The sequence below is a fragment of the Dactylosporangium thailandense genome (assembly GCF_059739745.1).
The window spans coordinates 7,326,571-7,436,769 of the sequence record NZ_AP029195.1 but is presented as its reverse complement, the minus strand read 5'-3'; the positions used below and the strand labels follow the sequence as shown (position 1 = coordinate 7,436,769).

The 110,199-nt window shown below is 73.4% G+C and carries 109 protein-coding genes, 5 tRNA genes and 1 pseudogene (2 of these 115 cut by a window edge); 47 read left to right on the top strand and 68 right to left on the bottom strand.

Features of this window, described 5'->3' with window-relative positions; genetic code table 11:
- The 3 genes from AC6JBM_RS33025 to AC6JBM_RS33015 form a co-directional block, all read left to right on the top strand.
- Positions 1-385, top strand: the final stretch of a protein-coding gene (locus AC6JBM_RS33025) for a citrate synthase (RefSeq protein ID WP_497977921.1). It extends 899 nt beyond the left edge of the window; only the last 385 of its 1,284 coding nucleotides appear in the window; the start codon falls outside the window, past its left edge; its stop codon occupies positions 383-385.
- Between the two features lie 125 nt (positions 386-510).
- Positions 511-1,170 (top strand): hypothetical protein, encoded by a 660-nt coding sequence (locus AC6JBM_RS33020; RefSeq protein ID WP_497977920.1) that lies wholly within the window; start codon positions 511-513, stop codon positions 1,168-1,170.
- A 467-nt stretch (positions 1,171-1,637) separates the two neighbouring features.
- Positions 1,638-2,327 carry a hypothetical protein gene (locus AC6JBM_RS33015; protein WP_497977919.1) on the top strand — a complete coding sequence of 230 codons (690 nt, stop codon included), beginning with the start codon at positions 1,638-1,640 and terminating at the stop codon, positions 2,325-2,327.
- On the opposite strand, the gene AC6JBM_RS33010 is transcribed toward AC6JBM_RS33015, so the two are convergent.
- Entirely contained in the window at positions 2,324-2,710 is a 387-nt protein-coding gene (locus AC6JBM_RS33010) for an STAS domain-containing protein (protein WP_350622943.1), read from the bottom strand. The two genes, AC6JBM_RS33015 and AC6JBM_RS33010, sit on opposite strands and share 4 nt — an antisense overlap.
- A 35-nt stretch (positions 2,711-2,745) precedes the next feature.
- Positions 2,746-3,711 carry a sodium:calcium antiporter gene (locus AC6JBM_RS33005; RefSeq protein WP_497977918.1) on the bottom strand — a complete coding sequence of 322 codons (966 nt, stop codon included), beginning with the start codon at positions 3,709-3,711 and terminating at the stop codon, positions 2,746-2,748.
- A 444-nt stretch (positions 3,712-4,155) separates the two neighbouring features.
- Here AC6JBM_RS33005 and AC6JBM_RS33000 point away from each other — a divergent pair, with 444 nt between their 5' ends.
- The 9 genes from AC6JBM_RS33000 to AC6JBM_RS32960 all read left to right on the top strand — a co-directional run bounded on the left by AC6JBM_RS33000 (position 4,156) and on the right by AC6JBM_RS32960 (position 7,471).
- Positions 4,156-4,875 carry a hypothetical protein gene (locus AC6JBM_RS33000; RefSeq protein ID WP_497977917.1) on the top strand — a complete coding sequence of 240 codons (720 nt, stop codon included), beginning with the start codon at positions 4,156-4,158 and terminating at the stop codon, positions 4,873-4,875.
- A gap of 59 nt (positions 4,876-4,934) precedes the next feature.
- Entirely contained in the window at positions 4,935-5,345 is a 411-nt protein-coding gene (locus AC6JBM_RS32995) for a response regulator (RefSeq protein WP_497977916.1), read from the top strand.
- Between the two features lie 82 nt (positions 5,346-5,427).
- Positions 5,428-6,048 carry a hypothetical protein gene (locus tag AC6JBM_RS32990; protein ID WP_497977915.1) on the top strand — a complete coding sequence of 207 codons (621 nt, stop codon included), beginning with the start codon at positions 5,428-5,430 and terminating at the stop codon, positions 6,046-6,048.
- Positions 6,049-6,336: 288 nt separating this feature from the next.
- Positions 6,337-6,409 (top strand) — tRNA-Leu (locus AC6JBM_RS32985).
- 58 nt (positions 6,410-6,467) lie between these two features.
- A complete protein-coding gene (locus tag AC6JBM_RS32980) occupies positions 6,468-6,911 on the top strand; it encodes an HNH endonuclease (protein ID WP_350622933.1) in 444 nt (147 codons plus the stop codon).
- A gap of 56 nt (positions 6,912-6,967) precedes the next feature.
- A tRNA-Ala gene (locus AC6JBM_RS32975) sits at positions 6,968-7,040 on the top strand.
- Position 7,041: 1 nt separating this feature from the next.
- Positions 7,042-7,114 (top strand) — tRNA-Leu (locus tag AC6JBM_RS32970).
- A 168-nt stretch (positions 7,115-7,282) separates the two neighbouring features.
- Positions 7,283-7,367: transfer RNA gene (locus AC6JBM_RS32965), tRNA-Ser, on the top strand.
- Between the two features lie 18 nt (positions 7,368-7,385).
- Positions 7,386-7,471 (top strand) — tRNA-Ser (locus tag AC6JBM_RS32960).
- A gap of 431 nt (positions 7,472-7,902) precedes the next feature.
- Here the strand turns inward: AC6JBM_RS32960 and AC6JBM_RS32955 are convergent.
- Positions 7,903-8,799 (bottom strand): glycosyltransferase family 2 protein, encoded by an 897-nt coding sequence (locus tag AC6JBM_RS32955; protein WP_497977914.1) that lies wholly within the window; start codon positions 8,797-8,799, stop codon positions 7,903-7,905.
- 557 nt (positions 8,800-9,356) lie between these two features.
- Positions 9,357-12,206: a hypothetical protein gene (locus AC6JBM_RS32950; RefSeq protein ID WP_497977913.1), complete on the bottom strand. Its 2,850-nt coding sequence runs from the start codon at positions 12,204-12,206 to the stop codon at positions 9,357-9,359.
- A gap of 408 nt (positions 12,207-12,614) precedes the next feature.
- Here AC6JBM_RS32950 and AC6JBM_RS32945 point away from each other — a divergent pair, with 408 nt between their 5' ends.
- Positions 12,615-14,168: a DUF2334 domain-containing protein gene (locus AC6JBM_RS32945; protein ID WP_497977912.1), complete on the top strand. Its 1,554-nt coding sequence runs from the start codon at positions 12,615-12,617 to the stop codon at positions 14,166-14,168.
- Positions 14,169-15,436: 1,268 nt separating this feature from the next.
- Here AC6JBM_RS32945 and AC6JBM_RS32940 read toward each other — a convergent pair.
- Entirely contained in the window at positions 15,437-16,789 is a 1,353-nt protein-coding gene (locus AC6JBM_RS32940; RefSeq protein WP_497977911.1) for an MFS transporter, read from the bottom strand.
- Positions 16,790-16,921: 132 nt separating this feature from the next.
- Here AC6JBM_RS32940 and AC6JBM_RS32935 point away from each other — a divergent pair, with 132 nt between their 5' ends.
- A complete protein-coding gene (locus AC6JBM_RS32935; protein WP_497977910.1) occupies positions 16,922-17,479 on the top strand; it encodes a protealysin inhibitor emfourin in 558 nt (185 codons plus the stop codon).
- On the opposite strand, the gene mgrA is transcribed toward AC6JBM_RS32935, so the two are convergent.
- Complete coding sequence (mgrA, locus tag AC6JBM_RS32930; RefSeq protein WP_497977909.1) at positions 17,456-18,460, bottom strand: L-glyceraldehyde 3-phosphate reductase; 1,005 nt, start codon at positions 18,458-18,460, stop codon at positions 17,456-17,458. The genes AC6JBM_RS32935 and mgrA overlap by 24 nt on opposite strands.
- Before the next feature lie 17 nt (positions 18,461-18,477).
- Here mgrA and AC6JBM_RS32925 point away from each other — a divergent pair, with 17 nt between their 5' ends.
- A complete protein-coding gene (locus AC6JBM_RS32925) occupies positions 18,478-18,894 on the top strand; it encodes a response regulator (RefSeq protein ID WP_497977908.1) in 417 nt (138 codons plus the stop codon).
- A 25-nt stretch (positions 18,895-18,919) separates the two neighbouring features.
- Here the strand turns inward: AC6JBM_RS32925 and AC6JBM_RS32920 are convergent, their stop codons facing one another.
- From AC6JBM_RS32920 to AC6JBM_RS32885, 8 genes are all read right to left on the bottom strand, one after another.
- Entirely contained in the window at positions 18,920-20,050 is a 1,131-nt protein-coding gene (locus AC6JBM_RS32920) for an ABC transporter ATP-binding protein (RefSeq protein ID WP_350622919.1), read from the bottom strand.
- Positions 20,051-20,061: 11 nt separating this feature from the next.
- Positions 20,062-21,141: an ABC transporter ATP-binding protein gene (locus AC6JBM_RS32915; RefSeq protein WP_497977907.1), complete on the bottom strand. Its 1,080-nt coding sequence runs from the start codon at positions 21,139-21,141 to the stop codon at positions 20,062-20,064.
- 2 nt (positions 21,142-21,143) lie between these two features.
- Complete coding sequence (locus tag AC6JBM_RS32910) at positions 21,144-22,196, bottom strand: ABC transporter permease (protein WP_497977906.1); 1,053 nt, start codon at positions 22,194-22,196, stop codon at positions 21,144-21,146.
- Between the two features lie 149 nt (positions 22,197-22,345).
- Complete coding sequence (locus AC6JBM_RS32905) at positions 22,346-24,103, bottom strand: ABC transporter substrate-binding protein (protein WP_497977905.1); 1,758 nt, start codon at positions 24,101-24,103, stop codon at positions 22,346-22,348.
- A gap of 193 nt (positions 24,104-24,296) precedes the next feature.
- A complete protein-coding gene (locus AC6JBM_RS32900; protein ID WP_497977904.1) occupies positions 24,297-25,298 on the bottom strand; it encodes an ABC transporter permease in 1,002 nt (333 codons plus the stop codon).
- Positions 25,299-25,790: 492 nt separating this feature from the next.
- The gene (locus tag AC6JBM_RS32895; protein WP_497977903.1) at positions 25,791-26,606 is read right to left on the bottom strand and encodes an exodeoxyribonuclease III; all 816 of its coding nucleotides are present in this window, start codon (positions 26,604-26,606) and stop codon (positions 25,791-25,793) included.
- Positions 26,607-26,648: 42 nt separating this feature from the next.
- Entirely contained in the window at positions 26,649-27,659 is a 1,011-nt protein-coding gene (locus AC6JBM_RS32890) for a LacI family DNA-binding transcriptional regulator (protein ID WP_350622959.1), read from the bottom strand.
- 302 nt (positions 27,660-27,961) lie between these two features.
- Positions 27,962-28,345: a hypothetical protein gene (locus AC6JBM_RS32885; RefSeq protein WP_497977902.1), complete on the bottom strand. Its 384-nt coding sequence runs from the start codon at positions 28,343-28,345 to the stop codon at positions 27,962-27,964.
- An 86-nt stretch (positions 28,346-28,431) separates the two neighbouring features.
- Here AC6JBM_RS32885 and AC6JBM_RS32880 point away from each other — a divergent pair, with 86 nt between their 5' ends.
- Together AC6JBM_RS32880 and AC6JBM_RS32875 are read left to right on the top strand one after the other, a co-directional pair.
- Positions 28,432-28,977 carry an AAA family ATPase gene (locus AC6JBM_RS32880; protein ID WP_497977901.1) on the top strand — a complete coding sequence of 182 codons (546 nt, stop codon included), beginning with the start codon at positions 28,432-28,434 and terminating at the stop codon, positions 28,975-28,977.
- 33 nt (positions 28,978-29,010) lie between these two features.
- Positions 29,011-29,511 (top strand): pyridoxamine 5'-phosphate oxidase family protein, encoded by a 501-nt coding sequence (locus AC6JBM_RS32875; protein ID WP_497977900.1) that lies wholly within the window; start codon positions 29,011-29,013, stop codon positions 29,509-29,511.
- Here the strand turns inward: AC6JBM_RS32875 and AC6JBM_RS32870 are convergent.
- Complete coding sequence (locus AC6JBM_RS32870; RefSeq protein WP_497977899.1) at positions 29,508-32,660, bottom strand: penicillin acylase family protein; 3,153 nt, start codon at positions 32,658-32,660, stop codon at positions 29,508-29,510. The two genes, AC6JBM_RS32875 and AC6JBM_RS32870, sit on opposite strands and share 4 nt — an antisense overlap.
- A 125-nt stretch (positions 32,661-32,785) precedes the next feature.
- Here AC6JBM_RS32870 and AC6JBM_RS32865 point away from each other — a divergent pair, with 125 nt between their 5' ends.
- Entirely contained in the window at positions 32,786-35,677 is a 2,892-nt protein-coding gene (locus AC6JBM_RS32865; RefSeq protein WP_497977898.1) for a DEAD/DEAH box helicase, read from the top strand.
- Positions 35,674-36,087: a hypothetical protein gene (locus tag AC6JBM_RS32860; RefSeq protein ID WP_497977897.1), complete on the top strand. Its 414-nt coding sequence runs from the start codon at positions 35,674-35,676 to the stop codon at positions 36,085-36,087. Before AC6JBM_RS32865 ends, AC6JBM_RS32860 begins: the two co-directional genes overlap by 4 nt.
- On the opposite strand, the gene AC6JBM_RS32855 is transcribed toward AC6JBM_RS32860, so the two are convergent.
- Positions 36,061-36,972, bottom strand: coding sequence for a septum formation family protein (locus AC6JBM_RS32855; RefSeq protein ID WP_497977896.1), 912 nt, complete (start codon positions 36,970-36,972; stop codon positions 36,061-36,063). The genes AC6JBM_RS32860 and AC6JBM_RS32855 overlap by 27 nt on opposite strands.
- Positions 36,956-37,789 (bottom strand): thioredoxin-like domain-containing protein, encoded by an 834-nt coding sequence (locus tag AC6JBM_RS32850; protein ID WP_497977895.1) that lies wholly within the window; start codon positions 37,787-37,789, stop codon positions 36,956-36,958. The genes AC6JBM_RS32855 and AC6JBM_RS32850 overlap by 17 nt, the downstream gene beginning before the upstream one ends.
- A 196-nt stretch (positions 37,790-37,985) precedes the next feature.
- Here AC6JBM_RS32850 and AC6JBM_RS32845 point away from each other — a divergent pair, with 196 nt between their 5' ends.
- Positions 37,986-39,308 carry a MurL-like N-terminal domain-containing gene (locus tag AC6JBM_RS32845; RefSeq protein WP_497977894.1) on the top strand — a complete coding sequence of 441 codons (1,323 nt, stop codon included), beginning with the start codon at positions 37,986-37,988 and terminating at the stop codon, positions 39,306-39,308.
- On the opposite strand, the gene AC6JBM_RS32840 is transcribed toward AC6JBM_RS32845, so the two are convergent.
- From AC6JBM_RS32840 to AC6JBM_RS32830, 3 genes and pseudogenes are all read right to left on the bottom strand, one after another.
- On the bottom strand, positions 39,283-39,909 hold the full coding sequence (locus AC6JBM_RS32840) for a hypothetical protein (RefSeq protein WP_497977893.1): 627 nt from the start codon (positions 39,907-39,909) through the stop codon (positions 39,283-39,285). The two genes, AC6JBM_RS32845 and AC6JBM_RS32840, sit on opposite strands and share 26 nt — an antisense overlap.
- Positions 39,910-39,968: 59 nt before the next feature.
- On the bottom strand, positions 39,969-40,985 hold the full coding sequence (locus AC6JBM_RS32835) for an ABC-2 membrane transporter-related protein (protein WP_497977892.1): 1,017 nt from the start codon (positions 40,983-40,985) through the stop codon (positions 39,969-39,971).
- A 139-nt stretch (positions 40,986-41,124) separates the two neighbouring features.
- Positions 41,125-41,796 (bottom strand): annotated as a pseudogene (locus tag AC6JBM_RS32830) (ABC transporter ATP-binding protein); the annotation flags it as partial.
- 109 nt (positions 41,797-41,905) lie between these two features.
- Between AC6JBM_RS32830 and AC6JBM_RS32825 the strand changes: the two are divergent.
- A complete protein-coding gene (locus AC6JBM_RS32825) occupies positions 41,906-42,427 on the top strand; it encodes a hypothetical protein (protein WP_497977891.1) in 522 nt (173 codons plus the stop codon).
- Here the strand turns inward: AC6JBM_RS32825 and AC6JBM_RS32820 are convergent.
- The 8 genes from AC6JBM_RS32820 to AC6JBM_RS32785 are packed head-to-tail and all read right to left on the bottom strand — an operon-like array spanning position 42,330 to position 48,152.
- The gene (locus tag AC6JBM_RS32820; RefSeq protein ID WP_497977890.1) at positions 42,330-43,175 is read right to left on the bottom strand and encodes an SWIM zinc finger family protein; all 846 of its coding nucleotides are present in this window, start codon (positions 43,173-43,175) and stop codon (positions 42,330-42,332) included. The two genes, AC6JBM_RS32825 and AC6JBM_RS32820, sit on opposite strands and share 98 nt — an antisense overlap.
- Positions 43,172-43,459, bottom strand: coding sequence for a YciI family protein (locus AC6JBM_RS32815; protein ID WP_350622884.1), 288 nt, complete (start codon positions 43,457-43,459; stop codon positions 43,172-43,174). The genes AC6JBM_RS32820 and AC6JBM_RS32815 overlap by 4 nt, the downstream gene beginning before the upstream one ends.
- A 9-nt stretch (positions 43,460-43,468) precedes the next feature.
- Positions 43,469-44,728, bottom strand: a complete 1,260-nt coding sequence (locus tag AC6JBM_RS32810; protein ID WP_497977889.1) for a glycosyltransferase 87 family protein — start codon at positions 44,726-44,728, stop codon at positions 43,469-43,471.
- Positions 44,725-45,132, bottom strand: coding sequence for a hypothetical protein (locus AC6JBM_RS32805; protein WP_350622880.1), 408 nt, complete (start codon positions 45,130-45,132; stop codon positions 44,725-44,727). The genes AC6JBM_RS32810 and AC6JBM_RS32805 overlap by 4 nt, the downstream gene beginning before the upstream one ends.
- Positions 45,129-46,241: a molybdopterin-dependent oxidoreductase gene (locus AC6JBM_RS32800; protein ID WP_497977888.1), complete on the bottom strand. Its 1,113-nt coding sequence runs from the start codon at positions 46,239-46,241 to the stop codon at positions 45,129-45,131. Before AC6JBM_RS32800 ends, AC6JBM_RS32805 begins: the two co-directional genes overlap by 4 nt.
- Positions 46,217-46,870: a class I SAM-dependent methyltransferase gene (locus tag AC6JBM_RS32795; RefSeq protein ID WP_497977887.1), complete on the bottom strand. Its 654-nt coding sequence runs from the start codon at positions 46,868-46,870 to the stop codon at positions 46,217-46,219. The genes AC6JBM_RS32800 and AC6JBM_RS32795 overlap by 25 nt, the downstream gene beginning before the upstream one ends.
- Entirely contained in the window at positions 46,867-47,496 is a 630-nt protein-coding gene (locus AC6JBM_RS32790) for a TIGR04282 family arsenosugar biosynthesis glycosyltransferase (protein ID WP_497977886.1), read from the bottom strand. Before AC6JBM_RS32790 ends, AC6JBM_RS32795 begins: the two co-directional genes overlap by 4 nt.
- Positions 47,493-48,152 (bottom strand): glycosyltransferase family 2 protein, encoded by a 660-nt coding sequence (locus AC6JBM_RS32785; RefSeq protein WP_497977885.1) that lies wholly within the window; start codon positions 48,150-48,152, stop codon positions 47,493-47,495. Before AC6JBM_RS32785 ends, AC6JBM_RS32790 begins: the two co-directional genes overlap by 4 nt.
- 112 nt (positions 48,153-48,264) lie before the next feature.
- On the opposite strand from AC6JBM_RS32785, the gene AC6JBM_RS32780 reads away from it, so the two are divergent.
- The gene (locus tag AC6JBM_RS32780; RefSeq protein ID WP_497977884.1) at positions 48,265-49,296 is read left to right on the top strand and encodes an NAD-dependent epimerase/dehydratase family protein; all 1,032 of its coding nucleotides are present in this window, start codon (positions 48,265-48,267) and stop codon (positions 49,294-49,296) included.
- A gap of 78 nt (positions 49,297-49,374) precedes the next feature.
- Positions 49,375-50,214: an NAD-dependent epimerase/dehydratase family protein gene (locus AC6JBM_RS32775; protein WP_497977883.1), complete on the top strand. Its 840-nt coding sequence runs from the start codon at positions 49,375-49,377 to the stop codon at positions 50,212-50,214.
- On the opposite strand, the gene AC6JBM_RS32770 is transcribed toward AC6JBM_RS32775, so the two are convergent.
- Complete coding sequence (locus tag AC6JBM_RS32770; protein WP_497977882.1) at positions 50,211-50,606, bottom strand: DUF2267 domain-containing protein; 396 nt, start codon at positions 50,604-50,606, stop codon at positions 50,211-50,213. The genes AC6JBM_RS32775 and AC6JBM_RS32770 overlap by 4 nt on opposite strands.
- Before the next feature lie 155 nt (positions 50,607-50,761).
- Here AC6JBM_RS32770 and AC6JBM_RS32765 point away from each other — a divergent pair, with 155 nt between their 5' ends.
- The 3 genes from AC6JBM_RS32765 to AC6JBM_RS32755 are packed head-to-tail and all read left to right on the top strand — an operon-like array spanning position 50,762 to position 52,708.
- On the top strand, positions 50,762-51,307 hold the full coding sequence (locus AC6JBM_RS32765) for an Hsp20/alpha crystallin family protein (RefSeq protein ID WP_497977881.1): 546 nt from the start codon (positions 50,762-50,764) through the stop codon (positions 51,305-51,307).
- Between the two features lie 29 nt (positions 51,308-51,336).
- Positions 51,337-52,119: a DnaJ C-terminal domain-containing protein gene (locus AC6JBM_RS32760; protein WP_350622862.1), complete on the top strand. Its 783-nt coding sequence runs from the start codon at positions 51,337-51,339 to the stop codon at positions 52,117-52,119.
- A gap of 13 nt (positions 52,120-52,132) precedes the next feature.
- Positions 52,133-52,708 carry an HdeD family acid-resistance protein gene (locus tag AC6JBM_RS32755; RefSeq protein WP_497977880.1) on the top strand — a complete coding sequence of 192 codons (576 nt, stop codon included), beginning with the start codon at positions 52,133-52,135 and terminating at the stop codon, positions 52,706-52,708.
- 8 nt (positions 52,709-52,716) lie between these two features.
- Here the strand turns inward: AC6JBM_RS32755 and AC6JBM_RS32750 are convergent, their stop codons facing one another.
- The 6 genes from AC6JBM_RS32750 to AC6JBM_RS32725 all read right to left on the bottom strand — a co-directional run bounded on the left by AC6JBM_RS32750 (position 52,717) and on the right by AC6JBM_RS32725 (position 58,567).
- Entirely contained in the window at positions 52,717-53,106 is a 390-nt protein-coding gene (locus AC6JBM_RS32750; RefSeq protein ID WP_497977879.1) for an AtzH-like domain-containing protein, read from the bottom strand.
- Between the two features lie 11 nt (positions 53,107-53,117).
- Positions 53,118-54,683: a regulator gene (locus AC6JBM_RS32745; RefSeq protein ID WP_497977878.1), complete on the bottom strand. Its 1,566-nt coding sequence runs from the start codon at positions 54,681-54,683 to the stop codon at positions 53,118-53,120.
- A 3-nt stretch (positions 54,684-54,686) separates the two neighbouring features.
- A complete protein-coding gene (locus AC6JBM_RS32740) occupies positions 54,687-55,367 on the bottom strand; it encodes a cysteine hydrolase family protein (RefSeq protein ID WP_497977877.1) in 681 nt (226 codons plus the stop codon).
- A gap of 11 nt (positions 55,368-55,378) precedes the next feature.
- On the bottom strand, positions 55,379-56,080 hold the full coding sequence (gene biuH, locus AC6JBM_RS32735) for a biuret amidohydrolase (protein ID WP_497977876.1): 702 nt from the start codon (positions 56,078-56,080) through the stop codon (positions 55,379-55,381).
- Positions 56,081-56,166: 86 nt separating this feature from the next.
- On the bottom strand, positions 56,167-56,805 hold the full coding sequence (locus tag AC6JBM_RS32730) for a GntR family transcriptional regulator (RefSeq protein WP_497977875.1): 639 nt from the start codon (positions 56,803-56,805) through the stop codon (positions 56,167-56,169).
- 22 nt (positions 56,806-56,827) lie between these two features.
- On the bottom strand, positions 56,828-58,567 hold the full coding sequence (locus AC6JBM_RS32725) for an ABC transporter ATP-binding protein (protein ID WP_497977874.1): 1,740 nt from the start codon (positions 58,565-58,567) through the stop codon (positions 56,828-56,830).
- Positions 58,568-58,680: 113 nt separating this feature from the next.
- Between AC6JBM_RS32725 and AC6JBM_RS32720 the strand changes: the two genes are divergently transcribed.
- Positions 58,681-59,337 (top strand): hypothetical protein, encoded by a 657-nt coding sequence (locus AC6JBM_RS32720; RefSeq protein ID WP_497977873.1) that lies wholly within the window; start codon positions 58,681-58,683, stop codon positions 59,335-59,337.
- A gap of 78 nt (positions 59,338-59,415) precedes the next feature.
- Here the strand turns inward: AC6JBM_RS32720 and AC6JBM_RS32715 are convergent, their stop codons facing one another.
- Genes AC6JBM_RS32715 through aceB form a run of 4 tightly spaced genes read right to left on the bottom strand, consistent with a single transcriptional unit; the run spans position 59,416 to position 64,808 of the window.
- The gene (locus tag AC6JBM_RS32715) at positions 59,416-60,603 is read right to left on the bottom strand and encodes a (Fe-S)-binding protein (protein ID WP_497977872.1); all 1,188 of its coding nucleotides are present in this window, start codon (positions 60,601-60,603) and stop codon (positions 59,416-59,418) included.
- The gene (locus AC6JBM_RS32710) at positions 60,603-61,796 is read right to left on the bottom strand and encodes an FAD-binding oxidoreductase (protein WP_497977871.1); all 1,194 of its coding nucleotides are present in this window, start codon (positions 61,794-61,796) and stop codon (positions 60,603-60,605) included. Before AC6JBM_RS32710 ends, AC6JBM_RS32715 begins: the two co-directional genes overlap by 1 nt.
- 1 nt (position 61,797) lies before the next feature.
- Positions 61,798-63,252 (bottom strand): FAD-linked oxidase C-terminal domain-containing protein, encoded by a 1,455-nt coding sequence (locus AC6JBM_RS32705; protein ID WP_497977870.1) that lies wholly within the window; start codon positions 63,250-63,252, stop codon positions 61,798-61,800.
- Positions 63,249-64,808, bottom strand: coding sequence for a malate synthase A (gene aceB, locus AC6JBM_RS32700; RefSeq protein WP_497977869.1), 1,560 nt, complete (start codon positions 64,806-64,808; stop codon positions 63,249-63,251). The genes AC6JBM_RS32705 and aceB overlap by 4 nt, the downstream gene beginning before the upstream one ends.
- A gap of 130 nt (positions 64,809-64,938) precedes the next feature.
- Here aceB and AC6JBM_RS32695 point away from each other — a divergent pair, with 130 nt between their 5' ends.
- Positions 64,939-65,838, top strand: coding sequence for an FKBP-type peptidyl-prolyl cis-trans isomerase (locus AC6JBM_RS32695; RefSeq protein ID WP_497977868.1), 900 nt, complete (start codon positions 64,939-64,941; stop codon positions 65,836-65,838).
- A gap of 56 nt (positions 65,839-65,894) precedes the next feature.
- On the opposite strand, the gene AC6JBM_RS32690 is transcribed toward AC6JBM_RS32695, so the two are convergent.
- Positions 65,895-67,097, bottom strand: coding sequence for a hypothetical protein (locus tag AC6JBM_RS32690; RefSeq protein WP_497977867.1), 1,203 nt, complete (start codon positions 67,095-67,097; stop codon positions 65,895-65,897).
- A gap of 65 nt (positions 67,098-67,162) precedes the next feature.
- On the opposite strand from AC6JBM_RS32690, the gene AC6JBM_RS32685 reads away from it, so the two are divergent.
- Together AC6JBM_RS32685 and AC6JBM_RS32680 are read left to right on the top strand one after the other, a co-directional pair.
- Entirely contained in the window at positions 67,163-68,935 is a 1,773-nt protein-coding gene (locus AC6JBM_RS32685; RefSeq protein WP_497977866.1) for a thiamine pyrophosphate-dependent enzyme, read from the top strand.
- A gap of 4 nt (positions 68,936-68,939) precedes the next feature.
- Positions 68,940-69,200, top strand: a complete 261-nt coding sequence (locus AC6JBM_RS32680; protein ID WP_497977865.1) for a hypothetical protein — start codon at positions 68,940-68,942, stop codon at positions 69,198-69,200.
- Positions 69,201-69,307: 107 nt separating this feature from the next.
- Here AC6JBM_RS32680 and AC6JBM_RS32675 read toward each other — a convergent pair whose 3' ends face one another.
- From AC6JBM_RS32675 to AC6JBM_RS32655, 5 genes are all read right to left on the bottom strand, one after another.
- Entirely contained in the window at positions 69,308-69,844 is a 537-nt protein-coding gene (locus AC6JBM_RS32675; RefSeq protein ID WP_497977864.1) for a gluconokinase, read from the bottom strand.
- 61 nt (positions 69,845-69,905) lie between these two features.
- The gene (locus AC6JBM_RS32670) at positions 69,906-70,772 is read right to left on the bottom strand and encodes a septum formation family protein (RefSeq protein WP_497977863.1); all 867 of its coding nucleotides are present in this window, start codon (positions 70,770-70,772) and stop codon (positions 69,906-69,908) included.
- Positions 70,772-71,095, bottom strand: a complete 324-nt coding sequence (locus AC6JBM_RS32665) for a DUF952 domain-containing protein (RefSeq protein ID WP_497977862.1) — start codon at positions 71,093-71,095, stop codon at positions 70,772-70,774. The genes AC6JBM_RS32670 and AC6JBM_RS32665 overlap by 1 nt, the downstream gene beginning before the upstream one ends.
- On the bottom strand, positions 71,092-71,601 hold the full coding sequence (locus AC6JBM_RS32660; protein ID WP_350622824.1) for a GNAT family N-acetyltransferase: 510 nt from the start codon (positions 71,599-71,601) through the stop codon (positions 71,092-71,094). Before AC6JBM_RS32660 ends, AC6JBM_RS32665 begins: the two co-directional genes overlap by 4 nt.
- 234 nt (positions 71,602-71,835) lie before the next feature.
- On the bottom strand, positions 71,836-72,834 hold the full coding sequence (locus tag AC6JBM_RS32655) for an LLM class flavin-dependent oxidoreductase (RefSeq protein WP_497977861.1): 999 nt from the start codon (positions 72,832-72,834) through the stop codon (positions 71,836-71,838).
- An 83-nt stretch (positions 72,835-72,917) separates the two neighbouring features.
- On the opposite strand from AC6JBM_RS32655, the gene AC6JBM_RS32650 reads away from it, so the two are divergent.
- Genes AC6JBM_RS32650 through AC6JBM_RS32640 form a run of 3 tightly spaced genes read left to right on the top strand, consistent with a single transcriptional unit; the run spans position 72,918 to position 75,688 of the window.
- Positions 72,918-73,760 carry a GDSL-type esterase/lipase family protein gene (locus tag AC6JBM_RS32650; protein WP_497977860.1) on the top strand — a complete coding sequence of 281 codons (843 nt, stop codon included), beginning with the start codon at positions 72,918-72,920 and terminating at the stop codon, positions 73,758-73,760.
- A 20-nt stretch (positions 73,761-73,780) separates the two neighbouring features.
- Positions 73,781-74,917 carry an amidase family protein gene (locus tag AC6JBM_RS32645; protein WP_497977859.1) on the top strand — a complete coding sequence of 379 codons (1,137 nt, stop codon included), beginning with the start codon at positions 73,781-73,783 and terminating at the stop codon, positions 74,915-74,917.
- Positions 74,918-74,947: 30 nt separating this feature from the next.
- Positions 74,948-75,688 carry a hypothetical protein gene (locus AC6JBM_RS32640; RefSeq protein WP_497977858.1) on the top strand — a complete coding sequence of 247 codons (741 nt, stop codon included), beginning with the start codon at positions 74,948-74,950 and terminating at the stop codon, positions 75,686-75,688.
- Here AC6JBM_RS32640 and AC6JBM_RS32635 read toward each other — a convergent pair whose 3' ends face one another.
- Positions 75,689-76,417 carry a CTP synthase C-terminal region-related (seleno)protein gene (locus AC6JBM_RS32635; protein WP_497977857.1) on the bottom strand — a complete coding sequence of 243 codons (729 nt, stop codon included), beginning with the start codon at positions 76,415-76,417 and terminating at the stop codon, positions 75,689-75,691. It lies immediately after the preceding gene.
- A gap of 74 nt (positions 76,418-76,491) precedes the next feature.
- Here AC6JBM_RS32635 and AC6JBM_RS32630 point away from each other — a divergent pair, with 74 nt between their 5' ends.
- Positions 76,492-77,358, top strand: a complete 867-nt coding sequence (locus AC6JBM_RS32630; protein WP_497977856.1) for a LysR family transcriptional regulator — start codon at positions 76,492-76,494, stop codon at positions 77,356-77,358.
- Positions 77,359-77,568: 210 nt separating this feature from the next.
- Here the strand turns inward: AC6JBM_RS32630 and AC6JBM_RS32625 are convergent, their stop codons facing one another.
- Positions 77,569-77,721 carry a hypothetical protein gene (locus AC6JBM_RS32625; protein ID WP_497977855.1) on the bottom strand — a complete coding sequence of 51 codons (153 nt, stop codon included), beginning with the start codon at positions 77,719-77,721 and terminating at the stop codon, positions 77,569-77,571.
- Positions 77,722-77,754: 33 nt separating this feature from the next.
- Between AC6JBM_RS32625 and AC6JBM_RS32620 the strand changes: the two genes are divergently transcribed.
- Complete coding sequence (locus AC6JBM_RS32620; RefSeq protein ID WP_497977854.1) at positions 77,755-78,396, top strand: hypothetical protein; 642 nt, start codon at positions 77,755-77,757, stop codon at positions 78,394-78,396.
- A gap of 14 nt (positions 78,397-78,410) precedes the next feature.
- Here AC6JBM_RS32620 and AC6JBM_RS32615 read toward each other — a convergent pair whose 3' ends face one another.
- The 4 genes from AC6JBM_RS32615 to AC6JBM_RS32600 all read right to left on the bottom strand — a co-directional run bounded on the left by AC6JBM_RS32615 (position 78,411) and on the right by AC6JBM_RS32600 (position 81,548).
- Positions 78,411-79,121, bottom strand: a complete 711-nt coding sequence (locus AC6JBM_RS32615) for a class I SAM-dependent methyltransferase (RefSeq protein WP_497977853.1) — start codon at positions 79,119-79,121, stop codon at positions 78,411-78,413.
- Positions 79,122-79,137: 16 nt separating this feature from the next.
- Entirely contained in the window at positions 79,138-79,539 is a 402-nt protein-coding gene (locus AC6JBM_RS32610) for a hypothetical protein (protein WP_497977852.1), read from the bottom strand.
- A gap of 81 nt (positions 79,540-79,620) precedes the next feature.
- On the bottom strand, positions 79,621-80,871 hold the full coding sequence (locus AC6JBM_RS32605) for a sensor histidine kinase (RefSeq protein WP_497977851.1): 1,251 nt from the start codon (positions 80,869-80,871) through the stop codon (positions 79,621-79,623).
- Positions 80,868-81,548 (bottom strand): response regulator transcription factor, encoded by a 681-nt coding sequence (locus AC6JBM_RS32600; RefSeq protein ID WP_350622802.1) that lies wholly within the window; start codon positions 81,546-81,548, stop codon positions 80,868-80,870. Before AC6JBM_RS32600 ends, AC6JBM_RS32605 begins: the two co-directional genes overlap by 4 nt.
- A gap of 48 nt (positions 81,549-81,596) precedes the next feature.
- Here AC6JBM_RS32600 and AC6JBM_RS32595 point away from each other — a divergent pair, with 48 nt between their 5' ends.
- From AC6JBM_RS32595 to AC6JBM_RS32575, 5 genes are all read left to right on the top strand, one after another.
- Positions 81,597-82,055: a hypothetical protein gene (locus AC6JBM_RS32595; RefSeq protein ID WP_497977850.1), complete on the top strand. Its 459-nt coding sequence runs from the start codon at positions 81,597-81,599 to the stop codon at positions 82,053-82,055.
- A 112-nt stretch (positions 82,056-82,167) separates the two neighbouring features.
- Entirely contained in the window at positions 82,168-83,904 is a 1,737-nt protein-coding gene (locus tag AC6JBM_RS32590; RefSeq protein ID WP_497977849.1) for an RICIN domain-containing protein, read from the top strand.
- A gap of 116 nt (positions 83,905-84,020) precedes the next feature.
- Entirely contained in the window at positions 84,021-85,163 is a 1,143-nt protein-coding gene (locus AC6JBM_RS32585) for a hypothetical protein (RefSeq protein ID WP_497977848.1), read from the top strand.
- Positions 85,163-86,338: an AAA family ATPase gene (locus tag AC6JBM_RS32580; protein ID WP_497977847.1), complete on the top strand. Its 1,176-nt coding sequence runs from the start codon at positions 85,163-85,165 to the stop codon at positions 86,336-86,338. Before AC6JBM_RS32585 ends, AC6JBM_RS32580 begins: the two co-directional genes overlap by 1 nt.
- Entirely contained in the window at positions 86,338-87,546 is a 1,209-nt protein-coding gene (locus tag AC6JBM_RS32575; RefSeq protein ID WP_497977846.1) for a vWA domain-containing protein, read from the top strand. The genes AC6JBM_RS32580 and AC6JBM_RS32575 overlap by 1 nt, the downstream gene beginning before the upstream one ends.
- Before the next feature lie 15 nt (positions 87,547-87,561).
- On the opposite strand, the gene AC6JBM_RS32570 is transcribed toward AC6JBM_RS32575, so the two are convergent.
- Entirely contained in the window at positions 87,562-88,437 is an 876-nt protein-coding gene (locus AC6JBM_RS32570; RefSeq protein WP_497977845.1) for an aldo/keto reductase, read from the bottom strand.
- Positions 88,437-88,814: a MarR family winged helix-turn-helix transcriptional regulator gene (locus AC6JBM_RS32565; protein ID WP_350622788.1), complete on the bottom strand. Its 378-nt coding sequence runs from the start codon at positions 88,812-88,814 to the stop codon at positions 88,437-88,439. Before AC6JBM_RS32565 ends, AC6JBM_RS32570 begins: the two co-directional genes overlap by 1 nt.
- Positions 88,815-88,922: 108 nt before the next feature.
- Between AC6JBM_RS32565 and AC6JBM_RS32560 the strand changes: the two genes are divergently transcribed.
- Complete coding sequence (locus tag AC6JBM_RS32560; RefSeq protein WP_497986561.1) at positions 88,923-90,317, top strand: MFS transporter; 1,395 nt, start codon at positions 88,923-88,925, stop codon at positions 90,315-90,317.
- Here the strand turns inward: AC6JBM_RS32560 and AC6JBM_RS32555 are convergent.
- The 13 genes from AC6JBM_RS32555 to AC6JBM_RS32495 all read right to left on the bottom strand — a co-directional run bounded on the left by AC6JBM_RS32555 (position 90,276) and on the right by AC6JBM_RS32495 (position 102,376).
- Positions 90,276-90,875: a hypothetical protein gene (locus tag AC6JBM_RS32555; protein WP_497977844.1), complete on the bottom strand. Its 600-nt coding sequence runs from the start codon at positions 90,873-90,875 to the stop codon at positions 90,276-90,278. The two genes, AC6JBM_RS32560 and AC6JBM_RS32555, sit on opposite strands and share 42 nt — an antisense overlap.
- Positions 90,872-91,276 carry a MarR family winged helix-turn-helix transcriptional regulator gene (locus AC6JBM_RS32550; protein WP_497977843.1) on the bottom strand — a complete coding sequence of 135 codons (405 nt, stop codon included), beginning with the start codon at positions 91,274-91,276 and terminating at the stop codon, positions 90,872-90,874. The genes AC6JBM_RS32555 and AC6JBM_RS32550 overlap by 4 nt, the downstream gene beginning before the upstream one ends.
- A gap of 309 nt (positions 91,277-91,585) precedes the next feature.
- Complete coding sequence (locus AC6JBM_RS32545) at positions 91,586-92,056, bottom strand: hypothetical protein (RefSeq protein WP_497977842.1); 471 nt, start codon at positions 92,054-92,056, stop codon at positions 91,586-91,588.
- Positions 92,057-92,069: 13 nt separating this feature from the next.
- Entirely contained in the window at positions 92,070-92,882 is an 813-nt protein-coding gene (locus AC6JBM_RS32540) for an Rv1363c family protein (RefSeq protein ID WP_497977841.1), read from the bottom strand.
- Positions 92,883-92,900: 18 nt separating this feature from the next.
- The gene (locus tag AC6JBM_RS32535; RefSeq protein WP_497977840.1) at positions 92,901-94,115 is read right to left on the bottom strand and encodes an MCE family protein; all 1,215 of its coding nucleotides are present in this window, start codon (positions 94,113-94,115) and stop codon (positions 92,901-92,903) included.
- A complete protein-coding gene (locus AC6JBM_RS32530; RefSeq protein ID WP_497977839.1) occupies positions 94,112-95,482 on the bottom strand; it encodes an MCE family protein in 1,371 nt (456 codons plus the stop codon). Before AC6JBM_RS32530 ends, AC6JBM_RS32535 begins: the two co-directional genes overlap by 4 nt.
- Entirely contained in the window at positions 95,479-96,642 is a 1,164-nt protein-coding gene (locus tag AC6JBM_RS32525) for an MCE family protein (protein WP_497977838.1), read from the bottom strand. Before AC6JBM_RS32525 ends, AC6JBM_RS32530 begins: the two co-directional genes overlap by 4 nt.
- Position 96,643: 1 nt before the next feature.
- Positions 96,644-97,615, bottom strand: coding sequence for an MCE family protein (locus tag AC6JBM_RS32520; protein ID WP_497977837.1), 972 nt, complete (start codon positions 97,613-97,615; stop codon positions 96,644-96,646).
- Positions 97,612-98,631: an MCE family protein gene (locus AC6JBM_RS32515; protein ID WP_497977836.1), complete on the bottom strand. Its 1,020-nt coding sequence runs from the start codon at positions 98,629-98,631 to the stop codon at positions 97,612-97,614. The genes AC6JBM_RS32520 and AC6JBM_RS32515 overlap by 4 nt, the downstream gene beginning before the upstream one ends.
- Positions 98,628-99,893, bottom strand: coding sequence for an MCE family protein (locus AC6JBM_RS32510; RefSeq protein ID WP_497977835.1), 1,266 nt, complete (start codon positions 99,891-99,893; stop codon positions 98,628-98,630). Before AC6JBM_RS32510 ends, AC6JBM_RS32515 begins: the two co-directional genes overlap by 4 nt.
- A complete protein-coding gene (locus AC6JBM_RS32505) occupies positions 99,890-100,693 on the bottom strand; it encodes an MlaE family ABC transporter permease (protein ID WP_497977834.1) in 804 nt (267 codons plus the stop codon). Before AC6JBM_RS32505 ends, AC6JBM_RS32510 begins: the two co-directional genes overlap by 4 nt.
- Position 100,694: 1 nt before the next feature.
- Positions 100,695-101,444 carry an MlaE family ABC transporter permease gene (locus AC6JBM_RS32500; RefSeq protein ID WP_497977833.1) on the bottom strand — a complete coding sequence of 250 codons (750 nt, stop codon included), beginning with the start codon at positions 101,442-101,444 and terminating at the stop codon, positions 100,695-100,697.
- Positions 101,441-102,376 carry an ABC transporter ATP-binding protein gene (locus AC6JBM_RS32495; RefSeq protein WP_497977832.1) on the bottom strand — a complete coding sequence of 312 codons (936 nt, stop codon included), beginning with the start codon at positions 102,374-102,376 and terminating at the stop codon, positions 101,441-101,443. The genes AC6JBM_RS32500 and AC6JBM_RS32495 overlap by 4 nt, the downstream gene beginning before the upstream one ends.
- Positions 102,377-102,503: 127 nt before the next feature.
- Between AC6JBM_RS32495 and shbA the strand changes: the two genes are divergently transcribed.
- The 3 genes from shbA (at position 102,504) to AC6JBM_RS32480 (ending at position 105,057) form a co-directional block, all read left to right on the top strand.
- Complete coding sequence (gene shbA / locus AC6JBM_RS32490) at positions 102,504-103,076, top strand: RNA polymerase sigma factor ShbA (protein ID WP_497977831.1); 573 nt, start codon at positions 102,504-102,506, stop codon at positions 103,074-103,076.
- A gap of 111 nt (positions 103,077-103,187) precedes the next feature.
- Positions 103,188-104,087 carry an anti-sigma-D factor RsdA gene (locus tag AC6JBM_RS32485; protein WP_497977830.1) on the top strand — a complete coding sequence of 300 codons (900 nt, stop codon included), beginning with the start codon at positions 103,188-103,190 and terminating at the stop codon, positions 104,085-104,087.
- 211 nt (positions 104,088-104,298) lie between these two features.
- Positions 104,299-105,057 (top strand): GNAT family N-acetyltransferase, encoded by a 759-nt coding sequence (locus tag AC6JBM_RS32480; RefSeq protein ID WP_497977829.1) that lies wholly within the window; start codon positions 104,299-104,301, stop codon positions 105,055-105,057.
- A 484-nt stretch (positions 105,058-105,541) separates the two neighbouring features.
- On the opposite strand, the gene AC6JBM_RS32475 is transcribed toward AC6JBM_RS32480, so the two are convergent.
- Complete coding sequence (locus AC6JBM_RS32475) at positions 105,542-105,700, bottom strand: hypothetical protein (RefSeq protein ID WP_497977828.1); 159 nt, start codon at positions 105,698-105,700, stop codon at positions 105,542-105,544.
- A gap of 207 nt (positions 105,701-105,907) precedes the next feature.
- Here AC6JBM_RS32475 and AC6JBM_RS32470 point away from each other — a divergent pair, with 207 nt between their 5' ends.
- Positions 105,908-107,128 (top strand): sensor histidine kinase, encoded by a 1,221-nt coding sequence (locus AC6JBM_RS32470; protein WP_497977827.1) that lies wholly within the window; start codon positions 105,908-105,910, stop codon positions 107,126-107,128.
- Positions 107,129-107,727: 599 nt separating this feature from the next.
- Positions 107,728-108,375 (top strand): response regulator transcription factor, encoded by a 648-nt coding sequence (locus tag AC6JBM_RS32465; protein WP_497977826.1) that lies wholly within the window; start codon positions 107,728-107,730, stop codon positions 108,373-108,375.
- A gap of 201 nt (positions 108,376-108,576) precedes the next feature.
- On the opposite strand, the gene AC6JBM_RS32460 is transcribed toward AC6JBM_RS32465, so the two are convergent.
- Entirely contained in the window at positions 108,577-109,851 is a 1,275-nt protein-coding gene (locus AC6JBM_RS32460) for an ATP-binding protein (protein WP_497977825.1), read from the bottom strand.
- 289 nt (positions 109,852-110,140) lie between these two features.
- Here AC6JBM_RS32460 and uraD point away from each other — a divergent pair, with 289 nt between their 5' ends.
- Positions 110,141-110,199, top strand: the 5' end (the start) of a protein-coding gene (gene uraD, locus AC6JBM_RS32455; RefSeq protein ID WP_497977824.1) for a 2-oxo-4-hydroxy-4-carboxy-5-ureidoimidazoline decarboxylase. It continues 436 nt past the right edge of the window; 59 of the gene's 495 nt are visible here — the first part of the coding sequence; its start codon is at positions 110,141-110,143; its stop codon lies off the right edge, out of view.

Genomic DNA, 110,199 nt, shown 5'->3' with positions numbered 1-110,199 from the left:
CATGGGCTTCGGCCACCGGGTCTACAAGAACTACGACCCCCGCGCGGCGCTGGTCAAGAAGGCGGCCCAGGAGGTCCTCGGCCGGATGGCGGCGCCCGACCCGCTGCTCGACCTGGCCATGCAGCTCGAGGAGATCGCGCTGGCCGACGACTTCTTCGTCTCGCGCAAGCTGTACCCGAACGTCGACTTCTACACCGGCCTGATCTACAAGGCCATGGGCTTCCCGACGACGATGTTCACGGTGCTGTTCGCGCTCGGCCGCCTGCCCGGCTGGATCGCCCAGTGGCGCGAGATGATCAACGACCCGGAGACCAAGATCGGTCGCCCGCGGCAGGTCTACACCGGCTACGGCGCCCGCGATTACACGCCGATTGCCGCACGGTAAAGACCCGCTGCGCCAAGTGGTTCTTGCTCGTTTGTCTACTTGACGGAGATCGACCCCGGCTGTCTCATACATGGGTCTGTCTGGGGTCGATGTCCGTTTTGGACGAGTGAGCATACGGAGCCAGCATGAGCGCGCCAACGTTGTCGCCGCTACTGACCGCGGCAGTGCAGGACCGAACGTCGGGGGCCACCGGGGTGGCCCGGCAGGTCCTCGACGGGCTCGCCGAGTTCGTGGACGATCCGGCGACCCTGCGCGCGATGGTGGCGCCGCTGCCGGGGCTGCTGCCCGGGTACGCCTCGATGTGGCACATCGCCCGGGCGGCCAACGACGCCGACCCGGGCCCGGCCCTGCGCGCGATCCGCGAGCAGCTCGACCACGACGTCGCCCGCTCGGTCGCGATCGCGACGAGGGTCCTCGAGCAGCGTGGCGGCTGGGTCCGTACGGCCCCGAGCAGCGCCCTGGTCAAGGCCGTCGTCGCCGCCCTGCCCGCCGGCACCGTCGACGCGCCGGGCACCGAGGGCCTGGAGCCCGTCACGGGCCTGGCCGGCGCCGACGCGATCAGCCCCACCCGCGTGCTCAACATCAAGGGCACCCTGGAGCTGGCCCGCCGCATTCCCACGATCGTGGTGACGACCTCGCTGAAGCTGGTGCCCGAGGACGTCTTCGAGGGCCTGGGCTCGCCGCTGTTCGAGCGCATCCCGCTCGACGCCTTCTGGGCCGTCGTCCTCGACGGGGAGCTGCTGACCCCGGCCGAGGCCGGGCGCCGGGCCGCCCAGCTGACCTGAGTCGCGGCCGCCCCGGCTCAGCGCGACGGCCGTCGAATTGTCGTCGGTCGATTGCTGGGAGCGCTTCTAGGCAGCCCGCGCGGTTGCTCTCGCGATGATCGCCGCCGGTGAATGCGTGCTGCCCGGCAATGGTCAAGAACCCTTATTAATCTTCCGTCGGAGAATCCCTGGCGGCGCAACGGATGCGCGTTCCTGATCCACATTGGACGGTCGGGAAGACGGCACGGTTTGGGGGCTGTGCAGAGCCGGGTCGGGGGAGTACATTTCCTGCAACCCAAGGACAGCCGGGGCCGCCGCTTCCCCCGTGGCGGCGGCCCCGGTCTTGGTTTTCGCGCTCGAGTTCGCGCCCGGGTTTGCGCGCCGAGGGTTTGCCCCGCGATTCGCCGGGACACCAGAACGGCATGGCAACCGTCGATATGCGACCGATTGAGCATTCCGCCGCGCCCGCGGGGCCGCCGCCTCGCACGGTGTACCTCATCGGCGCCCTCGTCATCGTCGCGCTGATCGTGATCGCCGCCGTCGCGGTGGCCGTCCGGTCCCGGTCGACCGGCGAGCGCGCGGGCGAGGCGGCGAACACCGTCACCGGCGCCGTCGACGGCCGCGACCACGCCACCCTCGACCTCGTCACCGGCGCCGCCTCGGTCACCGTCCAGGCCGCCGACCTCGGCGACACGCTGTTCCGCGTCGACAGCGCCCAGCACCCGGCGGTCAACGACACCCGCGACCGCGTCGAGGTCCACCTCACCGGCGGCGACGCCACCGTCACGATCCGCCTCAACCGGGACGTGCGCTGGGACGTCCGCTTCACCGGCGGCAGCCAGAGCAACGCGGCCGACCTGCGGGACCTGCGCCATTTGGCGAGCGTCGAGTACGTCGGCGGCGTCTCCGCCATCGACCTCACGCTGCCCGCGCCGGCCGGCACCGTCCCGGTCCGCGTCGACGGCGGGGCGAGCGCCGTGCGCGTCCACGCACCCGGCTCGGTGCCGGTGCGGGTCAGGGCCGGTGGGGGTGCTGGGCGGGTCGCCATCGACGGCGACGAGCACACCGGGATCGCCGCCGGGACCGCGTTCGGCTCCGGCGGCTGGGACACCGCCACGGACCGCTACGACGTGGACGCCGCCGGTGGCGTGTCCACCATCACGGTCGACCGTTTCTAGCGCGGGTCCCGTCCGAGCTCGACGGGCGCGCCCGACACGGGGGCGTCATCGGGCAGGTCGGGCAGGCCGAACAGCTCGGTCAGCCCGGTGATCTGCAGGAGCCGGTGCACGAACGGTGACGGGCTGCGCACCTCGATGCTGCCGCCGACCTCACGCACCTTGTTGTTCGCCGCGACCAGCGCGCCGATGCCGATCGAGTCCATGAACGGCACCCGGCGCAGGTCGATCGCGAGCAGCCGGGGCCGGTACGCCGCCACGGCATCCAGCACCACGGAGCGCAGCGCGCCCACGGTGGCCGCCTCGAGCGGGCCGAGCACCTCCACCACGACCGTGCCGCCTGGTACCTCACCGGACTGGTGCGTCCGGACCATCGCATCGCCCATTCAAACCGCGTACCCAGCGTGCGGAACTGGAAACGTCACGCGCTGGCGGAGATCAACAGCGGGAGCATCAACGCGTACGCGCACAGCAGCACGCAAGCCTCCGGCCGGGTGATGCGATTGCCCCGCTTGAGCAGCAGCCACGCGAGGACCCCGGCCACGACCATCGCGGTCACCGCCAGGAACCCGAACGGCGCGATCGTCTGCCGGCCGGCCGCGATCCCGACGACCGCCCCGCCGACCAGGCTGTTGAACAGGTTCGAGCCGAGCAGGTTGCCGACCATCAGGTCGCCCCAGCCCCGCCGCTGCGCCTGCACCGACGTCATCAGCTCCGGCAGCGACGTGCCGAGGGCCACGATCGTGAAGCCGACCACCGTGTCGCTGACGCCCCAGCGGTGCGCGAGCGTGGAGGCGTTGGTGACCAGCAGCTGCGCGCCGCCCAGGGTCGCGGCCAGGCCCACCGCGCAGCGCGTCGCCTCGACCCACCACCGGCCCGGGGCGGGCGGCGGCTCCACGAACGCGGCCACGTCATCGGGCAGGGGATCATCCGGCGGTACCCGCGACAGCCGCACCAGCAGCCAGAGCGCTCCGAGGCTGAGCACGGCCAGCAGTACACCGGCCACGAACTTCAACCCGACCAGCGCGAACGCCCCGAAGATGGTGACCCCGGCGGCCATGAGCGGCGCCTCGCGCACCGGCACCGACGAGCGCACCAGCACCGGCGAGACCACCGCGACCATGCCCAGGATCAGCGTCACGTTGAGGATGTTCGACCCGACCAGGTTGCCCAGCGCCAGCCCGGCGTTGCCCCGCACCGCGGCCGTGCCCGAGACCACGAACTCCGGCGCGCTCGTGCCCAGCCCGATCACCACGACCCCGATGACCACCGGCGCGACCCGCAGCACCGTCGCGAGCCGGCCCGCGCCCACGACGAGCTGGTCGGCGCCCACGGTGAGCAGCGCCAGGCCCACGATGCCGAGCCCGGCCACGAACAGGGTCGACATCCGCCTCCTCCACCACCGCGCCTGGCACGACACCATACCGGTCCGGGAGCGCCGCGCTGGACCGGGTGAAAATCCGAAACCGGTTCCGGCGGATTGACAGCTTCCACCGCTGGCGCAAAGGCGCGCCGCGTTCTACAGTTTTCAACGAGACCGGCGTCTTCCCCCGTGGATGCCGGTCTCACCATTTTTCCGGAGCTTTGCGGACTGCCTCCACTTTGGACCGCCAGGGTAGATTGTGTTCCCGGCGGAGGGAGTGATCAGGTGCGTTGTCCACGTTGCGGGGCCGAGGGCGTCGACTCGGGCGGCTTCTGTGTCGGCTGCAAGTTGCACCGCGGTCAAACCCCGCCTCCCGCTCCGAGTTCCGTTCCCACTCCCGCTGCCGCACCGCCGGTCCAGCCCCCCGGCTACGGCCCGGGCTACGGTCAGCCACCGGCTCCGGCGCCGATGCCGTTCTATCCGCCGCCGCCGGCCCCGCCGCGTTCGCGCAACCCGCTATTGATCCCCGGCATCATCTTCGGCATCGTCGCGCTGCTGCTCGTCGGGGGCGTGATCGTCTACGCGGTCGCCGGCGGCGACGAGAAGCCCGCGGACCAGGGCCTGACCGGCGGCGAAAACCCCGTCGCGGCCCCGAGCGCCGCCGCGACCGAGGACGAGCCGACCCCCGAGCCCACCGGCGCGCTCGGCGGGCTCCCCGGCCCGAGCGGCTCCGCCTCCGGCAGCGCGGCCCCGAGCGCGACCGCCGTACCGTGCATCTGGGGCGTGTTCCTCGAGGAGCAGCACACCGAGCAGGTCACGGTGATCAACACGGGCACGTTCCAGTTCACGGGGAACGGGGCCTACCACCGCTACAACGAGAGCGGCCGGGTCGTGATCGACTACGGCGACGGCATGCACCTGCGCGGCAGCAACGGCTCGACCCAGTTCGAGTACATCTTCGAGGGCTTCATCTCCTACCAGTTCAAGTTCGACGGCCGGACGGTCACCTACTCCTCGCCGCGCCCCGACGGCACCGAGACCTTCATCCGCAACGGCCACGTCGACTACAAGGGCAAGCTCGAGGCCCGCGTCCCCCGGCCGATGCAGGTCAACTGCGGCGCCGTGGCCATGAGCCTCACCAACCAGATCAGCACAATCCAGCTCAAACGCACCAGCAAGGCTCCCTAGCTGGTATTGCTCAGGTGCCTCCGGCCGGTGCCGATCATGCACCCGGAGGAGGAGCCTGCATGGACAACACGCTCGCCATGGTCATCGACGACTCGCGCGCGATGAGAGGCATCCTGAAACGGATCCTGCTGCCCCTCGGCTTCCAGGTGCGGGAGGCCACGAACGGCAAGGAAGCGCTCGACGCGATCTGGGACGACGACCTCAAGCCGGCGCTCGCGCTCATCGACTGGAACATGCCGGAGATGAACGGCCTGGAGTTCGTCATGGCGGTACGCAAGCAGAAGCACCTGCGCCAGATGACGCTCATGATGGTCACCACCGAGAGCGAGCACGGCCAGATCGTGCGGGCCCTGGCCGCCGGGGCGCACGAATACGTGATCAAGCCGTTCACCGCCGAGGCGATCGTCGACAAGCTCACGTACCTGGGACTCGTACCGCTGGCCGGCCCCGAGCCCGCGGTGACCGCCTGATCTGCGAGGTTCTCAGGAAAGGCACGACACTGGGTCCGATAGGCGACGGAAGAACCCCACGCGCCGAACTACCGTGCGACCCATGACGATCGACTTCCCGCACGGCTGGTGGGGCACGGACCTGGGCGCCGCCCGGGCGAGCATCGGAACCTACGAGCTCTACTCCACCGAGAGCCTGCCGGCGGTCGACGAGTCACGCTCCGACGGCACCTTCTCCTGGCTGGTCCCCGACGCCCCGCACGACCCGCTGCGGGCCATGGAGGTCGCCGCCCTCGCCGAGCACATCGAGCTGCCGGTGCCGTTCGCCCGGTTCATGGGCAGCCAGGTGCTGATGGACGCCATCCCGTCCTGCACCGGCTGCGACTTCGACCTGGCCCCGCGCCCGGTCCCGAGCCCGGTGGAGCCCTCCGCCCAGCTCGTGCGGTTCCTGCGTGATCAGCAGGATGCCGTCATCTGGTACCTCTACCTGCGCCCCGGCGCCGAGCCGTTCGTGATCGCCTCGCCGTGGCTGCTGGAGATCGTCGGCCTCGAGGACGTCGACCGCGAGACCCTCATCGCCAACATGGTCAACGTGGCCGACTCCTTCGAGCAGTTCATCCACCGGTTCTGGCTGGAGAACTCGCTGTGGTTCAGCGTCAACGAGGGCGACGAGTCCACCGACGAGATGAACCTGTACCTCGCGCATTACACCGCCGCTATTTAATCTCTTGCGCCGGTGCGGCGGCGAGCCTATCTTTGAATACGTCAAGGCGACAACGAGCGGAGGGGATCGGACGATGAACGGGCACCGCGAGCTGCGACTGGAAGCGCCCAGCGCGACCAGTGCCGCCGTGTGGCTGTCCGCCGGCGGCCGGTCATCGCTGCTCAGCGCCTTGTCGACGAGCACGGGCAGGTGGTCTGACTAGAGGTTCGACCTCGCGTCACACCAACCGCCCGAGCTGCTGCCGGGCGGTTTTTTCGCACCATTTTACATTGACTATAATGAATTAATGCCGTGATAGCCCAACGGCAGAGGCGTCCCCCTCAAAAGGGGATCGGTGCGGGTTCGAATCCCGCTCGCGGTACGCACGATCGTTTGGTTCGGTAGTCGGTTTCGCAGTGCAGATGAAGGGAGGAGGCCCGGTGACCGCGGTTCTCGTTCTCAACGCCGACCTCGGACCCCTGCACCGGGTCTCACTCCGCCACGCCATCCGCATGCTCCTGCGTGAGGTGGCCGTCGTCCACGAGGCGGAGCCGGACCGGTTGATCGGGGTCTACCCGCTCCCGCGGGTCGTGCGGCTCGTGTCCTACGTCGTCACCCGGTGGCGCTTCGCCGGCGGGCCGGCCTGGTCCCGCGCCGGCGTCCACGCCCGCGACGGCCGCCGCTGCGGCTACTGCGGCACCGAGGCGACGACCATCGACCACATCCAGCCCCGCTCGCGCGGCGGCCGGAACACCTGGAAGAACACCGTTGCGGCCTGCACGGCCTGCAACCAGCGCAAGGGCGATCGCACCCCCGCCGAAGCGGGCATGGTGCTGCGCGTGAGGCCGTCGATCCCGACGTGGCACGCGCTCGTCCAGCGCTGACCGATGGCCCCGGCGGGTCGGCTCCTTCGCTACCGCCGGCCCTGCCGGGGCCTCCAGGGCTCGTAGCTCATCAGGAAGAGCGCCGCTCTTGCAAAGCGGAGGCGACCGGTTCGAGTCCGGTCGGGTCCACGCCCGGATAGCCCAACGGAAGAGGCGTCTGGTTCAGGGCCAGAAGGTTGGAGGTTCGAATCCTCTTCCGGGTACTTCGCACGTCATCGTCGCCCCCGCCCCCGGCCGGTTCGGCGTCTTCGTCGCACCGGTCCCGGCCGGTCCGGCGTGTTCGTCGCCGCGGCCTCGGCCGGTCCGGCGTGTTCGTCGCCTCGGCCGGTTCGGTGTGTTCGTCGCTCCGGCCTCGGCCGGTGCGGCGTCTTGGAAGGTTGGCCGAGAGGTAAGGCTGCGGCTTGCTAAGCCGTCGACGGGGGCGACCCCGCGGGGGTTCGATCCCCTCACTTTCCGCTGTACCGCACCCCATCTGGGAAGGCCAGCCGATTGGTGCCGGCACCCGTCTCGAAAACGGCGTTGGGTTCACGCCCGTGTGGGTTCGACTCCCACCCTTCCCGCAGGATCGCTGTGCGGAGCCCTCGAAGGGCCCGCAGAGCGCTTTTCGCGAGGCGGCCGAGGTTCGCATCGGCCTCGGCACGCGCGGAGGCATTCACGGCCATCTCCTGCCACACCGGCAACATCGCAGTACTCCTTCGTCGTCTCCCGAGTACGACCTCTTTTGTCGTCTCGAGAACACGACGAACGAGTCCCGGGAATCCGGACACGTCCGCGCAGCCAACGTCGCCGCCGCGCGAAACCAGGCCTCCAGGCCGATCGGCCCGCGCGAAACCAGGCCCCCAGGCCGATCGGCCCGCGCGAAACCAGGCCCCCAGGCCGATCGCTCCGCGCGAAACCAGGCCCCGGGCCGATCGGCCCGCGCGAAACCAGGCCCCAGGCCGATCCCCGCGCGAAACCAGGCCCTAGGCCGACCGCCCCGCGCGCCCTTGCATCAGCGTGGCTTGCCGAACGCGTACCTCGTCAGGACCCGCACACTTCCCGCACTGCGCTGCTTGGCCGCGGCGGGCAGCATCGTGAGCGCGTGGATGCGCGAGGACAGGTGCCACCGCGCGGCCTTCCCGGCCCGCGGCCACCCGTGCGCGTCCATGTCCTTCGCCGCCGAGAGGAAGAACGCCCGAGCCTCGCTGAAGCGCCCGCCGGTCACGGCCGAGGAGGCGGACAGGCTCTCGTTGTGCCGCCGGTACTGGAACACCACCTCGGAGTCGGCCACCAGCGACCCGCCGCGGCTCACCAGCGCCAGGATGAGCTTGAGATCCTGGATCACCTTGAGCTCGAGGTCGAACCCGACCGCCTGCACCTCACTCGTGCGCCAGGCCAGCGACGGAAAATAGAGCCAGTTCCCGCGCAGGAGACTCACCGCGAGCTCCTCGCCGGCCATGTGCACGGTGCCGTCGATCTTCGGCGCGTACACCTTCCGCTTCGTCGTGTCCGCCAGCGTGCGCACCACGGCCCCGTCGGCCCCGATGACCTCGACGCCCGGCTGCACGAGCACCGCGTCCGGATACTGCTCGATCAGTGCGTGAACGCGCGCGACATACCCCGGCAGCATGACGTCGTCGCAGCCCATCATGACCATGAACGGCGCCTCGGCCCGGTCCACACACTGCTGGAAGTTCCGGGTGATGCCCAGGTTCCGCGGATTCCGCTCGTACCGCACGCGCGGATCGTCCAGCCCCGCGAAGTACTCGGGCACCCCGGTCACCCGCTCGGCCGGATTGTCGTCGAACACGGTGAGCCGCCACCGCTCATCAGTCTGCGCGAGGACACTCTCCACGGCGATCTTGAGCAAGGGCAGCTCACCGTAGTGCGGCAGCATGATGTCGAGCACCGTGCGATCCTAACGACCCGAACTGCACGACCGCGCACTCACATCCGCGCACCCGCTCACCCCCGACGCGCGAGCCGCCCACACACGCGCAGCCAAACGACCGCACCGCGCAGGTCACACGCCCGCGCACAGCCGGACGTTCGCTTCGCGCGGGTCGTGCACATACGCGCGCTGTCGGACGTTTGCACCGCGCAGGTCGAGCGGATGGGCGGCAGGATGTTCGCGTTGCGCGGGTCGTGCACATACGCGCGCTGTCGGACGTTCGCACCGCGCAGGTCGAGCGGACGCGCGGCAGGACGTTCGCGTTGCGCGGGTCGTGCATACACGCGCGCAGTGGATGTTCGCTTCGCGCGGTGTCGTGTGGCTGCGCGGTCGAGCGTTCGCTTTGCGCGGGTCATGCACATACGCGCGCAGCCGGACGATCGCATCACGCGAGGCGTGCACACGTGCATGGGGTGAACGACCTGGTGCTCGTGGGCAGCGGCGCCATCGATGAGGACGCGGCAAAAAATCCGGCCCGTCCGTGACAACGGACGGGCCGGCTCAGTGCGTCTAGATCAGTGTCGGGCCCGCCGCGGACCGGCCGGGGGTTGGCCCGCCGCGGCGCGCTTGGCGGCCTGCTGATCCGGGGAGCTCGGGTCTTCGTCCCACGCCTTCGCACGGCGGATCTCGTCGAAGAACCCGAGGAGCCGGTCCAGCTCCTGCGTGCTCGTCTTGTCGTCCGCCCGGACGGTCTTGCCCTTCTTGTTGTGCGAGCGGATCTCCCGCCCGGTGGTCGTCGAGGCCGAGTCGTCCGACTCGCTCTCGTCCGCCATCGGCGCCCGCTGGGCCGGCATGCGCCCGGTCGGGTCCTCGTGGTGCCGCGTCGGCGGCGTGACCGGATCGAAGTGGTGCTCGTCGTAGTCGGGGGCGTCGAAGCTGTACCCGTGCGGCGCGCCCGGCCCGGAGGGGTGCAGCGGCTGGTCCTCGCGGTGGAACGCCCGCGGGGGAGCGACGTGCAGGTCGGGGTGCATCGGCGCGTGCCCGTTCATCGCGGGCGCGCCGCCGTTGAAGCCGTTGTGCGGCTGCCCGGCGCCGTTGAACCCGTTCGGACCCTGCGGAGCGGCGCCGTAAACGCTGCCCGGCCCGTGGCCGTTGACTCCGTTGTGGCCGTGCCCGTTGACAGGCCCGTGGCCGTTGACGGGACCGGGCCCGTGGCCGTTAGCAGGACCGTGGCCGTTGACGGGACCGGAACCGTGCCCGTTGACAGGTCCATGGCCGTTGACGGGGCCGTGGCCGTTGACGGGGCCGTGGCCATTGACAGGACCATGGCCGTTCACGGGCGAAGGAGCGCCCGGGCCCGGCACGATCGGCACCATCGGCGCGGTCGTCTCCGGGCTGCCGTTGCGGAACGCGGCCGCCGGGAACGAGCCCGTCGTGTCGCCGGGCCGCTGGCGGGGCTGCGGCATCGGAGGCTCGGACTGGTACCCATTGGGACGCCCGGGGCGCTGCGAACCATTCGGCGACAGCGGCGCGAACGAGCCGGTCGGTGACTCGGGCACGGCCGGGAACGCGCCCGTCGCCGGGGAGGAGCCGTTGCGCGGCATCCGCGGCGCGTCGAACGAAGTCGTCGGCGCGTCGGCCGGCGGGAAGGCCGGGAACGAGCCGGTCCGCGAGCCGCGCTCGGCGTCGGCCGCCGGGTAGGCGGGGAACGAACCGGTGCGAGAACCGTCGACCGGCGGGAACGAGCCGGTGCGGGAGCCGCCGTCGACCGGCGGGAACGAGCCGGTGCGGGAGCCGTCGACCGGCGGGAACGAGCCGGTGCGAGAACCGCCGTCGGCCGCGAACGAGCCGGTCCGGGAGCCGCCGTCGACTGCCGGGAACGAGCCGGTGCGGGGGGAGTACCCACGCTCGAAGTCCTGCTCGGGCGAGCGCTCGTGCGCGGCCGAGCGGGGGACCGTCGGATGCGCGCCGGACGGGTGGCCGTTGGCGGGCCGGCCGTCGACGAGGAACGGGCCGTTCGCGTCGCCGTGGCGGCCGGTGCCGTGCCTCGGCGCGTCCGGCGTGACGGTCGGGAACGAGCCGCTGGTGCTCGGCGTGGACGGCGAGACCAGTTCGACCTCGCCCGGCTCGGGCAGCGACTCGAGCAGCCCGGTCGCCAGGATGAACACGTTGGGGGCGGCGGCGCGCGGCACCGCGATGTACGCCCGCTTGCGCGCGTCGATCGGGAGCTTCTCGAGGATCTCGGCGATCGTGTGCGCGGGCGGGGGGATCTCGGCGGCGTTGGGCGCCCCGACGATCACGGCGCAGCGGTTCACGTCCACCGGAAGCTGACGGACCCAGTCGGCCGGGTCGTTGAGGTGCTCCGGGCGCAGCCACAGGCCCGCCTGGACGACCTCGAGCACCCAGCCGGAGCCGAGCGAGAAGGTGGCCTGCCCGGCCGGGGCGTCGAGGACGTCCGGGCACGGGTTGATCCAGTCGACCGGGCGTGGGGCGGCGGTGCGGGGGGCGTGCCACAGCTCGCGGGCGAAGGTACGCCAGCGGGGGAGGCCCTTGTTGTCGATGGTGACGACGGCGCGCTGGCCGGCCGGCGCGCACAGCGGCAGGCCGGTGCGCACGTGCACGGCCCGGCCGAGCACGTCGGCGACGACCGGACCCACCGGGCCCTCGGCGATCGGGTCCTGCCCGTACGGCGTGAAGACGCACCGGTCCGCGGCGAGCGTGGGCACGGCCGAGACCGCCTGGGCGAGCTCCTCACGGTGCAGCGGCTCGTCGCCGGGGTGCCCGAGGATCATCGCCGGGTTCTCGTGGTCGGTCGGCACCGAGTAGGCCAGGTCCGTCACGCTGCCGACGCGGCGGCGGTGCAGCCACAGGCCGGCCGGGATCTGGTCGAGCACGAGGTCGCCGGGCAGCTCCGGGATCTCGGCGCACAGCTCCGACTCCCACGCCGGGGCGGGGAAGCGCCAGCCGACCCGGACCGCGGGCGCGCCGGTGCGGAAGCGCCAGAAGCCGCCGGGCCGCTGCTCGCCGCGCCCGACGGGGGCGAAGAGCGAGCCGCCGGGGACGCCCAGCAGCGGGCCGGCCGCGGCGATGACGTCGATGCCGAGCCGCATCGCGATCATGTGCGCGGCGGCGGGGCGCTCGTTGGTGGCGCAGGCGCCGTCCCAGGCGACGAAGCGCATCGCGGTGAACCCGCGGGGCAGGCCGTTGGCGAGGACCTCGGCCAGCTCCTCGATCATCGCCGGCTGCAGCTTCACCGTGTGGGAGCTGATCACCACCGCGCATTCGGTGGACCCGTGTGGCGAGACGACCAGGGTCGCTGAGCCCGGGCTGGGCTCCTCACCGGAGTGGACGACCGCACCGGCACCGAGCCAGGACACCTTCATCCCGGGCCAGTGACGCAGCCGCACCTGCATCGCCGTGCTCATGCGGACCTCTCAGAGCTATGGAGCCGTGCCCCATGGAAGGCGGCTGCCGGCTGCGGCACCACCGTCCCGGCGCCTGGCCGCGTACGGCCCGGCTCGTCCGGTGTGCTGGCTGCAAGCGGGCAGCGAGAAAACAAGATCGCCCTCCGTCGGGTGTGCCACGAGCGGTGCGATGCGGAGGGGGTTCCACACCGATCACCGCAGGGCGGCTCTGCCGGATCGTACCGCGCTGAGTGACGGACGCAACCATCTCGTTTGTCGGCGGATGTGCCGAGAAACGCCAACCGGCGGGGGGATTGCGCCCGATTTGCTAGGCTTGGTGGCGACTTCTCCGGAGAGTTGCTCATGCTTCGAGCCGCAGTCCGCCGAATACTGGCTGTCACCTTCGGGCCCGTCCGGCGCCTGGCCGTCATGGTCATCGGGATCGCGCTGGTCGTCGTCGCCGCGTCATCGCTGAGCGCCTGCAAAACCTCTCCAATCGGTACTTCCGGGGCGGGGCCGTCACCGGGCCGCTCTCCTGCATACCCGCAGAGCGGGGTGCTCGTCCTGTATGACACGGGCGGGCAATACGGCTCGCTGGGCGAGTTGTATGCGGTCCAAGCTGGGAATCTGGCCTCGCACTTCGGTGCTTGGCAGGCCGTGCCAGTGACGAAGTACACGTCGGGAACGGCACAGAAGTACCTGCTGACGATCTATATCGGATCGACGTATGACGAGCCCTTGCCCGCCGCCTTCCTCGCCGACGTGGCCGCGGGCGCGCGCGTGCTGTGGCTCGGGGGGAACCTGTGGCAGCTGATCGGGAAGTACCCCGGAATCGGCTTTCAGACAGCGACGATCGACGATGCCGTTCCGACCGGGATCCGGTACCGCGGCACCGAGCTGACCCGCAACGCCAACGCCGGCGGCCTGGTCCACGCCGTGCTCTCCCAGGGTGTGTACTCCACGACGCTGGCCGAGGCCGAGATGCCGGACGGCACGTCGCGGCCCTGGGCGGTGCGCGTCGGCGGCGTGACGTACGTGGCCGAGGTCCCCTTCACATACGTCAGCTTCGACGACCGGTACCTCGTGCTCGCGGACCTGCTGTGCGACCTGCTGGCCCCGAAGACGCCCGAGCGGCACCGGGCCCTGGTGCGCATCGAGGACGTCGGCCCCCACTCCGACCCCGCACAACTGCGCCAGATCGCGGATTATCTGCATTCTCGTAATGCGCCGTTCGCCGTGGCGGTTTTCCCCGTTTACGACGACGCCGCGGGCATCTATTCCGGCGGCGTGCCCGTGCACAAGACGCTGAGCGGATCCCCGCAGGTCGTGGCGGCGCTGCGGTACATGCAGCAACAGGGCGGCACCCTGATCATGCACGGATATACGCACGGATTCGCCGGCGCCCCGAATCCGTACGGTGTGAGCGCCGAGGATTACGAGTTCTACCGCGCCCACGTGGACGCCGCGGGCACCGTGGTCCTCGACGGCCCGGTGCCGGGCGACTCCGCGGCCTGGGCGCTAGGGCGCCTGGACGCGGCCCGCCAGGAGTGGGCGAAGGCGGGCCTGACGCCCCCGGACATCTGGGAGTTTCCGCACTACACGGCCAGCGAGACCGACTATCGCGCGATCGCCTCGGCCCCGGGAATCCGCGCCCGCTACGAGCAGGTCCTGTACTTCAACGGCATTCTCGGCGGCAGTGGTACACGCTCCGTGAGCCAATACTTCCCATACCTCGTAAAAGACGCATACGGAACGCCGGTCATCCCGGAAACACTTGGAAACGTTGCAACACAAAGATTTAACCAGCACGGCGTCCGCCTGGCCCCGGATCTGCTCGCCTCGGCCCGGCGCCAGCTCGTGGTGCACGACAACGTGGCGAGCTTCTTCTACCACCCGTTTCTGGGCCTGCAGTACCTCCCGGAGTTGATCGAGGGCATGCAGCAGATGGGGTACACGTTCGTGTCGGCCCCGTCCCTCCTGTGAACCACCGCCATCCGAAGACTGGAACCCCTCCAGTCTTTCAGTCTTAACTGACAACCGTGGTTTTCTGGTTGAACGTTTGAGCACTTCAGCCCGCCGGCGGCCTCTTGAACACGGTCGACCGTCGCCTTCCGACAGTCCCCACCCTTCTTCCGCGCAACCCGCCTCGCCACGGAACCCGGTCTCCCGCGCGAAGCCACCCGCCCGGGCACCCCGTTCGGCGCCGCCTCCCCCGCAGGCCGGCCCGAGCACTCGACCACGGCAACCCCGTTCGACCCCGCCTCCCGCGGGCCGGTCTCCGCGCGCGACCGACCGCTATCCCCTGCACGCGGCTCTCGCGCTGGACAACGCCGAACGCATCCGACAACGCCCGCGCGCCGAGCGGTCAACACCGGGCCGCACCCCACTCGCGCGGCGGAGCGTCCACCGGTCTCATCCAGCACATCTCCTGCGACATCCACCGCACCCCGCAGCGACGAAACCGCAGCCGCAGGTAGCCCGGCTACCGCGAGCCCGCCGGAAGCGGCCCCGGCCCCAGAATGCCGCACATCGCCTTTATGGCCTGTCGGGGTATAAGTCCGATAAGTCGGGTGCGGAGCGCCCGACTTATCGAAAGCCCAACGAGCCCGAGCGTCACGGTGCGGCCCAGCCGACGCGAGGCAGCCGCCGCCGCCCAACCACTCGACTGGTCGGTAGGCCGAGCGCTCCAAGGTAACGAGCCCGAGCGCCACGGTGCGGCCCAGCCGACGCGAGGCAGCCACCGCCGCCCAACCACTCGACCGGTCGGTAGGCCGAGCGCTCCAAGGTAACGAGCCCGAGCGCCACGATGCGGCCCAGCCGACGCGAGGCAGCCACCGCCGCCCAACCACTCGACCGGTCGGTAGGCCGAGCGCTCCAAGGTCAGGCGCCTGTTCGGCCCGGTGTGCGGTGAAGGGAGCCGTGCGGTGCAAGGCCCGTGCCTGACGATGCCGCCCAGCGGATGCGAGGCAGTCAGCGTGGCCGAAGCAGTTGCCCGGTCGGCAGGCCGAGCGCTCCAAAGGTCAGGCGCGTGGAAGGAGGGGCGGCTCGGTGAGCGGTCGGCGGCGGGTGCTCCGACGATCGCGTGGCGCGGTCGTCGCGGGTCGAGCAGTTGAGCCGCTGGGGAGAGCCGTTCGGTGCCGAGCCCCGTGCGGCTCGAAGCGGGTCGGGAGCGGGTGCTGTGGCGATCGCTCGAGCGCTCGAAAAGGCCCACGAACCGGGCGCCGCGGAAGTTCAAGGCGCCCGGGGTGCGGTCAGCGGGCCGGTGCCGAAGGCTCCGGCGAAGCAGCGAAGTCGGTGGTCAGGGCCGCGGGCACCGGCAGGGCCGCTTCCGGTGCCGGGGAAGTGGGCGGAGTGGCGGTGGGGGCGGTGGCGGTGGTCAGGGCCGCTCCCGGTGCCGGGGAAGTGGGCGGAGTGGCGGCGGTCGGGGCCGGCCCCGGCGCCTGGGTGTCCAAGTGGCGGAAGAACAGGAGCGCGCCGGCGGCCAGGGCGCCCACCAGGCCGACCGCGGCGAACCCCCAAGCCGGCGAGCCCCGGTCGATGGCCCAGCCCGCCAGCGGCGAGCCGATCGCCAGGCCCACGGTCAGCGAGGAGCCGTGCCAGCCCATCGCCTCGCCGCGGGCCGACGCCGGCACCAGGCGGCTCACGAGGTCGACGGTCGCGGTCAGGGTCGGGGCGCACAGGGCGCCCGCCGGCAGCAGCGTCAGGAACAGCAGGGGCCAGGCGGAGCCGACCAGGCCCGCGGGGATCGTGCACAGGGCCAGGGCGCCCAGCAGGGCGACGAGCGGGACCGCGCGCGGCAGGGCGCCGTAGACGAAGCCGCCCACGAGGGAGTAGACGGCCCAGGCCGCCAGCAGGGCGCCCACCAGGCCCACCTGGCCCGCGCCGCGCAGCATGGCCACGATGCCGAGGTCGGTGCCGGCCAGCACCATGGTGGTCGCCGCGGCCGCGGCCAGCACGGCCACGAAGCGCGGGGTCAGCCAGTCGCGGCGGCGGACCGGGGCGGCGGACTCGCCGGGCGTCTCCGACGTGTGCACGGGCGGGTTGGTGACCCACAGCGCCAGGCCGGCGAGGACCAGGGCGCCGCCGATCGACCACATCGCGGTGCGGCCGGAGAGGGTGCTCGTGAGCAGCACGGCCAGGGGCGGGCCGGCCATGAAGGACAGCTCGACCGACATCGAGTCCAGCGCGTAGGCCTGGCGGCGCTGGTCGGCGGGGACCAGGGCGGCGACCGACTGGCGGATCACCGAGAAGACCGGCAGGGAGAGGACGCCGGCGACGAAGGCGCCGGCGAGCAGCGCCGTGAAGCCCAGGAAGGGCGCCGCGGCCCAGAAGAGCGCCTCGGCCACGGTGGTGACCACCAGCATGGGGCGCAGGCCGCGGCGATCCACGAAGCGGCCGTTGAGCGGGCCGCCGAGCGCCGTTCCGACCGTCAGGGCCGCCCCCACCAGTCCCGCCGCGCCCCACCCCTTGTGGAGGTCCTGAGCGACGTGCAGGGTCATCGTCACCCCGATCGCCGTGATCGGGATGCGGGCCAGCAACGCCAGCATCATGAGGGGCCGCACGCCCGGTAGGGCGAGGACGCGGCGGTAGGGGTCGAGACGCATGGGGCCATCATGTCGCGGGGGTACGACAAAATCGCCCGAGTATTCAGGTGGATTGTGGGCGACGTCACCGGGGAACCGTTGAGGTCGGGGCACAGTCCAATGAGCAAGACCTATGGATGGAGCTGAACCACGATGAAGTCCCGGATCCTCGCCGCCGCCCTGCTCACGCTCACGTTCGCGCTCGGCGCGTGCTCGGACGCCACCGACCAGGCCGGCGCCGGAGCCAGCGGCGCCGCGTCCAACGGCGTGCCGGCCTCCAGCGGCGGCGCCGGCACGGACGCGAGTGCCGGGGCGGGCACGAGCGCGGGGCCGAACACGGACCCGAGCTCGAAGAGCAACAGCGGCGGCAACGTGACCGCCACCGACGCGCTGGTGACCTTCACCCGCACCGGTGGCCTGGCCGGCAACAACGACTCGCTGGTCGTGAAGCCGGACGGGTCGTACACGATCACGACCAAGCAGGGCACCAAGACCGGCAAGCTGACCGACGAGGAGGCCAACGCGCTCAAGACCGCGCTGGCGTCGACGGACTTCAACAAGCTGCCGACCATGAACGACAACGGCGCGGTGGCCGACGCCTACACCTACACGGTCACCTACGGCGGCAAGCAGATCACGGCGAAGGACGGGTCGATCCCGCCCGCCCTCCAGCCGGTCGTCAGCGCGCTAGGCGCCTTCCTGAGCAAGTAGCCCGTCGATCCGGGCCAGCTCGTCGGGGGAGAGGGCCAGGTTCTCCAGGGCCCCGAGGTTGTCGAGCAGCTGCTTCACGCTCGACGCCCCGATGATCAGCGAGGTGACCCGCGAGTCGCGCAGCGCCCAGGCCAGCGCCAGCTGGGCCAGGCTCTGGCCGCGCTCGCGGGCCACCTGGTCCAGCGCCCGGATGAGCTGCAGCCGGGACGCGGTCAGGTCGGACTCGTTGAGGAAGCGGCTGGTGCGCACGCGGGAGTCGTCCGGAATGCCGTCGAGGTACCGGTTGGTCAGCAGCCCCTGCGCCAGCGGCGAGAACGGGATGCAGCCCGCCCCGGCCTCCTCGAGCGCGTCCAGCAGGCCGTCCTCGATCCAGCGGTTCAGCATCGAGTACGACGGCTGGTGGATCAGCAGCGGCGTGCCGAGCTCGCGCAGGATGCGGGCGGCCGCGAGGGTCTGCTCGGGGGTGTAGTTGGAGATGCCGACGTACAGCGCCTTGCCCGCCCGCACCGCGGCGTCCAGCGCGCCCATGGTCTCTTCCAGCGGGGTGTCCGGGTCCGGGCGATGCGAGTAGAAGATGTCGACGTACTCGAGCCCCATGCGCCGCAGCGACTGGTCGAGCGAGGCCAGCACGTACTTGCGCGACCCCCACTCCCCGTACGGCCCCGGCCACATGTCGTAGCCGGCCTTCGTGGAGATGATGAGCTCGTCGCGGTACGGCCGCAGATCCTCGGCGAGGACGCGCCCGAAGTTCTCCTCGGCCGACCCCGGCGGCGGCCCGTAGTTGTTGGCCAGGTCGAAGTGGGTCACGCCCGCGTCGAAGGCGCGCCGCACGATCGAGCGCTGGGTCTCGAACGGCCGCTCCCGCCCGAAGTTGTGCCACAGCCCGAGGGAGATGGCCGGCAGCTTGAGCCCGCTGCGTCCGCTGCGCCGGTAGAGCATGTCCTGGTATCGGCCCGAAGCCGCCTCGTACGCCACGGCCATGATCCTAAACTGGCCAGATGGACGAGGAGCCCGTGGAGAAGCCTCCGGCGGTCGCATCGATCCTGGTGGCCGAGGACGACTCCGACATCCGCGAGCTGTTCACCATGGCCCTGGAGGGCGCCGGCGCGGACGTGACGGCGGTCGGCAACGGCGCCGCGGCCCTGGAAGCCCTGGAGCACCGGACGTTCGACATGATCGTCACCGACATGTGGATGCCCAGCGTGTCGGGGCTCGACCTGTGCAAGAAGGTCCGCGCCGCGCCGGCCACCCGCGACCTGCCCGTGCTCGTGCTCAGCGCCTACGGGCGGCTGCGCGGCCGGGAGGAGGCCAAGCTGGCGGGCGCGAGCGACTACCTCATGAAGCCCCTGCGCCCGAGCCAGCTCATCAGCAAGGTCGACGCAATGCTCGGGGGCCGCCTCGTCATGCGTGCATGACGAGACGGCCCCCATAAAACACCAGTTAGGCGATCGGCTCCGCGAACGGGTCCTCGGCCGTGTCGACCGGGATCTCCGCCGCCGCGGCCCGGGCCGCCTGCGCCCCGCGCGCCGAGCGCTCCTCGTCGGTGATCGGGAAGTGGCAGGCGACCGTCTGCCCCGGGGCGAGCTCGCGCAGCAGCGGCTCCTCCTGGGCGCACAGGTCCTGCGCCTTCCAGCACCGGGTGCGGAAGCGGCAGCCGGACGGCGGGTCGATCGGGCTCGGCACGTCGCCGGTGAGCAGGATCCGCTCCCGCTGCGCCTTGTCGCGCCGCGACGGGTCGGGCACCGGCACTGCGGAGAGCAGGGCGAACGTGTACGGGTGCAGCGGGTTCACGTAGAGCCCGTCGCGCCCGCCGATCTCGACGACCTTGCCCAGGTACATCACCGCGACCCGGTCCGAGATGTGCCGGACGACGGACAGGTCGTGGGCGATGAAGACGTACGTCAGGTTGAACTCGCGCTGCAGGTCGTCGAGCAGGTTCACGACCTGCGCCTGGATCGACACGTCCAGGGCCGAGACGGGCTCGTCGGCGATGATCAGCTTCGGCTGGAGCGCGAGCGCCCGGGCGATGCCGATGCGCTGGCGCTGGCCGCCCGAGAACTCGTGCGGGTAGCGGTTGTAGTGCTCGGGGTTGAGGCCGACGAGCTCCAGCAGCCGCTGGACCTCGCGCTTCTGCCCGTGCGCGGTCTTGATGCTCTGCACCTGCAGCGGGGCCCCGACGATCGAGCCGACCGTGTGACGCGGGTTCAGCGACGAGTACGGGTCCTGGAAGATCATCTGGACCTCGCGCCGCAGCGGGCGCATCTTCCCCACGCCGTAGTGGGAGATGTCCTGCCCCTCCAGCAGCACCTGGCCGCCGGTCGGCTCCAGCAGCCGGGTCATGAGCCGGCCGGTGGTGGACTTGCCGCAGCCGGACTCGCCGACCAGGCCGAGCGTCTCGCCGGTCTTGACGGCCAGGTCGATGCCGTCGACCGCGCGGACCGCGCCGACCTTTCGCTTGATGAACGCGCCCCGCATGATCGGGAAATGCTTCTCCAGGCCGCGCACCTCGAGGAGGTTCTCGCCGTCGCGCTGAGGCGCCGCCGCCGGCTGGGGTTGGGTCGTCGTCGACACTGTCGTGCTCCTCAGAGGTTCGGGGCGATGTCCGACTTGAAGATGGCCAGCCGTTCCGCGGGCGGGATGTGGCAGGCGACGCCGTGCTCGGCGGTGCCCTCCGCCAGGGTCGGCTCGACCGTCTTGCAAGGGATGCCGTTGCGCTCCACGTAGGGGCAGCGCGGGTGGAAGGAGCAGCCGCTCGGGAGGTTGATCAGCGACGGCGGGCTGCCCTTGATCGGCACCAGCCGGTCGCGCACCTCCCGGTCGACGCGGGGCATCGACGAGAGCAGACCCCAGGCGTACGGGTGCTCGGGGCGGCGGAAGATGGTCTCCGCGGTGGCGTGCTCGACGCACTTGCCGCCGTACATCACCAGGATGTCGTCGGCGACCTCGGCCACGACGCCCAGGTCGTGGGTGATGATGATGACCGCCGAGTTGAACTCCGACTGCAGGTCGCGGATCAGGTCGAGGATCTGGGCCTGGACCGTCACGTCGAGCGCCGTGGTGGGCTCGTCGGCGATGAGCAGCTGCGGGTTGTTCACCAGCGACATGGCGATCATGGCGCGCTGGCGCATACCGCCGGAGAACTGGTGCGGGTAGTCGTCCACGCGCCGCTGGGGCTGCGGGATGCCGACCCGGTCGAGCATCTCGATCGCGCGCTTGCGGGCGTCGTTCTTGCTGACCTTGTGGTGGACCCGGTACGCCTCGACGATCTGGGCGCCGACCGTGTAGTACGGGTGCATCGCGGTCAGCGGGTCCTGGAAGATCATCGACATCTTGGCGCCGCGCAGGAGCCGGACCCGCTCGGGCGAGGCGCCGATGAGCTCCTCGCCGTCGAGCCAGACCTCGCCGGAGATCTTCGCGGAGCCGCGCCGGTGCAGGCCCAGGATGCCCAGGCTCGTGACGCTCTTGCCGGAGCCGGACTCGCCCACGATGCCGAGGGTCTCGCCGCGCTCGAGCTTGAACGTCAGGCCGTCGACGGCCTTGACCACGCCGTCGTCGGTCTTGAAGTGGATCCGCAGGTCCCGCACGTCGAGGAACGACTCTGCGGTGCCCGCGCCGGACCCGGACGGGCTCGGCGTGCCGTCGGTGAGCAGGCTGCTGGACATGCTCACTCCTTTCCTGGGGTGCCGTGAAGCGTGGACCGGGACGGGGTGCGGGTCACGAGAGCCGCACCCGGGGGGTCGATCACGGCGTAGAGCACGTCGACGATCAGGTTGGCCATGACGATGAAGAACGAGGCGAAGAGGGTCGCGCCGAGGATGATCGGCAGGTCCTTCTGGGTCACCGCGTCGACGCTGAGCTTGCCGATGCCGGGCAGCGAGAACACCCGCTCGGTGAGGATCGCGCCGCCGAGCAGCGTGCCGAGGTCGAGGCCGAAGATCGTCACGATCGGCGTGAGCACCGCGCGCATGGCGTGCTTGCCGATGACGACCCGCTCCTTCAGACCCTTGGCCCGGGCGGTGCGGATGTAGTCCTCGCCGAGGGTCTCGAGCATCTGCGCCCGCGTCAGCCGCGCGTAGGTGGCGGCGAACAGCAGGGCGAGGCTCACCCAGGCGAGGAAGAGCTTGTTGGCCCAGCCCCACGGATCGTCGACGAAGTTGATGTACTCGCCACCGCGGAAGATCTTCCACTGGTGGACGAACAGCGACTGGAAGACGAGACCGGTGAAGTAGACCGGTAGGGAGACGCCGGCGAGCGCGATGATCATCACTGCCCGGTCGGCGATTTGGCCGCGTTTCAGCGCGGATATGACGCCGCCGGCGACACCGCCGAAGAGCCAGAGGATCGCGGCGCCGATGGCGAGGGAGATGGTGACCGGGAGACGGTCCAGCAGCAGGGGCCAGACCTCGCGGTCGGTGCGGAACGAGTACCCGAAGCAGGGGGCCGAGCAGTGCGTGACCGTGGGACCGCTGTTGTAGTCGCGGCCGACCACGAGACCCTTCACGAACCGGCCGTACTGGATGTAGATCGGCTGGTCCAGGCCGAGCTTGATCCGCGTCAGCTCGACGTCGCGCGGGGTCGCCGACTTACCGACGTACATCTCAGCGGGATCGGCGTGCGCCGCCTTCGGGATCAGGAAGAAGATCGCGAAGGTGACCATGGAGACGGCCACGATGAGCAGTGCCGCGGTGACCAGGCGGCGCAGGATGTAGTTGATCACGTGTGCGGCCTGACGCCGGCCGGATCGACGGTGTTCCCGTCTCACCGGCCGGCGCCGTGGCCCTCACCTGCCTTCTGTACTCGTGAAGGGCGGGTTACCGGCTGTTCAGGCTTGCTGCTTCGGTGCCAGGGCTACTGCGACCCGAGGGGTCAGCTGACGCCCAGGCTGCCGAAGTCGTACATGCCGTAGTACTCCGTCACGAACACGTTCGTGACGCGGGGGTTGCGGTAGTTGAGCGCCTTGTCGTAGACGAACGGCACCATGACCGCGGCGTCCATGACCTTGTGGTTGATGGTCGTCCAGACGGCCGCGGCCTTGGCCGGGTCCTTCTCCGCCTTCGCCTGGTCGATCAGGGAGTTGATCTCCGGGTCGTTGAGCTCGGCGTAGTTGTTGTTACCGGACGGCAGGATGTTGCGGCCGTCGACCAGCACGGACAGGAAGCCGTACGCGGTCGGGAAGTCGGCACCCCAACCGGCCATCATGAGGCCGTAGCCCTTGGCCGCGACGTTGGACGGCGCGCCGATGGTCGAGCGGAAGTACAGCGACGGCTCGGTCGGGTCGAGGCGAGCGTTGATGCCCACGTTCTTCAGCGCCGCCTGCAGCGCCTCGGCCGTCTTGGGCTCCTTGCCGGCGTTACGAGTCGCGATCACGGTGTCGAAGCCGTTCGGCTTGCCACACGCCGCGAGCTCTTCCTTGGCCTTGTCGATCTGCGGCTTGCCGGACTTGGTGTTGTACGGGTCGTAGTCGTCGTGACCCGCGATGTTCGGCGGCAGCATGTTGAAGGCGACGTCACCACCGGCGTCGGCACCACCACGAGCGGTCTGCATCGTGATCTTGTCGGTCGCGTACTGCACGGCCTTGCGGCAGTGGATGTTGTCGAACGGCGCGACCTTGGTGCTGATCGAGAAGTAGCGGATGAAGCCCGTGTTCGGGGTGTCCGCGTTCTTCTTCTTCTCCGGGTCGAGCAGGATCTTCGGCTGCGCACCCTGCTGGACACCGGTCTGCGCGGTGTCGATGTCGATCTCACCGCTCAGCAGCTGGTTGTCGATCTCCTCGACCGCCGTGCCGATGGTCATCTCGATCTGGTCCGGCAGCGCGGCGCGCACCGTGTCGGTCTTCGGGTCCCACTGGTCGTTGCGGACCCAGACGGCCTTCTTGCCCTGGTCGTACGACTGGAACTTGTACGGGCCGGAGGAGACGGGCTTCTCGCCGTACTTGTCGCCGGTGTCCTTCGCCTGCGGGATCGGGCTGGCGTCGGGCGCGGCGAGCAGGTAGATGAAGTCCGACAGCGGCTCGGCCAGCTTGAAGACGATCGTGCTGTCGTCCGGCGTCTCGACGGACTTCAGACCCAGCTTGTTCGGGTCGGTGTCCTTGTACGGGCCGGGGTACTTCTGGCCCTGGTCGAGCACGTCGACCAGGTAGGTCGGACCGCCGGACAGCACGTCCTGCGCGAAGATGCGCTCGATGCCGTACTTGAAGTCCTTCGAGGTGATCGGCGAGCCGTCCTCGAACTTGATGCCCGACTTGAGCTTGAAGGTGTAGGTCTTGCCGTCGGCCGAGATCTCCGGCATGGCCTGCGCCAGGTCGGGAACCAGCTTGAGGCCGTCCTCGCCGGGCTTCGCCTCGTTGGTGACGAGGGTGCGGACGTAGTAGCCCTTCATCAGGTTCCACACGTACGCGTAGTAGGCCCGCGCCGGGTCCCACGAATCCGGGTCGGACTGGTTGACGAGCTTGAGCGTGCCGCCCTTCTTGGTGGACGGGTTCACGATGCCCTTGGTGGCGGCGTTGAAGCCGGACACACCCGAGCCGCCGCTCTCACCGGTCTTGGGCGTGTCGCCGCTGCCACCGCAGGCGGACAACGCCAGGGCGATGGTGACCGAACCGGCCACCAGAACCCCTGTCCTCATTCTCACTGGGTTTCCCTCCTTGTTTGGCGCGACCCGCCGAGGGACGGGCCGTCCGAGCTGTGCTGCTGTGCGAGTGAAGCCAGGTGTGCACACAGGGTTCGACCGGGCCGGCTGAGCCATCGGCTCGGCCGCATGCCGGACGGGGTGGTGCGGGGTGTGCGTGACGGCCGGAGGCCGCCGGTGGCCCGAGGGGCTACCGGTTGGCCTTCGGGTCCAGGGCGTCACGCAGGCCGTCGCCGAACAGGTTGAAGGCGAGGACCATGAGGAAGATCGCGAAGCCGGGCACGAACATGTACATCGGGTCGTACTCGTAGTACTGCACGGCGTCGGAGAGCAGCCGGCCCCACGAGGGGGTGGGCGGCAGCACGCCGACACCGAGGAACGACAGCGCGGCCTCGAAGAGGATGTTCGTGGGGATGATCAGCGTCGCGTAGACGAGGATCGGTGCGGTCAGGTTCGGCAGCAGCTCCCGGAAGAGGATGCGGGGCGCGCCCGCTCCGATGCTGCGTGCCGCCTCGACGAACTCGCGTTCCCGCAGGGAGAGAGTCTGGCCGCGGACGATGCGCCCGATGTACGGCCAGCTGAAGAACGCGATGACCGAGATGACCACGCCGACCCGCCAGCCGGTGCTGGCCGGCACGACGGAGATCAGGGCGATCGAGAACAGCAGGTACGGGAAGGCCAGGATCAGGTCCATGAGCCGGCTGATGAGGCTGTCGACCATGCCACCGAAGTAGCCGGAGACGACGCCGAGCACCACGCCGATGGCAACCGCGACGATCGTGGCGGACAGCGCCACGAGCAGCGAGACCTGGGCGCCGTAGATGATCTGCGAGAACAGGTCGCGGCCGCTGACGGGCTGGACGCCGAGCAGGAAGTCCTTGCTGACGCCGCCCCAGGTTCCGACGGGCGGGATGCCGCCCAGCGATGGGTCGATCAGTTCTTGGTGGAACTCGTTGACCGGATGCCCGAACGCCTTGTTGATCAAGGGGGCGAACACCGCGACCAGCACCAGGAAAATAATGAACCCGCCTCCAGTGAGCGCGATCTTGTCGCGCTTGAGCCGGGTCCACGCAATCTGACTGAGCGAGCGACCTTCGATGGCCTTCGCGGGAACACCGGCAGGCGTGGCGGTCGCCTCTTCGACCGTCGGCACCTGCTCGTCGCTCTTCGACGTGACGGGTCCCATAGTCATGGGCGTGGTGCCCCTCTCCCCGGCCGTCTGCCCGCCTGCAAGCCGCCAGCGATGACCGTCGCACCGTGCAGCGAGCATGCGTCGGCCAGACCGGGGCCCGTGGCAGTCAGCAGCCGATCGGCTGTGTCTTCGTGGACTCCTGGTGCCCTATCCGCAGGTTCGGTCCACGGGCAGAGCGTGCACGAAGCCGACGTGGTGTCGTCGCCTTCGTTGGACGAACCCTGTCTCCCGTTCGGCCGATCGTCAAGGGTCACCCGCTGTCCTGTAACCAAGTCCACGCCGCGCCGTGATGAGGGCGTGATCCAAGCACAGCGACTTTTGGATCATACACCCCCTAAACGGGCGATTTACCGGCGAATCGTAACGGTGTGATCACGCAATGTGCTGGAAACATGGCGCCAAGAACGGCGAGAACGGGCTATCCAGGACGATCGTTGATCGTTTCACACTTAACAGTACGGTCCGGGCGGGGTTCATGGTGACACAGCGTGCTCAAATATCGAAATCGATCACGACCGGGGCGTGGTCAGAGGGCCCTTTGCCCTTCCTGGCCTCCCTGTCGATGTAGGCACCCTTGACCGCACCCGCGATCGTTGCGCTGACGCAGACCAGGTCGATGCGCATGCCCTTGTCCTGGTGGAACATCCCGGCCCGGTAGTCCCAGTAGGTGAAGGGGTTGGAGCCCTTCATCGGCTTCGGGACGATGTCGGTCAGCCCGGCGTCCAGCAGCGCGGCGACCGCGTCCCGCTCGGGCTGCGTGACGTGCGTGGCGCCGGCGAAGGCCGCGATGTCGAAGACGTCGGAGTCGCGCGGGGCCACGTTGAAGTCGCCGCAGACGGCGACCGGGTCGCCGGTGGCGAGGTCCGCGGCCACCGCCCGGCGCAGGGCGGCCAGCCAGCTCAGCTTGTACCCGTAATGCGCCGACTCCGGCGTGCGCCCGTTGGGCACGTAGACCGACCAGACCCGCACCCCGCCGCAGACGGCCGAGACGGCGCGGGCCTCCAGCCGCGGCTCCTCGAACAGGGGCTCCTCGCCGCCCGGCTCGCCGCTCCAGCCCGGGGCGTCCGTGAAACCGCGGCGCACGTCGTCCAGCCCGGCCCGCGACAGCAGCGCGACGCCGTTCCAGCGCCCCTCGCCGTGGTGGACGGTGTCGTAGCCGAGCGCCTTGACCTCGTCCGCCGGGAACGCGTCCGTGGCCAGCTTCGTCTCCTGCAGGCAGAGCACGTCAGGCCCGGCCAGCTCCAGCCACTCGAGCAGGCGGGGCAGCCGGGCCTTGACGGAGTTCACGTTCCAGGTGGCGAGCCTCACCGGAGCAGCATGCCACGTCTGCCCGGCATTCCTCGCCGCCTTTCAGGCCGACTCCCGCTTCACCAGTTCCGTGGGGAGCAGCAGCACGGGCTCGATCGTCTCGCCACCGGCCATCCGCAGCACCTGGCGGGCCGCCATCCGGCCGAGGTCGGTGATCGGCTGGCGCACGGTGGTCAGCGGCGGCTCGGTGTCGCGGGCGAAGTCCATGTCGTCGAAGCCGACCACGGCCACGTCGTCGGGGACCCGGCGCCCGGCCTGCCGCAGCGCGCGCAGCGCCCCCTCGGCCATCGCGTCGGAGGCGGCGAAGACGGCGTCGAGCTGCGGGTCGTCGCCGAGCAGCTGGCTCATGGCCAGCGCGCCGGACTGCCGGGTGAAGTCGCCGACGGCCACCAGCGAGCGCCGGCCGCTGTCCTGCATCGCCGCGCGGTAGCCCTTGAGCCGGTCGATCCCCGCGCTCATGTCCTGCGGCCCGGCGATCGTGGCGACCCGCCGGCGCCCGGTGTCGAGCAGGTGGCGCACCGCGGCCCGGGCCGCGTCCTCGTTGTCCACGTCGACGTAGGGCACCGACGACTGGATCAGCAGCCGCCCGTTGCACACCACCGGCACCCCGGCCCGGCTCAGCCGCTCCGGCAGCGGGTCGGCGCCGTGCATCGAGAAGATGATGGCCCCGTCGACGTGCCCGCCGGTGCAGTAGCGCTCCACGCGGTCGTGGCTCGGCCCGCTGGGGCCGACCATCATGAGCACGAGCTGCTTGTCCACGGCCTCGAGCTCGAGGCTGACCCCGCGGATGATGCTGGAGAAGAAGGGGTCGTCGGAGAAGACCCGGCTCGCGGTCTCGGAGGCGACCAGGGCGATGGAGTCGGTCCGCTGGGTGACGAGGCTGCGGGCGGCCTGGTTGGGCACGTAGCCCAGCGCCTCGACCGCGCTGAGCACCTTGTCGCGGATGTGCGGTGCGACGGACGTCGACCCGTTGACCACGCGCGAGGCGGTGGCGCGTGACACCCCGGCGCGTTGCGCGACGTTTTCGAGCGTGGGCCGGTCCCGCCCCGACATCACCATTGTGGCGACCCCCATATCTGTTCTGCCGGACCATCATGACTGAAGCTCAGCAATGTGTAGCGCACAAACAATGACGGGCGATGGAGCATGTCGCTCCATCGCCCGTCGCACCCTCACACCGGTTACACCCTGATCACGATTCGCCGGGACACGATACGCCGGTCACCCAAGCCGCCGTATCGGCCGGAGAGCGCTCTCAAGACTGGAATCAGACTGGCCCATGACTAGCCCAATGTCAATCACGGAATCGGTTGAGAGCGCTCTCTGGAATATGTTGTGGGAAACGCCAAATCCCGTTATGCCGCCTGGCGCCGCCGGCAGGCCTCGAGGTGGGCGGCGATCACCGCGGCCGTGGACGAGCGCACGCAGGCGTCGGCGCCGGCCTCCAGCACGTCGACCACGGCCTGGTGGTCGCTGTAGGGGCTCAGCACGGCCACGATCGAGGCGGACGGATGGCGCAGGCAGGCGGCGGTGACGGAGCGGGGGCCGGGGTCGTCGAGCACCACGATGTCGGGCTCCCGGCACCCGGCCGGCATCTCGGCCCGCCGGGTCACCACCCAGCCCTGGGGGAGATGCCGGTCCAGCTCCGGGAGGCGATGGGCCGGGGCGATGAGCAGCACGTCGATGCGCTCCTGGTCGAGCACGGCGGAGGGACGCGGGGGAAGGGTCAGGATCGTCATGTCTCATTTATCGCGTGCCGGGCTGGCATCCCCCTCGGTTCCACCTGCGAGAATCCTGGAAGCCGTACCGGCCGTGGGGAGGACCCGTGATCGTCTGGCTCAACGGCCCGTCGGGCGTCGGCAAGGCCACCGTGACCGCCGAGCTGTGCCGCCGCGAGCCACGGGCCCGGGCCTTCGACGCCGAGCGCGTCGGCTGGGTGCTGCAGCGCACGGCCGGCCTGGTCCGCCCCGCGGTGCGCCACGGCGACTACCGTGACCTGCCGGCCTGGCGCGCGGCCACCGTCGTCGCCGCGGCCCGCCAGGCCCGCGGCGCCGACCCGCTGCTCGTGCCCCTGACGATGCTGCGCCGCGGGCACCTCGAGGAGATCCTGGGCGCGCTGCGCGACCGGGGCCACGAGGTGCGCCACGTGCTGCTGGACGTCTCGGCGCCGGCCCTCGTCGAGCGGGTCGAGGCCGACGGCAGCGCGGACGCGGGCGGGTGGCGGCTGGAGGACCTGGGCAGGTACCTGACCGCCCGCCGCGACCTGTACTCCCTCGGCGAGGTCGTGGACACGGACGACCTGCTCGCCGGCGAGGTCGCCGACGAGGTCCAGGAGCTCATCCGGAATTTCCGGCACCCGAACATGAATTGACCCGGTGGGCGCCGGTGCGCGAGTCTGAGCGCCATGCTCTCGTGGGGGCGCTTGCGGCGATCGGCGCCGGACCTCGCCGCGGCCGGTCGCGCGCTGCTCTACCGCAGCGGCGTCGGCCTGGCCTACCTGGGCACCGTGCGCGCCGACGGCGGCCCGCGGGTGCACCCGATCAGCCCCCTGCTCGTCGAGGACGGCCTGTTCACCCTGCTCATGGTCTCGCCGAAGCTCGAGGACCTGCTGCGCGACAACCGCTTCGCGCTGCACACCTTTCCCATGGACCCCGGCGAGGAGGCGTTCTACCTCACCGGGCGGGCCGTGTTCCCGCGCGAGCCGGCCCTGCGCCGCTCGGTGGCGGCCGCGTTCGTCGCCGAGCGGGCCCTGGCCACGCCGCCGCCCGGCTTCAGCCAGCACGTGCTCGTCGAGCTGCTCGTGAGCACGTGCGTGCTGAGCCGGGCCGGGCAGTACGTGACCTGGGCGGCCGCCGAGGTGCCCGCGCACGAGCTTCCCGGCGGCCGCCACCGCGCGGCCGTCTAGCTCTTGTAGACCTCGAACTCCCACAGCGAGTACCCGTAGGTCGTGCCGCGGGCGACCCCCGTCATGCGCACGTACCGGGCGCTGACCGGCGCGAACGTCACGTTGTCGATCCCGCCGTTGCCCGCGTCGACCGTGGCCGCGGTCGTCCACGTGCTGTTGTTCGCGGACACCTCGATGCGGTACCGCGACCCGTACGCCGACTCCCAGCGCAGGATCACCCGCCGGACCTGCTGGGCCGAGCCGAGATCCACGGTGATCGACTGGTTGTCGCTCCACCCGCTGGCCCACCGGCTGGTCGGGTTGCCGTCCACCGCGGCGCCGGTCGAGTAGCCGAGCTGCGTGCTGCTCGCGCTCACGCTCCGGCCCAGCGCCAGGTTGGTGAGATCGTCGCCCCGCTTGGCCGGGAACGAGACCACCTGCTGGTACGTCGGCCGGTTCTGCCACGAGATCTTGTCGTGCGTGATCCCGCCGAGCGGCGACTGGATGATCGTGTCCGCGCACCACTGGTCGCCGGCCGAGCAGTTGGTGTCGCCCGGGTAGGTGGTCGTCGCGGGCTCGGCCGCCGCCGTGGCGAGGGTCGTGACCAGCACCTGCTTGCACGCGGCCAGGGTCCCGCCGCCGCAGTAGGTCTTGCCCAGGCCGCTGCGCACCGGGTCGCCGAGGACCGACCGGAGGTCCTTGTCGAGGTACCCCCACCACCCGTACTGGAACGAGGACCCCTTGTGCCCCTGGGTCTGGTTCAGCGAGCCCGCGTTCGTCGGCCCGGTGGCCCCGGACGGCGACTCGTCGATCTGCAGCGCCCTCGTGAGCGCCCCGTACACGTCGTCGCCGAGCCCCGGCCGGAAGGCGCCGTCGACGAGCTTGGGCCACCAGGCGTCGAAGGTGCGGATGGCGGCCGCGTGCTGGTACACGTGCGACCCCGGCGACGTCTCGACCCGCTTGGCCCCGGCCGCCAGCCAGGCGCGCAGCGCCGTCACGTTCGGGTCGGTGCCGGTCCCGGCCGGGTCGAGGATGCGCAGCAGCTCGGGCAGCAGGTTCTCCGCGCGCAGGTCGGTGACGGCGGCGTCCTCGACGATGCGCACCACGCCGGCCCGATCGACCTTCTTGCCGCCGCTCAGCGCCGATTTGACCCGCTGGTCGAGCAGATCCGCGCGCTGCACGGCACCGAAACTGAAGTTTCCGTCGGCCGCCGAGAAGTCCTTACTTTGCTTGTTATTCCAAGAGACGAAATAATCCTGCCCGGTCGACTGCGGATGCTGGTTCACCGGAATGTAGTCGGCCGTATTCGTATCCGCATTCCACCCGGACCATTCATAAGCCGGGTCCGCCTTCGCCGGCAGGTTCGGGTTGGCGCCCGCCTTGCGCACCGGGTTCGCGCCGGAGTTGAAGTACGCGGTGTCCGTCGAGTTCACGTAGAACCAGTTGAACGCGTAGCCGACGTCGGAGGCCGAGGCGATGAACTGCGCCGGAGATCCCATGGCGGCCGGGTCGTTGAACGCCTGGAAGCCGATGGCCGAGTCGGCCTCGTGCCGGTACGTCGAGCGCAGCTGGGTGAAGGCGACGGGCTGCCCGCCGACCGTCCCGCGCCACGCGACCAGGCCGTACTTCGTGCGGTACGTGATGAGCTGGTAGGACCCGGCGGCCGTGCCGTCGGCGACGGTGGGCGTCCAGGCGTTGATCTGGGTCAGCGCCTCCATCGGCGTGCACGTGCCGTGGAAGAGGTACGCCGTCGACGCGGTGGTGGCGGCGGAGCCGTTGGTGTTGCACAGCGGCACCGCGTAGGTGTCGGTGATGTCCTGCTCCGCCGAGGTGGCGCTCCACGCGTAGTCCTGGCCGCGGCCGAGCAGCACGTAGAGGTTGAGCCCGGCGAAGGCGACCCCGTGCGCGCTGATCCCCGGGCCCTGCAGCTCCTGCAGCATGAGCAGCTGCGGGGAGAAGTACCCGGTCTGCGGCCCGAACACCGCGATCGGGTGCCCGCCGGCCGAGTGGGCCGCGTCCACGACGACCGCGTTGGACATGCCCCGCTTGGTCGCGGACCCGGGCGCCAGGCCGGCGGTCGTCGTGGCCGAGCCGGTCGGGTTGAACACCACCGGCTGGGCGGTCACGCTGCCCGCGTCCGGCAGCGCGACGCTCGCGGCGTTCGGGTCGGCCGCGCCGTACGGGAACGACTGCCCGTTGTGCAGCGTGAGCACGGTCTCGTCGTCGTTCTGCTCGCGGAACGCGGCCCAGAGCCGGTCGCCCTCGGTGACGCCGTAGCGGGCGCGGGCGGTGACGCGCACGAGCGCCGACTCCACCTCGCCGCCCCCGCCGCCGCCGAAGAGCCCGCCGACCACGCCGGCGATGGCGATCAGGTCGGTCATCTGGAACGGCTCCGGCCCGCCCGCGTTGGTGATCGCGTCGAGGTGGCCGGTGAGCACGTACTCCCCGGGGCAGTTGCGCCCCGACATGCACGCGGCGATGTAGGCGTTGATCCCCGCGACGTAGCTCTGCACGTCGTCGTAGAGCTGGGCCCCGCGGGTGCCCTTGGTGCGCAGCGCCGCGACCTGGGCCTGCAGGTCGGCCTCGGTGTACGGGGCCTGGCGCCAGATGCTCTGCTCCAGCTCCCGGTTGCCCGGCGCGCCGCCCGCGAACGGGGTCAGCTTGCCGCGGCCGACCCGGCGCAGCAGGTCCATCACGAAGAGCCGGTCCTCGGCCCCGGCGTACCCGGCGCCGAACATGGTCCCGGCCCGGGTCGTGCCGGTCACGTGCGGCACGCCGAGCGCCTTGTCGCGCACGATCGTCACGTCGGAGCGGGGGCTGTAGCTGCGGTCGACCTGCCCGGCCGGCACCCCGAACGAGGCGTCGTTGTAGAAGTTCGAGATCTGCTCGTCGGTGAGGCCCGTGTAGGCCGAGACGAGGTTCGCGTACGGGCCGAGCTGGTCGGCCGAGTGCGCCGGGCGGAAGCCCAGGGCCTTGTGGGCCAGGATGTCGGCGAGCGTGGCGTTGCCGTTCTGGCCGGGCGGCAGGATGTCGTTGCACTGGCCGAGGCAGTAGTCGTTGGGGGCGAGGACGGCGGCCTCGGCCGGGGCGGTGGCAAGGGCGGGGGCGACGAGCACCGCGGAGGCGAGCAGTAACGCCGCCAGGGTGCGTTTGAGGACAGGCAGGGACATGGCGGATCCCTTCCGGAAAGAGTCAACGTGAAAACGACTCGGATTACCGGATGGTAACAACGACACCGGTCACTGAATAGAGGTCTCATCCCGTCGATACGCTGGTACTCCACTACGCTGCACCGGTGCTCGTGGTCCATGCGCTCTGGGTGGAAGGCCGGGTCGGCCTGTGGGCCGAGGAGGCCGGCCGGGCGCTCGCGGGCCTCAACCTCGACGGCGACGCCGGCATCGCGGCCGAGCGCACCCTGGCGCTGCCGACCCGCAACCGGCGGCCCGAGCCCTGGCCGGCCGTCACCGCCAAGGCGCAGCTGCGGCCCTGGCCGGTGGCGACCGTCGAGTACGAGCCGGACGACGCGCTCGGCCTGCTGCGCGGGCTGCCCGGGCTGGCGGGTGACGACATCGCGCTGGCCCAGTCCACCGAGTGGTTCGTGAGCCTGGCCGAGTTCGCCGCCGCCCTGGTCGCCCGCGGCCGGATGCTGCCCGCGATCGTGGGGGAGCAGGCCCGCTGGGCGCCGGTGCTCACCGGCCGCGACGCCGCGCACGCCCGCGCCCTGGCCCTGGCCCTGCCCTCGGCCGCCCTCGCCGCCACGCCCGGCGTGACCCGGGCCGCCGCCGTCACCGAGGCGCTGGACGCGTTCGTCGACGCGGCCGCCCGGCCCGAGCGCGAGGAGGGCATCGGCTGGCTCACGGCCCTGACCGGCCGGGATCGCCGACTGCCGGGGGACATGCCGCAGTCCCTCGCCCAGCGCCTCGCCGCCTGGGAGGCCGACGCGGTCGGCGGCTCGGTGCGGGCCTGCTTCCGGCTGGTCGAGCCGCCCGAGCCCGAGGTCGGGGAGGAGCCCGCGCCCGACCCGCACTGGACCCTCGAGTTCGCGCTGCAGGCCGCCGACGAGCCCACCCTCGTCGTCGCGGCCGAGCGGGTGTGGCGCTCCCGCGGCGCGCTCAAGGCGCTGCAACGGCACATCCCGGCGCCCCAGGAGACGCTGCTGGCCGAGCTCGGGCGGGCCAGCCGGCTGTACCCGGCGCTCGAGGACGCGCTGCGCGAGGCCCGCCCGGTGGCGCTGCGCCTCGACACCGACGGCGCCCATCGCCTGCTCAGCGAGAACGCCCCGCTGCTGGCCGCGGCCGGCTTCGGCGTCGTGCTCCCGGGCTGGTGGCGCAAGGCCTCGGCCCGCCTGGGCGCCCGCTTGAAGATCAAGGACGGCGGCGGCGGTACCGCACCGGGCACGGTCGCCACCGACAGCGGGCTCGGCCTCGGCGCGGTCGTGGACTACCGCTGGGAGCTCGCGATCGGCGACGAGCCGCTCAGCGAGGACGAGCTGCGCCGGCTCAGCGAGCTCAAGGCCCCGCTGATCCGGCTCCGCGGCCAGTGGGTCGAGCTCGACCCCCGCCGGCTCGCCGAGGGCCTCTCCTTCATCGAGCGCCACCGCGAGCAGGAGGCGATGACCGTCGCCGACCTGCTCAACCTCGCCGGCGGCGCCGCGGAGGGGCCCGGCGGGCTGCCCGTGGTCGAGGTCGCCGCCGACGGCTGGCTCGGCGACCTGCTCAGCGGCGAGGCCGACCTGCGCATCGGCGACGGCGACGTGCCCGGCGGGTTCCGGGGGGAGCTGCGGCCGTACCAGCGGCGCGGGCTGAACTGGCTGCGCTTCCTCGAGACCGCCGGGCTCGGCGGCATCCTGGCCGACGACATGGGCCTGGGCAAGACCGTCCAGCTGCTCGCCCTGCTGGCCGGGGCCGCGCCCGGCCCGACGCTGCTGGTCTGCCCGATGTCGCTGGTCGGCAACTGGCAGCGGGAGGCGGCCAAGTTCGCGCCGGACCTGCGGGTGCACGTCCACCACGGCGCCGATCGGGCGCGGGCGCTGGACCCGGCGGACTTCGACGTCGTCGTGACCACCTACTCGGTGGCGACCCGCGACGCCGACGCGCTCGCCACCGTGCCGTGGCACCGGGTCGTGCTCGACGAGGCCCAAGCCGTCAAGAACGCCGCCACCAAGCAGGCGGCGGCGGTGCGCCGGCTGCCCGCCCGGCACCGCATCGCGGTCACCGGCACCCCGGTCGAGAACCGCCTCGCCGACCTGTGGTCGATCATGGAGTTCGCCAACCCGGGCCTGCTGGGCAGCGCGACGAAGTTCAAGGAGCGCTTCGCCGAGCCCATCGAGCGCGACGGCGACGCCGAGGCCGCCGCCCGGCTGCGGCGGATCACCCAGCCGTTCGTGTTGCGCCGGGTGAAGACCGACCGCACGATCATCTCGGACCTGCCCGAGAAGCTGGAGATGGACGTGGTCTGCAGCCTCACCCCCGAGCAGGCCAGCCTCTACCAGGCCGTGGTCGACGACATGATGGCCCGCATCGACAGCAGTCAGGGCATCGAGCGCCGCGGGCTGGTGCTGGCGACCATGACCCGGCTCAAGCAGATCTGCGACCACCCGGCGCTGGCCCTGCGCGACGGCAGCCGCCTGCCCGGCCGCAGCGGCAAGCTCGCCCGGCTCGAGGAGCTGGCCGAGGAGATCCTCGCCGCGGGGGAGCGGGCGCTGATCTTCACCCAGTACGCCGAGTTCGGCGGCATGCTGCGCGCCGAGCTCTCCGCCCGCTTCGGCCGCGAGGTCGCGTTCCTGCACGGCGGCGTGCCCAAGGCGGCCCGCGACGCGCTCGTGGCCCGCTTCCAGGAGGCGTCGCCGTCCTCGCCGCCGCTGTTCGTGCTCTCCCTCAAGGCGGGCGGCACCGGCCTGACCCTCACCGCGGCCAACCACGTGATCCACGTCGACCGCTGGTGGAACCCGGCGGTGGAGGACCAGGCGACCGACCGCGCCTTCCGCATCGGCCAGCGCCGCGCGGTGCAGGTGCGCAAGTTCGTCACCGCGGGCACGGTCGAGGAGAAGATCGCCGAGCTCATCGCGGGCAAGCGCGGCCTGGCCCGGCAGATCGTCGGCACCGGCGAGGGCTGGCTGACCGAGCTGTCCACCGCCGACCTGCGCGACCTGCTCACCCTCGACCCCGCCGCGGCGGTGTCGGCATGAGCGACGGCTTAGCCGAGGCCAGGCGCCTGTGCGCGTTCGTCGCGCTCGTCGCGGACGCCCCGGCGCCGCCGCGCACCGAGCTGCACTGGCGCCTGCACGGGGCGATCGAGCAGGCGGCGGCCCGGGCGGGGATCGACTTTCCGGCGGTACACCTGCAGATGCTCGGCGACGGGGCGCTCGTCGTGTTCCCGGCCGGCGTCAACGAGCCGCGGGCGTTCGCGGCCCTGGTCAGGGTGTTCCGCGGCGGCCTGCCCGCCGAGGGCCAGGCGCCGGTGCGCATCCGGCTCGCCGCCGCCGTGGGCCTGCCCGAGGCCGCGACGATCGAGGTGGCCCGGCTGGCCGAGTCGCCATCGGCCCACCCCGGCGCCGTCCTGGACGTCGTGCTAGGCCGGGAGGGGATTGGTGCCTAGGCCCTTGAGGGACGAGTGCAGGATCTTCGCGGTGGAGACGTTCAGGAAGCAGTGCGCGGTGCGATCGCCCAGCTGCCACTGCGACCTCGTGAGGCCGTCCCAGAAGGTGTAGACGTCCTTGCGCTGGTACAGCTGCAGCTCACTCAGGCCCATGAACGCCGCCACCTCGGCGAAGCAGGCCCTGCTCACGGTCGCGTTGAGCGCCTGCGCGTCGGCCGGGAACGCCCCCGCCGGCGCCGCCCACACCCCGACGAACTCGGTGTCGTGCGGGTCGCCGCAGCTCACCGGCGTGACCGCGTCGACGCTGCGGTAGAACCCGTCCGGCGTGAGGTCCCCGCCGTCGAGGGCCGCGCACGACAGCGCGAGCGGCCTCGGGTCCGCGAGGCCGCCCCGCAGCGAGCCCGTGCGCGGCTTCGGCGCGAACAGGTCGTCGCCGGCCTCGGCCAGCCCGCACACCCAGGTGCGGACCCCGCCCGCCCACGCCGGCCCGCTCGGCAGGGACAGGAACGGGAAGAGCCGGCCGGTGTGCCAGTCGCCGCCGGCGTACTCGCTGGCGGCCCGGTCGCACGCGGCGTACGCGGCCCGGACCGGATCGGAGTCCCACGCCGGCAGCGCGTCCGCCGTCACCGTGCCGGTCGCGACCACCTCGACGCTGTGCTCCTCGGCGCAGCCGGTCCCGGCGAGCACCGCGGCGCCCGGCTGCTCGAACGCGCTGAACGGCCCGCCGGCCAGGCACTGCCCGGCCGTGGGCGCGACGTACACGGCCGCGGGCAGCATCGCCCACCCGTTCACCAGGTCGCCGTCGGTGCCCGCGGGCGCGCCACAGGCCGCCGTCGCGAGGACGACGGCCAGCAGGAACGGCAGCCGCCTACTCCGCGAGGCCATTGCTGCAGGGAGTCCCCGGCTCGAGGCTGGCCGTCTCGCGGAACCGCTTGACGAACGCGTCCACCCGCGGGTCGTCGGCCTTGTCGACCCGCAGCTGATAGCCCCAGGCCTGCAGCGAGATCGGGCTGGGCTGCCCCTTGTACGGGCTCATGAGCATGAAGTCGTTGGTGCGCACCTTGCCGGCGAGCCGGTCGACGTCGCCCTTGGCCAGGCTCGGCCGGTAGGTGATCCAGACCGCCCCGTGCTCGAGGCTGTGCACCGCGCGGCCCTCGATGACCGGCTTGTCGTACACGTCCCCGGCGCACCGCTGCCAGATCCCGAAGTGCTTCCCGCCCGCGGCCGGCACCATCTGGTACGACGGCGTCGCGTCGGCCGGCAGGTGGTCGCGCTCGAGCCAGTCGGGGTGGGTGAGCCGGTAGTCGATGAGCCCGGCGATGTCGCCGCTGCCGTCCTTGCCGCCGCCGGAGCGGTTGACGAGCCAGAACGCCCCGATGGCCCCGGCCGCGCACAGCAGCGCGAGCACCCCGACGACGCTCACGACGGCGATGACGACCCCGCGGCTGCTCTTCGGCGGCGGCGCGGGGGCGAAGGCGGGCGGCGCGGGGGCGAAGGCGGGCGGCGCGGGGGCGAAGGCCGGCGGCGCGGCGGCGTAGGGCGGGGGCGCGGCGGCGTAGGGCGGGGGCGCGGCGGCGTGGGGCGGGGGCGCGGCGGCGTGGGGCGAGGGCCCGGCGGCGTAAGGCGGAGGCCCGGCGGCGTAGGGCGGCGGGTAGGCGCTCGCCGGGGGCTGCGGGGGCGGCTCGGGATAGGGGCCCGTCATGGCGCCGAGATTACCGGGCCGAGATTGCCGGATTGCCCGGATAGGCCCGAGGATCGAGCGTGGCCGACAAGACATATCCGATTTGTCGGACATCAGCGTGTGTCTCCATCGGGACGGCGACCGAGTGCCGGGTGCGACCGCGGGCAGCGGGCTACCATTGCGCGTCGGCTGGCGGCACCGGATGGGGAGTGACGGCGTGAACGCGTGGGAGCAGGTCGAGGCGCTGCGGTTCCCCGGGCGGGAGTTCGACCCCGCGACCGGCGTGGCGCGCTTCCACTATGCGCTCGGTGACCTCGTCCTGACCGAGACCGTCGACTTCGGTCCGCCCTCCGTCGGGTCCCCGGCCCTCGACCGGGTGCTCGACCTGCTCTACGTGGCCGCGTCCACCTCCTACTACAAGATCGCCGCGCCGCGCCGGGTCGAGCTCGGGGACCTCGCGCTCGCCGAGGGGGCGCTGCCGTGGGTGCGCGCCCTGTACCACGAGGGCCTGGGCGAGTTCGCCTACCGCAACAAGCTCGAATACGTCCTCGACCTGCCCGTCGACGCGGCGCGCACCGCGGCCGGCCCCGGCTGGGAGCACACCCCGGCCGGCCCGCCGCTCGCCGCCGTCGGCGGGGGCAAGGACTCGATCGTGTCGATGGAGGCGCTGCAGCTGGCCGGGCTCGACCCGGTGCTCTTCTCCGTCAACCCGAACGCGATCATCACCAGCGTCATGGCGGTCTCGCCGCAGCCGGTGCGCACGGTGCGGCGCCGGCTCGATCCGCGCATGCGGGAGCTGAACGAGGCGGGGGCGTACAACGGCCACATCCCCGTGACCGCGATCAACTCGCTGATCGCCGTCGCCACCTCGGTCATGCACGGGCTCGGGCCGGTCGTGATGTCCAACGAGAGCTCGGCCTCGGTGCCGAACCTCAGCTGGCTCGGGCGGGACATCAACCACCAGTGGTCCAAGGGCCTGCCCGCCGAGCGGCACCTGCGCGACGCGCTGCTCGCCCACGCCGGCCTGCGGGATGCGTACTTCTCGCTCCTGCGCGGCCTGTCGGAGCTGCACATCGCCGGGCTGTTCGCCAAGTTCACCACCTACGACGAGGTGGTGACGAGCTGCAACGCGGCCTTCAAGCTGCGCGACGCGAGCGAGCGCTGGTGCGGCCACTGCCCGAAGTGCCGGTTCGTCTTCCTGGCCCTCGCCCCGTTCACCGGGCGCGAGCGGCTGGTGCGCATCTTCGGCACCGACGTGTTCACGGACCTGTCGCAGCTGGAGGGGTACCGCGAGCTGATGGGCCTCACCGCGCACAAGCCGTTCGAATGCGTCGGCGAGATCGAGGAGTCGCTGGTCGCCCTGCGGCTGCTGACCGAGCACCCCGACTGGCACGACGCGCCGATCGTGGCCGCCCTCGCCGCGGAGGTGCCGGTGCTGCCCTCCGACGCCGAGGTCGAGGCGGCCTTCAAGGGCGACGCCCCGAACGTGGTGCCGCCGCGCTACCTCGAGGCGCTCACCGCGCTGGGCTCTCCGCGCTGATCGTGGCCCGGATCGCCGCGATGATCCGCGGGATCTCGCGCCGCTCCAGCTGCGTCCAGCTGTCCCCGTAGGGCGCGTCGCGCACCAGCGTGGCCAGCCCGTCGACCACCTTGCAGCGCGCGAGGGCCCGGGCGACCATCGCGACCGGATACCCGCCGGCGGGCCGCGCGAGCAGCCCGGTCGTCCACTCGCGGGTCTCCGGGATCTCCTGCATCTCGGTCCACTCGAAGCGCCCGATCACCCACAGCGCCCCGACCTCGATCTCGTCGATCTCCTCCCGCGCCCGGCCGAAGCGCTGCTTCACGAACCGCGAGTGCCGCTCGACCACGGGGATCGGCGCGATTCCGGCCGCGTAGAGGTCCATCGCCGCCTGCCCGGACGTGACCCAGGTGCGCTCGGTCGCGGCCCGCGCGTCGGCGCGCGTGTCGGAGCCGCCGGCCACCCGGGCGCGGCGCTCGAGGCACTGGATGCACAGCGCCGCGTACCCCTCGCCGGTGACCTCGTTGTGCGCCTGGTGCGACATGCAGAACGCGCGGCCGCACTCCCGGCACCGCCCGATCGCGAGCACGGCGCATCCATCGATCGCACACTCTGCCGCCATGCGGCCGACGATATCGCGCCCCATCCACCCCCGCAGCGCACGGCCTTTCCGGTGACGGATCAGCGCGAGGTGTGCCGGATCCTCCACAGGGCCAGGGCGCCGACGAGCGCGGTCAGGAGCAGGTACAGGGCCGTCTCCAGGCACTGGAAGGTCCAGAAGCGCTCGTTGGGCTGGTAGGCGATGTCCAGGTGCAGGTCGCGGGCGGCCAGGCACACCGACGAGTCGCCGAACGTTCCCGTCGCGCCCGTCTTCGGGGCCCGCATCAGGCAGTCGTCGAAGACCTTCGGGTCCAGCGGGCGGCCGTCGGCGGTCAGCAGCTCGCTCACCGACGTCACCCACACGCCGGGGATCTCGATGCCCTTCAGGACCGGGGCGCTGCCGAGCGTGCCGAGGCCGTGGGCGGCGTCGATCGCCTCCACGGTCATCGGGCGCGTCTCGTGGCGGGCCGGCATCAGGTGCGGGCGGATCGCGTTGGGCATCACGAAGAGCACGACCAGCACCAGCAGGCCGGTGGCCGCCATCGCGGGCAGGGTGCGGCGCAGGAACAGGCCCGTCACGGCGCCGAGGACCGCCGCGAACGCGGCCTGGCCGATCGGGGACAGTGCCCGGGCGCCGAAGTTGACGGTGCCGAAGCGGTCGCCGGCGATCGCGTCCACCGGCGACGCGGCCCAGCTCAGCAGGGTGCCCGCGGCCGCGGCGAGGAGCATCGCGGCGAGGATCACCGTGCCGAGGCGCACGGCCAGCCAGCGGCGCCGGGTCACGCTCTGGTTCCAGGCCAGCCGGTGCGTGCCCGCCTCCAGCTCGCGGGCGATGAGCGGGGCGCCCCAGAACATGCCGATCAGCACCGGGACGAGGCCGAGCACGCCGGCGAGCAGGAGCAGCCGGGTGCGGAAGTCGCCGACGAGACGGACCATCGCGGCGGCGCAGTCCCCGGTGGCCCGGCACTGCGCCGCGTACCCGTCGCGCGCGGCGCGGATGTCGAGGCCGGTGATCACGAGGTACGCCGCCAGGGCCCCCAGCACGAGCACTCCGGCGATCGCCTGAGCGCGAAACTGCCGCCAGCTCATCCAGATCATGCCGCGACCTCCGCTTCGCTCCGGCCGCGCCATGACCAAGGCTGTGCTTGCTGATGAGCGGCCACTCCGCTTCGCTCCGTACCGCTCACGACGAGGCCTCCCGCAGGCAGGTGAGCACCAGGTCCTCCAGCGACGCGCCGTGGTTCGCGCGCAGCTCGCGCACGTCCCCGGCCAGCCGCACCCGGCCGCCGGCCAGCACGATGAGGTAGTCGCAGACGCGCTCGACGTCGGCGAGCAGGTGGGAGCTGAGGATCGCGGCGGCGCCGAGCTCGGCGACGGACTCGAGCAGGCCGCGCAGGAAGCCGTCGCGGGCCAGCGGGTCCAGGGCGGCCGCCGGCTCGTCGAGGATGAGCAGCTCGGGGCGCTTGGCCGCGGCCAGGGTCAGAGCCAGCTGGGCCCGCTGGCCGCCGGAGAGCCGGCCCGCCCTCTGGGTCAGCGGCAGCCCGGCCTGCCCGATCCGGTGGCGCGCCAGCGCGTCGTCCCAGCCGGGGTTCATCCGCGCGCCCATGCGCAGGTGGTCGGCGACGGTCAGGCCGCCGTACACGGGCGCGTCCTGCGCCACGAACCCGACCCGCGCCAGGTGCGCCGCGCCGGCCGCGGGCCGGGCGCCGAGCACCGTCAGCGTCCCCGCGCTCGGCTCGATGAGCCCGCACGCCAGCTGCAGCAGCGTCGACTTCCCGGCGCCGTTGGGCCCGACCAGCCCGATGATCCGCCGCGCCGGGACGTCGAGGTCGACGCCGCTCAGCGCGCTCCGGCGTCGATAGCGCTTGTCCAGCGCGGACGCCCGCAGTACCGCATGAGATTTCGCCATGCGTCGAATCCTCGGCGGCGGCGCGGGCCCGGACATCGTGCCGAAGCAGGGGCGCGATCGTGCTTTCGGCCGGTTCGCGGCGGCCGTGCCCCTCCTAGCGTCGACGGACATGAAGCGCATCGACCTGGCCCTCGCCGTGGCGGTCACCGCGGCCCTGGCCGTCACCGCCGGCCTGCTCGCCAGCAGCTGGGGCGGCACGTACTGGCTGCTCGACGCCGTCTGCGGCGCGGCCGTCCTCGCGCTCGTCCTGCTGCGCCGGGGCTGGGCCGCGCTCGCGGTCGCCCTGGCCGCCGCCGTCGCCGCGGGGGTGGCCGATCAGCCGCAGGAGCCGGGCCCGGCCGCGGCGCTGGCCCTCGCGTTCCTCGGCGCCCGGGCCGTGGCCCGGGGCGCGTACCTGATGCCCGCCGGGGGCCTGGCCGTCGTGGTGGCGACGTGGGCGACGGCGCTGCCGGACGAGCACGGGTTCACCGCCGTGACCGTCATCAACGCGGCCGGCTGGGTGCTCGGGCTCGCCGCCGGCGTCGTGGCGCGGGTCAGCGGTACCAGCGGCGCAGGCGGCGCAGCGTCTCCGGGCCGCCGAGCTCCGCGGGCGGGGGCGGGAGCTGACGCAGCAGGAGATCGCGCTCGGTGACGTGCGACGGGGCCGGGCCGGTCAGCGGGACCGGGGACAGCCAGAAGCGCTCGATCTCCACGTCCGGCTCGGCGAGGGCGGCCAGCGCACCGGCCGTACCGATGGGGGATGGAACCTCGGCGAGGACCGGCTCGGGCTCGTCGCCCTCCGCGGGACCGCCGCCGCGCAGGGTGCGCAGCGCGGTCAGCAGGTCGGCCCGGGAACGGCCGCGCCAGAGCAGGATGTCGAACGGGTCGGTGTCGAAGCGCTCGGCGAGCAGGTAGCACGCGGCCGCCAGGTGCTTGCACGGCACCGCCTGGTCCGGGCAGCTGCAGCGCATGGTCAGGTCGGCGAACCGGGCCGGGAACAGCGGCGCGCCCGCGGCCAGGAACACGTCCTCGACGTGCGGCGGCAGCTCGCCGGCCAGCAGCTTGGCCGCGCCGAGCGCCTCGGCGGCCAGGGCCCGCTCGACGCCGGCCCACACCGTGTCGCCGAAGACGGCGAGGCGGATGCTCACGTCGTAGGGCCGGGGCCGCGAGCCCTGCACGCTCGCGGTCACCGTGCCGGGCGCCACCTCGAGGCGCAGCACCTGCCCGGCGCGGGCGTAGTTGCGGCCGCGGGTCAGCCGGGTGCCGAGCGCGAAGGACTCCAGCACGGCCAGGAAGCGCTTGGACCACCAGCTCTCGCCGATCGCCCCGCGCGTGCTGCGGGCCCGGATGCCGCCCTCGACGCGGACGGTCCGGGACCCCCAGTACTCCGGCGTCGTCACGCCTGCAGACGCTCCAGCCCGGCGGCGACCCGGCGCGGGGTGAACTCCACGACGGTGTACTCCGCCAGCCCCTGCTGCCGGAACGGGTCCAGCGCGAGGCGGGCCTCCAGCTCGGCGCGCTCCAGCCCGGTGGCCAGGATCACGCCGCCCTCGCGGGGCACCATGGCCCCGGAGGCGACGAACACGCCCGCGTCGTACTGCCCGTCGACCCAGTCGGTGTGGGCCTGGCGGGCCTCGTCGATCCGGTCGAGCCCGGCGGTGTACCGCAGCGTGATGACGAACATGCCGGGAGTCTACCCAGCCCGGGCCGGCCGCTGTGACCTGCGCGAGCGCAGCGCCAGGCCGGTCGCGACCGCCAGCAGGGCCGCGCCGTAGCCGATGCGCTGCGCGGTCGCGGTGGACAGGCCGAGATCGCCGGCGAACTGGGGGAGGTACGCGGCCGCGGCCACGGTGAGCCACTCGGCCGGGGCCCCGTACGCCACGAGCATGACCAGCAGCAGCGCGTACCACGGGTAGGCGGGGGCGGCCACGAGCAGCGTCACCGCGACCATCGCGGCCGCGGCCCGCCACGGCCGGTCCGGGTCGGCGCGCCGCCGCACCAGCACCGCGGCCGCGGCGAGGATCAGGGCGGCCGCCGGTGCGGTGAGCGCGCGGGGCAGGACCAGGCCGAGCAGGGCGAAGCGCGCGCCGTCGGCGTAGCCCTCCTCGTGCAGGTAGCCGGGCAGGTACCCGAGCACCGCGGGCCCGGCGGCGAGCACGTGGGGGAGGTAGACGGCCGCGACCGCGCCGGCCGCGCACGCGAGCACGACGAGCGGGCGGCGGCGCGTCAGGGCCGGGACCAGCAGGGCCGGGGTGAGCTTGGTGGCGATCGCGAGCCCCAGCACCGCGCCCGCGCGGGCGTTCGAGCCGCGGGCGGCGAGCAGGAGCGCGAGGGCGGCCAGGAACACCGCGGCCGCGTCGGCGTGCGCGTTGTTGCCGGCCTCCAGGGCCACGAGCGGGCACCAGGCCCACAGCACCGCGCGGCGCGGGTCGCGGCCGAGGGACGTCAGCGCGAACCACAGCAGCGCGCCCGTCGCGGCGGCGAAGGCGGCCATCGCCAGCTGGAAGGCGCCGACCCGGGCCGGGAGCGCGGCGAAGAGGGCCTCCGCCACCGGCGGGTAGATGGTCGGCACGGCCGGGCGGTTGATCAGGGTGCAGCCGTCGGGCACGCACCAGGGCGCGCCCGGGTGCCACAGGGTGTCGTCGCGCAGGGGACGCAGTTGCGGGGCGGCGGGCGGGTGGCGGTACGGGTCGATGCCCGCGCGCTGCACGCGGCCGTCCCAGAGGTAGCGGTACACGTCGTCGCTGCTGTTCGGCGGGCGGGCGGCCGCGGTCAGGGGCAGCAGGGCGCCGCCGAGCAGCACGAGGACGAGCGCGGCCCGGCGGCCGGTGCGCGCGACGAGGCAGGCGCCCGCCGCGAAGGGGAGCCAGGCCAGCAGGTACCAGCGCCCGGGCAGCAGCAACGCGCCGAGCAGCAGGGCCAGGGCGGCCGCGGCGGCGGCGGTCCGCTTCACGGCTTCCGGCGCCGCCCGCGCGGCAGGCGCGCGGCGGTCCAGGCGGCCGCGCCCAGCCCGGCGAGCGCGAGCAGGATCAGCAGGCCGCGGCCGTAGTGCTGGGGGAACGCGGAGGGGTTGTCGGCGATGCGGCCGGCGCCGATGACGAACGGGAGCGCGACCGCGGTCAGGGCCGCCCCGACCGCGAGGGCGGCCTGCACCGGGCGCCGGGCCGGCTCGGGCACGAAACGGGTGGTCAGGGCGGCGGTGGCGAGCACCAGCGGTACGACCACGAAGTCGTGCGCCACGAGCGCGGCCGCGGCGAAGACGAGCCGGCCCCACAGCTCGTGGCCGGGCGCGTCGAGCCAGCCGGCGACCCCGTAGCCGAGCAGGGCCAGGCCCGCCAGGGCGAGGAGCACCCTCATGCGATCACCCGCGCGACCCACTTGGTCTGCAGCACGCCGGGCCGGTTCGGGGCGATGAGCCGGCACGGGTAGCCGTGGTCGAGGTGCAGCGGCTCCCCGCCGAGGCGCAGGGCGAGCAGGGTCAGCGGGTCGCGGGCCGGGCCGGGCTCGAGGACCGACGCGCGGTAGGGCCCGTCCGCCTGCAGCGACTCGACGGTGACCGGCCGGCCCGTCCCGGCCGCGCCGACGAGCCGCAGCAGGTCGGCCACGCGCACCCCGGACCAGACGGCACCCGCGCTCCAGCCCTCGACGCACGCGATCGGCAGCTCGGCCTCGGCCTGGGGCAGGGCGAGCAGGTCGGCGAGGCTCAGCGCGTGGCGCCCGGCGGGCCCGGTGACGAGCAGGCGGTAGGACTCGCCGACCCGCACGATCCCGGCCGCGGCGGCGGTCTTGTTCACCGGCACGCCCTGCGGCCCGACGCCGGGCAGCCTCGGGGCGAGCAGGGAGACGCGGCGCAGCGGGGCCACCGTCTGCCCCGCGGTCGCGAGCGTGATCGCCCCGGCCGCGGTGCCGGTGAGCGCGAGCACGCCGCGCCGCGTCCAGCCGCCGTCGCCGGCCGGCTCGGCCCGCCGGGCGTCGCGGATCACGGGGAGCTTCGCGGCCAGGTGCAGCAGCAGCGCTCCGGCGAGGATCCACGCGGTCCAGTAGTGGGCGCCGATGAAGCCGAAGGGCATGAGCGAGTACCAGTACGCGATGTTGAGCACCCCGGTCACGAGCTCGAAGACGGCCGCGGCGGAGAGCAGGCCGACCGCCGCGCGCTCCAGGGCGTGCCCGAGGCCGCGCACCGGCGGCCAGGCGAAGAGCTTCGGGAAGACCGACCAGATCTTGGCGGTCAGCAGGGGTACCGCCGCCAGCCCGCTGGCCACGTGCAGGCCCTGGGTGATGCGGTACAGCTGCACGGGCCGCGCCGGCCAGTGCCACCAGCCCGGCGGGTGCTGGACGTAGTGGCTCAGCACCCCGGTGACGAGGCAGATCGTGAACGCGATGCCCAGCCAGGCCCCGAGGTGCACGGTCAGCCGGGGGCCGCGCACGCCGCCCGGCCGGGTCAGGAACGCAGGCGGGCGAACCATCGGCCGGCCTCCGTCCACGTCTCGACCAGGTCCAGCGCGGCGGCTCCGGCCGGCGCGGCGAGGTCGTCGGCGGCCACGAACGCCCACGCGAACGGGGCACTCGTGCGGCCGCCGCGGCGCTCGTCGGCCAGCGCCACCGGGCCGCTCCAGCTGCCCGCGCCCGGCGGGTCGACCTCCACGAGCACCGTCCCGCCCGCGCCCACCAGCCGGCGGCAGCGGCGCAGCAGGCGGACGGGGTCGCCGCCGATGCCGATGTTGCCGTCGGCGAGCAGGGCGCCGGGCCAGCCGCCCTCGCCCGGCAGCGGGCGGAACAGGTCCTGGCGCAGGACGGGGGCGCCGTGGCGGCGGGCGTACCGCACCGCCTGCGGGCTCACGTCGACGCCCAGCACCCGCCGCCCGCTCGCGGCGAGGGCTCCGGTGAGCCGGCCCGGCCCGCAGCCGAGGTCGACGGTCCCGTCCGGGCACCGGGCCACGAGCGCGCCGTCGCCCGGCCGCACCTCGCCGTGCCACGCGTGCGGGTCCAGCGCCCGCACGGCCGCGCCGTCGGGCCCGACGAGCCGCAGCGCGGCCGGCTCGCCGCGCTCGGCCCGCCGCAGCGCCGCCCCGAACACCGCCACGGGCGCCGTCATCGTGCCCCCTCGGCGATCAGCAGCGCGCGGGCGAACCGGCCACCGGGCGCCGCCCGCGCCGCCGCGAACGCGTCGGGCGCGGTGTCCACGTCCCGCAGGGTCGCGGTGGTGGACACGGCGAGGCCCTGGGCCCGCAGCGCCTGGAGCGTCCGCTCGCCGGTGTCCGCCGCGGACATCGGCACGTCCGCGAGCACCTCCGCCGCGGCGGGGTCGCGCAGGCCGAGCAGCCACCAGCCGCCGTCCTCGGCCGGGCCGAGCACGGCGTCCGCGGTCGCCAGCCGCGCGGCGGCGGCGACGAGGTGGCCGACCCGCAGCTGCGGCGTGTCCATGCCGACGAGGATGGTGGCGACGCCGGGGCGGGCGGTGTCGGCGTACGCGGCCGCGAGCCGCGGCCCGAGCCCGGCACCGCGCTGCGGCACCCGGCCCCAGCCGGGCGGCGCGGCCAGGTCGCCGTCGACGACCAGGGTGCGGGCCGTCGCCGGGGTGGCGCTCAGCACGTCCTCGGTGTCGGCGATCGCCGCGGCGGCGAGGGACGCGGCCTGCTCGGGCGTCCACGGTGGACACAGGCGCGTCTTCACCCGCCCCGGCACCGGCGTCTTCGCCAGCAGCAGCACCTGGACGTTCACGACGCGAGCACCCGGGACATGTCGCGCACGGCGCGCAGGGTGCCGCGGACGGTGCCGGTCACCTTCGAGCGGCCACCGGCGGCGCGGGGCGCGTAGTCCACGTCGACCTCGGCGATCCGCCAGCCCGCGGCCGCGGCCCGGACCATCATCTCCAGCGGGTAGCCGAAGCGGCGGTCGGTCAGGCCGAGCGCGAGCAGCGCCTCGCGGCGGGCGGCCCGCATCGGGCCGAGGTCGTGCACGGGGATGCCGGCGGTGCGCCGCAGCCGCCACGCGACCACCGCGTTGCCGGCGCGGCCGTGCAGCGGCCAGGCGCCGCGGGTGGTGGGCCGGCGGCGGCCGAGCAGCAGGTCCTGCGCGCCGGCGGCGACCGGGCCGGCGACCCGGGGCAGCTGGCGGGGGTCGAACGAGCCGTCGGCGTCCATGAAGCACACGACGTCCGCGGTCGCGGCGCGGAGCCCGGCGTGGGCGGCCGCGCCGAATCCGCGCGGGGCGGCGGGCACGACCGTCGCGCCGTGGGCCGCGGCGATCTGCGGGGAGCCGTCGGTGGAGCCGTTGTCGGCCACGATCGCGCGGAAGCCGGCCGGGAGCCGGGACAGCACCCACGGCAGCGCGGCCGCCTCGTCGAGACAGGGCAGGACGACATCGATCACGGGCATGGTCCGGACGCTACCGATGATCTTGGATGCAAGGTCTTACGAGAAGCTGACGGACCATTACGAACCACGAACGCGGGCCGCCGCGGCGCCCGGACTCGCCTAGCGTCGGGGCATGCGCATCCTCGTCACCGGCGGCGCCGGGTTCATCGGCACCCACGTCGTCGCCGCGCTGCGGGCGGCCGGCCACGACGTCACCGTCCTGGACCTGCTGCACCCCAAGGCCCACCGCACGGAGCCGGCGGTCGGGCCGCTGCTGCGCGCGGACGTGCGCGACGCGGCCGCGGTCGCCGGGGCGCTGGCCGGCGTCGACGCCGTGGTGCACCAGGCCGCGCTCGTGGGCATGGGCGTGGACCTGGCGGACCTGCCGGAGTACGCCGGCTGCAACGACCTCGGCACCGCGGTGCTGCTGGCCGGGATGGCCCGGGCCGGGGTGCTCCGGCTGGTGCTGGCCAGCTCGATGGTGGTCTACGGCGAGGGCGCGTACGCCTGCCCCCGCCACGGCGCGACGGAGCCCGCCGAGCGCACGCCCGCCGACCTGGCCGCCGGGCGGTTCGAGGCGCGCTGCCCGGCCTGCGGCGCGGCGCTCGATCCGGGCGAGGTCGGCGAGGACGCGCCGCTGCGGCCGCGCAGCGTGTACGCGGCGACGAAGACGGCCCAGGAGCACCTCGCCGCGGCGTGGGCGGCCGGCGCGGGCGGGGCCGTGGCCGCCCTGCGTTACCACAACGTCTACGGCCCCGGCATGCCCCGCGACACGCCCTACAGCGGCGTGGCGGCGATCTTCCGCTCCGCGCTGGAGGCCGGGCGGGCGCCGCGCGTGTTCGAGGACGGCGGGCAGCGCCGCGACTTCGTGCACGTCACCGACGTCGCCGCGGCCAACCTGGCGGCCGTGGACGCGACCGCGCGGGCGGGCTTCCGGGCGTACAACATCGCCTCGGGGCGGCCCACGACGGTCGGCGGCCTGGCCGCGGCCCTCGCCGCCGCGACCGGCGGCCCCGAGCCGGTCGTGACCGGCGAGTTCCGGGCCGGGGACGTGCGCCACGTCGTGGCCTCCGCGGCCCGGGCCCGGCGCGAGCTGGGCTTCACGGCCGCGATCGGGCTCGCGGAGGGCCTGCGCGAGTTCGCCACCGCCGCGCTGCGCGCCTGAAACCCCGTCCCCGCCCGCGTTATTCCGAGTCGTACGACACGGCGCGCGACGGCGCCCCGCGGCCTAGCGTGAGCTTCCATGAGGATCGTGTTGACCGGGGGAACCGGGTACATCGGGTCGGCCGTGGTGCGGGAGCTCGTCGCCGCCGGGCACGCCGTCACCGCGCTGGTGCGCAGCGACGAGGCCGCGGACAAGGCGCGCAAGAACGGGGCCGAGCCGGCCGTCGGGGACCTGTTCGACGCCGGCTGGACCGCGGCCCGCTTCGCCGAGGGCGACGCCGCCGCGCACATCGCGGCCACGGGCGGGCCCGACACCGTCGAGTTCGACAAGGCGATCGTCGCCGCGGCGATCGAGGCGGGGACGCCGTACGTCCACACGAGCGGCATCTGGATCTGGGGCGACAACCCCGACATCACCGAGGACTCGCCGCTCGCCCCGCCGGCCCTGACCGCCTGGCGGGTGCCGGTCGAGCGCTCCGTCCTCGACGCCGACCAGCCCACGAGCATCGTGGCGCCCGGCATCGTCTACGGCCACGGCGGCGGCATCCCGGCCGGCGTGCTCGCGCCCGCCCGCGACGAGCGGGGCCGGGTCCGGCTCGTCGGCGACGGCTCCCAGCACTGGACGAGCGTGCACGTGGACGACGTCGCGGTCGTGTACCGCCTGGTCCTCGAGCACGGCTCCGGCCTCGGCCGCCTGGTCGTGGCCTCCGGCGTGAACCCGACCGTGCGCGAGCTGGCCGAGGCGGCCGCGGGCGGGGCCGGCGTCGCGCCGGAGACGGCCGGCGAGTCCCGCGCGCGGCTCGGTGAGTTGTTCGCGGACGCGCTGCTGCTCGACCAGCAGGCCTCCGGCGCGAAGGCCCGCGGCCTCGGCTGGACCCCCAGCGGCCCTTCGCTGGTCGAGGAGCTGCGCGCGAGCTAGGCGGGCAGCAGCGACGCGTCGGACTCGGTGAGCGCGAGCACGTCGCTGGTCAGCGGCTGGTACACCCGCCGGAGCAGGGCCGGGTCGCACGCGCTCGCCACGGTGGCGAAGACCGCCCGGGCCAGGCGCTCGGCCTCCGGGAGCGGCACCGCGGCGCGCGCGGCCACGTCGGCGAGGAAGTCCAGGTGGACCTCCTGGTCGTACAGGTGCTGGAAGGACCACAGCGGCTCGGCCAGGGTCGGCGGCAGCTCGGCGGCCAGGTGGTGCACCCAGCCGTCCGGCAGCCGGGTGGCCAGGGCGTGCAGCACGCCGCGCAGGGCCCGGCGCGCGCGCTCGGGATCGGTGATGCCGGTCTTGTCGCGTACCTCCGCGATGAACACGTCTTCGTACATGCCGCGAACGCTGCCCGGCCTTGAGGTGAGCGGCCATCACTCGGGCGGGACGGGCGGGACGTGAATGTGGTCATCCCGACCGGGTGGGACCGGGTCACCCGGCGCTCGCCCAGCATGGCGGGGTACAGGCAGCCCGCTTCCCTGGGAGGCTCACCATGACACTGCTGGTCACCCGTCCCCGCCGGTCGCTGGCCATGTATCCGGCGCTGGGCCTGCCCGTGACGAGCGGCGCGCCCGTCGACATCGAGGAGACGAGCGAGGCGTTCCGCATCGACCTGGACCTGCCCGGCGTGGCCCCCGGTGACGTGGAGATCGAGCTGCGCGACAGCGAGCTGCGGGTCTACGGCTCGTTCCGGGAGCCCGAGCGCACCGGCACGCTGCGCCACCACGCGCGGCGGACGGGCGAGTTCGAGTACCTGGTCGCCCTGCCGGGTGACATCAACGCCGACGCGGTCGCGGCCGACCTGGAGGGCGGGGTGCTCACGATCATCGCGCCCAAGATCGCCGGGCGGCAGGCCCGCCGGATCGCGATCCAGGGCCGCGAGGCGCGCTCGGAGGTGCGGCCCGGCGCGCCCGATACCCCGGCCGCGCAGGCGAAGCAGATGAAGGAGGGCCAGGGGCGGCCCGGCCCGGCGAGCCAGCAGGTCGGCTCCACGGGCGTGGGCAGCACCGGGCAGGTCGGCCGGAGCGCGACGGCCTGAGGCGCGGCCGCGGCGCGGGGACGGCCGTCGTGGCCGCCGCGACCCGCGACCCGTACGAGGTGCTCGGCGTGCCCCGGGGGGCGGGGCGGGAGGAGATCCAGCGCGCGTACCGGCGCCTGGCCCGCCGCCACCACCCGGACGTCAGCGCCGAGCCGGGCGCGGAGGAGCGGTTCAAGGAGATCAGCGCGGCGTACCGGTGGCTCGTCGCCCGGGCCCGGACCCGCGGGCGCGGCGACGTCGACCTCTCGAGTTGGCTCTTCCGCGGCGCGCGCGGGGCCGACCTGCGGGCCGAGGTCACCGTCGGCGTCGAGGTCGCCTACACCGGGGGCCGGCGGCGGGTGACCGTGGCCGGGCCGGCGGGGCGGCCGCGGCAGTACGACGTGCACGTCCCGCCGGGCGTGGCCGACGGGGAGCGGCTGCGGCTGCCCGGGCGCGGCGAGCCCGGCGTGCGCGGCGGGGTCGCGGGGGATCTGCTGCTCGAGGTACACCTGGCGCCCCATCCTCGCTTGCGGGTCGCCGGGCGGGACGTCCGGGTCGCGGTGCCCATCAGCCCGTGGGAGGCGGCCCTCGGCGCCGTGGTCCCCGTCGGCCTGCCCGGCGGCGACGTGCGGCTGGAGGTGCCGGCCGGCTCGTCGTCCGGGCGGCGCGTGCGGCTGCGCGGGCACGGGCTGCCCAACCCCCGCGGCGCGCCCGGTGACCTGTTCGCCGAGCTGCGCATCGTCGTTCCGGAGCGGCTCACCCCGGGCGAGCGCGCCCTGTTCGGCTCGCTGGCCCGCGAGTCGCCGTTCGACCCCCGAGACGAATCAGGCTGAGAGAGGGGATCCCATGCTCAAGAGGGAAGCGTGGCTGCTGGGCATCCGCGGCGTACTCGCCGTCGTGTTCGGCATCCTCGCCGTGATCTGGCCCGGCGTGACGGTGATCGCGCTGGCCCTGCTGTTCGGCATCTTCGCCATCGTCACCGGCATCGAGCAGATCGTGCACGCGATCCGCCCGGCGCCGGGGCCGTCGAACCCGGTCACCGGGTTCGCCGACGGCACCGGCCCGCGGGTGGCCCGCGGCGTGGCCGGGCTCGTCGGGCTGATCCTTGGCGTGCTCGCGGTCGCCTGGCCCGGGGTCACCGCGGTGGCGCTCGCCATCCTGGTCGGCATCTGGGCGGTCGTCACGGGCCTGGCGGACCTGTGGCTCGCGACCCGCCAGCACGGCGGCTGGTCGATGGCCCTCATCGGCGCCCTGGCGATCGTGGCCGGCCTGTTCATCATGGTCCGTCCGACCGCGGGGGCGCTGGCCATCGCCTGGGCCATCGGCATCTACGCGATCGTGAGCGGCGTGCTGCTGATCGTGGCCGCGTACCAGCTGCTGCACCAGGGCTCGGGCCGGGGCCGGATGGCGGCCGCGCACTGACACCGCCGTCATCCGGCGGGGCCGTCCGGCCGTGAGACGTGCGCGTGGACGATGCGCCAGCCCGGGGGCAGGCGGACCCAGGTCTGGGACTGCCGGCCCGGCCGGTCCTCCTCGCCCGGGTAGTCGAACAGGGTCGTCACCGTGGCGAGGTCCGGGCCGAACGCGGTGACCCGGGTCTCGAAGAGGCGCCGGCCCTCGGGCAGGGGCGGCTGGGCCGCGCGCCAGGCGTGCAGGGCCGCGGCCCCGGTCTGGCGGTCGGCGAGGCCGAAGCGCGTGACGGCGGGAGAGTCCCAGAACCAGGCGCCGAGCGCCCCGGCGTCGTTGGCCACGAGCGCCTTCTCGTAGTCGGTGAACGCGGCCAGCACCTCGGCCACGACGTCGGGGCGATCGATGTCCACAGCGGATACTCCTAGACGGGTGCGGATTCCAGTTCTTGCTCGTCGGGCTCGGGCACCCGCGGCTGCGGGCGGGCCAGGGCGAACAGGCCGCAGACGACGGCGATGAACAGGTAGCCCAGCGCCACCGGGCCGTTGGCGTTCCAGGCCACCCGCTCGGCGTGGATGAGCCCGGTGAAGCTCAGCAGCGCCCCGGCCGCGGCGAAGACCCCGGCGTGCACGAAGCGTTTGTCGATGACGAACGCGACGACGGAGCCGAACACGAGCCCGGCCAGGATGGCGCCCTGGCCCAGGGTGAGCAGGCCGGAGTACACCACCCCGTTGCCCTCCAGCGCCCCCTCGCCGACCTTCGCCGCCGTCGTGCCCGCGGCCGCCAGGGAGTTGTCGATCTGGCCGGTGGCCCACTGGGCGATGTTCGGCACCAGGGCCGCGATCACCGCCGCCGCGTGCGCCCGCGGGCTGAACTGGAACGCCTGGGCGCCGATGAGCAGGCCGATGTAGAGCAGGATCGGCACGATCGCCGGCATCGGCAAGACCGCCCCGAGCAGGCCGAACATGCTCAGGAAGCACAGCACCGCGATGACGATCCCGGTCGCCATCGAGTAGCCGGTGCGCCCGCCCGCCTTCTTCCAGCCGGGGTGGCCGACGTAGACGGCGGGCGGGAACGGCGAGCCGAGCGCGGAGCCGATGATCGCCCCGGCCCCGTCGGCGAGCAGGACGCTGCGCAGGTTGTAGTCGTCGCCCGCGGCCGCGGCGCTCTCCACGTTGGACATGCCCTCGGTGAAGTTGTAGACCCCGAGCGGGATCGCGGTCGCCAGCAGCGGCGCGACGTCGGACAGGCCGGACAGGAGCAGCCCGAGGTGCGGCCCGGGCAGCGCGAAGCCCACCTCGTGGGCGGCGGCGCTCACCGCGTTGCCGTCCATCGCGCCGCCGATCCAGCCGATCGCGGTGCCCAGCAGCAGCGCGGCCAGGCCGATCGGGAAGTTGCCGGGCAGCCTCGTGTCCGTGAGCAGGCCGATGAGCAGCAGCGCGAAGACCGGCAGGGCGACCCAGGCCAGGTTCCACATCCGGGCCGCGGGCAGCATGGAGATGAACGTGATCGAGATCCCGGCGAGCGTGCCGAGCAGGGCGGCCCGCGGCGCGTAGCGGCGGATGTACGGCCCGACGAAGGCGCCGATCAGCACGATGACGCCGATGATGAAGGCCCAGGCGAGGCCGGCCTTCCACGCCTTGGTGGCGTCCTGCGTCTTCAGGTACACCGGCAGCATGATCACGAAGATGACGATGAACATGTGCGGAACGCTGGGCCCGTAGGGCAGGGCCGTGACGTCGGTGCGGTGCTCGCGCCGGGCGAGCCGGCGGGCCAGGAAGGTGTAGTAGACGTTGCCGGCGACGAGCGCGATGCCCAGCGCCGGCAGGATCGCGTGGAACACGTCGCGCTCGCTGAGCTTCACCACGCCCAGGCACAGCGCGGTCAGGGTCAGCACGTTCACGAGCACGTTGACGCCGAAGCCGAAGAAGGCGTTCGTGTCGCCGCGCACCCACCAGGGCACTTTCAATGCGGTCGTTTCGGTGGCCATCTGTCACGTCCTCCGCTGCGAGGCTTGCAGGGCGGCGATGAACGCCGGGGACTCGGCGACCCAGCCGAAGATGCCGCCCTGCGCGGCGATCATCGCCAGGCCCGCCCGCTGGAACTCCGGGAAGTAGGAGCCGACGCAGTCCGCGAGCACGAGACACTCGTAGCCGCGGTCGTTGGCCTCCCGGACGGTGGTGTGCACGCAGACCTCGGTGGTGACGCCGGTGACGACGAGGCTGCGGATGCCCTTCGCGGTCAGCAGGTCGCCGAGCCCGGTCGCGTAGAACGCGCCCTTGCCCGGCTTGTCGATGACCGGCTCGCCCGGGGCCGGGGCGAGCTCGTCGATGATGCCGTGGCCGCGCTCCCCGCGGATGAGGATGCGGCCCATCGGCCCGGGCGCGCCGATGCGCAGGCTCGGGTCGCCGCGGTTGAGCTTGGCCGGCGGGCAGTCGGACAGGTCGGGCAGGTGCCCCTCGCGGGTGTGCACGACGGTGAGCCCGGCCGCGCGAGCGGCCGTGAGCAGGGCGGCGGTCGGGGCGATGGTCCGGCGCAGCTGCCCGACGTCGTTGCCGAGGGTCTCGCCGAAGCCGCCCGGCTCCAGGAAGTCCCGCTGCATGTCGATGACGAGGATCGCGGTGGAGTCCGGGTCGAACGTGAAGGCGGCCGGGGCCGCGGCGAGCGTGGCCACAGTGGACGCCCCTAGCCGGCCGTCGCCGCGATGACGTCCACGGACGTCGCGACGCAGCCGAAGACGCCGCCCTGCATGGTCACCATGTGCAGCGCGGCGGCGTGGTTGCCGGGGTCGGTGGCGCCGGTGCAGTCGGACAGGATCAGGCACTCGTAGCCGCGGTCGTTCGCCTCGCGCATGGTCGTGTGCACGCAGACGTCGGTGGTGATGCCGGTCAGGATCAGGTGCGTGATGCCGTGCGTGCGCAGGACGAGGTCGAGGTTGGTGGCGTAGAAGGCGCCCTTGCCGGGCTTGTCGACGACCACCTCGCCCGGCGCCGGCGCGACCTCGGGCACGATCTGCCAGCCGGGCTCGCCCTTGACGAGGATCCGCCCGCACGGGCCGGCCGAGCCGATCTCCGCGCCGATCCGGGCCGAGCGCCAGCGCTTGTTCGGCGGCAGGTCGGACAGGTCGGGGTCGTGGCCCTCGCGGGTGTGCACGACGAGCATCCCGAGGCCGCGGACGTGGTCGAGGAGCTTCGCCGTGGCCGGGAGGCCGGCTCGGGTCAGGCCGATGTCGTACCCCATGCTGTCGACGTATCCGCCCGGTCCGCAGAAGTCCGTCTGCCAGTCGATGCACAGCAGGGCCGTGCGCTCGACCGGGACGCTGCCGTCGTAGGGCCAGGCGTACGGCTGCGCGCCGACGACCGGGCCGATGCTTGCACTACTGGTCATGTCTGTCGATTGTCGACAATCCTGTTACATCGACCGGCATGGCGTGTAACGCGTTGATGTCCGAGTGCTCTTCTTCGCGAGTGCTCTTATTCGATGTACGACCGCGCGCCGTGCTCGTCCAGCGCGTCCGCCACCGCCGCGCCGTCGCGGGCCGAGACGGCGTCGAAGAGGCGCTCGTGGCGGTGCACGCCGTCGTGCGGCCGGGCCACCTCGGCCTCGCGGCGCAGGTTGAGCGCCATGTACAGCTGGATCTTCAGCAGCACCGACTCGTAGACGAGCGTCAGCTGGCGGTTGCCGGCCAGCGCCACCACGGCCACGTGGAAGTCGCGGTGCGCGGTCGCCACGTCGAACTGGTCGCCGCGCGCGTCGGCCTCCCGCATCGCCTTCATCGCCGCGGCGATCCCGGCCAGGTCCGCGTCCGGCGGGGTGGCCGCGACCGCGTGCCGCTCGAGCACGTCGCGGACCGCGTAGAGCTCCCGGATGTCGGCGTCGGACAGGATCGCCACCCGCACGCCCTTGCGCGGCATGTGCTCGACGAGCCCCTGCTGGGCCAGCAGCCGCAGCGCCTCCCGCAGCGGGGCCCGGCTGATGCCGAAGCGCTTGGTCAGCTGCTCCTCGACCAGGCGCTCGCCGGGCTCGGTGCCGCCGCCGAGGATCTCCCGGGTCAGCCGGGACACCGCGAGCTCGACCAGGCTCGCGCTGGCCAGCTCCTCGGTGTCCCTCATCGGCACAGTGTCGCAGACCGGGCTAGACCGACTGGAGGCCGTGCAGGCGTGCGAAGAGCCCGCCCCGGGCGAGCAGTTCGGCATGGGTACCGAGCTCGGCCAGCCGCCCACCGGCCAGCACGGCGATCCGGTCGGCGTTGCGGATCGTGGCGAGGCGGTGCGCGACGACGAACGTGGTGCGCCCGCGCATGAGCCGCGCCAGGGCCTCCTGTACCAGGGCCTCGGACTCGCTGTCCAGGGCCGAGGTCGCCTCGTCCAGCAGCAGCACCCGCGGGTCGCGCACGAGCGCCCGGGCGATCGCGAGCCGCTGGCGCTGCCCGCCGGACAGCAGCGCGCCGCGCTCGCCGACCATCGTGTCCCAGCCGTGCGGGAGGTCCTCCACGAAGCCCAGCGCGTTGGCGTCGCGCAGGGCCCGCGTGACGGTCCGCTCGCCGAGGTCGCGGCGGCCGTACGTCACGTTCTCCCAGATCGTCCCGTCGAACAGGACGGGCTCCTGCGGTACGACGGAGACGAACTTGCGATAGGTCCGCAGGTCGATCTCCTCCATGTCCCGCCCGTCGAGCCGGACCCGGCCCTCGCTCGGCCGGATGAACCCGATGAGCAGGTTCAGCATGGTCGACTTGCCGGAGCCGGACGGCCCCACGAACGCGATCGTCTCGCCCGCGGCCACGGCCAGGTCGATGCCGGTCAGCGCCGGCCCGCCCGACTCCGGGTAGCGGTAGCCGACGCCCTCCAGCACGATCTCGCCGCGCACCGCGCCGACGCGTTCCTTGCCCTCGTTCAGCTCCAAGTCGGGCGCGGAGAGCACCTCGCCGATCGAGCGGATCGACTCGAGGCCCTTGGTCACGATGGGCGCGAGGCCGAACAGGCCGATGACGGAGCTGGTGAGCACCGCGAAGTACGTGCTGAGCAGCACCACGTCGCCCGCGCTCACCGGCGCGACGCCCGTCCACGCGGCCCAGCCCGCGCCGACCAGGCAGGCCGCGCCGAGCAGCTGGTAGGTCACCCAGGACATCGCGCCGAACCGCCCGTTGACCATGTCCAGGCGCAGCCCCGCGGTGCGGACGTTCTCGACGGTGCCGCGCAGCCGGTGCACGGCCTCCTGCTCCAGCGCGTGGGCGCGGGTGATCGGCATCAGGTGGGCCATCTCGTCCACGCGCGCGGAGAGCTCCTCGACCCGCCGCCGGAACTCGGCGTTGCGCGCCCCGGACCGGCGGCGAACCATCGCCACCAGCGCCGCGGTGCACGGCACGACCAGCAGGAACAGCGGCACGAACTGCGGCACCCGCATGGCGGTGAGCGTGAGCGCGCCGAGCAGGGTGAGCACCGCGGAGGTGCCGGAGGCCGCCACCTGCTGCAGCATCAGCTCGACGTTCTCCACGTCGCGCACCAGCTTGGTCTGCAGCAGGCTCGCGCCCGCCCGGGCGTGGAAGGCGATCGACAGCTGCTGCAGCCGCCCGGCGAGCTCGGAGCGCAGGTCGGTGCCGAGGTGGCGCACGATGAGGCTCATCTGGCGCACCCACAGCATGTGCATCGGGATGTTCTGCAGCAGGATCACGGCGAGCACGGCGGCGTTGAGCCACAGCTGCGCGATCGGCCGGTGCTGCACCACGACGTCGATGATGTTGGCGGTGAGCAGGGGCAGCAGCCAGATGGGGCTGTCCTTCACGGCGAACGCCAGCGTGGCCAGGAGCAGTCGCCACTTGCCGGGCGCGAGCAGGCGCATGGTCGTGCGCACCGGACGGCGGCCGTCGAAGTCCATGAAGGTCATTCTTTTCGGTGCTCCGCGACGTCCGGAAGTCGTCCCGGACGTCGACCGCGTCACACCCGAACGCGGGGCGAAAATCGGCGTACCGTCGTTGTAGCCTGCACGTCATGACGCAGCCACCGTATGGAACTCCCAATCCGTATGGGCAGCCGGATCCGTACGGTCAGCAGCCGCCGTACGGTCAGCAGCCGTCCCCCTATGGCCAGCAGCCGGTGCCGTACGGGCAGTCCGACCCCTACGGTCAGCCCGCGCTGCCTGCCCTGCCGCCGCCGATGTCCGCGCCCCCCGCGTCGGGCGTGCCGGCGTCGGGCCAGCCCTACGGCACCGCCTACCAGCTGCCGCCGGTCTCGGGCGCCCCGGCCTCGGGCGGCGCGTACGCCCCCTACGGCCAGGCCGGATACCCGCAGGCCGCCTACGGCCAGCCCGCGGCCTATCCGGTCACCGTGGCGGCCTACGACCCGCTGACCGGCCAGCCCTACTCCGACAAGAGCAAGCTCGTCGGCGGCCTGCTGCAGCTGCTGCCGGGCCTGTTCTTCTGCCTCGGCGGCATCGGGCGGCTCTACGCGGGCAACATCGCGCTCGGCGTGACCCAGCTCGTGCTGAGCGTCGTGGTCGGCTGGACGTCGATCGTCTGCGGCTGGATGCTGTTCTTCGTTCCGTGGCTGGCGGCCATCGGCCTGTGGCTGTGGTTCGTCATCGACGGCATCATGATGCTGGCCGGGCGCCCGGTCGACGGCCAGGGCCGCCCGCTGCGCCCGAACTGAGCACCGCCGCACGACGTCACGCCGGGGCCGCGCCCGTTCGCGACCCCGGCGTCGTCGTGTCCGGCCTCCGGCGGAGGGTCAGGGGCGCACGCCGCGGATCGAGGCGTCGAGGACCTCGGCGGTGTGGGCCAGGCGGATCGAGGCGCCCGCTCGCCGTACCGCGGCCGCGATCTGCATCAGGCAGCCCGGGTTGGCGGTGACGAGCAGCGACGCGCCCGTCGACAGGACGTCGCGCGCCTTGCGGTCGCCCAGCTCCGCGGCCGGGCCGGGGTTCAGGACGTTCCAGATGCCGGCCGAGCCGCAGCAGATCTCCGGGTCCGGGATCTCGCGCAGGTCCAGGCCCGGGACGGCGCGCAGCAGCGCGCGGGGCTGGGCGCGCACGCCCTGGGCGTGGGCCAGGTGGCAGGCGTCGTGGTACGCGGCGGTCACCGGCACCGGATGCCGGGGCGCGACCGGGCCGAGCTCCACCAGAAACTCCGACAGGTCCCGGGTCCGCGAGGCCAGCTCCCCGTGCTCCTTGAGCGACGAGCCGCACCCGGCCGCGTTCACCACCAGCGCGTCGACGTCCGCGAACACGCGATCGAGGTCCGCCGAGAACTTGTCGGCCTCGGCGGTGCGGCCGCTGTGCCGGCTCAGCGCGCCGCAGCAGCCCTGCTCCGGCGGGATCACGACCTCGCAGCCCTCGGCGGCCAGCACCCGGGCGGTCGCGGCGTTCACGCCGGGGAAGAACGCCTGCTGCACGCAGCCGGTGAGCATGCCGACCCGGGCGCGGCGGCGGCCCAGCGCCGGGACGACCGCGGGGAGCCGGACCGACCGGCGCGGCGCGGGGGCCAGGTCCAGCAGCGTGCGCACGGTCGCGGGGAGGTTGCGCCGGAAGGGGGTGCCCATCCATCGGTACCCCACCAGGGGCGCCTTCGCCGCCTCGAGCCGGCGCCGGTAGGGGAAGAGGGCGAACACGGCCGCCCGCAGTGCCCGGCCCGCGGGCGGGCGCACCTGCTCGACCATCGCGCGGGTCTCGGTGATCAGCTTGTCGTACTGCACCCCCGACGGGCACGCGGTCACGCACGCCATGCAGCCCAGGCACGCGTCGAAGTGCCCGGTCATGGCGGGCGTCAGCGGCTCGCCCTCGGTCTGCTGGAGCATGAGCTGGATGCGCCCGCGCGGCGAGTCCATCTCCTCGCCCCACAGCACATAGGTCGGGCAGGTCGGCAGGCAGAACCCGCAGTGCACGCAGTCGCCGATGAGGTCTCGCCGCTCGTCGTTCATCAGATCCCCCCGACGAACCGGCCCGGCGCGAGGGTGCCGGCCGGGTCGAACTGCTCCTTGACCCGCCGCATGAGGTCGAGCCCGTCGACGTGGCCCCAGACGTCGACCCGCGCGCGGACCGGCGGCGGGGCGGTCAGCACCACGCAGTGCCCGGCCCCGGCCCGGGTCGCGGCGCGCAGGTCGCTGATCACCCCGGCCACGACGCCCGGGTCGGTGTCGCCGGGCAGGCCCGCGTAGAGGACCCCGGTGCCGGCCGAGCCGCGCACGCGCACCGGCACGTCGTGCAGGCGCGCGGTGACGCCGGCCGCGGTGAGCAGGTACGGCACCCGCGACAGCGCGCAGGTGAGCTTGATCCCGACGTCGCCCGGCGCCCACGGGTAGGTGCCCCAGCACGGCGGCGGCGACTCGGCCTGCTCGGTCTCCTCGCCGAGCAGCTTGCGCAGGTCGGCGGCGCGCCGGTCGACGCCCGCCGGCACCCCCTCGACGAGCGCGGTCACCGTGAGCGGGCCATCCCCGGCGGCCATGTCGACCTCCAGCGCGCTCGGCACCACCTGCGCGGCGAGCACGGACGCCACCGCCCGCCCGGCCTCGTCGGGCCCGGCCGCGGGGGCCGAGACGTAGCGGGCCGCGGCGGGCAGCGGGTGCAGGCGGAAGGCGCACTCGGTGATGACGCCGAGGGTGCCGTACGAGCCGGCGACGAGCTTGCCGAGGTCGTAGCCGGCGACGTTCTTGACGACCTTGCCGCCGGCCTTGGCCACGACCCCGTCGGCGCGCACCACGGTGACGCCGATGAGCAGGTCGCGGACGGTGCCGTAGAGCATGCGGCGCGGGCCGGACGCGTTGACCGCGACGGTGCCGCCCACGGTCGCGCCCGGCAGCGGCTCGTCGAGGGCCAGCTGCTGCCCGGCCGGGCGCAGGGCCTCCTGCACCTCGCGCAGCGGCGTCCCGGCGCGCACGATCGCCACCAGGTCCCCGGCCGCGTGCTCGACCAGGCCGCACACCCCGCCCAGCTCCACGATCAGGTCGAGCCGCTGCGGCGGCAGCGCCCAGTCCTGCCGCGTGCCGGCCCCGCGCACCACGAGCGCCAGCTCGTCGGCGGCCGCGCCGCGCACGACGTCGGCCACCTCCGCGGTCGAGGCCGGCTCGGCCACCGCGGCCGCGGGGACCCCGGCGATCTCATCGACGACCGTCACCTCAGAACACCTCCACGCCCGCGTCGTGCCAGGGGTTCGGTCCTTTGCGCCGGCCGGGCACCTCGCCGCACAGCCGCGGGGTCGGGAACACCTTGCCCGGGTTCGCCAGGCCCCGCGGGTCGAACGCGCACCGCAGCAGCTGCATGGTGTCGAGGTCGGCTTCGGTGTACATCCTCGGCAGGTGCTTGGCCTTGTCCACGCCCACCCCGTGCTCGCCGGTGATCGACCCGCCGTGCTCGACGCAGATGTCCAAGATCGCCCCGGACACCGTCTCGGCCCGCTCGGCCTGCCCGGCCACCGCCTCGTCGAAGAGCACGAGCGGGTGCAGGTTGCCGTCGCCGGCGTGGAAGACGTTCGCGACCCGCACGCCGTGCTCCCGGGCCAGCTCGCCGATGCGCGTGAGCACCTGCGGCAGCGCGGTGCGGGGGATGACCCCGTCCTGCACGATGTAGTCGGGGGAGATGCGCCCGACCGCGGCGAACGCGGACTTGCGGCCCTTCCAGAACAGCGCCCGCTCGGCGTCGTCGGCGGCGATGCGGATCTCGAACGCGCCGTGCGCGCGGCAGAACTCCTCGACCGCGGCGAACTGGGCCTCGACCTCGGCCGCGGGGCCGTCGAGCTCGACGATGAGCACCGCGCCCGCCCCGGCCGGGTAGCCGCAGTGCACCGCGGCCTCGGCCGCCTCGATCGCCAGGGCGTCCATCATCTCCACGGCCGCGGGCACCACGCCGGCCGCGATGATCGCCGAGGTCGCCGCGCCCGCCGCGTCCGGGCCGGTGAACGCGGCCAGCAGGGTGCGCACGGTTTCGGGCAGGCGCACCAGCCGTACCGTCACCTCGGTCGCGATCCCGAGCGTCCCCTCGGAGCCGACGAACGCGCCGAGCAGGTCGTAGCCGGGCGCGTCGGGAGCCCGCCCGCCCAGCCGCACCAGCTCCCCGTCGGGCGTCACGATCTGCACGCCGGTGACGTGGTTCGCCGTGAAGCCGTACTTCAGGCAGTGCGCCCCGCCCGAGTTCTCCGCCACGTTGCCGCCGATCGAGCAGATCTGCTGGCTGGACGGGTCGGGGGCGTAGTAGTACCCGTGCGGCGCGGCGGCCTTCGAGACCTGCAGGTTGATCACGCCGGGCTCCAGCACGGCCCGCTCGTCCTCGGGCGCGACCTCGCGGATGGCGCGCAGCTGGGAGGTGACGATGAGCGCGCCGTCGGCGTGCGGCAGCGCGCCGCCGGACAGGCCGGTGCCGGAGCCGCGGGCCACGAACGGCACCCCGTGCGCGACGCAGGCCCGGACCACGGCCGCGCACTCCTCGGCCGTGCGCGGCAGCAGCACGATCGCCGGCACGACCCGGTAATGGGCCAGCCCGTCGCACTCGTACGTCCGCAACCGGGCCCGATCGGTGATGATCTGATCGGGTCGCAGGTATTGCCGCACGGCGCCGGCGAGCGCATCGACGCTCATGGCATCCGTTCGTACGCCGGAATCGTCAGGAAGTCCACGAATTCGTCGGCCACGGCCACCTCCATGAACAAATCGCGCGCCGCGCTCAGGTCGCCGCCGAGCCCGGCCAGCTCCTCGTCCGCGATCCGCTCGACCAGCTCGCGGGTCACCAGCTCCCCGGTGTCATCGAGCTTGACGCCGTTGTGCAGCCACTGCCACACCTGCGAGCGGGAGATCTCCGCCGTCGCCGCGTCCTCCATGAGGTTGTCGATCGCGACGGCGCCGCTGCCCCGCAGCCACGCGTCGAGGTACTGCACGCCGACGCTCACCGCGCTGCGCAGCCCGGCCTCGGTGCGCCGCCCGGGCGTGGCCGCGACGTTGAGCAGGTCGGCCTCGGTGACGCTCACGTCCTCGCGGAGCCGGTCGAGCTGGTTGGGCCGGTCCCGCAGCACGCCGTCGAAGATCTCCCGGCAGACCGGGACGAGATCGGGGTGCGCGACCCAGGAACCGTCGAAGCCGTCGCCGGCCTCGCGGGTCTTGTCCGCGGAAACTTTCTCGAACGCGGCCCGGTTCACGGCGGCGTCGCGGCGGCTCGGGATGAAGGCCGCCATCCCGCCGATCGCGTGCGCGCCGCGCTTGTGACAGGTGCGCACGAGCAGTTCGGTGTACGCCCGCATGAACGGCACCGTCATCGTCACCGCGTTGCGATCGGGCAGCAGGAAGTCGCGGCCGCGCGTGCGGAACTTCTTGATGACGCTGAACATGTAGTCCCAGCGGCCCGCGTTCAGTCCGGCGGAGTGCTCACGCAGCTCGTAGAGGATCTCCTCCATCTCGAAGGCGGCCGGGAAGGTCTCGATCAGCACCGTGGCCCGGATCGTGCCGGTCGGGCGGCCGAAGCGCTCCTCGGTGTGGGCGAACACCTCGTTCCACAGCCGGGCCTCGAGGTGCGACTCCATCTTGGGCAGGTAGTAGTACGGCCTGGTGGCGAGGTGGTTGTGGAAGAAGTAGAGCCCGAAGTCGGTCAGCGAGCCCGACGTGGGCTGCCCGTCGACCAGGATGTGCTTCTCCGGCAGGTGCCAGCCGCGGGGGCGCACCACGATCGTCGGCCGGGGGCCGTCCGTCAGCCGGTAGTCCTTGCCCTCCGGCGACGTGAACGCCAGCGTGCCGGCCACCGCGTCGCGCAGGTTGAGCTGGCCCTGGACCACGTTGTGCCACAGCGGCGTGTTGGCGTCCTCGTGGTCGGCCAGCCACACCTTCGCGCCCGAGTTCAGGGCGTTGATGGTCATCTTCGCGTCGGTCGGCCCGGTGATCTCGACCCGCCGGTCGGTCAGGCCGGGCGCCGGCTCGGCCACCCGCCATTCGGCCTCGCGCACGCCGAGGGTCTCGGGCAGGAAGCCCAGTGTGCCCCCGGCCTGCAGTGCCGCCTCGCGCTCGTCGCGCAGCGCGAGCAGCTCCAGCCGGCGCGCGTCGAAGCGGCGGTGCAGATCTGCCAGGAAACTCAGAGCCTCTTCGGTCAGGATCTCAGCGAAGCGATCGCCGAGCGGTCCGGTAATCTCGACGCCCGTAGCGTTGCCCATACGACCGACCTTAGGCCATATCGCGGCCTACCCCGGTGCGTGCCGCGAGGCGTGTGGTATGGGAAGCTTCGCCGAACGAAACTCAGGTCCGTCTGTGTGCGGGGCCGTCCACCAGGGGAGTCGACGAATCGTGAGCGATCGGGGCAGGAACCGCCGCCCGGCAAGGTCGACCAAGGCCACCCCGCCGAAGGCGGATGCGGCCGAGGCGGAGGAGACGACCACAGCGGACGACGCGGCTTCGGTCGAATCGGACTCCGTGGACATCATCGACTCCACGGACGAACCGGACACTGTGGACGATGCGGAGGCCGCGGAGCCCGACGCGGGCGGCGACGAGGCCGAGGAGGCGGAGAAGAAGCCGGCCAAGAGCAAGGGCCCGGCCCCGCTGACGAGGGCCGAGAAGCGCGCCGCCGCGCGGGTCGCCGCCGCGAAGTCCGCCCGCCGCCGCCGCGTCGGCCAGGCCATCGCCGGCACCGTGATCGTCCTGCTCGCCATCGGCGGCGCGTTCGCCGGCGTGTGGTATTTCGGCGACCGCGCCGAGCAGCAGAAGACGGAGTGCAAGAAGCCGGACCAGAGCGCCTACCCGCCGTTGCTCGGCGGCTTCGACAAGCGCCTGGCCGACGAGCCCAAGACCGAGGCGGGCACCGAGCAGAGCGTCGGCGTGCGCACGGTCAAGACCCTGATCCAGGGCAAGTGCAAGACCGTCAAGGCCGGCGACACCGTCGTGGTCAACTACGTGGGCCTGACCTACAAGGACGGCAAGGTCTTCGACTCGTCCTGGCAGCACAAGCAGACCTTCCCGGTGCAGGTCGGCATGCTCGAGCAGGGCCAGCAGGCCCAGGTCATCGAGGGCTGGGACCGCGGCCTGGTGGGCCTGAAGGTCGGCAGCCGGGTCATCCTGGACATCCCGGTCAAGGAGGCCTACAACAACGCCGACGGGTATCCCCAGGGCGACCTGCGCTTCTACGTCGACATCCTGGACATCCAGGCCGCCGACGCCAGCGGCGGACTGCAGGTCCCGGGCAACTAGCACCCGGCGCACGCGCGCACAGGGCGGCCTCGGTCCCGGGGCCGCCCTGTGGTGGCTCAGGGGCGGGTCGCCACCCGGCGCAGGCGCTCCACCACGCCGGGGTGGGGCCACTCCCGCAGGCGGTAGCGCTCCGGGTCCAGGCCCGGCTCCGGCTCCAGGTCGACCTCGCGCGCGACCGAGTCCCAGGCCACGAAGAACGGCTCGGCGCCGTCGGACGGGAACGCGACGTAGTCGGCCCGGGGCAGCAGCGTGTCCACGCCCTCGGCCCAGCTCGCCACCGTGAAGACCGTCCCGTCCGGGCGCTGCGCGCTCGTGCACGAGGCCACGAACGCGTCGGACTCCAGGTGGGCGGCCTGGGCGGCGTACTCCGAGGCCGCGGTGATCACCTCGGTACGGTGCGTGACGCCGTACATCGGGTGCCCCGCCGGCACCAGGAAGGGCACCACGGCGCCGGTGTCGTCGACCGTGAGCGCCATCGGGGAGATCGGGCGGGCCGCGTCGCGGTACTCCTGCTCGGCGAGCTCGAACACCTTGCCCAGCGTCTCCGGGGTGTCCTCGGCGCCGCGGCCGACGAGCAGCATCCCCGTCGTGTCCGCGACGAAGGCGAGCGGCACCCCGCCGAGCCGCGAGCGCTGGGCGGCCAGCCAGCCGTCGACGAAGAGGTGCGAGGCCCAGTACGCGTCGCCGTCCTCGACCATCCGGACCAGCGGGCGCGGCCCGGGGGCCTCGTCCGTCCCGCTGCCGGCCCGCGCGATGGCGGCCATGTTGCGCCGCGCCCGGTCGAACACCGTGCCCTCGGTGACGCCCCAGTCCCGCAGCTGCCGGTCGGTCACGTACATCACCGACGTCGGCTGGTCCACGACCACGAACTCGGCCAGGTACGCCCACGCCGGGCGGCGCAGCGGCCGCGGCGCGGAGGCGGGCATCCCGGTGCCGAACGTGACCGTGCGCAGCAGCGGCCGCAGCAGCGGAGCGACCTCCTCCCAGCTGTTCGGCGCGCCCGGGTTGAACACGACGGCGCTGAGGAACGACGCGATGCGCTCCCGGCGCTCGGCCCGGCCGGCCCGCTCGCACTCGCGGTAGATGTTGCCGAGGTAGGCGACGGCCGGCTGGGCCTGGGCCGAGTCGCGGCGGACCTCGATGGCGAACTGGTCGGGCAGATACCGCGCCGAGGCCACCCCGGCATCGCGCATCGCGGTGAGCACGCGGCGGGCGAATCGCTCCTGTGGCGTGCCGCGAAGCCGGTCGAGCATCCCCATGTGGCCGTACGGTACCGGATCACCGCGAGGGGTTTGGACCCGGCGGATCCGGCAAGCCATACGGTATGGCGAAGCAACCGACCGTCGGCGAGGCGATCATCGCGCGGCTGGCCGCCTGGGGCGTCGACACCGTGTTCGGCCTGCCCGGCGACGGCATCAACGGGCTCATGGAGGGCCTGCGGCGCAATGCGGACCGGGTGCGGTTCGTGCTCGTGCACCACGAGGAGGCGGCCGCCTTCATGGCCGTCGCGCACGCCAAGGCGACCGGGCGGCTGGGCGTGTGCCTGGCGACGTCGGGCCCGGGCGGGATCCATCTCGCCAACGGGCTGTACGACGCCAAGCTCGACCACGCCCCCGTGCTGGCGATCACCGGCATGCAGGAGTCCGCGGTGCTCGGCACCGGCTATCAGCAGGAAGTACATCTTGATCGGCTCTTCGAGGACGTGGCCGAGTACAACGAGCCGATCGTCAACCCGGCCCAGGCGCCCGCGCTCGTCGACATCGCCGTGCGCACCGCCCTGGCCCGCCGCGGGGTGGCCCACCTGACCGTGCCCAACGACGTGCAGGTGGCGGCCGCGGGCGACAACCCCTTTGAGGACGTCGGCCCGGTCCGCGCGCCGGCCACCTCCCCGGTGTGGGTCCCGCCCCCGGTCCGCCCCGCCGACGACGACCTGCAGGCCGCCGCGGACCTGCTCAACGTGGCCGAGCGCCCGGCGATCCTGGCCGGCATCGGCGCGCGGGGCGCCGGGGCGCTGGTCGAGCTGACCGCGGACGTGCTCGGCGCGCCGATCGTGAAGTCGCTGCTGGGCAAGATGGTGCTGCCCGACGACTCCCAGTACGCGCTCGGCGGCCTCGGGCTGCTCGGCACCGCGCCGAGCGAGGACCTCATGGCCGAGTGCGACGCGCTGCTCATGGTCGGCACCAACTTCCCCTACACGAAGTTCCTGCCCGAGCCCGGCCAGGCCCACGTGATCCAGATCGAGGCCGAGGCGGCCCGCGCCGGGACCCGCGTCCCGACCGACGTGCCGCTCGTCGGCGACGCCGCGGCCACCCTGGAGTCGCTGCTGCCCCGGCTGAAGCGGCGCACCGATCGGCGGCATCTGCAGCGGTACCAGGAGAAGATGCGCGACTGGCGGGAGGGCCTGGCCGCCCTGGAGAGCGCGGAGCGGGACCCGATCGCGCCGCAGTACCTGGCCGCGGCCCTGGACCGGGTGGCCGCCGCCGACGCGATCCTGTGCTGCGACTCGGGCACCGTGGCCACCTGGGCCGCCCGGCACTGGCAGATCGTCGGGGGCCGCGAGTTCTACCTGTCCGGCACGCTCGCCAGCATGGCCCCGGGGCTGCCCTACGCGATCGCGCTGCAGCACGAGTACCCCGGCCGCCAGTGCATCGCCTTCGTCGGCGACGGCGGGTTCGCGATGCTGATGGCCGAGTTCCACACCGCCGCGCGCTACGGCCTGCCGGTCAAGGTGGTCATCAACAACAACAACGCGCTCGGCATGATCGTGTGGGAGCAGATGGTGCTCGGGCTGCCGGAGTACGGCGTGCGCTTCGGCGACCCCGCGCCCGACTACGCGGCCTGGGCCCGCGGCTGCGGCGGCTTCGGCGCCCGCGTGACCTCGCCCGGCGCGCTGGAGGAGACCCTGCGCGACGCGCTCGCCTTCGCCGGCCCGGCCGTGGTCGACGTCGCCGTGGACGCGAACGAGCCGCCGATGCCGGCGAAGGTGACGTACCAGCAGGCGGTCCGCTTCGCCGAGTCCTTCCTGCGCGGCCAGCCCCACCGCGCCGCCATCGCGACCACGATCCTCAAGGACAAGATCACTCAGCTGAAGGGATGATCTCGTGATGCGCGCCCAGCCCCGCGGGGCCCGCGGCACCTTCGGGCACCCGTACTCCGCCCTGAACCTTCGCCTCGTCCTGGCCACGTTCGGCTTCTTCACCAGCGCGGTGCTGGGCGCCCTGGCCCTGGCCGCCGGCTTCGTCTGGCTCGGCCTGCTCCTGCTGGTGCTCGCGGCGACCGCCCTGGTCGACTCGGTCGTCGTCGAGCTGCGGCGGCGGGCCCGCTTCCGCGAGGGCGGCGGCCGCGGCTCTCTCTTCGAGTAGCCCCGGCCGGCTCACGCGTCGGCGGCGGCCTGCTCTCGCTTCGAGTAGCCCCGGCCGGCTCACGCGTCGGCGGCGGCCTGCTCTCGCTTCGAGTAGCCCCGGTCCGCTCACGCGTCGGTGGCGGTCTCGCGGAGCGCTTCGGGGTGCGCCCGGAGGATGGCGTCCACGATCTCGGTCGGCGGCGGCTCGACCGACACCTCCGTCACGCCCTCGCCCGGCTCCGGCGGCTCCAGGGCGGCGAACTGGCTGTCGAGCATCTCGACGCGCATGAAGTGGCCGTGCCGGGCCGCGAGCCGGCGCGCGATCAGCTCGCGAGAGCCATCGAGGAACACCATGCGCACCTGCGGGCGGCCCTGGCGGAGCCGGTCGCGGTACACGCGCTTGAGCCCGGAGCACGTGACGACGCCGGGCTCGCCGGCCGCGGCGCGCTCGTCGAGCCAGCGTCCGATCGCCGCCAGCCAGGGCTCCCGGTCGGCGTCGGTCAGCGGGACGCCCGTGGCCATCTTCTCGACGTTCGCGGGCGGGTGGAAGTCGTCGGCCTCGGCGTAGGTCCAGCCCAGCCGCCCGGCCAGCATCGCGCCCACGGTGGTCTTCCCGGTGCCGGCGACACCCATGACGACGAATACCGGCGGCGCGTCAGACATGGCCACACCGTACCCTCACGGCCGCCGGCGCTAACGCGCGTTGCCCGCACGGCCGCCGGCGCTACCGCGCGTTGGACAGCGGCACCCCGTTGCCCCTGGTGCCCGCCACCGAGCCGGTCATCGTCCGGCCCTGCCACAGCACGAAGTAGCACTGCGTGACGGTGACGCCGTAGCCGTGGAGCTCCTGCGACCGGTACCCGTCGTAGCCCCACTTGTCGTCGACCGCCTTGGCCGTCACGCCCATCTGGTCGGCGACCTCGTCGCGGCAGGCGGCGGCGTACGGCTTCCAGGTCTCGTCGTCCGCCGGCACGGGCGCGGCGAACCCGGCCCGGACCGCGCCCATGTACTCCGCGGCGTGCCTGCCGGTGCACGGGGTCTCGGTCATGCCCGCGGTCGTGCCGGCCTTGGCGAGGTTGAAGCAGTGCGCCGGGAGCGGCGTCCGGCCGCCCGCGAGCGTGCCCCTGGTCGTGGCGAAGGCGGCCCGGCCGGGGGCGGCGTCGACGACGACCGCCTCGCACGCGTACCAGCGGCTGCCGGACTGCCAGTCCTGGTCGGCCGGCAGCCCGATCTCGAGCGTGGCGCCGTGGCGGCCGAGCGGGGTGCCGAGGAACGCGGCGGTCTTCGTCCGGCAGTCCGCGTCGGCGGCCGCGAGCGACGGGTCGTTCGGCTGCGGCGGCGTCGCGGACGACACCCCGGTCAGGGTGCCGACGGCGGCGATCTCGGACTGGTGCTCCTGCGCGCAGTCGACCTTCGCGGGCGGCGAGAGGGTGGTGCGCATCGGCTTGTCGAAGCAGTCCCCGGCCTTCGGCTCGGCGAGCGCGGCCGCGGACGGCGGCGGCGGCGAGCCCGGGGCAGTGGCGGGCGGGGCCTCGCCCCCGCAACCGCCCGTCAGCAGAACCGCGGCGAGCACGAGCGTCAACCGGCGCATCAGTCGGCCAGGTCTTGCAGCTCGGCGACGTCGGTGATGTGGCGCACCTTGGTGACGGCGGCCAGCGGGAGGCGAGCGTACAGATGCGGGAACGTCCCGTGCTCGTTGGCCTCCCACCGCAGCGCCTCGCCCAGCGGCCCGGGGTCGACCGAGAGCACCACGAGCTCGGGCACGCCGGCGAAGAACCGCGTCGCCGTGCGGTGGACCTGTTCCGCGGTGGAGAGGTGGACGTACCCGTCCCCGAGGTCGAGCGGCGAGCCCGCGAACGCGCCGGCCGCCTCGAACCCGGCCCACTCGGCCGGGAGCAGGATCTTGTAGATCATCGGTCGCCGCGCAGCCGACCGTAGACGAGCACGTCACGCCAGGCCCCGTCGCGGAACTCGGCCGAGCGCAGGATGCCCTCGCTGAGGAAGCCGACCTTCTCGAGGGCCTTCTGCTCGGCGATGTTCTCGGGCTGCACGCGCGCCTCGATCCGCTGCGTCGGCGTGCTCGCGAACAGGTAGTCGCACAGCAGCGTCTGCGCTCGCCAGCCGACCCCGCGGCCGCGCCACTCGGGCAGCAGCACGATGCCGACGCCCCAGTACTGTGCCGGCCCCGACCCGATCGCGAACCACTGCACGAACCCGGCGGCGGTCTCGTCCGCCTCGACCATGAGCCGCCCGTCGTCGGCGCCGAGGTAGCCGTCGAGCGCGAAGCGCCGGGCGGGCCCGTTCGGCTCGTGGTACCCGGTCCAGGCGGGACCGGCGAGGCCCGGCTCGGTCGCGAACCGGCGGAACATGGCCAGGTCCCCCTCGACCACCGGCCGCAGCCGCACCCAGGTCTTGTTCACACGCCCCCACCTCACTCGACCAGCAAGATCGCCCGCAATCTTCGCCGAAGTTCGCGGGTGACGCTACCGCGCGGGGGCGCCACTTGGTCACCCCGGGCGCGCGACCCCGCCGTGCGGCCAGGCTCGGGACGCACTGAGCGGACCGATCCGGGCGCGCTCGTCGGTCGCCTGGATCGCGCGAGCTGACCGCGCGGCCCGGGCCGGCACGGTCCGGGCCGGGGCGGGGCGGGGGCGCTACTTCGTGAGGGCGGGCGCGACCTCCTTGCGGATCAGCTCGAACGACCGGGCCCGGGCCTCGAGGTCGTACACCATGCAGGTCAGCATGAACTCGTCGGCCTGGGTGGCCGCGAGCAGGTCCGTGAGCTGCCGGCGGACGGTCGCGGGTGAGCCGAGTGCCTGGCCCTCGCGGCGGGAGAGGACGAACTCGCGTTCACGGTCGCTGTACGCATACGCCGCCGCCTCCTCCGGTGTTGCGAGCGGCTCGGGGCGGCCGGAGCGCAGGCGCAGGAAGGACAGCGCGCTGGGGCCGGAGAGGAACTCGGCCTCCTCGTCGGTCTCGGCGGCGATCGCGCTCACCGCGACCATCGCGTAGGGCTCCTCGAGCCACTGCGACGGGCGGAAGTTCTGGCGATACAGCCCCAGCGCCGGCAGTGTGTTCTGCGCGCTGAAGTGGTGTGCGAACGCGAACGGCAGCCCGAGCAGGCCCGCGAGCTGTGCGCTGAAGCCGCTCGAGCCGAGCAGCCACACGTCGGGCTTGGAGCCCTTGCCGGGCGAGGCGAGGATGCGGGTGCCGCCCTCGAAGTAGGCGATGAGGTCCTGCAGCTCCTCGGGGAAGTGCTCCGCCGAGAGCCCCTCCATGGTGCGGCGCAGGGCGAGCGCCGTGTGCTGATCGGTGCCCGGCGCCCGCCCGATGCCCAGGTCGATGCGGCCCGGGTGCAGCGCCTCCAGGGTGCCGAACTGCTCGGCCACGACCAGCGGCGCGTGGTTGGGCAGCATCACCCCGCCGGAGCCGACCCGGATCGTCGACGTCGCCGCGGCCAGGTGGGCCAGCAGCACGGCCGGCGAGGAGCTTGCGATCGCGGGCATGTTGTGGTGTTCGGCGACCCAGAACCGGCGGTAGCCGAGGGCCTCGACGCGCCGGGCGAGCTCGGTCGTGTGCCGCAGCGCCTCCCCGGTCGAGCCGTTGACGGCGACGGGGGCGACATCGAGCACGGAAAGCGGAAGTTCCCTCACAGATCAAGGTCAACACCGGCTCCCGCGACAGTATTCCCATTGCCGGTACACTGTCGCCCATCGTCAATATCTGGGCACGGAGCGTGGGCAAGCGCGGGCGGAGCCTGCTGCTGGCCGGGCTGGCGCTGCTCGCGATCGCATGCGACGCCGAGGCCGGGGCGGAGCCGGGGGCGTCCGCGCGCCCGACCGGCGGCCTCACCGCCATGGCCGCGCTCGGGGACTCCATCTCCAACGGGTTCGCCTCCTGCCTGGCGCCGAGCCCGTGCCCGCGCAACTCCTGGGCCACCGGCGACGGCACCAAGGTGAACAGCCACTACAAGCGCCTGCTCAAGGACGACCCGGGGCTCAAGGGCGGCAACCACAACTACGCCACGGCCAACGCGCGGGCCGACGCGCTCGCCGGGCAGGCCGCCGAGGCCGTGCGGGTTTCGCCGCGGTACGTCACCATCCTCATCGGCGCCGACGACGCCTGCCGCGGCCGGCTGGCCGACATGACGCCCGCCGACGAGTTCCGGCGCGGCGTCGACGCGGCCCTGGCGGTGCTCAAGCAGCGGGCGCCGGACGCGCGCGTGCTGGTCGCGAGCATCCCCGACATCAACCGGCTCTGGGAGATCGGGCACACCAGCAAGCTCGCGGTGCAGGCGTGGAACTTCGGGCTCTGCCCGGCGCTGCTGGCCGAGCCCACGTCCAACGCGCCGGACGTGGTCGCGCGGCGCAACGCCTTCGCCGAGCGCGTCGACGCCTACAACGAGCAGCTGGCCGCGGCCTGCCGGGCCTACGGGCCGCGCTGCCGCACCGACGGCGGGGCCGTGCACCGGGTCCGGTTCACCCTCGACATGGTCGCCGCGCAGGACTTCTTCCACCCGAACGCCGTGGGCCAGACGGCGCTGGCATCGGCCGCCTGGGCCGGTTCGCCAACGTGGTGAATGCGCGTAGTGTGCTCGGCGTGACAGCTGACCCCAGCGTGTGGCGGGTCAACGGCATGCCTCTGGCGCCGGCCACCGGGCACGGTGTGCTGGACGGCATGCGGCTCGCGGTCAAGGATCTCTTCGCCGTGACCGGGTTCGCCGTCGGGGGCGGCAACCCGGCCTGGCTGGCCGAGGCGCTGCCCGCCGCCGAGGACGCGCCGGTGGTGGCCCGGCTGCGGGCCGCGGGCGCGGTCGTGCAGGGCATCGCGCACACCGACGAGTTCGCATACTCCCTCTCCGGCGCCAACGCGCACTACGGCGCCCCGCCGAACCCGGCCGCGCCCGGCCTCGTGACCGGCGGCTCGTCGAGCGGCCCGGCCTCGGCCGTCGCGACCGGGCACGCCGACATCGGCCTGGGCACCGACACCAGCGGCTCGATCCGCGTGCCGGCGTCCTGCTGCGGGCTGTTCGGCCTGCGGCCCACGCACGGGGCGGTGCCGACGGAGGGCGTCCAGCCGCTCGCGCCGTCGTTCGACACCGTCGGCTGGATCACCCGCGACGCGGCGACGCTCGCGGCGGTGGGGGAGGTGCTGCTGCCGCCCGGGCCCGTGGCGGCGCCGCGGCGGTTGCTGGCGATCGGCGGCACGGCCGCGGACGCCGCGCGCTTCGGGCTTCCCGTGCTCGAGACGTCCCTGTCCACCTGGGACGATCCCGACCCGCTGGTGCTGGCGTTCCGCCGGGTGCAGTCGGCCGAGGCGTGGCGCGCGCACGGGGCGTGGGTCGAGGCGCACCCGCGCGTGCTGGCCCCCGACGTCGAGGGCCGCTTCCGCTTCGGCGCGGCGGTGACCGCGGCGCAGGAGGCGGACGCCCGGGCGCGGCTCGCCGCGTGGCGGGCCGAGCTGCTGGACCTCCTCGGCGACGAGGCCTGGCTGGTGCTGCCCGCGGGCGGCCCGGGCCACGCGCGCGACCTGGGCCTCGCGGGCCGCGACGCCTGGCGGCGGGACATCCTGCGCTGCTCGGTGCCGGCCAGCGCCTTCGGGCTGCCGAGCGTGTCCCTGCCCACGGGCGCCTCCCCGCCGGCCGGGATCGCGCTCGTCGCGCCGCCCGGCCACGACCGCGCCCTGCTGGCCCTGGCCGCCGCCGAGCCGGCCGGGGGACCGCGACTGGCCCCGTGAGCCAGGTCCCCGCCTGCCATACTGCCGTTCGTGACGTCGCCGCAGTTCGACCCGTACCAGCCGCAGTACCCCGCGCCGCAGCCACAGCCGCAGCAGCCGGTGCCCGGGCCGTACTCGGGGGCGCCGTTCCCGCAGCCCGCCGGTTACCCGCAGCCCGCCGGCTATCAGCCGCCGGCCGCGCCCACGCCGTTCCAGCCGAAGACGGGCGTGCTCCTGGCGATCGTCGGCGGCCTGCTCGCGCTGTGCGTGATCGGCGGCTCGACGGCCGCGTACGTCATCGAGAACGGCCTGGGCGGCATCGGCGGCGGGAACGCCGACCTGACCCACCGCCAGCCCACGGACCCGTGCGCCCTGCTGAACAAGGACGCCTTCGGCACCGACCTCGGCGGCACCCTGGAGAAGTCCGCCAAGGGCGAGGCCGGCACCTGCGACTACACCTTCCAGCACGACTCGCACAGCCCGGAGGCGACCGGGAGCAAGCTGCGGCTGTACGTCGAGGTGAGCACGTCGGCCGTGGCCAGGTACGAGTCCCAGCAGGGCGGCGCCGGCCTGTCCCGCCTGCCGGTCGAGTGCGGCAAGCAGGCGGTCGCGGGCCACAAGGTCGACGCCGCGGGCGAGAACGCCGACGCCAAGCTGTGGTGCGTGGACAGCGACGTCTTCGTCATGCTGACCTTCCACGGCTACAACCGGCAGCGCTTCAACGCCCTGGAGCTCGACGACATCATGGCCCGCATCGGCAGTACCGCCCTGGGCAACGTCCCGACGAAGTAGCTAGACGGCCGCGACGGAGCGGGCGGCGCCCACGGACACGGCGGCCTCGGCGAAGGCCAAGATCACCGCGTGCACCCGCGTGCCGTCGCCGGCCAGCTCCGGCTGGAACAGGGTGCCCACCATGAACGGGTGCCCGTCGAGCTCGGCCACCCGCACCTCGCCGTCGTCGTCGTGCCCGGTGAAGCGCAGCCCGTGCGCCTCCAGCGCGGGCAGGTAGGCCTGGTCGAGCCCGTACGAGCAGTGGTACTGCTCCACCGAGCGCTCCACCCCGAAGACGCGCTCGGCCAGGCTGCCCCGCCGCAGGGTCACCGCGCCGGAGTGCCCGACCAGCGAGCACGCGAGCGGGACGATGAGCGGCCGCTCGCCGTCCGGGTCGCTCTCGGCGTGCACGACGTCCGGCAGGCCGGCCAGGTCGCGCGCCACGGAGAGCATGAGGTGCTGGAAGCCGCCGCAGGTGCCGAGGAAGGCGGTGCCGTGCTCGCGGGCCGCGCGGACGGCGGTGAGGGCGCCGGCCTCCGAGCGGTACGGCGAGCCCGGGACCAGCCAGATCCCGTCGAACGCGGCGAGGCTCGCCCCGTCGGCCTCCTCGGAGGGGATCCAGTACGCGTCCAGCGCGAGCCCGTGCTGCTCGCGGAGGACCTCGATGAGGGCCGGGATGCGGGTGTGGGAGCGCACGTGCGGCGAGCGGTCGCCGACGAGTGCGATGCGGGCGGTGCGAGTCGTCGTCATGTCCTCAGCCTGCGTCCGGCCGCGAGATTAGTCCAACGACTGTTTACGGTACCGAGATAAGCAATCATGATGTCGTGGACCCTCATCTGCTGCGCACCTTCGCCGCCGTCGCGCGGCTGGGCTCGTTCTCCGCGGCCGCGGACGAGCTCGGCTACACCCAGTCCGCGGTCTCCCAGCAGATCGCCGCGCTCGAGCAGGACGTCGGCGCCCCGCTGCTGCGCCGCCGGCCGGTCGCGCTCACCGACGCCGGCGCGCGGCTGCTTGAGCACACCGGGCCGATCCTGCTGCGGCTGGCCGCGGCGCGGGCCGACGTCGCGCGGCTGTCCGGCCCGCCGCCCGCCGCGGTCGTCCTGGGCGCGACCCCGCTGTCCGGCGTCGACGCCGCCGCCCTGGTGCGGGTGCAGCGGGCCATGCCGCGGGTCACCTTCACGCTGCACGTCGCGGGCGTGGCCACGGTCGCGACCGGGGTCGCCGTGGGGGACCTGGACCTCGGGCTCGTCGACGGCGTCACCGCGCCCAGCGACCCGCTGCCGCTGCCCGACACCGGCCGGCTGAGGACCGCGCCCGTCGCCGAGCGCCCGGCCGTCGTCGCGCTGCCGGCCGGGCACCCGCTCGCGGGCCGGCGCGGGCTGCGCCTGGCGGACCTCGCCGACGCGGTGTGGCTCGACGCGCCCGAGATCGCCACGCCGCTGGAGCGGTTGCGGGCCCTGGCCCGGGCGGAGGGCTTCCGGGGCGGGCTGGCCTATCCCGGTACCGATGCCGCCGTCTTCTCGTCCTTGATCGCCGCGGGCGCGGGACTGGCGCTGCTCCCGGAGCCGGCGCTGACCCCGGGGGTGCGCGGCGTCCCGGTCGCCGAGCCCCGCCTGGTGCACCGCACCGACCTCGTCCACGGCTCCCTGACCGAACCCGCCACGGCCGTGCGCGACGCACTCATGCCCTGAGCCGGTGCCGCCGGGCTCGTGCGTCACCCGGAATGGGGCGCACGTCCGGTTCACCCGCTGGGGCACCGACTACTGGGCCGCGGAGCCGGTGTGGACGAGCGGGCCCACGCACACGGTCACGTTCCCCGGCCCGGGCCGCTACGAGGTCCAGGTCGGCGCCGGGAACTCGACCGGGCGGTGGTGGCCGGCGATCGCGGTGTACGGGCAGGGCTACCTGACCATCGGCGGCACGACCACGACCACGCCGCCGACCGTCGACGCCGGCCCGGACCGCACCGTGTCGGGCAGCCGCTCGGCCACCCTGGCCGGAACCGTCACCGCGGCCACGGCGACCGCCTGGACGACGGTGTCGGGGCCGGGCACCGCCACCTCCCGGTCGGCCGCGACGGGCGCCCCGTGTGGACCACCGACGTGCCGGCGTACTGCAAGCCGCAGGGCTGGCGCCGGGTCCGGGTCGAGTCCAGCTTCCGCGGCGACGGGCACACCCAGTTCCAGGGCGCCACGCCCGACGACGCCCGCATCCTGTCGTGGGTGGAGTTCGACTGGGACGGCCGCGCCACGTCCAGCCCGCGGACGGGCAGCAGGCCGAGCCGCAGCATCCGCGACTGGCGGCTGACCAACCTCGACACCGGCCAGGTCTTCCCGTGCGAGGAACCGGGCCGCGAGGTCGCCGCGCAGCCGACGACCGCGTCCGTGAGCGGCAACGGGTTCACCATCCGGCACCAGCACGCGACCAACCTGGTCGTGCCGGCACCGCCGCTGACCGCGATCCTCGGCGGGACGCTGTCCGGCAACACCATGACGCTGAACCTGACCGACGCCACGATGTTTCCCAGCCACGGCTACCGGATCGTCCGCAACGGGCAGACCCAGGCCGTGCGCACCGCCTTCAACGTCTCGTGCGTCAACCCGCGCGGCCCCGTCGGCTTCGTGAACCTGCTGGTCCTGCTGCCGGCCGTGCACGCGCCGGCGCGGTACACCGTCGACCTCACCCGGCCCTCGGCGGAGCAGGTCGCCGGCTGCCGGGGACTGCTGTAACGGGTGCCGCCGGGCTACGCGGGCCGGCCGTTCGTGCGGCGGTAGTACGAGTGCACGGCGTCCTGGCCGGTGTAGTTCGGGCCCGCCCGGTCGTCCGCGCCCAGGTAGGCGTAGGGCAGCTCGACGTCGCCGCGGTCGTCCCGGCCGATCCGGCGCCGCCGGCCGTCGTAGCTGAAGCCGGCCTCGCGCAGGTCCGCGGCCAGGCGGCGACCGGCGGGGGCGCCGTCCTGCAGCCGTACGGCCGCCAGATCCAGGTCGGCGACCAGCCTGCCGCCGTCCGTGAGCCAGCCCGCCGCCCGGGTCAGCAGGCCCAGCTTGTCGCCCACGTAGTGCAGGCCGTGGATGCTGGTGATGAGGTCGTACCGGCGGCGCGGCGCCCAGGCGAGCACGGGCGCCGCGGTCAGCCGTAGCCAGGGCACCTCGGGCGCGGGATCGAAGGCGTCGACGAGATCGACGCCCTCGACCAGCACCCGGGCCGCCACGCCCTGCTCGTCGAGGCGGGCCGCGGCCTCGACCAGCGCGCGGCCGGAGCCGCAGCACAGGTCGAGCCACGCGACCGTGTCCGGCGCGCCGGTGACGCGGGCCAGCGCCGTGATCACCTCGACCGGGTTGAAGCCGAGCTCGCGCTCGTAGCTGTTGACACCGTCGAGGCCGCGTTCGCGGTTCATCGCGGAGTTCGCCACCACTGCCGATCCGGCGAGGGCGTCGTCGTCGAGCAGGGGCACGGCGACATGATCCCAGTTATCGGCGGTGGCGGGAACCCCCATGATCGTCACCGGGGCGGTCGTCGCCGCCGCGGCCGTGCCCGCCGTGGTCGTCGCCGGGCTCGGCGGTGCGCCGGCCGCCGTGGTCGTCGCCCGGCTCCGCGGTGCGCGTCGTGCGGAGTCCGCCGTGGTCATCGACGCTGGGGGCGGTCGACGGGGTGGCCGTCGGGCTCGCCGACGGGTCCGCCGAGGCGGTGCCGTGCGAGGTCGGGTTGTCGTCCGCGCCCCGGGACGGGTTGTCCTCGGCGCCGGCGCCGGTGCTGACCACTACGTGGGACGGGCGGTCGTCGTGGCGGCCGGAGCCCGAGGACGCCAGCGCCGTGCCGCCGACCGCCAGGACCGCCGCGGTCGTCGCGCCGAAGATGATGAGTCTGCGCATGGGAGGTACACCTTCCTGATCGCTTGTTGCCTGTGCGACCAAATCTCCCGGCACCTTCGTCAACGGGGTCCTGGCTTGACCCTAAAGATCGGTTAAGAGCTCGAGGGCCACGCGGGACCCGGCGATGGCGAGCCGGCCCCCGGTCGCCTCCGCGGTGCGCCGCGCGATGTCCAGGCCCAGCCCGGTCGAGCCGCCGCCGCTGACGCCCCGCTCGCCCGCCGCCGGGTCGAAGCCCGGCCCGTCGTCCTCGACGGCCAGCTCGATCCGGCCGGGGCCGGCGCGCAGCGAGACCGCGAAGCCCACGCCCTCGTCGGTGTGCGCGAAGACGTTGCCCAGCAGGGCGTCCAGGGCCGCGGCCAGGTCGGCGGCGGCCACCGCGACGGGCAGCGGGCCGGGGTCGAGCGCGGTGCGCACCGCGCGGCCCTGGTCCTCGGCGAGCACCGACCAGAACGCGACCCGCTCGGCGACGACCGCGGCCGCGTCGCACTCGGGCGCGGACCGCTCCCGCCGGGCGTCCTCGATGACCGCGGTGAGCGCCCGGTCCAGCGCGCCGACGTGCTCGAGCATCCGCGCGGCCTCGGCCGGGTCGGCGAGCCCCTCGGCGTCGAGGCGCAGGGCGGTCATCGGGGTGCGCATCCGGTGCGACAGGTCGGCCGCGGCCTCGCGCTCCTGGCGCAGCAGGTCGCGGATGCGCCCGGCGAGGCGGTTGAGGGCCGCGGCGACCGCGCGCACCTCGCCCGGCCCGTCGCCGGCCGGGGCGCGGCGGTCGAGGTCGCCGGCGGAGAGCCCCTCGGACACGGCGGCGAGGGTGCGGATCGGGCGCACGACGGCGACCGCGAGCCGGTCGGCCACGGCCAGGCCGAGCAGCAGCAGGCCGAGCCCGACGGCGGCGAGGATCAGCCAGGAGCGGGTGACGCCGCGGCGCAGGTCCTGTTCGGGCACGAACGAGCGCACGACCGCGGTGCCGCCCGGCAGGCCCTGGACGGCGACGAGGACCTCGCGGCCGTCGGCGTGGGCGACGCTGAGGCTGCCCCGCTGGGCGGCCAGGCGCACCGCGGGCGTCGCCGCGACCTGGGCGCCGATGACGCTGCCGTCGCCGAGGAACACCGTCACCGGGTGCGCACCGTCCACATTGGCCTGCTCGACGGTGAGCCGCAGCGCGTTCGCGTCCGCGGTGGCCACGAGCGCGGCCAGGGACCGCGCCTGCGTGGTGGCAGCGGCCACTGCGCGGTCCTCGGCGGCCGAGCGCAGCAGCAGCGCGAGCGGCACGAGGAAGGCCACGAGCATCAGGGCCATCGCGGCCGCGACGAGCAGGGCCAGCCGGCGTCTCATGTCAGGCCGAACCGCACGCCGACGCGCCGCACGGTGTGGATGCGCCGCGGCTCCTGGGCCGTCTCGCCGAGCTTGCGCCGCAGCCACGACAGGTGCACGTCGACGGTCTTGTCGGCCGCCGTGTAGGCCACCTGCCACACCTCGGTCAGCAGCTCCCGCTTCGTGACCACCTCGCCGGCCCGGGCGACCAGGTAGTGCAGCAGGTCGTACTCCCGCGGCGTGAGCTCCAGCGCGGCCCCGTCGAGGGTCGCCGTGCGGGCCCGCGGGTCGATCCGCACCCCGTCGGCCTCCACGACGAGCGAGACCGGCTCCGGCCGGGCCGTCCGGCGCAGCACGGCCCGGATCCGGGCGTCGATCTGCTCGGCCCCGTAGGGCTTCACCACGTAGTCGTCGGCCCCGGCGTCCAGGGCCCGCACCATCTCGCCCTCGGTGCGCCGGGCGGTGACCACGATCACCGGCACCTGGCTGACCGCCCGGAGCATGCGCAGCGCCTCGCGCCCGTCGAGGTCGGGCAGCCCGAGGTCGAGCAGGACCACGTCGGGCGCCTCGGCGACGGCGAGCTTGAGCCCGTCGAGGGCGGTCGCCGCCGCCACGACCACGTGCCCCCGCCCCGCGAGCGCCTTCAGGACCCCGGTGCGAATCGTCGCGTCGTCCTCCACGATCAGCACCTTCGCCATAGGGCGAGCTTAACCGCGCGTTATCGTCGTGCGGCGGACACTGGAGGCATGCGAATGCGCTGGCCCTTGGCGATCGCGGCGTGGCTGGCGGCCGCGGCGCTGGCGACGGCCGCCTCGATCGGGGCGGTGGGCTCGCTGAGCCGCGGCCTCTTCGGCCCCTCGGACGAGGCCATGAGCGAGGCCGACGTCGAGGCCTACCTGACCCCGACGCCCGCGGGCAGCCCGACGCCCGCGGGCAGCCCCACCTCCGCCCCGTCGGCGACGCCCACCGGGACGAGCCGCGCGCTGAGCACCGCCGGGGGCAGCCTCGTGGCCTCGTGCCCGGGCGGGCAGGCCTATCTCGACTCCTGGATCCCGAGGGCGGGGTTCGAGGCCGACCACGTGCAGCGGGGCCCGGCGGCCGCGGCGTCGCTGCGGTTCAAGGCGCGCTCGGGCGGTGGCTCGGTGCGGGCCCAGGTGACGTGCGCCGGGGGCGAGCCGGGGCTGACGATCCTCGGCGACGACTGAGTACCTTTCACGCCCCTCGCACGGCCGCGGCCGCCCGCGGCGCGAAAACCGTTATCGATCCGTCCGGCCGGCATCTCTCGTAGCGACTCCCCACGAGAGAAAGGACCGTTCGATGCGAAAGAGCGTCGTGCTCGTGGTCGCCGCCGCCGCGGGACTGCTCGCCACCGCGGTCGCGGTCTGGCCCGCCGAGGCCGCGACCACCCCGGTCGCCGGCGGCACGTACACCCTCGCCTCCGGCGCGTCCGGCAAGTGCCTCACCGTCAGCGGCACCGGGACGGCCAACGGCGACCCGCTGGTCCAGGTCGCGTGCGCCAACCAGCAGTTCAAGGTCGTCGCCCAGAACGGCGCCTACGGCCTGACCAGCGTCGCGAGCGGCAAGTGCGTCGACGTGCCGAACTCGTCCACCACCGCCGGCACCCAGCTGTGGCAGTGGACGTGCGGGGCCAGCGCGAACCAGACCTGGCAGCTGACCGCCTCGACCGCGGCGGCCGGGAAGTACCTCGTCAAGAGCGCGCAGAGCGGCCTGTGCATCAGCGACAAGGACGGCTCGACCGCCGGCAACAACCCGATCGTGCAGGAGAGCTGCTCCGACATCGCGCGGATGCAGTGGGCCTTCAACCTCGTGAGCGCACCGCCGCCGAGCGGGCCGGTCGTGGCGTTCCCGGGGGCGGTCGGCTTCGGGGCGGCGGCCACCGGCGGCCGGGGCGGCAGCGTCTACCACGTGACGAACCTCAACGACAGCGGCTCGGGCTCGTTCCGCGACGCGGTGAGCGCGTCGAACCGCATCGTGGTGTTCGACGTCGGCGGGTACATCACCCTGTCCTCCGCCGTCTCCGTCAAGAGCAACCTGACGATCGCCGGGCAGACCGCCCCCGGCGGCGGCATCGGCATCATGGGGCGGGAGGTCTCGTTCGCGAACTCGGCCAACGTGATCGTGCGCAACGTCCGCTTCCGCCAGGGCGACCTCGACCCGGACGAGAAGAAGAGCGGGCTGAACTTCTACAACGGCAGCACGCTCATCTTCGACCACGTGTCGATCGAGTTCGCGCAGTGGAACAACATCGACTCGGTCGGCGCCACGAACATCACCGTGCAGTGGTCGATCGACGCCGACCCGATCGGCCAGCAGTTCGCCGCGCACACCGAGACCGGGCCCTACACCTGGTACAACAACCTCTTCGCCAACGCGCACAACCGCTGCCCGCTGGCCAAGGCGAACACGCAGTACATCAACAACGTCGTCTACGACTACCAGGCCGGCTACACCGCCGGGAACTCCAGCGGCCACTTCACCCACGACGTCATCGGCAACTACTTCGTCACCGGGCCGCGCACGACGAACGCGAGCAACGCGTACTACCAGATGGGCAACCAGGCGGTCTACAACTCGGGCAACGTCATCGACTCGAACAAGGACGGCGCCCTCAACGGCTCCGCCCTCGGCCTCGGCGGCGGCGCGACCGCGCTGTCGAGCCCGTGGTCGGCGACGACCAGCGGCATCCCGGCCACGAGCGCGGCGACGGCCTACGCCAACGTCGTGGCCAAGGCCGGCGCGCTGCCCCGCGACCAGGTCGACACCCTCGTGGTGCGGGACGTGCAGTCGCTGGGCAAGTCCGGCGACCTGTGGGCGCACCAGACGAGCACGGGGCTGGCGAACAACGGCTACGGCACCATCGCCGGCGGCACCGCGCCCGCCGACACCGATCGAGACGGCATGCCCGACGCGTGGGAGAGCGCCCACGGCCTCAACCCGGCCAGCGCGAGCGACGCCACCGGCGACTTCGACCACACCGGCTACACGAACGTGGAGAAGTACGTCAACGGCCTCCTCGACGGGACTTACCACTAGGAATTGAGGTGTCCCGCGCCGGGCGCACCTGGCCCGGCGCGGGACTTGCCGCTACGCTGGTGCGCGATGGCTACCAACGTGAGATTGGGGGTCCCGTCCGCAAAAGGTGAGTGCTGATGCACCCATCCCTTGCGAACGGAGAGACCCGGCTCGACCTGTGGCTGCGGGTGCGTGAGTTCGCCGTCCCGCCGCCGATGATCGAAACGTCCACCGCCCGGCGCCTCGCCGGAGACTGGGCCGGAGCCTGCGCGGCCGCCCGCGTCGACGTGGACCTCAACCTGCGGTCACTCGCCCGCCTGCGCGGCCCCGACATAGCCGCGCGCGTCCGCGCCGACCTGCGCCACCTCGCCCCCGACCTGCTGCGCTGGCACCTGCCGCGGATCGGCCCCGGCGGCCTGCTGCGGCCCGGGCTCACGATCGCGCTGGCCCGCTACGACGCGGAGCTGCACCTGGTCGTCCGCACCCCGCCGGCGTGGGCCGCGGGCGGGCAGCGCTTCAGCCTGGCCCTGTGGGACGGCACCGGCGGCGGCCCGCACCCGGACCGGTACTTCCGCCTCGACCTGCACCGCCACCTCTGGGACGCCCGGCGGTCCGGTGAGCTGCGCGCCCGGGCCCGGCCCGACTGGGCGGCCGAGGCGGCGCTGCTGCGGACCGGCGGCCCGGTGCTCGTGAGGGCCGCGGGGCGACGGCTGCTCCTCGACCCCCGAACCGGCACGACCCGGCCGGCCCGCACCCGCGACGGCCGCGTGCCCGTGCTCCCGCACGCCTCCACCTATCCGGCGCCCGACCTGGAGCTGCTGGAGGCGGACGCGATCGACCCGGGCGCCCTGCACCCGCTGGTCGCCGAGGCGCTGGCTCCGGGTTCGGTACTGCTTCCCGGGCCGGAACCGGGCGCCGCCACGAGGCTCGTCGAGTGCCGGGGCGCGGAGCATCGCATCGCGCTCGTCGACGGCGTGCTGACCGCGCTCGACCACGACCCGGCCCAGCTGCGCCGCGAGGAGCTGCTGGTCGCGCTGGGCGGGCCGCCGCTGCCCTGCCTGCGCGCCATCGACCTCGTGCACCGCACGCCCGAGCGCCTGGACGACATCCGGGCGCGGCTCGACCACGGCGACGCGGCCGGTGCGCTGGCCGCCGTCGAGAGCCTGCTCGGCCCGAACGCGCTGCTACGCGCCGGGGCCCTGCGCGAGGCCCTGGAGGCCGCCGCGCGGCAACGCATCCTGCATGGACTTTTCCGTAACGGCCTGACTCCCACAAGGTGATGCCAATGCCTACTTTGGACACTGCCGCCGATCTGCTGAAGCTGTTGTACGACACCGAGACCGAGCACCGCGGCGACACCCAGCTCGAGGCGCTCACCCTGGCCGTGGCCGCGGACCTGCCCGTGCTGCTGTGGGGCGAGCCCGGCATCGGCAAGACCGCCGCCCTCAACCAGCTCGCGGAGGCGCTCGACCTGCCGCTCACCACCGTCATCGCGAGCGTGCACGAGCCCTCGGACTTCGCCGGGCTGCCGGTGCTCGGCGACGACCCGGCCGTGCAAGGGGTGCCGATGGCCCCTCCCGACTGGGCCGTGCGGCTGGTGCGGGCCGGGCGCGGGCTGCTGTTCCTCGACGAGCTGTCGACCGCTCCGCCCGCCGTCCAGGCCGCGCTGCTGCGGGTGGTGCTGGAGCGGCGCGTCGGGGCGCTCACGCTGCCGGAGGGGGTGCGGATCGTGGCCGCGGCCAACCCGCGCGGGTCCGCGGCCGACGGATGGGAGCTCAGCGCGCCGCTCGCCAACCGGTTCGTGCACCTGCAGTGGGCGTTCCAGCACGACGTCGTCGTGCGCGGGCTCGGCGGGGTCTGGCCCCGGGCGCAGCTGCCCGAGCTCGACCCGGGGCGGCTGGGCGAGGCGGTCGCCTTCGCGCGAAGGGCCGTGTGCGGGCTGCTGGCGGCCCGGCCCAAGCTCGTACACCAGCTGCCGTCGAGCGAGACGCGCCGCGGCGGGGCGTGGCCGTCGCCGCGCAGCTGGGACATGACGCTGCGCCTGATCGCGTTCGGCACGGCCGCCGGAGCGTCCCGGGAGGCGCTGTCGATGCTGGTCCGCGGGGCGGTCGGCGACGGGCCGGGCCTGGAGCTGCTGGCGAGCCTGGACCGGATGGACCTGCCGGACCCCGAGGAGCTTCTGGCCGAACCCGATTCCGCGGTACTGCCCGACCGCGGCGACCTGCGCCAGGCGGTCCTCGACGCCGTCGTCGACGCGGTCCGGCGCCGCCCGTCGCGGGAGCGCTGGGACGCGGCCTGGGCCGTGCTCGCCGGGGCCCTGTCGACCGGCGCGCCCGACCTCGTCGTCGTGCCCGCGCAGACCCTGGCCGCGCTGCGCGAGGACGACTGGGAGCTGCCCGCCTCCATCGAGCGCCTGGCCGGCGTCGTGTCCATCTCCCTGGCGGCGGCCCGCTGATGGACTCGGCGAAGCTCTACGCGGCGCGGCTGTTCGCCACCCGCGCCCGGCCGTACCTCGCGAGCGCGCTGTTCGCCCTGCACCCGGTCGAGTCGCGGCTCGTGCCGACCATGGGCGTCGACCGGTACTGGCGCTGCTACGTGAACCCGGCCTTCGTCGACGCCACCCCGCTGGAGGAGCTCGCCGCGGTGTGGGTGCACGAGGTCTCGCACCTGCTGCGCGACCACCACGGCCGCGGCGACCGGATCGCCGCGGCCGAGGGCCTCGACGGGCCGGGCGAGCGGCTGCGGATGAACATCGCGGCCGACTGCGAGATCAACGACGACGCGTTCGGCGACGGGCTGCCGGCGCCCGAGGGCGCGGTGTACCCGCACCGGCTCGCGCTGACGCCGGGGCAGCTCATGGAGGAGTACCTGCCGCAGTTCCGGCTCGGGCCGCACACCCAGGACCACGCGTGGCTGGACTGCGGCAGCGGCGCGGACGGGCTCGCGCGCCCCTGGGACCTCGGCCCCGCCGGGGCGCACGGGCTGAGCCCGCAGGAGCGCGACGCGGTCCGGTTCCGGGTGGCGCAGGCCATCCGGGGCGCGCCCGGCAGCGCCCCGGCGGGCTGGCAGCGCTGGGCCGACGAGGCGTTCCACCCGCCGCAGCCGTGGCGGCGGCTGCTGGGCGCGGCCGTGCGCACGGCGGCGGCGAGCGCGGGGGCGGGGGACGACTACACGTACGGCCGCCCGGCCCGCCGCTCGGCCGCGCTCCCCGGCGTCGTGCTGCCGAGCCTGCGCCGCCGCCCGCCCCGCGTCTGCGTCGTCATCGACACCTCCGGCTCGGTCAGCGACGCCGAGCTGGGCAGCGCGATCCTGGAGGTCGCGGCCATCGGCCGCGCCGTCGGCGGCCGCCGCGACCTCGTCACCGTGCTGCCCTGCGACGCGGCCGCGCCGCTGGCGTTCACGCTGTGCCGGGCCGAGGGCATCGCGCTGGTCGGCGGGGGCGGGACCGACCTGCGGGCCGGCTTCGAGCGCGCGCTGCGGCAGAGCCCGCGGCCGGACGTGGTCGTGGTGCTGACGGACGGGCAGACGCCGTGGCCGGAGCGGGCGCCGCGGTGCCGCACGGTGATCGGCCTCTTCGCGCGCCCCTCCCGGTGGGACGAGGACGACCCCGACTACGTGCCCGATTCCCCGCCCGAGTGGGCGAAGGTGGTCACGATCGGCTGAAGGCGCGGCCCGTCGTCAGGACCAGGCGAGGGAGGACCTGGTGCGCCAGTAGTCGTCCGGCGGTTCAGGGTCCGGGTCGCGGGCGGGGGCCGTGCCCAGGGCGCGCAGGTTGCTCGTGAGCTGGGCGATGGTGGCGGCTCCGGACAGTACGACATCCGTGAACGGCTCGGCGAGCACCGCCGCCAGGGCCTCGGCGTCGCGGGCGGCGAGGCGGCCGTTGGCCATGCCCTCCTTGACGATGACGCGGCGGCCGTCGGCGTGGGCCTCGCGCAGGGCCGGGCCCGCGGAGCGCTCGAGCAGGTTCCACGTCGCCTGTACCGTCCGGAAGAGCGGCGCCCCGTCCACCTCGACGCGCAGGGCCGCGCGGATCGCCTCGGCCTGGCCCGGGCCGCTCACCGAGAGCCCGACGGTGACGCCGGTCGCGGCCAGGTCCGCGAGGAGCCGGTGCAGCGCGCGGTCGGTGAGCGCGGGGCTGCCGGGCGTGACCGAGTGGATCTGGTACAGGTCCAGGCGATCGCCCAGCACCGCGCGGGACTCGGCGAGCTGGCGCTCGAAGGTCGCGGGGGAGTGGTCCTTGGCCTCGTGCACCTCGGCGTCCACGCGCCAGCCGGCGGTGTAGGTGTACCCCCACTTCGAGCCGACCACCACGTCGTCGTGCCCGGGGAGCCAGGCGGCCAGGAACTCCTCGGCGCGGCCGTAGGACCGCGCGACGTCGACGTAGCGGACCCCGGCGGCGTACGCGGCGTCGAGCAGCTCGTGGCTGCGGCGGCGCAGCGCGTCGACCGAGCGCTGCGCGGGCAGGTCGTGGTCGCGGCCCAGGTTGATGTAGCCGGGCCGCCCGACGGCGGCCAGGCCGAGGCCCATGCGGCAGGACGGCGCGATGAACGGCATCAGGCGGGCTGCAGGTGCTCGGCCAGGATCGCCAGGTGGGTCCGGCGGGCGGCGGTGTGCCGCGCCAGGCCCTGTTCGGTGAGGTTCACGAACACGCCGCGGCGGTCGGCCTCGCACAGCGCGCGGGCGACGAGGCCGTGCTTCTCCAGGCGGGCGACGGCGCGGGAGAGGGCGCTCTGGCTCAGGTACATGTCGGCGGCGAGGTCCTGCATGCGGCGCTTCTCACAGTCCTGCGCGACGAGCCGGTCGAGGATCTCGAACTCGCTCAACGTCAGGCCGTGCTCGTCCGACAGCGCCCGCTCCAGGTGGCCCGCGACCTCGTTGTAGCTGGTCAGCAGCGAGCGCCAGCGCTCGATCAGGGCTCCCTCGGACCTCATGGGCGGCATCCTACTCCCTCGCCCAAGATATTGCACACGCATTAAATGTACGAGGATTTAGTGCGTGGACATTGAATGTGCATGCATCTAGTGTCGCCTCTCGTGACCATGACCCTGACGCAAGCCGAGCGAACCCGGACCCCGCAGCGACTCTGGGGCGTGCTCGCGGTGCTGTGCGCCGTGCTGTTCCTCGACGGCCTCGACGTCTCGATGGTCGGCGTGGCGCTCCCGTCGATCGGCGCCGAGCTCGGCCTGTCCACGACCTCGCTGCAGTGGATCGTCAACGGCTACGTGCTCGGGTACGGCGGCCTGCTCCTGCTCGGCGGCCGTACCGCGGACCTGCTCGGCCGGCGCCGCGTCTTCCTCGTCGCGCTCGGCGTCTTCGCCGTGGCCAGCCTCGTCGGCGGGCTCGTCGACGACGGCGGCCTGCTGATCGCGACCCGCTTCGTGAAGGGCCTCGCGGCCGCGTTCACCGCCCCGACCGCCCTGTCCATCCTCACCACCACGTTCCCGGAGGGCCCGGCCCGCAACCGCGCGCTGTCGGTGTTCTCGGTCTTCGGCGCGAGCGGCTACTCCTCCGGCCTCATCCTCGGCGGCCTGCTCACCAGCGTCGGCTGGCGCTGGACGTTCCTGATCCCGGTGCCGCTCGCGGTCGCGGCCCTGGCCGCGGGCGTCGCCCTCATCCCGCGCGACCGCCCCGCGGCCGACGGCGGTCACGACCTGGTGGGCGCCGCGACGCTGGTCGGGGGCATGCTGCTGTCGGTGTACGCCGTCGTCTCCGCCCCGGCCCGGGGCTGGCTGCACCCGGCGACCCTCGGGCTCGCCGCGGCCGCGGTGGCGCTGCTGGCCGCGTTCCTCGTCGTCGAGCGCCGCGTGCCCCATCCGCTCATCCGGCTGAGCATCCTGCGGGCCGGCTCCATCGTGCGGGCGAACCTGGGCATGGTGGCGCTGTTCGGGTCGTACCTCAGCTTCCAGTTCATGATGACGCTGTACCTGCAGGACATCCTGCACTGGTCGCCGCTGCGCATGGCGCTCGCCCTGTTGCCGGCGGGCCTGCTGGTCGCGTTCGGGTCGCCCTTCGTGGGGCGGCTGATCACGCGCTTCGGCACCGCGCCCCTCATCACGGGCGCGATGCTCTCGATGAGCCTCGGCTACGGCTGGTTCCTGCTCACCGCCGGCGACGCCCCGCACTACGCGATCACGACGCTGCCGACGATGCTTCTGCTGGGCGGCGGCTTCGCGTTCGGCTTCAGCTCGATCATGGCCCAGGCCACGGACGGCATCGCGGACGCCGAGCAGGGCCTGGCCTCCGGGCTCGTGCAGACCTCGGGCCAGGTGGGCGCGGCGCTGGTCCTCGCCGTGGTGACGGCCCTGGTCGCGGCGGCGAGCCCGGCCTCGCGCGCGGACTTCAGCCAGTTCCACCCGGGCGTCAACCTGGTGACCGGCGTGGCCGTGGTCGGACTACTGCTGAGCCTGACGCCGCTGGTCCTGCGCCGCCGCTAGAAAGCCCTCGGGATCGTCGGCGTAGCACCGCACCTCGGTGACCGGCCCGCTCGCATCGTCCACGGTGGTCGGTTCGCGCAGCACGACCTCGACGTTGGTCTGCCCCGAGACCGGAATCGACAGCGCGCGCCCGGCGGCGTGCTCCTCGACCTGCAGCATCTCGCTGCCGGCGAGGAGCCGCCGCCGGGCGCGCACCTCGGCGATCGCGGCGCGCGGAACCGTGAGATCGGCGAAGAGGCTGTGCCGGATGCGGATGCCGTCGTCGGTGAGCCGGTGCGGATACACCCGGTAGGACGCGACGATGCCGAGCATCCACAGCAGCCCGTACACGCTGAGCACGTCGACCACGACACGCACGACGAGCCACGGCAGGATGAGGTGCACGGCCACGGTCTCGACCGCGGAGACGATCACGAACGCCCACAGCAGCGGCCGGACCGGCCCGGCGTAGCCGAACCCGTCGCGCGGGCCGCGCCGGGTCACCCACCGGATCAGCGCCTGCCACATCCGCCGTTCGAGCGCCGCGTACCGCCGCATCCGGCTTGGGGGACTGGTCATCCACGCACCCTTTTCAGGATCTCGGCGAGTCCGCGGCCGAGCGCGTCGAGCCGCTCGGCGGGCATGTCGTCGAACAGCAGGCCCGCGAACTCCCGCTGCTCGTCCTCGAGCCGCTCCACCAGGCGCGTGCCGGCCGGGGTGAGTGTGACGAGCGTCGCCCGCCGGTCGGTGGGGTGCGGCTCGCGCGTGACGTGGCCGGCGGCGGCGAGGCCGTCGACGAGGCCGGTCACGTTGCGCGGGGTGACGGCCAGCGCCGTGGCGAGCTCCCGCTGCGTCACCGGCCCGCGGGCGCGCAGCGCCCACAGCACCCCGGCGCGCGCGGCGGTGAGATCGTCATGGGCGAGCCGTCGCTGCATGTCGTCGCCGACGAACACGACGAGCTCGAGCAGCAGCCCGAGCACGCCCTCCGGCTGGGTAATGATGTGCCTCCTACATAGTGTAGTGGCTTCACTATATCCGCCCGGCTAGCCCTCCGCGAGGGCCCAAGCGGCTGATGCCCGCCTTCCCGGAGGTAAGCGGTGGTCGCCCCGCTTGCCGACCTCGCCGTCGGCAAGGGTGTTCGATGGCTGCCGCGATCAGGCAGCCGATCTCAGGCCGCCGTGAGATGACTTCTGGCTCGTCGACGATGCCTGCTGTTCAATCGCTCGGCCTTCTGCAGCAAGTACCTCCCGCCTGAGCGCTGCTGCCTGCTCAGTGCGGCGCGGGGGCGGTCAGACGGCGATGGCGTGGGAGACCTTCCACGCGCCGGCGATCGGGATCATCGTCAGCACCACGCGGTTCTGGTCCACCTTCTCGCCCGTGATGTTGGCGTTGCGGCGGTACTGGTTCACGTAGAGCAGCAGCTCGACGCGTGAGGGCGCGGCGGTCACCACGCCCGTCGCCGAGACCGACGCGCGCACGATCGCCTGCTCCGCCACCGCGTTCGACTTCAGCGCCGCCGTCGTCTGGGCGTACTCGTCGGCGAAGCCGCCCGTCGTGAAGCCCTTCCCGTTGGCCACGCTCGCGTCGAAGCTGCGGTAGTCGTAGGAGAAGATGGCCTGTGCCGCGGCGTTGGCGGCGGCCGTGGACTGGCGCACGGCCACGTCCCGGCGGTGGTGCTCGTCCGAGTAGTACCAGCCGGCGCCGGCCAGGCCCAGGGCCACCACGATTGCCGCCACCAGCGCCCAAGAGCGACGAGTCATGACTGTATCCCTCTCACCCGACGAACTGGAGCTTGGCGACCCGCCAGCGACCCGAGTCGCGGTCGCGGGCCATGTCCACCTGGATGCGGTAGTGCGAGGCGCGGCCCTCCGGGGCCTTGCTGTTGCGCACCGTCGCGTCGACGGCCACGAGGACCACCGCCGCGTCGCGGTCGCCCGAGACGAGGGCGGCCCGCAGCACGGTGCCCTTCGAGTCCACGTTGTTCTCCACCACGGCGGCGCGGACCTGGGCCTGGCCGCGGGTGAACTCGTCGCGGAAGTCGCCCGTCGCGCCGGCCACGATCCGCTGCAGGTCGCGGTCGACGCTCGCCGCGCTCACCGAGACGAAGTCGACCGTCGTCTGCTTGGCCGCGGCCAGCGCCTGCTGGTGGGCCCGGTCCAGGGTGCGGGCGTCGTACCAGCGGTTGCCCAGCACCGCGGCCGCGGCCACCGCCGCGCAGACCAGCAGGGTCAGCAGCGCCGTGGTGAGCGACGGGCGCGCGAGCCGGAAGCGGGGCTTCGGCTCCCGGCGCCGCACCGAGCGGGCGGGCCCCCGCCGGTGCGGCGCCGTTCGCCGGCGAGGACGCTTCCCGGCGTCATCCTCGTCGAGAGCAACGTCTGTGTCGTCCGCAGTGGACTTGAGCTCCGTGACGACCGGCGACAGCACCTCGGGCTCCTCGTCCAGGTGGGACAGGACGTGGGTGAGGGTGTCGCGGCGCTTGGGGATCCGGCGGCGGGTGGCGGCCCGCTGCCGGACGCTTCGGGGGGCGGCGGGGGAGTCGGCGCCGCCCGGCACGAGCCGCAGGCCGCGCTCAGGGGATTCGGACACGGAAGCCTCCAACCAACGTCATGGTGCGAGCCCGGCGAGCAGCAGTTGTTTCCAGGACTGGTCCCCGGCCAGCGCGTACTGCCCGCCGGTCGACCCGAACAGCAGCGGGTTGCCGTCCGAGCCGAGCACGGTGCCCGACCCGGGGTCGTACGAGGGGTCATACGCGGGGTCGCCCGACGAGCCGGGGCGCGGCGCGTTGTTGGTGCCCCGCACGCTCGAGCCGGCCGCCTGATCCGCGCCGCTGCAGCGCGTCGAGCCCGCGTACTTGCACGGCGGCGGATCGTCCACATTGAGCACGAGCCCGAAGTGGGCCCTCCCGTCGCCGGGCGTGACCGTGAAGCCACCGGAGACGGCGAGCGGGTACACCACCAGGATCTGCTCGATGCCGGGCAGGCGCCGGGCCGCGACCCCGTTCACGGCGATGAGGTTGCCCAGCAGCGGGCCGATCGACGGCTCGACCCCGTGGAGCAGGGAGACGAGCTCGCGCGCGGCGGGCGGCGCGTCGGCGATGATGCGGCGCAGGTCGGCGTCGGAGGAGCGCAGCGTCTCGGCGATGCGGGCCAGGCCGGACGCCCACTGCCGGATCGCCTCGGCCGAGTCCTGCTGGGTCCGCAGCACCGTGCGGCCGTCGGCGAGCAGCGTGCGGGTCTGGGGCAGGGTCGCGGTAGCCGAGTCGAGGATCGCCTCGCTCGCGTCGAGCAGGTGCCGCAGCGCCTGCTCGTTGCCCTCGAACGCGGTGCCGAGCTCGTCGATGACGACGCTCAGCGCCTTCGGGTCCACCGACTGTACGAGCGCGTCGAGGTTGGCCAGCAGCGTCTCCGGCGCGAGCGGGACGCCGGTGCGCTCGCGGGGGATGACCGAGCCGTCGCGCAGGTACGGGCCGGTGTCGCCGTCCGGGCGCAGGTCCAGGAACTGCTCGCCGACCGCCGAGCGCTGCCCGACCACGGCCCGGGTGCCGGCCGGGACGAGCACGCCGTCGTCGAGATGCAGCCGGGCGCGGGCGCCGGCGTCGTGCAGCGTCACGGACTCGACCCGGCCCACGGGCACGCCGCGGTAGGTGACGGGCGCGTTCGGGAAGAGCCCGCCGGCCTGGGCCAGATCGGCGTAGACGACGGTGCCACGGCCCAGCAGGCGATCGCCCAGGCCGACGTACTCCAGCCCGACGTACACCATCCCGACGAGCCCGACCACGAGGAAGGCGAGCACCTGCAGCTTGGTGGAGCGACCGATCACGGCAGCAGCCCTCCGCCCAGAACGTCGGTGAGGCCGCCCTGCTGCCCGTTGGTCTGGCCGGTCACCGGGGCCAGCAGGCAGGCGGGGGACAGCGCGGTGCCCGGCGGCAGCAGCGTGCCGGGCGGGAAGACGGTGCCGGGCGGCACGATCCCGCCGGGCGGGATCAGGCTCCCCGCCGGCGCCTTGCTGCCCGGGGGCAGGATCTGGCAGTCCTTCGGCAGCTCGCAGCCCTTCGGCGGCACCCAGCCGGGCGGCAGCAGACCGCCGATCGGCAGGCAGCCCAGCGGGAGCACGCCGACGATCGGCGGGGTGGTGACCGGCGGCTTCGTCTTGTCCGTCGTACCGCCCTTCGGCTGCGAACCGGACGAGGACTGGCCGGCGGGGGACGAGGCCTGAGCCGGGGGAGCGGTCTGCACGAGCAGGTTGGACAGGATCGTGGTGGCGTCGAGGTCGGCGGTCGCGCCGAGGTTCACGTAGTCGCCGACGATCGCGCCGCTGACGTTGGGCGGGAACGGGAACGACAGCAGGAAGTCCAGCGACTTCGGCAGCGCGTCCCCGGCCTTCACCAGCTGCTCGAGGAGTGGCTGGAGCGCCTTGAGCGAGGCCAGGGTGTCGTCCCGGCTCTGCTCGATCACGCGGGTGCCGACCTTGCCCAGGTCCCCGAGCGCGGTCAGGGTCGCGGTGAGCTGCTCGCGCTGCTCCTCGAGCACGGTCAGCCCGGGGGCCAGCGACGACAGGGCGGTACCGATGACGTCGCGCTGCTTGGACAGGGACGTGGTGAGCCGGTCCAGCGCGTCGAGGGCCCGCACGATGTCGGCCTTCTGCGCGTCGAGCCCGCCGACGAACGTGTCGAGCTGGTGCAGGGCGTCCTTCGCGGCCGGCTCGCGGCCCTGGAACGCCTTGGCCAGCTCCTCGTTGATCGTTTTGAGCTGGGCCAGCCCGCCGCCGTTGAGCAGCATGCCGAGCGCGGCGAGCACCTCCTCGACCTCGGCCGAGCGCCGGGTGCGGCTCAGGGGCACGACCGAGCCGTCGCCGAGCCTGCCCTGGGGCGCCTCGGTCGTCGGGGCCTCCAGGGCCACGTACTTCTCGCCGAGGAGGCTGGTCTGGCGCACCGCCGCGGTGGCGTTGCCGGGCAGGCTCACCTTCTGGTCGACCCGCAGCCGCACCCGGGCGGTCCAGCCGGACAGCGAGATCTGCTCCACGCTGCCGACGGTCACGTCGTTCACCTTCACGGCGGCCTGCGGGACGAGGTCGAGGACGTCGGAGAACTCGGCGGTGACCGAGAAACCGTCGCCGGCCGGCGCGCCACCGGGGAGGTTGCAGCCCCCCACGAGCAGGCAGGCCGCGATGACCAGTACCCGTCTCATCGCACACCCCGCAGGATCCCGCCCAGGGTCAGGTCCTGGGTGACCTCGGGCAGCACCGGCAGCGCGGGAGCCTTGGACTGGGCCGCGGGCGTCGAAGGAGACTGCGCCGGGGCGGCCGCCGGGAGGCCCGGGGTCTGGCCGAGCGCGATGCACTCCTTCGGCAGCTGCGGGACGGCCTGCCGCAGGACGCTGCACACATAGGTGGCCGCGTCGTAGGGGCCGAGGGCGTCGTCGCGGGTGTCGAGGGTGCCGGAGCGCGGGTTGTACGCGAGGTTGAGGTTCGACAGCGCGAGCGGCGCCAGGTCGAGGATCTGGATGATCGCCTTCTGCTGCTTGGCGAGGATGCCGGTGACGTCCGCGAGGGCGTCCACGTTGGACACCAGCTCGTCCTTGTTGTCCCGGATGAACGCGGTGACCTGCGACAGCGCCGTGGCCAGCCCGCGCAGGGCCGCGGCCAGGTCGTCGCGCTCGCCGGCGAGCTGCCCGGCGACCTCGGCGAGGCGCTGGTTGAACCCGCGCACCGCGGCGTCGCTCTGGGCCAGGGCGGTCGTGAACGTCTGCAGGTTGACCAGCGTGCCGAAGAGGTCCTGGCGGCCGTCGGCGACCGTGGTCAGCGCCTTGTCGAGCCCCTCGATGGTGGTGTGCAGGTTGTCGCCGTTGCCCCGCAGGTTGGCCTGGCCGGTCTGCACGAGCTGCTTGAGCGCGCCGTCGGCGTTGGCGCCGCCGGGGCCGAGGGCCTCGTTGAAGTCGTTGAGGGCCTTGTAGATGTCGTCGATCTCCATCGGCACGGCGGTGCGCTCGACGGGGAGGTCCGCGCGGTCGGCCAGGGCCGGGCCGCTCGTGTAGGCGGGGGTCAGCTGGACGTACCGATCGCTGACCACGCTCGGCGGGATGATCAGGGCCCGCGCGTCGGCCGGGATGGGCCAGCCGGCGTCGTAGGTCATCTCCACGCGGACCGTCCGGCCCTGCGGGATCACCGCCGTCACCTCGCCGATGCCGACCCCGAGCACCCGCACCGAGGAGCCCTCGTGGATGCCGACCGTGCGGGTGAAGTGGGCGACGAGGCGCCGCTGGGGGTGCCCGGTGGCGGCGATGACGAGGGCCACGGCCGCGCCCACGAGCACGGCGGCGGCGAAGGCGATGATGCGCTTGCGGGTCATGTCAGCCACCACTCCCGGGCAGGAGACCGGCGAGGTAGGAGTCGAACCAGCGCCCGTTGCCGGTGACGTTGGCGAACGCGGCCACGAACGGCCCCATCCGCTGCAGCGTGAGCTCCAGGTTGTCGCGGTTGCGCTGCAGGATGCCGACGACCCCGCGCAGCTCCTTGAGGGCCGGCTCCAGCCGCTGCTTGTTGTCCGACACCACCCCGGCCAGCTGGTTGGCCAGGGCGTTGGTCCCGACGAGCAGGTCGTGGATCGCGTCCCGGCGCTTGCTCACCTCGGTCAGCAGCGCGTCCCCGTCGGCGACGAGCTTGCGGAACTCCTCGTCGCGCTGGGCCAGCACCCCGGTCACCTCGTGGGCGCGGGTCAGCAGCGTGCGCAGCTCGGCGTCGCGGTCGGAGACGGTCTTCGACAGCCGCGACAGCCCGTCCAGGGAAGCCTGCACGCTGCCCGGGGTGTCGGCGAAGGCCTGGGCCAGGGTGGTGAACGCGTCCGCGAGCTGGGTGCTGTCGATCTGGTCGAGGGTGTCGGCGAGCCCGGTGACCGCCTGCACCACGTCGAACGGGGCGGCGGTGCGCTCGAGCGGGATCTCGGCGTCCTCGGCCAGCGTGCCGCCGCCGGCGGGCTCCAGCGCGAGGTACTTCTGCCCGAGCACGGTCTTGATGCGGATCGTCGCGCGGGTGGCGGTGCCGAGCCGGACCCCGTCGTCCTCCAGCCGGAACGTCACGCGCACGTAGGGGCCGCCGCCGCCCCGGGCCAGCCCGACGCCGGTGACCTTGCCGACGCGCACGCCGGCGACCCGGACCTCGTTGCCCGGCGTGAGCCCGCTCGCGTCGCGGAACGCGGCCCGGTAGCTCGTGGCGGTCAGCCCGGTGACGGCGTCGACCTTGAACGCGCCGAGCACGAGCACGCCGAGCACGGCCAGGCCGATCGCGCCGACGACGAGCGGGTTGCGCTCCCGCAGGGGCTTCACGCGGCGCCTCCCGTGCTGCAGCGGGCGGCCGTCGAGGTGAAGGTCGCGGGGTTGACCTTCTGCCCGGCTAGCGTCACCTGGCCGTCGAAGTCGCACAGGTAGAAGTTGAACCACGAGCCGTAGGAGGCGACGCGGGTCAGGTCCGAGTACCGCTGCGGCAGTCCTTCGAGGGTCTTGTCGATGACGCCGGCGTTGTCGTTGAGCGTGCCCGACAGCGTGCCGAGCCGGTCGATGTCGGCCTGCAGGGAGGGCCGGGCGTCCTGCAGCAGCGAGGCGGTGGCCCCGGTGAGCGTGCTCGCGTTGGCGAGGGCGTCGCCGATCGCGGTCCGGTCGGCGGCCAGGCCGGAGACGAACTGCTGCAGCATGACGATCGTGGTGTCCAGGTCGTCGCGGTGCTCGTCCAGTGTGGACAGCACGCTGTTGAGGTTGGTCACGACCCGGCCGATGACCGCGTCCCGGTCGGCGAGCGTGCCGGTCAGCGACGCGGTGCTGCGCAGCAGGCTCGCGACCGTCCCGCCCTCGCCCTGCAGCACCTGGATGATCTCGTACGCGAGCTGGTTCACCGCCTGCGGGGTGAGCGCGGTGAACAGCGGCCGGAACCCGTTGAACAGCACGGTGAGGTCCAGCGCCGGGGTGGTCTGCGACTGCGGGATCGTCTGCCCGGTGCGCAGCGTCTGCCCGCCGCCGGGGCCCTCGCTGAGGGCGACATAGCGCTGGCCGACGAGGTTGCGGTACCGAATCGTCGCCCGCACGCTCGTGGTCAGCGGAATGTCGTCGTCCACGGTGAAGGCGACCTCGGCGATCCGGTTGTCGGCGACGCGGATGTCGCTGACCTCGCCGACCTTCACGCCGGCGATGCGCACGTCGTCCCCGGCGAGCAGCCCGGTGACGTCGGTGAAGCGGGCCCGGTAGCGGGTGCCGCCGCCCGAGAAGGCGCCGAGGGTCTGCGCGAGCAGGGCGGTGAGCAGGATCGTCACCGCCGCGAACGCGCCGAGCTTGAGCAGGTCCCGGATCACTTCGCGTTCACCACCACTCCGCGCAGCAGCGGGCCCCACAGCAGGATCGCGATGTCGGGCACCTCGGCCGGCGGCACGCCGGTGGCCGCGCCGATCAGCGGTTCGAGCAGCTTGCGCTCCTCCTGCGTGCCCGCCTCGGCGGAGGGCGGGGCGACCGTCCCGACCGTCCCGACCGGGAGCTTGGCGGGGCCCGGGCGGGCGGCGCCGTAGTCGTAGCCGTCGTTGATCGGCACGCCGGGCGCGGGCATCTTCGGGTCGGGCAGGCCGCGGCACTCGGGCCCGTTCCTCGCCCCGTAGACCGGCTGGTCGCCGTTGACGTACTTGCCGTTGTCCCGCGTGATCTCCAGCGTGATGTACATCCGGCCGCCGGAGAACACCTGCTCGACCCGCGGCTGCAGCGCGACCAGGCCCTGCATCAGGCACGGGTACTCCGGGGCGTACGCGGCCAGCAGCTCCAGCACCGGGCGGCTGACGTCGCCGACCTTGATGAGCTGGTCGCCGTGGCGCTGCAGGAAGTACGTCGTGGTGTCGGCCGCCGCCGTGGTGTCCGCGTAGAACGTGGCGAGCTGGGCGCGCTGGTCGACCACGGTGTCCGCGGTGACGGAGACGTTGCGCAGCAGGTCGAGCAGGTCCGGCAGGACGCCGTCGTACACGTCCAGCACCGCCGCGAGCCGCCGCACGTCCTCGGCGATGAGCGGCATGTCCTGGTTCAGGGCCTTGAGATAGTCGTCGAGGGTCACCAGGTCGCGGCCGATCTGCTCGCCCTTGCCCTCCAGGGCCGTCGCGAGCGCGCCCAAGGTCGCGGCGAGCTTGTCCGGCTGGATCGCCTGCAGCAGCGGCAGGGCGTCGTCCAGGACCCGCTCCAGTTCCAGGGCGCTCGTGGAGCGGTCCTGGCCGATGACGTCGCCGTCGCGGATGGCCCGGCCGGCGGTGCCCGGCGGCACCAGCGCCACGTATCGCTCCCCGAACAGCGTCTTGGGCAGCAGCCGGGCGCTGACCGCGGCCGGGATCTGCCCGGTGAGGGACGGGTCGAGCGCGAGCCGCAGCGTGGCGCCGGAGCCGTCGCTGCCGATGTCGCGCACCTCGCCCACCACGACGCCGTAGTACTTCACCTCGGCGCCCGGGCTCAGCTGCAGCCCAGTGTGCGCGGTCTTCAGGGTCACCCACGTGACGGGCGTGAAGACCTTGTTGTACTGCAGCACCGCCAGCCCGAGCGCGGCGGTCAGCAGCACGATGAAGGCGAGCCCCAGCAGCCGTCTCATCCGGCGATCCGTACCGTCGTCGTCGCGCCCCAGATGGCCAGCGACAGGAAGAAGTCCACGACGTTCACCGCCACGATGGCCAGCCGCACCGCGCGCCCGACGGCCACGCCCACGCCGGCCGGGCCGCCGCTCGCGGTGTACCCGTAGTAGCAGTGCACCAGCACCACGATCACGCTGAACACCAGCACCTTGCCGAACGACCACAGCACGTCGCCCGGCGGCAGGAACAGGTGGAAGTAGTAGTCGTACGTGCCCGCCGACTGTCCGAAGTAGACGATGGCCATGGTCCGCGTGGCCAGGTAGCTCGACAGCAGCCCGATCACGTAGAGCGGCATCACCGCGATGAGCCCGGCGATCATCCGGGTCGTGACCAGGAACGGCAGCGACGGCACCGCCATCACCTCGAGCGCGTCGACCTCCTCGGAGATCCGCATCGCGCCGAGCCGGGCGGTGAACCCGCAGCCGACCGTCGCCGACAGCGCCAGCGCGGCGACCAGCGGGGAGATCTCGCGGGTGTTGAAGTACGCCGAGACGAACCCGGTGAAGGCGCTGGAGCCGATCTGGTCGAGGGCCTGATAGCCCTGCAGGCCCACCTCGGTGCCGGTGAAGAACGTCATGCAGCAGATGACGCCCACGGTGCCGCCCGCCACGGCGAGCGCGCCGGTGCCGAAGCTGACCTCGGCGAGAAGGCGGAGAATCTCGCGCTTGTACCGCACGATCGCGCGCGGCGCCCAGGCGAACGCGCGCAGGTAGAACGCGAGCTGCCCGCCGAGGTCGTCGAGCCGTTGCAGGATGGCCATGTCAGCTCCCCTTCTGCGGCACGATCTGGAAGTACACGGCCGTGATGACGAAGTTGAGCGCGAACAGCAGCATGAACGTGATGACCACGCTGTGGTTCACCGCGTCCCCGACCCCCTTCGGCCCGCCCTTCGCGGTCATCCCCTTGTACGAGGCCACGAGCGCCGCCACCGCGCCGAACACGAGCGCCTTGATCTCGCCGACGACGAGGTCCGGCAGCTGCCCGAGGGCCTGGAAGCTGGCGAGGTACGCGCCCGGCGTGCCGTGCTGCAGCACCACGTTGAAGAAGTAGCCGCCCGACACCCCCACGACGCTCACGAGCCCGTTGAGCAGCACCGCGACCAGCATCGTGGCCGCCACCCGGGGCGCGACCAGGCGGTGCAGCGGGTCGATGCCCAGCACCTCCATCGCGTCGAGCTCCTCGCGGATCTTCCGCGCGCCCAGGTCGGCGCAGATCGCCGAGCCGCCGGCGCCCGCGATGATGAGCGCGGTCACGATCGGGCCGGCCTCGCGCACGACCGCGAGCACCGACGCGGCGCCGGTGAACGACTGCGCGCCGAGCTGGCGCACCAGCGACCCGAGCTGCAGCGCGATCACCGCCCCGAACGGCACCGAGACGAGCGCGGCCGGCAGGATCGACACCGAGCTGACGAACCAGGCCTGCTGGATGAACTCCCGCACCTGCCACGGTCTCCTGGCCAGGCCGCGCAGCGCGTCCAGCGCGAAGACGAAGAACAGCCCCGTCGCCCTCATGACCGGAACGACCCTTCGGGCGGGGTGACGCCGTTGGCCGCGCACCACTGCCCGGGCGCCCGCTCGGCCCTGCGGCGGCCGCGGTCCGTCGGCTGCAGCTGCAGCGGGATCGGCGGCAGGGGCGGCGGCTCGATGCCCGCCTCGGCCTCGGCCTTGAGCTCGTCGGCGTCCTTCTCCTCGGACATGCCGATCGGGCCGATCCGCTGGGCGTTGAGGAACTGCCGCACCACCGGCTCGGTGCTGGACAGCAGCATCTCGCGCGGGCCGAACATGGCCAGGTGGCCGTGGTAGATCAGCCCGATGTTGTCCGGGACCGTGCGCGCGGTGTTGATGTCGTGCGTGACGATCAGGAACGTGGCGTCGATCTGCTGGTTGAGGTCGATGATGAGCTGGTTGAGGTACGCGGTGCGGACCGGGTCGAGGCCCGAGTCCGGCTCGTCGAACAGCACGATCTCCGGATCGAGCACGAGCGCGCGGGCCAGCCCCGCGCGTTTGCGCATCCCGCCGGAGATCTCGCTGGGCAGCTTGCCCTCGGCGCCGGTCAGCCCGACCATGTCGAGCTTCTCGGCGACGATCTCGCGCACCTCCCGCTCCGGCTTGCGCGTGTGCTCGCGCAGCGGGAAGGCCACGTTGTCGTAGATGTTCATGGACCCGAACAGCGCGCCGTCCTGGAAGAGGACGCCGAAGAGCTTGCGGACCTCGTACAGCTCCCGCTCCCGCAGGCGCGTGAGGTCGTGCTCGCCGATGAGGATCGCGCCCCGGTCGGGCTTGAGCAGCCCGACGAGCGTCTTGAGGAACACCGACTTGCCCGTGCCCGAGGGCCCCAGCAGCACCGAGATCTCCCCGGCGGGCAGGGTCAGCGTGACGTCGGACCACACGGGCTGGGCGCCGAAGGACTTCGTCAGCCCCTCCACGTGCACCTCGACGCCCATGTCGCTCCTCCGTTGGTAGCGCGGTTCATGGGTTGCATCGCGGCGGCCGCGCGGGGCGTAACAGCCACCACGGAAAAATTTCTCCCGGGTGGTGCTCCCGGGCCGGTCCGGTTACCGTGCGTTCACGATGACGGCCACAATCGACCCGGGGCTCGTCGGCCGCGCCGTGCGGTCCGAGCCGGAGGCCACGGCGGAGCTGCTGGAGCAGCTGCGGCCGGGCGTGGTGCGCTACTGCCGCGCCAAGCTCGGGCGCGTCGGCGGCGCGTACACGACCGCCGACGACGTGGCCCAGGAGGTCTGCATCGCGCTGCTGCGGGCCCTGCCGCGGTACCGTGACCAGGGCCGTCCCTTCACCGCGTTCGTCTACGCGATCGCCGCGCACAAGGTCGCCGACGCCCAGCGCGCCGCGGTGCGCGACCCCGGCCCGATCCCGACCTTCCCCGACAGCCCCGACGGCGCGCCCGGGCCCGAGCAGCAGGCCGTGAGCACCGACCTGGCCCGGCGCCTCTCGGCCCTGCTCGCCCGCCTGCCCGAGGCCCAGCGCGAGATCGTCGTGCTGCGGGTCGCGGCCGGCCTCTCCGCCGAGGAGGTCGGCGTGATCGTCGGGATGTCGGCGGCGGCGGTGCGGGTGAACCAGTCGCGCGCCCTGGCCAAGCTGCGCACCATGGCCGGGGACTCGCTGGGGGAGGTGGCGGCGTGACGGCGCTTCCCTTCGGCGGTCCGGTCGTTGGTCCGGGCGCCCGCTTCGGCGGTCCGGTCGTTGGTCCGGGCGCCCGCTTCGGCCTGTCTACGCTGGTGGGGGGATGACGGCATGACGGATCGAGGTGACATGGACAGCAGCGGCGAGGCGCCGGTCGATCTGGCGACGGTTCGCGCCGACGACGCGCTGCTGGACGCCCTCGCCCGCGGCTCGCGCCCCGCGTCCCCGTCCCCGTCTCCCGCCGACGACGCGTTGACCGGCCTGCTCGCGGACTGGCACGACGAGCTCTCGGCGGATCTGCCCGATTTCGACCTGTCGTCCGAGCCCTCCTCCGGCGACGCCCTGCCCGACCTCCCCGAGCTGCGCACCGCCGCCCCCGATACCGCCGGCACCCAGGAACTGCCGGTCGTCGCCCCGCGCCCCCGCCGCCGCCCCGGCTCGGCCCTGCGCCGGACCTTCGCGGCGGTCGCGGCCGCCGTCGTGATCCTCGGCGGCCTGGCCCTGGGCGCCGAGCGGTCGAGCCCGAGCGGCCCCCTGTGGCCCTTGACCCAGGTGTTGTACCCGGAGCAGGCCCACGCCCGCGCCGCCGAACAGGCCATCGCCGAGGCCGCGGACGCGATCGCCGCCGCGAGGTGGGGCGACGCGCGGCGCCTCCTGGACACCGCCACGGGCGAGGCCGAGCAGGTCGACAACGCCGGCACCCGCCGGCGCCTCCTGGACCGGATCGCCGACCTGCGCTCCCAGCTGCCGTCCGTGACCCCGCCGTCCGCATCGCCGACGACCGAGCCGGCCCCGACCACGGAGGCGGCCCCCGCGACCCCGACGCCGGCCCCGGGCGCGGCGACACCGGGCGCAACGACACCGGGGGCGAACCCGACGAAGACGCCGGGCGGCAACGGCGAGATCCTGCCCGGGCTGCCGACCCAGATCGTCCCGACGGGTCCGGGGGGCCTGCCGCTGCCGACCCGGATCCTCCCGTCCGTCCCAGGTCTTCCGCTGCCCACGCTGTGAGCATGCTGCCCAGACCCGGCCGCGCCTGGATCGCGCCGGTGGGCCCGCTGCCCACGTTGCGATCGTGTTCCCGCACCCGCCGCGCCGGGTGGCCCGCTGCCCACGCTGTGATCGTGTTCCCGGACCCGGCGGCGCTGGGTGGGCGCCGGTCGGGCGACGTGATCGCGGAAATCGCTTGCGCGCGCGGCTCGGTGGGGTATCGGGTGGCGGTATGGACGTGAACGAGATCCTCGCGCGCTTCGACCGGGAGATTCGCCAGCAGCCGCGGGAAGGCCCCGGCGCCTTGGTCGAGCACGACCCCGGCGTGGTGCGCGTGGTCAACGCCGCCGACGGCTGGACCGGCATCCCGTGGTCCGGCCTCGGCGACCTCGACGCGGACGCGGTGATCGCGGCCCAGATCCAGCGATTCGCGGAGGCCGGCGTCCCCTGGGAGTGGAAGCTGTACTCCCATGACCAGCCCCGCGACCTGGCCGACCGTCTCCTGGCCGCGGGCTTCGAGCCCGGCCCGGCCGAGGCGCTGCTCGTCGCCGAGGTCGATGCCCTGCCGCAGGAGCCGAGCCCGCCCGAGGGGGTGCGCCTGGTGCCGGTGACCGATGCCCGGGGAGCCGAGCTCGTGGTCCGCATCCACGACGATGTCTTCGGCGGCGACCATGCCGCCATCGGCCGCACGCTGCTGGAACGCCCGGACGACGTGAAGGCCGTCGTCGCCATGGCCGGTGACCGCCCGATCTGCGCCGGCCGGATCGAACTGCACCGCGGCACCGAGTTCGCGAGCCTCTGGGGCGGCGGCACCGACCCGCAGTGGCGCGGGCGCGGGGTGTTCAAGGCCGTGGTCGCGTGGCGGGCCGCCCTGGCCGCGGAGGCCGGGTTCCGCTATCTGCAGGTCGACGCGAGCGATGACAGCCGGCCGATTCTGCAGCGGCTGGGCTTCGAGCGCGTGGCCACCACGATCCCGTTCGTACACGGCTGACGAGCCCTTCCACAGCACCGCCCTCCCGCACGTCGTTTCCGCCTCCCGCACGTCTTGTCCCGCGCGTTTGTGCAGCACCTCGCGCACGCGCGCCTGTTGCGTGCGCGTTTGCGCAGCGCCGCCTTCCTGCACGTCCTTTCCGCGTCCCGCTTTCCGCGTCCCGCACGTCCTTTCCCGCGCGTTTGTGCAGCACCTCGCGCACGCGCGCCCGTTGCGTGCGCGTTTGCGCAGCACCGCCCTCCCGCACGTCCTTTCCCGCGTCCCGCACGTCCTTTCCTGCGCGTTTGCGCAGCACCTTGCGCGCATGCGCCCCTCATGCGCGTTTGCGCATCGCCTCGCCCGCGCGTGTCTGTTCGTGCGCGCCTGGCGTGCGTTTCTGCCGCGGCTCGGCCACTTGCGGCACGCTCGGACATGGCGCCTTGCGCACTCGTGCAGGTCGCGGTGCGTCCGCGTGGGCAACGCGCGTCGCCCCCCGGCAACGGGGCTAGGACTGGCCGCGGTAGTGGCGTAGGACCAGGGCGCCTCCGCAGGCGAGCACGACCACGCCGAAGACGGCGCCCAGGAGTGGGTTCACAGTGGACAGTGCGGCGTTGAGCACGGCCGCGACGGCGAGGGCGATCCACAGCATTCGGTTCTTCGTCATGCCGATGACGCTACGGCCGCCGCCGGTCGCGATCGATGCCGTGCGCTGTCCGCCCGGGGTATAGCAGGCTGTACTTTCCGGCATTCGCCCGGCCGCGGCCCGAGCCGCATTCGCCCAGGTGGGACGGCTTGTAGGCGAGGTCCCGGCGACGTTCGGGGCGGGGAGAGCGCCGCGCGGGGCGGAGGCGGGAGCCTGTACGTTCGGCGCATGGCTCAGGTCAGGCTCCGGGCCGCCCTCGATGCGCTGGAGCGGCTCGTCGGCGGGCTCGGTACCGCGTTCCTCGCGCTCATCGCGCTGCTCACGACCGCGGCGACGGCGATCGCGTGCGTGGTCGGCATCGGCATCGTGCTGGTGCCGTTCGCGGTGCGGCTGGTGCGCGTGGTCGCCGACCGGGAGCGGGACCGGCTCTCCAAGACCGGGCCGGAGCTGCTCGGCCATCTGCCCGCCCCGACCCGGCTGCGCGACGCCGTCGCCGATCGCGCGGTTCGGCGGGAGCTGGCGTGGGCGGCGGTACACGGGAGCGGCGGTCTTCTGCTCGGCATCTTCGCCATCGCGCTGCCGATCAACGTGCTGCGCGACGGGTCGTTCCCGCTCTGGTGGCGGCTCGTCCCGCCGGACGCGGCCACCTCGTCGATCGGCTTCCCGCAGGTCCACGACACCCGCGGCGCGCTCTTCGTGTCGGCCCTCGCGCTCGTGTGGCTGTTCCTGGTCTTCTACGCCACGCCGCTGATGGCCCGCCTCCAGGAGGCGCCCGGCCGCCGGCTGCTCGCGCCCGCGCCCGGCACCGATCTGCTGCTGCGCGTCGCCGAGCTCACCGCGACCCGAGCCGCCGCGCTCGACGCCCACGCCACCGAGCTGCGCCGCATCGAGCGCGCGCTGCACGACGGCACCCAGAACCGCATCGTGGCCGTCAACGTGCTGCTCGGCGCCGCGCGGCGGGCCGTGGCCAAGCACCCGGAGCGGGCCGACGAGATCCTGGAACGAGCCCAGGGCGCGGCCGAGGCGGCGCTGGCCGACCTGCGCGCGGTGGTCCGCACCATCCTGCCGCCGGTACTGACCGACCGCAGCCTGCCCGACGCGCTGCGCTCCCTGGCCGCGAACTGCGCCGTGCGGGTCGACGTCGACGCGGACCTGCCGGTGCGGTGCGCGGCCTCGGTGGAGGCGACCGCGTACTTCGTTGCCGCCGAGGCCCTCACCAACGTCGCCAAGCACAGCGGCGCGGAGCACGCCACGCTCCGCCTGCGCCGTGCCGGGGACCGCCTGCACCTGACCATCACCGACGACGGGCACGGCGGCGCGGACGAGCACGGCGGCTCCGGCCTGACCGGCATCCGGCAGCGCGTCGCGGCCCACGACGGGACCGTGGAACTGAGCAGCCCACCGGGCGGCCCGACGGTCCTGAGCGTGAGCATCCCGTGCGGATCATGACCGCAAGCAATGGCGCGCGCAACGCCACGGACGCCACGTGCGACGGCGCGCGCAACGCCAAGCGCGACGGCGCGAGCGGTCCCGCGCGCAACGGCTTGCGCAATGCCACGAACGCCGCGCGCAATGCCATGCGCGACGGCGCGCGCAACGTCACGAACGCCGCGCACGACGGCGCGAGCAGCGCCACGCGCAACGGTGCACGCAACGCCACGCGCAACGGCGCGTCTGACGGCGCGTCTGACGGCGCGAGCCGCACGGGCGCGGCGACACGCGCAACGGCACGCTGGAGAGCGCGAGGAGCAGCGTGGGTGGCGACACGCGCAACGACACGCGTGACGCTGCACGAGGCGGGGAGCATCGCGACACGCGCAACGACACGCGGGACGGTGCAGGAAGCGGCGTGTGTGGCTGCGCGCGCGAGGCGGTGCAGGCAACAAACGTGCGTGGCGGTGCGCGAGACGGTGCGCGCAACAACGTGCGTGGCGATGCGCGGCCCTGCGCGAGGAGCGGCGCGTGGCGGCGTGCGATGCGGCGCGAGAATCGTGACGAGAAGCGTCGCAAGCGGCGGCGTACCCGGCGAGTCTGAGAGTGAGCATGCTGTGCGGATCGTGATTGCCGAGGACGACGCCCTGCTGCGGGAGGGGCTCGCGATGCTCCTGCGGGCCGAGGATCTCGACGTCGTCGCCACCACCGACAACCCGACCACGTTCCTCGCCGCCGTCGACGAATATCAGCCCGACGTCGCGATCGTCGACGTGCGGATGCCCCCGACCCACACGGACGAGGGCATCGTGGCCGCGGTCGAGGCGCGCCGCCGCCGGCCGGAGCTTGCGGTGCTGGTCCTTTCGGCGTACGTCGAGCAGGCCTTCGCCACCGACCTCCTCACCAGCGGGGGCTCACGGCTGGGCTATCTGCTCAAGGAGCGGGTCGGCCGCGTCGAGGAGTTCCTGACCGCCCTGCATCGAGTCGCCGACGGCGGCACCGCGATCGACCCGGACGTCGTCGCGCAGCTGCTCAGCCGCAGCCGGCCCGACGCCCGGCTGGAGCGGCTGAGCGCCCGCGAGCGCGAGGTACTCGCCCTGATGGCCGAGGGCCTCGGCAACACCGCGATCGCCGAGCGCCTCTTCGTGACCGAGGGGGCCGTGCACAAGCACATCCGCAGCATCTTCGCCAAGCTGGAGCTGGCTCCCGACGACCGCACCGACCGCCGGGTGGCCGCGGTGCTGCACTACCTCGAAGCCTCCTGAAGCGGGCGCCGCAGCGACGAACGCGGCCACGAACGTGCGCGATGCGGCCACAAATGCGCACCTAGCGACCAGGAACATGCCCGGCAGGGACGCGGCCATGAACGTGCGGGGGCGAGGGCGCAAGAACGAGCGTGCGCGGCGCGCGCGTAAGAAACGAACGGGCGTGGCGCGGGCGCCAGAGACGAGTCGGCGCGGCCGGTGTCAGGTCAGGCGCGTGATCGCGGCGAGCAGCTCGGCCTGCGTGATCGGGGCGGCCGACCCGCTGCGAGCCTCGCTCATCGCCTTGTCCAGCTGCGCCCGCCGCAAGGCCTCCTTGAGGTCCGCGCCCGTCAGGCCCGTCGCCGCGGCCGCGAGGGTGTCCAGGTCCACGTCGTCGGCGAACATGCGGAAGGCGGTCGTCTCGTGCCGGGCGATCAGGCCCCGGATGAGCTTGCCCAGGATTTCGGCTCGGGCGCGCGGGCCCGGCGGGGGCACGGCCAGCTTCAGGTCGAAGCGGCCGGAGCGCACGAGTGAGGCGTCCACGCGGTCCGGGAAGTTCGTCGTCGCCACCACGATGACGTTCGGGTTGGCCTCGATGAGCGTGTTCATCTCCTGCTTGAAGATGCCCGCCACCGCGTTGATCATCTGGCCGGCGGCGTCGAAGGCGGCGCCCGTGTAGGTGATGATCGAGTCGAACTCGTCGAAGAGCAGGACCGTCGGGCGGCGCAGGGAGCGGGCCTCGGTGAAGATGCGCTGGATGTTCTTCTCCGAGTTGCCGACCCACTTGTCGAGGATCTCGGGGGTGCGGATCTCGCGCAGGTCGCCGTCGATCTCGTTCGCGAGGGCCTGGGCGAGCATGGTCTTGCCGGTGCCGGGCGGGCCGTAGAGGAGGATGCCCTGCGGCCGGGTGGCGCCCCAGCGGGCCATCACGTCCGGGTGGCGGAACGACACGGCGACGTCGCGGAACTGTGCCACCACGTCCTCGAGGCCGCCGACATCGTCCAGGCGCACGCCCTCGGGGCCGGCCGGGGCGGCGGCCGCGGGGCTCACCGTGACCGGGCCGGAGGAGCCGGTCAGCTCCATGACGGCGAGGACGAGGGCGGGGAGGGAGGCTGAGCGCAGTACGAGATCCGGGCCGTCCTCTTCGACGTCGACTGCCGGATCGTGCACGTCGGCGGCGCGAGCGGGGCGGGCACTGCGCGCGAGGCCGACCGCGATGATCGTGCCGAGCACGGCGCCGGGCAGTCCGAGCAGGCGGAACAGGGCGCCGCCGGCCGCGCCGCCCGCGAAGACCCTCGCGAACGCAGGCAGGTTGAAGGCGCCGCGGACCCAGCGGGCCCGGTAGCCCTCGCCGTCGACGACGATCTCGACTCCGCGGTGCGGCAGGTCGTGCCCGACCACGTCGCCGGCCGCGAGCAGGTGCCCGTCGACGACGCGCACCACCCGCCCGCCGACGTCGATGACCTCGACCGCGGGCCGCAACTGATTGTCGGCCATGTGTTCGAGTCTGCCACGGCTCGGCGCCGTTCGATGCCGCCCGAAGGCATCCGGCCGGGCGACGGTAGTGGGGCGGGGGCCGGTGGCGAATGGGGCCGACGGCGAAAAATCAGGGACGTTTCTGTTCGATGCCGCGGGGGCGGGGGCGGTGGCGAATGGGGCCGGCGGCGAAAAAACGGGGATGTTTCCGAACCAGGCACCGGACAAAACGCGGATACTGGACATGATCGCGAAGGTCTGGACATGAAACATCCCCGGAGTACTGTCCCGGGGATAGGAGAGGGGTGCCATGCTCGACCGGTTCAACGGCCTCGCGCCTGAGGCCGCCGAGAAGGCCCTGCTCGCCTG

Bases quoted from the DNA above. Each gene is read 5' to 3' on its own strand.
- AC6JBM_RS32510 (WP_497977835.1), bottom strand. From the start codon at position 99,893: ATGAGACGGCTGCTGGGGCTCGCCTTCATCGTGCTGCTGACCGCCGCG.
- AC6JBM_RS32935 (WP_497977910.1), top strand. From the start codon at position 16,922: ATGAAGTCCCGGATCCTCGCCGCCGCCCTGCTCACGCTCACGTTCGCG.
- AC6JBM_RS32530 (WP_497977839.1), bottom strand. From the start codon at position 95,482: ATGAGACGGGTACTGGTCATCGCGGCCTGCCTGCTCGTGGGGGGCTGC.
- AC6JBM_RS32605 (WP_497977851.1), bottom strand. From the start codon at position 80,871: ATGAGACGCCGGCTGGCCCTGCTCGTCGCGGCCGCGATGGCCCTGATG.
- AC6JBM_RS32505 (WP_497977834.1), bottom strand. From the start codon at position 100,693: ATGGCCATCCTGCAACGGCTCGACGACCTCGGCGGGCAGCTCGCGTTC.
- AC6JBM_RS32900 (WP_497977904.1), bottom strand. From the start codon at position 25,298: ATGACTATGGGACCCGTCACGTCGAAGAGCGACGAGCAGGTGCCGACG.
- AC6JBM_RS32855 (WP_497977896.1), bottom strand. From the start codon at position 36,972: ATGGCCTCGCGGAGTAGGCGGCTGCCGTTCCTGCTGGCCGTCGTCCTC.
- AC6JBM_RS32610 (WP_497977852.1), bottom strand. From the start codon at position 79,539: ATGCGCAGACTCATCATCTTCGGCGCGACGACCGCGGCGGTCCTGGCG.
- shbA (WP_497977831.1), top strand. From the start codon at position 102,504: ATGACGGCCACAATCGACCCGGGGCTCGTCGGCCGCGCCGTGCGGTCC.
- AC6JBM_RS33020 (WP_497977920.1), top strand. From the start codon at position 511: ATGAGCGCGCCAACGTTGTCGCCGCTACTGACCGCGGCAGTGCAGGAC.
- AC6JBM_RS32990 (WP_497977915.1), top strand. From the start codon at position 5,428: ATGACGATCGACTTCCCGCACGGCTGGTGGGGCACGGACCTGGGCGCC.
- AC6JBM_RS32860 (WP_497977897.1), top strand. From the start codon at position 35,674: ATGAGCGACGGCTTAGCCGAGGCCAGGCGCCTGTGCGCGTTCGTCGCG.
- AC6JBM_RS32525 (WP_497977838.1), bottom strand. From the start codon at position 96,642: ATGACCCGCAAGCGCATCATCGCCTTCGCCGCCGCCGTGCTCGTGGGC.
- AC6JBM_RS32555 (WP_497977844.1), bottom strand. From the start codon at position 90,875: ATGACCAGTCCCCCAAGCCGGATGCGGCGGTACGCGGCGCTCGAACGG.
- AC6JBM_RS32850 (WP_497977895.1), bottom strand. From the start codon at position 37,789: ATGACGGGCCCCTATCCCGAGCCGCCCCCGCAGCCCCCGGCGAGCGCC.
- AC6JBM_RS32720 (WP_497977873.1), top strand. From the start codon at position 58,681: ATGACGCAGCCACCGTATGGAACTCCCAATCCGTATGGGCAGCCGGAT.
- AC6JBM_RS32775 (WP_497977883.1), top strand. From the start codon at position 49,375: ATGAGGATCGTGTTGACCGGGGGAACCGGGTACATCGGGTCGGCCGTG.
- AC6JBM_RS32795 (WP_497977887.1), bottom strand. From the start codon at position 46,870: ATGACGGCGCCCGTGGCGGTGTTCGGGGCGGCGCTGCGGCGGGCCGAG.
- AC6JBM_RS32585 (WP_497977848.1), top strand. From the start codon at position 84,021: ATGCACCCATCCCTTGCGAACGGAGAGACCCGGCTCGACCTGTGGCTG.
- AC6JBM_RS32995 (WP_497977916.1), top strand. From the start codon at position 4,935: ATGGACAACACGCTCGCCATGGTCATCGACGACTCGCGCGCGATGAGA.
- AC6JBM_RS32545 (WP_497977842.1), bottom strand. From the start codon at position 92,056: ATGACTCGTCGCTCTTGGGCGCTGGTGGCGGCAATCGTGGTGGCCCTG.
- AC6JBM_RS32825 (WP_497977891.1), top strand. From the start codon at position 41,906: ATGAAGCGCATCGACCTGGCCCTCGCCGTGGCGGTCACCGCGGCCCTG.
- AC6JBM_RS32575 (WP_497977846.1), top strand. From the start codon at position 86,338: ATGGACTCGGCGAAGCTCTACGCGGCGCGGCTGTTCGCCACCCGCGCC.
- AC6JBM_RS32950 (WP_497977913.1), bottom strand. From the start codon at position 12,206: ATGAGCACGGCGATGCAGGTGCGGCTGCGTCACTGGCCCGGGATGAAG.
- AC6JBM_RS32925 (WP_497977908.1), top strand. From the start codon at position 18,478: ATGGACGAGGAGCCCGTGGAGAAGCCTCCGGCGGTCGCATCGATCCTG.
- AC6JBM_RS32840 (WP_497977893.1), bottom strand. From the start codon at position 39,909: ATGGCGGCAGAGTGTGCGATCGATGGATGCGCCGTGCTCGCGATCGGG.
- AC6JBM_RS32635 (WP_497977857.1), bottom strand. From the start codon at position 76,417: ATGACGACGACTCGCACCGCCCGCATCGCACTCGTCGGCGACCGCTCG.
- AC6JBM_RS32765 (WP_497977881.1), top strand. From the start codon at position 50,762: ATGACACTGCTGGTCACCCGTCCCCGCCGGTCGCTGGCCATGTATCCG.
- AC6JBM_RS32580 (WP_497977847.1), top strand. From the start codon at position 85,163: ATGCCAATGCCTACTTTGGACACTGCCGCCGATCTGCTGAAGCTGTTG.
- AC6JBM_RS32905 (WP_497977905.1), bottom strand. From the start codon at position 24,103: ATGAGGACAGGGGTTCTGGTGGCCGGTTCGGTCACCATCGCCCTGGCG.
- AC6JBM_RS32560 (WP_497986561.1), top strand. From the start codon at position 88,923: ATGACCCTGACGCAAGCCGAGCGAACCCGGACCCCGCAGCGACTCTGG.
- AC6JBM_RS32770 (WP_497977882.1), bottom strand. From the start codon at position 50,606: ATGTACGAAGACGTGTTCATCGCGGAGGTACGCGACAAGACCGGCATC.
- AC6JBM_RS32470 (WP_497977827.1), top strand. From the start codon at position 105,908: ATGGCTCAGGTCAGGCTCCGGGCCGCCCTCGATGCGCTGGAGCGGCTC.
- AC6JBM_RS32565 (WP_350622788.1), bottom strand. From the start codon at position 88,814: ATGAGGTCCGAGGGAGCCCTGATCGAGCGCTGGCGCTCGCTGCTGACC.
- AC6JBM_RS32890 (WP_350622959.1), bottom strand. From the start codon at position 27,659: ATGTCGGGGCGGGACCGGCCCACGCTCGAAAACGTCGCGCAACGCGCC.
- AC6JBM_RS32745 (WP_497977878.1), bottom strand. From the start codon at position 54,683: ATGGCCACCGAAACGACCGCATTGAAAGTGCCCTGGTGGGTGCGCGGC.
- AC6JBM_RS32665 (WP_497977862.1), bottom strand. From the start codon at position 71,095: ATGATCTACAAGATCCTGCTCCCGGCCGAGTGGGCCGGGTTCGAGGCG.
- AC6JBM_RS32945 (WP_497977912.1), top strand. From the start codon at position 12,615: ATGGTCATCGGGATCGCGCTGGTCGTCGTCGCCGCGTCATCGCTGAGC.
- AC6JBM_RS32870 (WP_497977899.1), bottom strand. From the start codon at position 32,660: ATGTCCCTGCCTGTCCTCAAACGCACCCTGGCGGCGTTACTGCTCGCC.
- AC6JBM_RS32670 (WP_497977863.1), bottom strand. From the start codon at position 70,772: ATGCGCCGGTTGACGCTCGTGCTCGCCGCGGTTCTGCTGACGGGCGGT.
- AC6JBM_RS32475 (WP_497977828.1), bottom strand. From the start codon at position 105,700: ATGACGAAGAACCGAATGCTGTGGATCGCCCTCGCCGTCGCGGCCGTG.
- AC6JBM_RS32685 (WP_497977866.1), top strand. From the start codon at position 67,163: ATGGCGAAGCAACCGACCGTCGGCGAGGCGATCATCGCGCGGCTGGCC.
- AC6JBM_RS32785 (WP_497977885.1), bottom strand. From the start codon at position 48,152: ATGCCCGTGATCGATGTCGTCCTGCCCTGTCTCGACGAGGCGGCCGCG.
- AC6JBM_RS32595 (WP_497977850.1), top strand. From the start codon at position 81,597: ATGCGAATGCGCTGGCCCTTGGCGATCGCGGCGTGGCTGGCGGCCGCG.
- mgrA (WP_497977909.1), bottom strand. From the start codon at position 18,460: ATGGCCGTGGCGTACGAGGCGGCTTCGGGCCGATACCAGGACATGCTC.
- AC6JBM_RS32485 (WP_497977830.1), top strand. From the start codon at position 103,188: ATGACGGATCGAGGTGACATGGACAGCAGCGGCGAGGCGCCGGTCGAT.
- AC6JBM_RS33005 (WP_497977918.1), bottom strand. From the start codon at position 3,711: ATGTCGACCCTGTTCGTGGCCGGGCTCGGCATCGTGGGCCTGGCGCTG.
- AC6JBM_RS32815 (WP_350622884.1), bottom strand. From the start codon at position 43,459: ATGTTCGTCATCACGCTGCGGTACACCGCCGGGCTCGACCGGATCGAC.
- AC6JBM_RS33000 (WP_497977917.1), top strand. From the start codon at position 4,156: ATGCCGTTCTATCCGCCGCCGCCGGCCCCGCCGCGTTCGCGCAACCCG.
- AC6JBM_RS32755 (WP_497977880.1), top strand. From the start codon at position 52,133: ATGCTCAAGAGGGAAGCGTGGCTGCTGGGCATCCGCGGCGTACTCGCC.
- AC6JBM_RS32480 (WP_497977829.1), top strand. From the start codon at position 104,299: ATGGACGTGAACGAGATCCTCGCGCGCTTCGACCGGGAGATTCGCCAG.
- AC6JBM_RS32885 (WP_497977902.1), bottom strand. From the start codon at position 28,345: ATGACGATCCTGACCCTTCCCCCGCGTCCCTCCGCCGTGCTCGACCAG.
- AC6JBM_RS32800 (WP_497977888.1), bottom strand. From the start codon at position 46,241: ATGGTTCGCCCGCCTGCGTTCCTGACCCGGCCGGGCGGCGTGCGCGGC.
- AC6JBM_RS32940 (WP_497977911.1), bottom strand. From the start codon at position 16,789: ATGCGTCTCGACCCCTACCGCCGCGTCCTCGCCCTACCGGGCGTGCGG.
- AC6JBM_RS32460 (WP_497977825.1), bottom strand. From the start codon at position 109,851: ATGGCCGACAATCAGTTGCGGCCCGCGGTCGAGGTCATCGACGTCGGC.
- AC6JBM_RS32675 (WP_497977864.1), bottom strand. From the start codon at position 69,844: ATGTCTGACGCGCCGCCGGTATTCGTCGTCATGGGTGTCGCCGGCACC.
- AC6JBM_RS33010 (WP_350622943.1), bottom strand. From the start codon at position 2,710: ATGGGCGATGCGATGGTCCGGACGCACCAGTCCGGTGAGGTACCAGGC.
- AC6JBM_RS32780 (WP_497977884.1), top strand. From the start codon at position 48,265: ATGCGCATCCTCGTCACCGGCGGCGCCGGGTTCATCGGCACCCACGTC.
- AC6JBM_RS32590 (WP_497977849.1), top strand. From the start codon at position 82,168: ATGCGAAAGAGCGTCGTGCTCGTGGTCGCCGCCGCCGCGGGACTGCTC.
- AC6JBM_RS32500 (WP_497977833.1), bottom strand. From the start codon at position 101,444: ATGAGGGCGACGGGGCTGTTCTTCGTCTTCGCGCTGGACGCGCTGCGC.
- AC6JBM_RS32600 (WP_350622802.1), bottom strand. From the start codon at position 81,548: ATGGCGAAGGTGCTGATCGTGGAGGACGACGCGACGATTCGCACCGGG.
- AC6JBM_RS32690 (WP_497977867.1), bottom strand. From the start codon at position 67,097: ATGGGGATGCTCGACCGGCTTCGCGGCACGCCACAGGAGCGATTCGCC.
- biuH (WP_497977876.1), bottom strand. From the start codon at position 56,080: ATGACCAGTAGTGCAAGCATCGGCCCGGTCGTCGGCGCGCAGCCGTAC.
- AC6JBM_RS32705 (WP_497977870.1), bottom strand. From the start codon at position 63,252: ATGAGCGTCGATGCGCTCGCCGGCGCCGTGCGGCAATACCTGCGACCC.
- AC6JBM_RS32835 (WP_497977892.1), bottom strand. From the start codon at position 40,985: ATGATCTGGATGAGCTGGCGGCAGTTTCGCGCTCAGGCGATCGCCGGA.
- AC6JBM_RS32730 (WP_497977875.1), bottom strand. From the start codon at position 56,805: ATGAGGGACACCGAGGAGCTGGCCAGCGCGAGCCTGGTCGAGCTCGCG.
- AC6JBM_RS32915 (WP_497977907.1), bottom strand. From the start codon at position 21,141: ATGTCCAGCAGCCTGCTCACCGACGGCACGCCGAGCCCGTCCGGGTCC.
- aceB (WP_497977869.1), bottom strand. From the start codon at position 64,808: ATGGGCAACGCTACGGGCGTCGAGATTACCGGACCGCTCGGCGATCGC.
- AC6JBM_RS32570 (WP_497977845.1), bottom strand. From the start codon at position 88,437: ATGCCGTTCATCGCGCCGTCCTGCCGCATGGGCCTCGGCCTGGCCGCC.
- AC6JBM_RS32725 (WP_497977874.1), bottom strand. From the start codon at position 58,567: ATGGACTTCGACGGCCGCCGTCCGGTGCGCACGACCATGCGCCTGCTC.
- AC6JBM_RS32805 (WP_350622880.1), bottom strand. From the start codon at position 45,132: ATGAGGGTGCTCCTCGCCCTGGCGGGCCTGGCCCTGCTCGGCTACGGG.
- AC6JBM_RS32495 (WP_497977832.1), bottom strand. From the start codon at position 102,376: ATGGGCGTCGAGGTGCACGTGGAGGGGCTGACGAAGTCCTTCGGCGCC.
- AC6JBM_RS32875 (WP_497977900.1), top strand. From the start codon at position 29,011: ATGCTCTCGTGGGGGCGCTTGCGGCGATCGGCGCCGGACCTCGCCGCG.
- AC6JBM_RS32715 (WP_497977872.1), bottom strand. From the start codon at position 60,603: ATGAACGACGAGCGGCGAGACCTCATCGGCGACTGCGTGCACTGCGGG.